This is a genomic window from Stenotrophomonas sp. YJH_SMC_131, assembly GCF_059367975.1.
Window position 1 is genome coordinate 733,898 of the sequence record NZ_JCAFRJ010000001.1, and the last position, 115,343, is coordinate 849,240.

The 115,343-nt window shown below is 67.3% G+C and carries 94 protein-coding genes and 1 riboswitch (1 of these 95 cut by a window edge); of the genes, 30 read left to right on the forward strand and 64 right to left on the reverse strand.

Annotated elements, in window-relative coordinates; translation table 11 throughout:
• Positions 1 to 1,991, forward strand: the 3' portion of a protein-coding gene (locus AC5P56_RS03375) for a methyl-accepting chemotaxis protein (protein ID WP_134809416.1). 130 nt of this gene lie to the left of the window's left edge; only the last 1,991 of its 2,121 coding nucleotides appear in the window; its start codon lies beyond the left edge, outside the window; the stop codon is at positions 1,989 to 1,991.
• A 245-nt stretch (positions 1,992 to 2,236) separates the two neighbouring features.
• Positions 2,237 to 3,046, forward strand: a complete 810-nt coding sequence (gene dkgB, locus AC5P56_RS03380) for a 2,5-didehydrogluconate reductase DkgB (protein ID WP_014648825.1) — start codon at positions 2,237 to 2,239, stop codon at positions 3,044 to 3,046.
• Between the two features lie 162 nt (positions 3,047 to 3,208).
• On the opposite strand, the gene AC5P56_RS03385 is transcribed toward dkgB, so the two are convergent.
• Positions 3,209 to 3,916 carry an alpha/beta fold hydrolase gene (locus AC5P56_RS03385; protein WP_032960593.1) on the reverse strand — a complete coding sequence of 236 codons (708 nt, stop codon included), beginning with the start codon at positions 3,914 to 3,916 and terminating at the stop codon, positions 3,209 to 3,211.
• A 138-nt stretch (positions 3,917 to 4,054) separates the two neighbouring features.
• Between AC5P56_RS03385 and AC5P56_RS03390 the strand changes: the two genes are divergently transcribed.
• Positions 4,055 to 4,435 carry a YbjQ family protein gene (locus AC5P56_RS03390; RefSeq protein ID WP_241887723.1) on the forward strand — a complete coding sequence of 127 codons (381 nt, stop codon included), beginning with the start codon at positions 4,055 to 4,057 and terminating at the stop codon, positions 4,433 to 4,435.
• 82 nt (positions 4,436 to 4,517) lie between these two features.
• On the opposite strand, the gene AC5P56_RS03395 is transcribed toward AC5P56_RS03390, so the two are convergent.
• Positions 4,518 to 7,244, reverse strand: a complete 2,727-nt coding sequence (locus AC5P56_RS03395; protein ID WP_169411210.1) for a bifunctional acetate--CoA ligase family protein/GNAT family N-acetyltransferase — start codon at positions 7,242 to 7,244, stop codon at positions 4,518 to 4,520.
• 150 nt (positions 7,245 to 7,394) lie between these two features.
• Complete coding sequence (gene mgtE, locus AC5P56_RS03400; RefSeq protein ID WP_014648829.1) at positions 7,395 to 8,765, reverse strand: magnesium transporter; 1,371 nt, start codon at positions 8,763 to 8,765, stop codon at positions 7,395 to 7,397.
• Positions 8,766 to 9,111: 346 nt separating this feature from the next.
• Here mgtE and AC5P56_RS03405 point away from each other — a divergent pair, with 346 nt between their 5' ends.
• The gene (locus AC5P56_RS03405; protein ID WP_014648831.1) at positions 9,112 to 10,890 is read left to right on the forward strand and encodes a monovalent cation:proton antiporter-2 (CPA2) family protein; all 1,779 of its coding nucleotides are present in this window, start codon (positions 9,112 to 9,114) and stop codon (positions 10,888 to 10,890) included.
• A 190-nt stretch (positions 10,891 to 11,080) separates the two neighbouring features.
• Here the strand turns inward: AC5P56_RS03405 and AC5P56_RS03410 are convergent, their stop codons facing one another.
• The 27 genes from AC5P56_RS03410 to AC5P56_RS03540 all read right to left on the reverse strand — a co-directional run bounded on the left by AC5P56_RS03410 (position 11,081) and on the right by AC5P56_RS03540 (position 36,319).
• Positions 11,081 to 14,419, reverse strand: a complete 3,339-nt coding sequence (locus tag AC5P56_RS03410; protein ID WP_288495440.1) for an ankyrin repeat domain-containing protein — start codon at positions 14,417 to 14,419, stop codon at positions 11,081 to 11,083.
• Positions 14,412 to 14,672: a YcgL domain-containing protein gene (locus AC5P56_RS03415; protein WP_049404015.1), complete on the reverse strand. Its 261-nt coding sequence runs from the start codon at positions 14,670 to 14,672 to the stop codon at positions 14,412 to 14,414. The genes AC5P56_RS03410 and AC5P56_RS03415 overlap by 8 nt, the downstream gene beginning before the upstream one ends.
• A 160-nt stretch (positions 14,673 to 14,832) precedes the next feature.
• A complete protein-coding gene (locus AC5P56_RS03420) occupies positions 14,833 to 15,273 on the reverse strand; it encodes a hypothetical protein (protein ID WP_032960605.1) in 441 nt (146 codons plus the stop codon).
• Positions 15,274 to 15,334: 61 nt separating this feature from the next.
• Positions 15,335 to 16,573 carry a beta-ketoacyl-ACP synthase gene (locus AC5P56_RS03425; RefSeq protein WP_014648835.1) on the reverse strand — a complete coding sequence of 413 codons (1,239 nt, stop codon included), beginning with the start codon at positions 16,571 to 16,573 and terminating at the stop codon, positions 15,335 to 15,337.
• Positions 16,573 to 17,304 (reverse strand): 3-ketoacyl-ACP reductase FabG2, encoded by a 732-nt coding sequence (locus tag AC5P56_RS03430; protein ID WP_032960607.1) that lies wholly within the window; start codon positions 17,302 to 17,304, stop codon positions 16,573 to 16,575. Before AC5P56_RS03430 ends, AC5P56_RS03425 begins: the two co-directional genes overlap by 1 nt.
• Entirely contained in the window at positions 17,301 to 17,756 is a 456-nt protein-coding gene (locus tag AC5P56_RS03435; protein WP_032960608.1) for a hotdog family protein, read from the reverse strand. Before AC5P56_RS03435 ends, AC5P56_RS03430 begins: the two co-directional genes overlap by 4 nt.
• Positions 17,753 to 18,937, reverse strand: coding sequence for a beta-ketoacyl-[acyl-carrier-protein] synthase family protein (locus tag AC5P56_RS03440; protein ID WP_288495445.1), 1,185 nt, complete (start codon positions 18,935 to 18,937; stop codon positions 17,753 to 17,755). The genes AC5P56_RS03435 and AC5P56_RS03440 overlap by 4 nt, the downstream gene beginning before the upstream one ends.
• Positions 18,934 to 19,491, reverse strand: a complete 558-nt coding sequence (locus tag AC5P56_RS03445) for a DUF3261 domain-containing protein (protein ID WP_134809430.1) — start codon at positions 19,489 to 19,491, stop codon at positions 18,934 to 18,936. The genes AC5P56_RS03440 and AC5P56_RS03445 overlap by 4 nt, the downstream gene beginning before the upstream one ends.
• The gene (locus tag AC5P56_RS03450; RefSeq protein ID WP_014648840.1) at positions 19,479 to 20,729 is read right to left on the reverse strand and encodes an NAD(P)/FAD-dependent oxidoreductase; all 1,251 of its coding nucleotides are present in this window, start codon (positions 20,727 to 20,729) and stop codon (positions 19,479 to 19,481) included. The genes AC5P56_RS03445 and AC5P56_RS03450 overlap by 13 nt, the downstream gene beginning before the upstream one ends.
• A 52-nt stretch (positions 20,730 to 20,781) precedes the next feature.
• Entirely contained in the window at positions 20,782 to 23,136 is a 2,355-nt protein-coding gene (locus AC5P56_RS03455; protein ID WP_126411509.1) for an MMPL family transporter, read from the reverse strand.
• Complete coding sequence (locus AC5P56_RS03460; RefSeq protein ID WP_046433189.1) at positions 23,129 to 23,758, reverse strand: LolA family protein; 630 nt, start codon at positions 23,756 to 23,758, stop codon at positions 23,129 to 23,131. Before AC5P56_RS03460 ends, AC5P56_RS03455 begins: the two co-directional genes overlap by 8 nt.
• Positions 23,755 to 24,186 (reverse strand): acyl-CoA thioesterase, encoded by a 432-nt coding sequence (locus tag AC5P56_RS03465; protein ID WP_134809429.1) that lies wholly within the window; start codon positions 24,184 to 24,186, stop codon positions 23,755 to 23,757. The genes AC5P56_RS03460 and AC5P56_RS03465 overlap by 4 nt, the downstream gene beginning before the upstream one ends.
• The gene (locus AC5P56_RS03470; RefSeq protein WP_032960620.1) at positions 24,173 to 25,723 is read right to left on the reverse strand and encodes an HAL/PAL/TAL family ammonia-lyase; all 1,551 of its coding nucleotides are present in this window, start codon (positions 25,721 to 25,723) and stop codon (positions 24,173 to 24,175) included. Before AC5P56_RS03470 ends, AC5P56_RS03465 begins: the two co-directional genes overlap by 14 nt.
• Positions 25,713 to 26,654, reverse strand: coding sequence for a lysophospholipid acyltransferase family protein (locus AC5P56_RS03475; protein ID WP_014648845.1), 942 nt, complete (start codon positions 26,652 to 26,654; stop codon positions 25,713 to 25,715). Before AC5P56_RS03475 ends, AC5P56_RS03470 begins: the two co-directional genes overlap by 11 nt.
• A 1-nt stretch (position 26,655) precedes the next feature.
• Positions 26,656 to 27,426 (reverse strand): glycosyltransferase family 2 protein, encoded by a 771-nt coding sequence (locus AC5P56_RS03480; RefSeq protein WP_014648846.1) that lies wholly within the window; start codon positions 27,424 to 27,426, stop codon positions 26,656 to 26,658.
• Entirely contained in the window at positions 27,416 to 29,101 is a 1,686-nt protein-coding gene (locus tag AC5P56_RS03485) for an ApeI family dehydratase (RefSeq protein WP_111205367.1), read from the reverse strand. The genes AC5P56_RS03480 and AC5P56_RS03485 overlap by 11 nt, the downstream gene beginning before the upstream one ends.
• Positions 29,094 to 29,645: a COG4648 family protein gene (locus tag AC5P56_RS03490; RefSeq protein WP_014648848.1), complete on the reverse strand. Its 552-nt coding sequence runs from the start codon at positions 29,643 to 29,645 to the stop codon at positions 29,094 to 29,096. Before AC5P56_RS03490 ends, AC5P56_RS03485 begins: the two co-directional genes overlap by 8 nt.
• 22 nt (positions 29,646 to 29,667) lie before the next feature.
• Positions 29,668 to 29,925 carry an acyl carrier protein gene (locus tag AC5P56_RS03495; RefSeq protein ID WP_005411609.1) on the reverse strand — a complete coding sequence of 86 codons (258 nt, stop codon included), beginning with the start codon at positions 29,923 to 29,925 and terminating at the stop codon, positions 29,668 to 29,670.
• 17 nt (positions 29,926 to 29,942) lie between these two features.
• Complete coding sequence (locus AC5P56_RS03500) at positions 29,943 to 30,200, reverse strand: phosphopantetheine-binding protein (RefSeq protein WP_005411610.1); 258 nt, start codon at positions 30,198 to 30,200, stop codon at positions 29,943 to 29,945.
• Positions 30,187 to 30,984 carry a lysophospholipid acyltransferase family protein gene (locus AC5P56_RS03505; protein WP_014038937.1) on the reverse strand — a complete coding sequence of 266 codons (798 nt, stop codon included), beginning with the start codon at positions 30,982 to 30,984 and terminating at the stop codon, positions 30,187 to 30,189. The genes AC5P56_RS03500 and AC5P56_RS03505 overlap by 14 nt, the downstream gene beginning before the upstream one ends.
• Positions 30,977 to 31,720 (reverse strand): beta-ketoacyl synthase chain length factor, encoded by a 744-nt coding sequence (locus AC5P56_RS03510; protein ID WP_014648849.1) that lies wholly within the window; start codon positions 31,718 to 31,720, stop codon positions 30,977 to 30,979. The genes AC5P56_RS03505 and AC5P56_RS03510 overlap by 8 nt, the downstream gene beginning before the upstream one ends.
• Before the next feature lie 217 nt (positions 31,721 to 31,937).
• Complete coding sequence (gene cydB, locus AC5P56_RS03515; protein WP_032960627.1) at positions 31,938 to 32,951, reverse strand: cytochrome d ubiquinol oxidase subunit II; 1,014 nt, start codon at positions 32,949 to 32,951, stop codon at positions 31,938 to 31,940.
• A gap of 1 nt (position 32,952) precedes the next feature.
• A complete protein-coding gene (locus AC5P56_RS03520; protein ID WP_014648851.1) occupies positions 32,953 to 34,350 on the reverse strand; it encodes a cytochrome ubiquinol oxidase subunit I in 1,398 nt (465 codons plus the stop codon).
• Between the two features lie 213 nt (positions 34,351 to 34,563).
• Positions 34,564 to 34,779 (reverse strand): hypothetical protein, encoded by a 216-nt coding sequence (locus tag AC5P56_RS03525; RefSeq protein WP_014648852.1) that lies wholly within the window; start codon positions 34,777 to 34,779, stop codon positions 34,564 to 34,566.
• Positions 34,776 to 35,429: an RNA polymerase sigma factor gene (locus AC5P56_RS03530; protein ID WP_014648853.1), complete on the reverse strand. Its 654-nt coding sequence runs from the start codon at positions 35,427 to 35,429 to the stop codon at positions 34,776 to 34,778. The genes AC5P56_RS03525 and AC5P56_RS03530 overlap by 4 nt, the downstream gene beginning before the upstream one ends.
• A 37-nt stretch (positions 35,430 to 35,466) precedes the next feature.
• A complete protein-coding gene (locus AC5P56_RS03535) occupies positions 35,467 to 35,796 on the reverse strand; it encodes a hypothetical protein (RefSeq protein ID WP_005414880.1) in 330 nt (109 codons plus the stop codon).
• A 70-nt stretch (positions 35,797 to 35,866) separates the two neighbouring features.
• Positions 35,867 to 36,319 (reverse strand): hypothetical protein, encoded by a 453-nt coding sequence (locus AC5P56_RS03540; protein WP_014648854.1) that lies wholly within the window; start codon positions 36,317 to 36,319, stop codon positions 35,867 to 35,869.
• A gap of 161 nt (positions 36,320 to 36,480) precedes the next feature.
• Here AC5P56_RS03540 and AC5P56_RS03545 point away from each other — a divergent pair, with 161 nt between their 5' ends.
• The 7 genes from AC5P56_RS03545 to AC5P56_RS03575 all read left to right on the forward strand — a co-directional run bounded on the left by AC5P56_RS03545 (position 36,481) and on the right by AC5P56_RS03575 (position 45,222).
• A complete protein-coding gene (locus AC5P56_RS03545; protein WP_241887619.1) occupies positions 36,481 to 38,850 on the forward strand; it encodes a S9 family peptidase in 2,370 nt (789 codons plus the stop codon).
• Entirely contained in the window at positions 38,847 to 39,266 is a 420-nt protein-coding gene (locus AC5P56_RS03550; protein ID WP_032960632.1) for an NUDIX hydrolase, read from the forward strand. The genes AC5P56_RS03545 and AC5P56_RS03550 overlap by 4 nt, the downstream gene beginning before the upstream one ends.
• A gap of 30 nt (positions 39,267 to 39,296) precedes the next feature.
• The gene (locus AC5P56_RS03555) at positions 39,297 to 39,857 is read left to right on the forward strand and encodes a hypothetical protein (RefSeq protein ID WP_241887618.1); all 561 of its coding nucleotides are present in this window, start codon (positions 39,297 to 39,299) and stop codon (positions 39,855 to 39,857) included.
• 34 nt (positions 39,858 to 39,891) lie between these two features.
• Positions 39,892 to 41,004: a hypothetical protein gene (locus AC5P56_RS03560; RefSeq protein WP_241887617.1), complete on the forward strand. Its 1,113-nt coding sequence runs from the start codon at positions 39,892 to 39,894 to the stop codon at positions 41,002 to 41,004.
• Positions 41,005 to 41,041: 37 nt separating this feature from the next.
• Entirely contained in the window at positions 41,042 to 42,655 is a 1,614-nt protein-coding gene (locus AC5P56_RS03565) for a hypothetical protein (protein WP_241887616.1), read from the forward strand.
• A 53-nt stretch (positions 42,656 to 42,708) separates the two neighbouring features.
• Positions 42,709 to 43,605 (forward strand): oxygen-dependent coproporphyrinogen oxidase, encoded by an 897-nt coding sequence (hemF, locus tag AC5P56_RS03570; protein ID WP_032960638.1) that lies wholly within the window; start codon positions 42,709 to 42,711, stop codon positions 43,603 to 43,605.
• A 96-nt stretch (positions 43,606 to 43,701) separates the two neighbouring features.
• Complete coding sequence (locus AC5P56_RS03575) at positions 43,702 to 45,222, forward strand: hypothetical protein (RefSeq protein WP_180835580.1); 1,521 nt, start codon at positions 43,702 to 43,704, stop codon at positions 45,220 to 45,222.
• A 44-nt stretch (positions 45,223 to 45,266) separates the two neighbouring features.
• On the opposite strand, the gene AC5P56_RS03580 is transcribed toward AC5P56_RS03575, so the two are convergent.
• Both AC5P56_RS03580 and polA read right to left on the reverse strand, forming a co-directional pair.
• Positions 45,267 to 45,746, reverse strand: a complete 480-nt coding sequence (locus AC5P56_RS03580; RefSeq protein WP_014648862.1) for a DUF421 domain-containing protein — start codon at positions 45,744 to 45,746, stop codon at positions 45,267 to 45,269.
• Between the two features lie 369 nt (positions 45,747 to 46,115).
• Positions 46,116 to 48,890, reverse strand: a complete 2,775-nt coding sequence (gene polA / locus AC5P56_RS03585; RefSeq protein ID WP_288495466.1) for a DNA polymerase I — start codon at positions 48,888 to 48,890, stop codon at positions 46,116 to 46,118.
• A gap of 97 nt (positions 48,891 to 48,987) precedes the next feature.
• Here polA and AC5P56_RS03590 point away from each other — a divergent pair, with 97 nt between their 5' ends.
• Complete coding sequence (locus AC5P56_RS03590) at positions 48,988 to 49,272, forward strand: DUF2782 domain-containing protein (protein WP_014038952.1); 285 nt, start codon at positions 48,988 to 48,990, stop codon at positions 49,270 to 49,272.
• Between the two features lie 168 nt (positions 49,273 to 49,440).
• Here the strand turns inward: AC5P56_RS03590 and AC5P56_RS03595 are convergent, their stop codons facing one another.
• From AC5P56_RS03595 to rpmB, 9 genes are all read right to left on the reverse strand, one after another.
• Complete coding sequence (locus AC5P56_RS03595) at positions 49,441 to 49,887, reverse strand: universal stress protein (RefSeq protein WP_495231461.1); 447 nt, start codon at positions 49,885 to 49,887, stop codon at positions 49,441 to 49,443.
• A 301-nt stretch (positions 49,888 to 50,188) separates the two neighbouring features.
• Positions 50,189 to 50,743: a hypothetical protein gene (locus AC5P56_RS03600; protein ID WP_049442082.1), complete on the reverse strand. Its 555-nt coding sequence runs from the start codon at positions 50,741 to 50,743 to the stop codon at positions 50,189 to 50,191.
• Positions 50,744 to 50,849: 106 nt separating this feature from the next.
• Positions 50,850 to 51,176, reverse strand: coding sequence for a low molecular weight protein tyrosine phosphatase family protein (locus tag AC5P56_RS03605; RefSeq protein WP_032960648.1), 327 nt, complete (start codon positions 51,174 to 51,176; stop codon positions 50,850 to 50,852).
• A gap of 121 nt (positions 51,177 to 51,297) precedes the next feature.
• Positions 51,298 to 53,490, reverse strand: coding sequence for a DNA helicase II (gene uvrD, locus AC5P56_RS03610; protein WP_014648867.1), 2,193 nt, complete (start codon positions 53,488 to 53,490; stop codon positions 51,298 to 51,300).
• Between the two features lie 9 nt (positions 53,491 to 53,499).
• Positions 53,500 to 54,921, reverse strand: coding sequence for an FAD/NAD(P)-binding protein (locus AC5P56_RS03615; protein ID WP_288495470.1), 1,422 nt, complete (start codon positions 54,919 to 54,921; stop codon positions 53,500 to 53,502).
• A gap of 45 nt (positions 54,922 to 54,966) precedes the next feature.
• Positions 54,967 to 56,385, reverse strand: a complete 1,419-nt coding sequence (gene cls / locus AC5P56_RS03620; protein ID WP_014648869.1) for a cardiolipin synthase — start codon at positions 56,383 to 56,385, stop codon at positions 54,967 to 54,969.
• A 125-nt stretch (positions 56,386 to 56,510) separates the two neighbouring features.
• Positions 56,511 to 56,759, reverse strand: a complete 249-nt coding sequence (locus AC5P56_RS03625; protein ID WP_032960654.1) for a hypothetical protein — start codon at positions 56,757 to 56,759, stop codon at positions 56,511 to 56,513.
• A 475-nt stretch (positions 56,760 to 57,234) separates the two neighbouring features.
• The gene (rpmG, locus tag AC5P56_RS03630; RefSeq protein ID WP_169411268.1) at positions 57,235 to 57,402 is read right to left on the reverse strand and encodes a 50S ribosomal protein L33; all 168 of its coding nucleotides are present in this window, start codon (positions 57,400 to 57,402) and stop codon (positions 57,235 to 57,237) included.
• 10 nt (positions 57,403 to 57,412) lie between these two features.
• A complete protein-coding gene (gene rpmB, locus AC5P56_RS03635) occupies positions 57,413 to 57,649 on the reverse strand; it encodes a 50S ribosomal protein L28 (RefSeq protein ID WP_005411638.1) in 237 nt (78 codons plus the stop codon).
• A gap of 280 nt (positions 57,650 to 57,929) precedes the next feature.
• Here rpmB and AC5P56_RS03640 point away from each other — a divergent pair, with 280 nt between their 5' ends.
• Positions 57,930 to 59,144 carry a glycosyltransferase gene (locus tag AC5P56_RS03640; protein WP_227864164.1) on the forward strand — a complete coding sequence of 405 codons (1,215 nt, stop codon included), beginning with the start codon at positions 57,930 to 57,932 and terminating at the stop codon, positions 59,142 to 59,144.
• A gap of 13 nt (positions 59,145 to 59,157) precedes the next feature.
• Here the strand turns inward: AC5P56_RS03640 and dnaQ are convergent, their stop codons facing one another.
• Together dnaQ and AC5P56_RS03650 are read right to left on the reverse strand one after the other, a co-directional pair.
• The gene (gene dnaQ / locus AC5P56_RS03645; protein WP_014648871.1) at positions 59,158 to 59,667 is read right to left on the reverse strand and encodes a DNA polymerase III subunit epsilon; all 510 of its coding nucleotides are present in this window, start codon (positions 59,665 to 59,667) and stop codon (positions 59,158 to 59,160) included.
• A 146-nt stretch (positions 59,668 to 59,813) separates the two neighbouring features.
• Positions 59,814 to 60,707 carry a LysR family transcriptional regulator gene (locus tag AC5P56_RS03650; protein WP_288495474.1) on the reverse strand — a complete coding sequence of 298 codons (894 nt, stop codon included), beginning with the start codon at positions 60,705 to 60,707 and terminating at the stop codon, positions 59,814 to 59,816.
• Positions 60,708 to 60,815: 108 nt separating this feature from the next.
• Between AC5P56_RS03650 and AC5P56_RS03655 the strand changes: the two genes are divergently transcribed.
• The 5 genes from AC5P56_RS03655 (at position 60,816) to AC5P56_RS03675 (ending at position 67,510) form a co-directional block, all read left to right on the forward strand.
• Entirely contained in the window at positions 60,816 to 61,205 is a 390-nt protein-coding gene (locus tag AC5P56_RS03655) for a RidA family protein (RefSeq protein WP_014648873.1), read from the forward strand.
• Positions 61,206 to 61,446: 241 nt separating this feature from the next.
• Positions 61,447 to 61,779, forward strand: coding sequence for a hypothetical protein (locus tag AC5P56_RS03660; RefSeq protein WP_014648874.1), 333 nt, complete (start codon positions 61,447 to 61,449; stop codon positions 61,777 to 61,779).
• Positions 61,780 to 61,834: 55 nt separating this feature from the next.
• Positions 61,835 to 63,088 carry a TolC family protein gene (locus tag AC5P56_RS03665; RefSeq protein WP_049407169.1) on the forward strand — a complete coding sequence of 418 codons (1,254 nt, stop codon included), beginning with the start codon at positions 61,835 to 61,837 and terminating at the stop codon, positions 63,086 to 63,088.
• Entirely contained in the window at positions 63,085 to 64,290 is a 1,206-nt protein-coding gene (locus tag AC5P56_RS03670; protein ID WP_126411526.1) for an efflux RND transporter periplasmic adaptor subunit, read from the forward strand. The genes AC5P56_RS03665 and AC5P56_RS03670 overlap by 4 nt, the downstream gene beginning before the upstream one ends.
• A gap of 10 nt (positions 64,291 to 64,300) precedes the next feature.
• Positions 64,301 to 67,510, forward strand: coding sequence for an efflux RND transporter permease subunit (locus AC5P56_RS03675; RefSeq protein ID WP_288495481.1), 3,210 nt, complete (start codon positions 64,301 to 64,303; stop codon positions 67,508 to 67,510).
• A 95-nt stretch (positions 67,511 to 67,605) separates the two neighbouring features.
• Here the strand turns inward: AC5P56_RS03675 and AC5P56_RS03680 are convergent, their stop codons facing one another.
• From AC5P56_RS03680 to AC5P56_RS03720, 9 genes are all read right to left on the reverse strand, one after another.
• Positions 67,606 to 69,378 (reverse strand): DUF885 domain-containing protein, encoded by a 1,773-nt coding sequence (locus tag AC5P56_RS03680; protein ID WP_495231462.1) that lies wholly within the window; start codon positions 69,376 to 69,378, stop codon positions 67,606 to 67,608.
• A gap of 212 nt (positions 69,379 to 69,590) precedes the next feature.
• Positions 69,591 to 69,938 carry a lipid-A-disaccharide synthase N-terminal domain-containing protein gene (locus AC5P56_RS03685; protein ID WP_014648879.1) on the reverse strand — a complete coding sequence of 116 codons (348 nt, stop codon included), beginning with the start codon at positions 69,936 to 69,938 and terminating at the stop codon, positions 69,591 to 69,593.
• Positions 69,938 to 70,660 (reverse strand): glycosyltransferase family 2 protein, encoded by a 723-nt coding sequence (locus AC5P56_RS03690; protein ID WP_005420380.1) that lies wholly within the window; start codon positions 70,658 to 70,660, stop codon positions 69,938 to 69,940. Before AC5P56_RS03690 ends, AC5P56_RS03685 begins: the two co-directional genes overlap by 1 nt.
• Positions 70,661 to 70,750: 90 nt before the next feature.
• The gene (locus tag AC5P56_RS03695; protein WP_053494542.1) at positions 70,751 to 71,716 is read right to left on the reverse strand and encodes an NAD-dependent epimerase/dehydratase family protein; all 966 of its coding nucleotides are present in this window, start codon (positions 71,714 to 71,716) and stop codon (positions 70,751 to 70,753) included.
• A gap of 45 nt (positions 71,717 to 71,761) precedes the next feature.
• Positions 71,762 to 72,496 carry a suppressor of fused domain protein gene (locus tag AC5P56_RS03700; protein ID WP_049407664.1) on the reverse strand — a complete coding sequence of 245 codons (735 nt, stop codon included), beginning with the start codon at positions 72,494 to 72,496 and terminating at the stop codon, positions 71,762 to 71,764.
• Positions 72,497 to 72,622: 126 nt separating this feature from the next.
• On the reverse strand, positions 72,623 to 73,546 hold the full coding sequence (locus tag AC5P56_RS03705; RefSeq protein WP_014648883.1) for a ParB/RepB/Spo0J family partition protein: 924 nt from the start codon (positions 73,544 to 73,546) through the stop codon (positions 72,623 to 72,625).
• Entirely contained in the window at positions 73,546 to 74,343 is a 798-nt protein-coding gene (locus tag AC5P56_RS03710) for a ParA family protein (RefSeq protein ID WP_014648884.1), read from the reverse strand. The genes AC5P56_RS03705 and AC5P56_RS03710 overlap by 1 nt, the downstream gene beginning before the upstream one ends.
• A gap of 112 nt (positions 74,344 to 74,455) precedes the next feature.
• Positions 74,456 to 75,094: a 16S rRNA (guanine(527)-N(7))-methyltransferase RsmG gene (gene rsmG / locus AC5P56_RS03715; protein WP_014648885.1), complete on the reverse strand. Its 639-nt coding sequence runs from the start codon at positions 75,092 to 75,094 to the stop codon at positions 74,456 to 74,458.
• A gap of 39 nt (positions 75,095 to 75,133) precedes the next feature.
• Positions 75,134 to 75,733, reverse strand: a complete 600-nt coding sequence (locus tag AC5P56_RS03720) for a 4'-phosphopantetheinyl transferase family protein (RefSeq protein WP_046433275.1) — start codon at positions 75,731 to 75,733, stop codon at positions 75,134 to 75,136.
• 84 nt (positions 75,734 to 75,817) lie between these two features.
• Here AC5P56_RS03720 and AC5P56_RS03725 point away from each other — a divergent pair, with 84 nt between their 5' ends.
• On the forward strand, positions 75,818 to 76,069 hold the full coding sequence (locus tag AC5P56_RS03725; protein WP_014648887.1) for a GlsB/YeaQ/YmgE family stress response membrane protein: 252 nt from the start codon (positions 75,818 to 75,820) through the stop codon (positions 76,067 to 76,069).
• 72 nt (positions 76,070 to 76,141) lie between these two features.
• Here AC5P56_RS03725 and xth read toward each other — a convergent pair whose 3' ends face one another.
• Complete coding sequence (gene xth, locus AC5P56_RS03730; RefSeq protein ID WP_014648888.1) at positions 76,142 to 76,909, reverse strand: exodeoxyribonuclease III; 768 nt, start codon at positions 76,907 to 76,909, stop codon at positions 76,142 to 76,144.
• Positions 76,910 to 77,098: 189 nt separating this feature from the next.
• On the opposite strand from xth, the gene hsdR reads away from it, so the two are divergent.
• From hsdR to AC5P56_RS03755, 5 genes are all read left to right on the forward strand, one after another.
• Positions 77,099 to 80,572, forward strand: a complete 3,474-nt coding sequence (gene hsdR, locus AC5P56_RS03735; protein ID WP_495231463.1) for a type I restriction-modification system endonuclease — start codon at positions 77,099 to 77,101, stop codon at positions 80,570 to 80,572.
• A gap of 92 nt (positions 80,573 to 80,664) precedes the next feature.
• A complete protein-coding gene (locus AC5P56_RS03740) occupies positions 80,665 to 81,858 on the forward strand; it encodes a Fic family protein (protein WP_126411528.1) in 1,194 nt (397 codons plus the stop codon).
• Positions 81,848 to 83,386 (forward strand): class I SAM-dependent DNA methyltransferase, encoded by a 1,539-nt coding sequence (locus AC5P56_RS03745; RefSeq protein WP_126411529.1) that lies wholly within the window; start codon positions 81,848 to 81,850, stop codon positions 83,384 to 83,386. Before AC5P56_RS03740 ends, AC5P56_RS03745 begins: the two co-directional genes overlap by 11 nt.
• On the forward strand, positions 83,379 to 84,815 hold the full coding sequence (locus AC5P56_RS03750) for a restriction endonuclease subunit S (RefSeq protein WP_172601374.1): 1,437 nt from the start codon (positions 83,379 to 83,381) through the stop codon (positions 84,813 to 84,815). Before AC5P56_RS03745 ends, AC5P56_RS03750 begins: the two co-directional genes overlap by 8 nt.
• A gap of 27 nt (positions 84,816 to 84,842) precedes the next feature.
• Positions 84,843 to 86,657: a DUF262 domain-containing protein gene (locus tag AC5P56_RS03755; RefSeq protein WP_126411531.1), complete on the forward strand. Its 1,815-nt coding sequence runs from the start codon at positions 84,843 to 84,845 to the stop codon at positions 86,655 to 86,657.
• An 83-nt stretch (positions 86,658 to 86,740) separates the two neighbouring features.
• Here AC5P56_RS03755 and AC5P56_RS03760 read toward each other — a convergent pair whose 3' ends face one another.
• The 3 genes from AC5P56_RS03760 to AC5P56_RS03770 all read right to left on the reverse strand — a co-directional run bounded on the left by AC5P56_RS03760 (position 86,741) and on the right by AC5P56_RS03770 (position 89,489).
• Positions 86,741 to 88,150, reverse strand: a complete 1,410-nt coding sequence (locus AC5P56_RS03760; protein ID WP_241887608.1) for a coniferyl aldehyde dehydrogenase — start codon at positions 88,148 to 88,150, stop codon at positions 86,741 to 86,743.
• A 124-nt stretch (positions 88,151 to 88,274) separates the two neighbouring features.
• Positions 88,275 to 88,817, reverse strand: coding sequence for a Tli1a family immunity protein (tli1a, locus tag AC5P56_RS03765; RefSeq protein ID WP_126411533.1), 543 nt, complete (start codon positions 88,815 to 88,817; stop codon positions 88,275 to 88,277).
• Positions 88,818 to 88,871: 54 nt separating this feature from the next.
• Positions 88,872 to 89,489 carry a hypothetical protein gene (locus tag AC5P56_RS03770; protein WP_126411534.1) on the reverse strand — a complete coding sequence of 206 codons (618 nt, stop codon included), beginning with the start codon at positions 89,487 to 89,489 and terminating at the stop codon, positions 88,872 to 88,874.
• 282 nt (positions 89,490 to 89,771) lie between these two features.
• Between AC5P56_RS03770 and AC5P56_RS03775 the strand changes: the two genes are divergently transcribed.
• Positions 89,772 to 90,455 carry a hypothetical protein gene (locus AC5P56_RS03775; protein WP_126411535.1) on the forward strand — a complete coding sequence of 228 codons (684 nt, stop codon included), beginning with the start codon at positions 89,772 to 89,774 and terminating at the stop codon, positions 90,453 to 90,455.
• Between the two features lie 853 nt (positions 90,456 to 91,308).
• On the opposite strand, the gene AC5P56_RS03780 is transcribed toward AC5P56_RS03775, so the two are convergent.
• Positions 91,309 to 92,973: an MFS transporter gene (locus AC5P56_RS03780; protein ID WP_014648890.1), complete on the reverse strand. Its 1,665-nt coding sequence runs from the start codon at positions 92,971 to 92,973 to the stop codon at positions 91,309 to 91,311.
• A gap of 160 nt (positions 92,974 to 93,133) precedes the next feature.
• The gene (locus tag AC5P56_RS03785; RefSeq protein WP_032957835.1) at positions 93,134 to 94,561 is read right to left on the reverse strand and encodes a DcaP family trimeric outer membrane transporter; all 1,428 of its coding nucleotides are present in this window, start codon (positions 94,559 to 94,561) and stop codon (positions 93,134 to 93,136) included.
• A gap of 245 nt (positions 94,562 to 94,806) precedes the next feature.
• On the opposite strand from AC5P56_RS03785, the gene acs reads away from it, so the two are divergent.
• Both acs and AC5P56_RS03795 read left to right on the forward strand, forming a co-directional pair.
• Positions 94,807 to 96,750, forward strand: a complete 1,944-nt coding sequence (gene acs / locus AC5P56_RS03790) for an acetate--CoA ligase (protein ID WP_126411536.1) — start codon at positions 94,807 to 94,809, stop codon at positions 96,748 to 96,750.
• Positions 96,751 to 96,860: 110 nt separating this feature from the next.
• A complete protein-coding gene (locus AC5P56_RS03795) occupies positions 96,861 to 97,526 on the forward strand; it encodes a response regulator transcription factor (protein WP_006477308.1) in 666 nt (221 codons plus the stop codon).
• Positions 97,527 to 97,628: 102 nt separating this feature from the next.
• On the opposite strand, the gene AC5P56_RS03800 is transcribed toward AC5P56_RS03795, so the two are convergent.
• The 4 genes from AC5P56_RS03800 to AC5P56_RS03815 form a co-directional block, all read right to left on the reverse strand.
• Positions 97,629 to 98,084, reverse strand: a complete 456-nt coding sequence (locus AC5P56_RS03800) for an REP-associated tyrosine transposase (RefSeq protein ID WP_049442103.1) — start codon at positions 98,082 to 98,084, stop codon at positions 97,629 to 97,631.
• A gap of 146 nt (positions 98,085 to 98,230) precedes the next feature.
• On the reverse strand, positions 98,231 to 98,806 hold the full coding sequence (locus AC5P56_RS03805; protein WP_032957840.1) for a manganese efflux pump MntP: 576 nt from the start codon (positions 98,804 to 98,806) through the stop codon (positions 98,231 to 98,233).
• A gap of 88 nt (positions 98,807 to 98,894) precedes the next feature.
• Positions 98,895 to 98,984: riboswitch (yybP-ykoY riboswitch) on the reverse strand.
• A 140-nt stretch (positions 98,985 to 99,124) separates the two neighbouring features.
• Positions 99,125 to 102,583 (reverse strand): hybrid sensor histidine kinase/response regulator, encoded by a 3,459-nt coding sequence (locus tag AC5P56_RS03810; RefSeq protein WP_014648893.1) that lies wholly within the window; start codon positions 102,581 to 102,583, stop codon positions 99,125 to 99,127.
• Between the two features lie 233 nt (positions 102,584 to 102,816).
• Positions 102,817 to 104,964 (reverse strand): S46 family peptidase, encoded by a 2,148-nt coding sequence (locus AC5P56_RS03815; RefSeq protein ID WP_197605218.1) that lies wholly within the window; start codon positions 104,962 to 104,964, stop codon positions 102,817 to 102,819.
• A gap of 126 nt (positions 104,965 to 105,090) precedes the next feature.
• On the opposite strand from AC5P56_RS03815, the gene AC5P56_RS03820 reads away from it, so the two are divergent.
• Genes AC5P56_RS03820 through AC5P56_RS03830 form a run of 3 tightly spaced genes read left to right on the forward strand, consistent with a single transcriptional unit; the run spans position 105,091 to position 109,474 of the window.
• Positions 105,091 to 106,779: an Hsp70 family protein gene (locus AC5P56_RS03820; RefSeq protein ID WP_495231464.1), complete on the forward strand. Its 1,689-nt coding sequence runs from the start codon at positions 105,091 to 105,093 to the stop codon at positions 106,777 to 106,779.
• The gene (locus AC5P56_RS03825) at positions 106,776 to 108,230 is read left to right on the forward strand and encodes a J domain-containing protein (RefSeq protein WP_288495537.1); all 1,455 of its coding nucleotides are present in this window, start codon (positions 106,776 to 106,778) and stop codon (positions 108,228 to 108,230) included. Before AC5P56_RS03820 ends, AC5P56_RS03825 begins: the two co-directional genes overlap by 4 nt.
• Positions 108,227 to 109,474, forward strand: a complete 1,248-nt coding sequence (locus AC5P56_RS03830) for a J domain-containing protein (RefSeq protein ID WP_495231465.1) — start codon at positions 108,227 to 108,229, stop codon at positions 109,472 to 109,474. The genes AC5P56_RS03825 and AC5P56_RS03830 overlap by 4 nt, the downstream gene beginning before the upstream one ends.
• 11 nt (positions 109,475 to 109,485) lie before the next feature.
• Here AC5P56_RS03830 and AC5P56_RS03835 read toward each other — a convergent pair whose 3' ends face one another.
• Complete coding sequence (locus AC5P56_RS03835) at positions 109,486 to 113,343, reverse strand: translocation/assembly module TamB domain-containing protein (protein ID WP_288495543.1); 3,858 nt, start codon at positions 113,341 to 113,343, stop codon at positions 109,486 to 109,488.
• Entirely contained in the window at positions 113,340 to 115,136 is a 1,797-nt protein-coding gene (locus AC5P56_RS03840) for an autotransporter assembly complex protein TamA (RefSeq protein WP_049442110.1), read from the reverse strand. Before AC5P56_RS03840 ends, AC5P56_RS03835 begins: the two co-directional genes overlap by 4 nt.
• Positions 115,137 to 115,343 lie beyond the last annotated feature (207 nt).

Below are 115,343 nucleotides of genomic sequence, written 5' to 3' on the forward strand. Positions count from 1 at the left end.
TCCCGCCCGAAGTCGCGCACAGCCGCGATGCCGAACGCCTGCAGCGTGAGTTCCGTGGCCAGGTGCAGGAATGGAAGAACGTGCTGCTGCGCGGGCACGACGATGCGCTGCGCCAACGCCACCTGGATGGCTTCGACAGCGAAGGCCGCCTGGTCGGGCAACTGGCCAAGGGTCTGGCCACCAGCCCGGACCCGCGCACGCGTGAGCTGGCGCAGGCGTTCGTTGGCCTGCACGCGCAGCTGCAGCAGGACTATCACGCGGCGCTGCAGGCATTTGCCGCGGCCGGCTACGATCCCGCGGCCGGCGACAACCTGGTGCGCGGCAAGGATCGCCCGGTGGCGATGGCTCTGGATGCGCTGAGCACGCACGCCACGCAGGTGGCTGAAGCGGCGGTGGCGTCCCGTTCGCAGCAGGCCCGGCAGACCCTGCTGCTGTGCGCGGCGCTGACCGTGCTGGCCGCCGTGCTGCTGCTGATCGGTCTGGCCTGGTGGCTGCGGCGTGCGGTGGTGCAGCCGGTGCTGGCAGTGGAAGCAGCGGCGCGTGCGGTGGCCGCCGGTGACCTGCAGCACGCAGTACAGGTGCGCAGCCGCGACGAGATCGGTCGCCTCGCGCAGGCCATGCAGGCGGTGCAATCCACGCTGCGCAGCGTGCTGGATGCACAGGCCGCGATGGCGCAGGCGCACGAAGCCGGCACCATCAGCCATCGCATGGACGCCGCTGCCTTCCCCGGCGCGTTCGGCACCATGGTGGCCGACTGCAACGCACTGGTCGATGCGCATATCCGGGTGAAGATGCGCGCGATCTCGATCATGGGCCGCTACGCGGTCGGCGACCTCAGCCAGGACATGGAACGCCTGCCCGGCGAGAAGGCGGTGATCACCGAAGCGCTGGACATGGCCAAGCACAACCTCGGCCTGATCAATGGCGAGATCCGCCGCCTGGCCGAGGCGGCGGCCGCCGGTGACTTCAGCCAGCGCGGCGACACTGCCCGCTTCGAGCATGATTTCCGTGCAATGGTCGAAGGCCTGAACCGCCTGATGCAGACTACCGAACTGAACCTCGGCGAAGTCTCGACGATGCTGCGCGCGATCGCCGATGGCCGTCTCGGCGCGCGCATGCACGGTGATTTCCAGGGGGTGTTCGCCCGTATCGCCGGCGATGCCAATACCACCGCCACGCAGCTGGCGACCATCGTCACCGACATCAAGCACGCCTCCGGCAACATCCACACCGCCGCCGCGGAGATCGCCGCCGGCAACAATGACCTGTCGCGCCGCACCGAGCAGCAGGCGGCCAACCTGGAGGAGACCGCGGCATCGATGGAGGAGCTGACCTCCACCGTGCGCCAGAACGCCGAACATGCGCGCCAGGCCAACCAGCTGGCGATCGGCGCCCATACGGTCGCCTCGCACGGTGGCAGCGTGGTCGGCCAGGTGGTGGCGACGATGGGCGCGATCGAGACCTCGTCGCGGCAGATCGCCGAGATCATCAGCGTCATCGATGGCATCGCCTTCCAGACCAACATCCTGGCGCTGAATGCCGCGGTGGAAGCGGCACGCGCCGGAGAACAGGGCCGCGGCTTCGCGGTGGTCGCCAGCGAAGTGCGCACGCTGGCGCAGCGCTCGGCGGCAGCCGCGAAGGAGATCAAGTCACTGATCGAAGCCTCGGTGGAACAGGTTGGCCATGGCGCACAGCGCGTGCGCGAGGCAGGCGACACCATGGCCGAGATCGTTGCATCGGTGCAGCGCGTGACCGACATCATGGCCGAGATCTCCGCGGCCTCGCAGGAGCAGAGCGCGGGCATCGAACAGGTCAGCCAGACCGTGATCCAGATGGACGGCACGACCCAGCAGAACGCCGCGCTGGTGGAAGAAGCCAGCGCCGCCGCGCGCAGCCTGGAGCAGCAGGCCAACCGCCTGATCGATGCGGTGGATGTGTTCGACCTGTCGACCACGGCGGCGGCGAAGGGCGGGCTGGCACGCGCGGCTTGATTGATCCGGTTGCCGGCCAGCGGCCGGCACTACCGTCGAGCGCAGACAGGGGGAGTGCCGGCCGCTGGCCGGCCGCGTCCAACGCTGCATGGGTGGCGGCATGAACAGTGCGGACCAACGGTCCGCACCCACCACCACCTGCCGTCGTACACGTCGATGCAATGCACCGTTGCCGGCATGCACACGGCCGCTGGCCTACCCTTTCGTGGATATTCCCGCCTCCCTCCCCCTCTGCTGGAGCCCCCATGACTGTCCCCGCCTTCGGTCTCGGTACCTTCCGCCTGAAAGACCAGACCGTGATCGACTCCGTGCGCAACGCGCTGGCGGTCGGCTACCGCGCCATCGATACCGCGCAGATCTACGGCAACGAAGCCGAGGTCGGCCAGGCCATCGCCGATTCCGGCGTGCCGCGCGACGACATCTACCTGACCACCAAGGTCTGGATCACCGCGTTCAAGCGCGATGCGCTGCTCGCCAGCCTGCGCACCAGCCTGGAAAAGCTGCGAACCGAGTACGTCGACCTGGCGCTGATCCACTGGCCATCGCCGAACGACAAGGTCGACGTGCCGATGGAGGAGTACCTGGCCGCACTGGCTGAAGCCAAGGCGCAGGGCCTGACCCGCGAGATCGGCATCTCCAACTTCACCATCGCGCAGACCCGCAAGGCGATCGGCATCCTCGGCGCCGGTGCCATTGCCACCAACCAGATCGAAATCCACCCCTACCTGCAGAATCGCCTGCTGGTGAAGTTCCTGCAGGACAACGGCATCCACATCACCGCCTACATGAGCCTGGCCTACGGCGAGGTGATCAAGGACCCGGTGATCCAGGCCATTGCCGGACGCCACCAGGCCACGCCGGCGCAGGTCGCGCTGGCCTGGGCGCTGCAGCAGGGTTTCTCGGTCATTCCGTCCTCGACCAAGCGCGAGAACCTGGCGAGCAACCTGGAAGCGGCAGCGATCCGCCTGACCGACGAAGACATGGCACAGATCGCCAAGCTCGACCGCGGCCATCGCCTGGCCAACCCGGAAGGCATCGCCCCGGCCTGGGATTGAGGCAGTGGTGCTGTAGAGCCGAGCGCACGCTCGGCTGCTGCCTCCCCGGAACCGAGCATGGCTCGGCTCTACAGGTAGGTGCCGACCTTGGTCGGCACTGAGCCCTGATCGATCGTTGGAACACCGTGCCGACCAAGGTCGGCACCTACGAGAGGGCGGGGATCATCCCCTGCCCTGCAGCAACCACCCACGCATCGCCGCACTGACCTCGTCCGGCTTCTCCATCGGTGCCAGGTGCCCGCAGTCAGGCACCACCACCAGCTGCGAGTGCGGCACCATCGCGTGCATTTCCTCGCTCACCGCCAGCGGCGTGATGCGATCGTTCGCGCCGCACACGATCAGCAGCGGATCGCGGTAGCCGGCCAGCACATCATGGCCATCGCGGCGTTCCAGCGCGCTCTGGCGCAGGAACACGTCCGCGCCCAGGCGGGCGGTCATGTCGCGCACGCGCTGCACCAGCACGTAGTCATCCAGCCGCGACGCATCGATGTAGCTGCGCATCAGCACATCGCCGAAGCCGTGGAACTTCCCCGGCAGGCGCACGCTGGCACGTTGGCTGCGGCGCTGCTCGGCACGTTCCGGTGAATCGGCGTGGATCGAGGTATCGATCAGCGCCAGCTGCAGCACGCGCTCCGGCGCAATGCGCAGGATCTGCTGGGCGACGAAGCCGCCCAATGAGAAACCGGCCAGCGCAAAGCGCTCCGGTGCCTGTGCGAGTACGTCCTCGGCCACCGCCTGCAGGGTCTCGCCACGGGTCTGGTCGCCTACTGTGCAGTCGGCGATGTCGGCCAGGTCGGCCAGCTGCGCGCGCCACAGCTCGGCATCGTTGAGCAGGCCGGGCAGCAGCAGCAGGGGAATACGGTCGGTCATGGGGGTATTGTCGCGCCAGCACGGTGACGGAACCATGCCGCAACAGGCGGTTGCGTTGTAGAGTCGCGCCATGCTCGACTGCTGCACGGCCCGTCGAGCATGGCTCGACTCTCAGAAGGCAGCGATACGGACGCGACCATGGCAGACCCCTACAACAGCGGCACCCCCACCCCACCCGCGCTCCGCTTCGATGATGCGCTGGTCACCACCGCCTTCGAGCTGCCTGGGCACCGCGTCGTGCGCAACCTCGGTGTGGTGCGCGGCATCACCGTGCGCTCGCGCTCGATCGTCGGCAACTTCCTCGGCGGTATCCAGACGATCTTCGGTGGCAACATCACCATCTATACCGAACTGTGCGAACAGGCCCGCGAGGAAACCTACCGCGACATGGTCAAGCATGCACGGCAGCTGGGTGCCAACGCGATCATCGGCATGCGCTACGACGCCACCGATGTGATGACCGGGCTGACCGAGGTGCTGTGCTACGGCACGGCGGTGGTGGTGGAACCCACGCGTTGAAGCTGTAGAGCCGAGCCCATGCCCGGCTCAGGCGTGCCCGTGTGATGCAAGGCAGCCGAGCGTAGGCTCGGCTCTACAGGAATCAGGCCACCGGCGGGACGTCGGGCACCTCGACCTGCTGCACCGGCAGGGTCACCATCATCACCGTCGGGTCGTCCGGGTCCAGCTTCGTCTTGAAGCCCAGGCTCTGGCACATCGCCAGCATGGTGCTGTTCTCGCGCAGCACCTGGCCTTCGACCACGTCCAGCCCCAGCCACTTGGCGTACTCGATCATGATCGCCATCAGCCGCCAGCCGATGCCGTGGCCCTTCAGGTCCGAGCGGATCAGGATGCCGTACTCGCCACGGTGGTAATCCGCATCGGCATGCAGGCGCACCGCGCCCAGCATCTCGCCGCTGCGCGGTTCGATCGCCACCAGCGCAATCGAGCGCGCGTAGTCGAGCTGGGTCAGGCGCGCGATGAACTCGTGGCTGAAGTGCTTCACCGACTGGAAGAAGCGCAGGCGCAGGTCCTCGTCGCTGACGCGGGCGAAGAACGCACGGAACAGCGCGTCGTCCTCCGGCCGCACCGGGCGCACGAAGGCGCGGCCGCCATCGGACAGTTCGATGGTGCGCTCCCACTCCTTCGGGTACGGGAACACCGAGAAACGTGGATGGCCGCGGCCCTTGTGCAGGATGCGCGACGGCGCCACCGCCACGCGGGCGTCGAGGGCGAGGATGCCCTTGCCGTCGACCAGCAACGGGTTGATGTCCAGCGTACGCACTTCGGGAATGTCGGCGGCCAGTTGTGCCAGCTTCACCAGCGCCAGCGCCAGTGCGCGCTCGTCAGCCGCCGGCACGTCACCGTAGGCCTTGAGGATGCGCGAGGCGCGGGTCTGGCCAATCAGCTCGTGGGCCAGGCGCAGGTCCAGCGGCGGCAGCGCCAGCGCCTTGTCGTTGATCACTTCGACGGCAGTGCCGCCGCGACCGACCACGATCACCGGGCCGAACGTCGCATCATCGGCGATGCCGACAATCAACTCGCGCGCCTTCGGACGCACGATGGTCGGCTGCACCAGCAGGCCGTCGATACGCGCATCCGGCCGCAGCTGGCGTGCGCGCGACAGGATCGCGTTGGCCGCGCTCTGCACCGCCGGCAGCGTGGACAGGTTCAGGCGCACACCATCCACTTCCGACTTGTGCGGAATATCCGGCGAGAGAATCTTCAGCGCGACCGTGGCACCGCGTTCCAGCAGGGGCTGCGCCAGGTCCATCGCCTCGTGCGCATCACGCGCATGCATCACCGGCGCGGAGGGAATGCCGTAGGCCTTGAGCAGTTCATGCGTAGCCAGCGGGTCCAGCCACTGCTGGCCGTTGGCCAGCGCGGCATCGACCAGTGCGCGCGCGGCGGCCGTGTCGACGCTGAAGTCCTGCGGCAGGCTGGGCGGCGTTTCCATCAACGCGTTCTGCGCTTCGCGGTAGCGCACCAGATGCTGGAAGCCACGTACGGCTTCGGCCTCGGTCGGATAGGTCGGCACCCGCGCCGCGTTGAGCGTGGCGGTGGCCTGGTCGTCGTTGCCCAGCCACACCGCGAACACCGGCTTGTCGCGGTGGTGGCGCGGGCGCAGGCCGAGCGTGCGGGTGAGTGCCTGCGCGGCGTCCGCCGATGAGGTGAACGCGGTCGGCACGTTGACCACCATCACCGCGTCATTCTCGTTGTCGGCCAGCAGCGCTTCGATGGCCGCGGCATAGCGGTCACCATCGGCGTCGACCACGATGTCGACCGGATTGCTGCGCGACCAGCCCTGTGGCAATACCGCATCGAGCTTCTGCACCGTGCTGTCGGACAGGGTGGCCAGCGTGCCACGCAGCGCGATCAGCTGGTCCACGGCAAGGCGGCCGACGCCGCCACCATTGCTGAGAATGGCCAGGCGGCGGCCAGGGAAGGTGCCCAGCCGCCCCAGTGATTCGGCGGCGGTGAACAGCTCGTCCAGCGCACCGACGCGCAGCAGCCCGGCGCGGTTGAAGGCCGCACCGTACACATCATCGGCGCGGGCCAGGGCCTGCACATGGGTATCGCGGCTGCCCGGCTGCACGCGCTCGGCGCGGCCGGACTTCACCACCACCACCGGCTTGGCGCGGGCGGCGGCGCGCGCGGCCGACATGAACTTGCGCGCGTCCTTGATCTGCTCGACGTAGAGCAGGATGGCGCGGGTACGGTAGTCGGTGGCGAAGTAGTCGAGCAGGTCGCCGAAGTCGACGTCCATCGTATCGCCCAGCGAGACCACGGCGGAGAACCCGACCGAGCGCGCCACGCCCCATTCCACCAGCGCGGCGGCAATGGCCGAGGATTCGGAGATCAGCGCGAGGTCGCCGGCCTGCGGAAAATGTGCGGCGATGCTGGCATTGAGCCGCGCGTGCGGCGCGATCACGCCCAGGCAATGCGGCCCGAGGATGCGCAGGCCATGCTTGCGCGCCACCGCCTCTACCTGTGCAGACAACGAACCGGGGCCTTCGCCCAGGTGCGCGGTGAGGATGATCGCCGCCTGCACGCCACGTTCGGCGGCAGTGCGCACCACCTGCGGCACGATCGCCGCTGGTGCGGTGATCACCACCAGGTCGGGCACCCAGTCCAGGTCCTTCAGCCGCTTGACCGTGCGGATGCCATCGATCTCGGCATGCCGCGGATTGATCCACGCCACCTTGCCGGGGAAGCCGGTGCCACGCAGGTTGCGCATCACCGCGCGCCCGGCCGAACGCTCGCGCGGGCTGCCGCCGATCACCGCGACCGACTGCGGACGGAACACGGACTGCAGGTGGTAGGTACTCATGCGCCTACGGTACCCAAATTCCGTGGCGATGGGGTCGGAGGCGGGGTCGGACCCCTTTTCGCAGGAAAGGGCTCCGACCCCCTGCTGCGGATATCCGGGGTCAGAGCCCTTCGCTGCGCGAAGGGATCCGACCCCGGCGTGCACGTTTTGTTACAGCAGCGTGCCGTGCAGGATCATCGCGGCGATGCTGAAGTAGATCACCAGGCCGGTCACATCCACCAGGGTGGCCACGAACGGGGCCGAGGCGCTGGCCGGGTCGAAGCCGAGCCGCTTCAGGATGAAGGGCAGCATCGAGCCGGACAGCGAACCGAAGGTGACGATGCCCACCAGCGCGGCGCCGATGGTGATCGCCAGCAGGATCCAGTGCTCGCCGTAGTCGTGCAGGCCGCCCAGCTGCCAGATCACGATGCGCACGATGGCCAGGCAGCCGAGGATGGCGCCCAGCACCATGCCGGTCGGCACTTCGCGCAGGGCCACCTTCCACCAGTCGCGCAGGCGCAGTTCGCGCAGTGCCAGGCTGCGGATCAGCAGCGAGGTGGCCTGCGAGCCCGAATTGCCACCCGAACTCATGATCAATGGGATGAACAGGGTCAGCACCACCGCGCGCGCCAGTTCGTCCTCGTAGTGCTGCATCGCGCTGGCCGTCAGCATCTCGCCCAGGAACAGCACGCTCAGCCAGCCGGCGCGCTTGCGCAGCATCTCGAAGAAGCCGATCTGCATGTACGGCTTGTCCAGCGCTTCCATGCCGCCGAACTTGTGCGCGTCCTCGGTGGATTCCTCGATCAGCGCATCGAGCACGTCGTCCACGGTGACGATGCCGAGCATCTGCTGCTGCGCGTCGACCACCGGAATCGCCAGCAGGTCGTGGCGGCGGATCAGCCGTGCCACCTCTTCCTGGTCCATCAGCGCATCCACTGTTACCGGCGGATTGACCTGGGCCACGTCCAGGATCGATTCCTCGGGCAGGCCGGTGATCAGCCGGCGCATGGTCACCACCTGCTGCAGCTGCTGGCTGGCCGGCTCCAGCACGTAGATCGCGTACACCGTCTCGCGGGTGCGCTCGACCTGGCGGATGTGCTGCAGGGTCTGCGCCACGGTCCAGCTGGCGGGCACCGCCACGTACTCGGTGGTCATCAGTGCGCCGGCGGTGTTCGGCGGGTAGCTGAGCAGCTTCTGGATGACTTGGCGGGCGTCGGTGCCCAGCAGCGGGATCAACCGCGCGCGCTCTTCCTCATCCAGCTCGTGGACGATGTCGGTGGCGCGGTCGTCGGCCATCAGGCCAAGCAGCGCCGCAGCCCGCGCGGGTGGCAGCGCGGCCACCAGCTCACCGCTGCGGTGCAGCTCCGGCGCTTCGAGCATCTTCACTGCACGCGGCAACGGCAGCGCAGCCAGCGTTTCCGCGGCGCGGGTCAGGTCCAGCGTGTTGAGGAATTCCACCGCGTCGGCGGTGTTGTAGTTCGCCAGCGGTGCGGCCAGTGCGGCGGCATCGGCCACCGGGCGCAGCAATTGCTTCTGGTTCATCGGTTTTGCCTTGTGGGGATGCGACCTCGCGCAACGCCAACGCAGGCAAACCGTCCCGGTGTCAGGCGGTGGCCATCGCTGGCGTCGAACGAGGTCGACTTCTACTGTCGCTGGACATGGGTTGGGGACTCCGGGATGCGTATGCCAACGGACGCGCCGCCAGCGGCGGGCAGTCTGGACCCGTGGGCCATGCAGGTCAACCTGGCCGCCCCGCGCTGGGCGCCCATCCGGTCGGTTGTTCTCGTGCATACACAGGCCGGCGCGCATAATGTCGTGGTGGCGCTCGCCACGCCCTCCCCCATCCGAACGGACGCACAGCGGGCTCCCCCGATGACCAGGTATTCCCATGCATAGCGGTGGTCTGGAACTGGCCTTGGTACTGCTGCTGGCGGCGGTCATCGCCGTGCCGGTGTTCAAGAAGTTCGGCTTCGGCGCGGTACTGGGCTACCTGGCGGCCGGCGTGGTGCTGGGCCCGGACGGGCTGGGCTTCGTGCAGGACGCCGACCGCATCCTCGGTGCCGCCGAGATCGGTGTGGTGATGCTGCTGTTCGTGATCGGCCTGGAGCTGTCACCGGCACGCCTGAAGGTGATGCGGCGCTCGGTGTTCGGCGCCGGCGCGGCGCAGGTGGCGTTGTCCGGGCTGGTGCTGGGCGGCCTGCTGCTGCTCGATCACTTCCAGTGGAAGAGCGCGCTGGTGGTCGGCGTGGCGCTGGCGCTGTCATCCACCGCGGTCGGCCTGCAGCTGCTGTCCGAGCACAAGGCGATCAACAGCGACCATGGCCGGCTCGGGTTCGCCATCCTGCTGTTCCAGGACCTGATCGCGATCCCGCTGCTGGCGGCCATCCCGCTGCTGGGCGGAGTGAAGAACGAGACCCTGCGCTGGGAAGATGCGGCCGTGGCGCTGGGTGCGCTGGCGGTGGTGATCCTGTGCGGACGACCGGTGCTGCGCAAGGTGTTCAGCATCATTGCGCGCACCCGCAGCCCGGAAGTATTCACTGCCACCGCCCTGCTGGTGGTGCTGGGCACCGCCTGGTTCATGCAGGAAGCCGGCCTCAGCCCCAGCCTCGGCGCGTTCCTGGCCGGCGTGCTGCTGTCCGATTCGGAGTTCCGGCATGAGCTGGAAGCGCAGATCGAACCATTCAAGGGGCTGCTGCTGGGCCTGTTCTTCATCGCAGTGGGCATGGGCATCGACCTGGACCGCATCGCCGCCGAGCCGTGGCTGATCGCCGCGGGTGTCGGCATCCTGCTGGTGGTCAAGTTCAGCCTGCTCTACGCGGTTGGACGTGTCGCCCGGCTCAGCTCGCGGCAATCGCTGCTGCTGGGCAGCGTGCTGTGGCTGGGCGGCGAGTTTGCCTTCGTGGTATTCAACGAGGCACAGCGCGCGCACCTGCTGGGCAACGCCAACCACGACCGGCTGGTGGCGATCGTCGGCCTGTCGATGGCGATCACGCCGCTGCTGATGATCGCGCTGCTCAAGCTGCTCGGCCAGGAAAAAGCCGCACCACGCGCGGCGGCCGAGGCCGACAAGGTGGCGCCGGACAACCGGCCCAAGGTGCTGATCGCCGGCATGGGGCGCTTCGGCCAGGTGATCGCGCGCCTGCTGACCGCGCAGAAGGTGCCGTTCGTGGCGCTGGAGGCGAACCCGGACACCGTTGCCGACCTGCGCCGCTTCGGCAACCAGCTGTACTACGGCGATCCGACCCGGCCGGAGATGCTGCGTGCGGCGGGGGGCGAGCACATCGATGTGTTCGTGATCACCGTGGATGACCCGGAGACCAACCTGCGCGCGGTACGCATGGTGCGCCGGCTGTACCCGGACGCGACGGTGCTGGCGCGTGCACGCAACCGCCAGCATGCGTGGCGCCTGATGGACATGTCGGCCGAGCCGTTCCGCGAAGTGTTCGGCACCAGCCTTGAGATGAGCGGACGCGTGCTGACCGCGCTGGGCGTGGCGCCGGACGTGGCCGAACGCCATGTGCAGCGCTTCCGCGAGCACGATGAGCAGCTGCTGCGCGACCAGTATCTGGTGTACGACGACGAGGCAGCGGTGATCCAGACCTCGCGCGACGCACGCAACGACCTGATGCATCTGTTCGAGGCCGACGCGGAAAGCGACGGCAAGTAGGCGTGCCGACCAACGGTCGGCACCCACCGGGGGCACGATCGGCACCCACCGGGGGCAGGGTTGGCACCGACCCGATCGATGGCGGACCCGGTAGTGCCGGCCGCTGGCCGGCAGCCTCGGTATCCCGGAGGTCTCAGCAGGTTGCCGGCCAGCGGCCGGCACTACCCACTGCGGATTCCGATCCCGGTGCTCAACCGTTGTCGCGCAGGAACCGCGCCATCGACGAAACGCCCGGCACGCGCGGTTCGAACTCGCCAGCGACGTCGATGAAGCCGCGCATCACCGCGATCTCGCGCGGGCTGCGGTTGAGGCTGTCGCGCACTTCCGGATCGGCACCGGCGCGCAACAGGCGCTGCACCAGCAGCGGCAGTCCATGCAGGGCGGCCAGATGCAGCGGGCCGAAGCCGCGCGGATCGCGCACGTCCAGGCTGACGTCCTCATCCAGCAGGCGCTCTACCGCCGCCATCACCACCTGCTCGTCGCAGGCGGTTCCCGGCTCGGCGCGTGCGCCCAGCAGCAGCAGCAGCGGCGTGACCGAACCGGCGGCGGCCTGGTCCGGCTCGGCGCCCGCCAACAGCAGGGTGTCGAGCAGGGCCAGCAGGCGCGAGCGGTCGCGGGCACTGAAACCGTACAGCGCGGCACAGTGCAGCGGGCCCAGCTGCTGCGCGTCACCGGCATGCACGTCGGCACCGGCAGTGAGCAGGCGCGCGACGATGTCCGGCAGGCCCAGCGCCGAGGCCAGCATCAGCACGGTCACCCCGCCCGGCAGGCGATGTTCCAGCTTGGCGCCGGCATCGAGCAGGGCCGAAACGATGTCGACCTGGCGCATGCTGACCGCCGCCGACAGCGGCGTCGCACCGCTTGCAGCGGCGTGCTGCGGATCGGCACCGCGCGCCAGCAGCAGGTCGGTCACGGCCAGGTGGCCACCACCGGCCGCACGCAGCAGCGCGGTGCAGCCCTGTGCGTCGACCGCGTCGACGGCAAATCCCAGATCGATCAGGCGGCGCACGGCGTCCACATCACCTGCCATCGCAGCGGCCGGCAGATCGGCCTCGCGCAGGGTACGGCGTGGCAGCGGCCACACCCGCCAGTCCAGCCAGTCGGCCAGGTCACGGCGACCGATCGACAGCGCCACGCCCAGTGGCGTCTGACCGTCGGCGGCACGTGCTTCCGGCGAGGCACCGTGCTGCACCAGCAGCTTCAGCGCGCCTTCGCGGGCCAGTGCGGTGGCCAGGTGCAGTGCGGTCATGCCATGGCTGTCGCGCGCCTCGCGATCGACACCGGCCTTGAGCAGGGCCTGCTGCAGGCGCAGCCAGCCCAGGCGTACCGCCAGCGACAGCGGTGGGTCACCGGCCGGCGAAGCGGCGAACGGATCGGCGCCACGCTCCAGCAGTTCCAGCGCCAGCTGTTCCAGGCCGCGGGCGGCCTGGTCGTGCTGTGCGCAGGCGGCCAGGAAGCGTGCCAGCCCACCGCGCCCGGCCGGCGACAGGCCGCGCTGCAGCATGACCTGCAGCGCCGGCACCGCGTCGATGCCGCGCGACAGCAGCGCGAACATCGGCGTATCGGCGCAGGCGTCGCGCACATAGGGATCGGCACCGTGGGCTAGCAGCCAATCGACCGCGCGCGGCTCCAGGGCCAGCTCCGGATCGAGCAGCAGGCCGCCCAGTTCTTCCGGCTGGCACAGCCTGGCCAGCGCGGCCATGCCATCGGTGTTGCCGAAGCCCAGCGCTTCGCGCAGCAGGGTCAGCGGCGGACGGTCCGGCAACAGGCCGCTGGCGCTGGCCGCTTCACCGCGCTCGGCCAGGCCATCACTGACGGCTGCCGGCAGCGGATAGGACGGGTCCAGCAGGGCCACGATCGCCCAGCGGCCCGCTTCGGCCGCATAGTCCACCGCGCGGCGGCCAACCGGGTCGGTGGCGTCGGCGGCGATGCCCAGTTCCACCAGGCGCTTGATCAGCAGCGGCGAGACATCCTCGGCCATCACTGCCAGCTGCACCGCATTGCGGCCTTCGCCGTCCACCGCGACCAGGTCCGGCTTGTGCGGCAGCAGGTGCTCGACCACGGCGGCACGGCCGGCACGGGCGGCTTCCAGCCACGGCGTGCGGCCCAGTGCATCGCGCGCTTCCAGGTTGGCGCCGGCGCCCAGCAGCACGCCGATGATCTCCACGTGGCCGGCCAGCGCTGCCTCGTGCAGCGCGCTGCGGCGCTGGCGATCACGCGCGTCGGCGCGTGCCTTGTGCTTGAGCAGCAGCTGCACGCCGGCCGGATCGTCGTCCTCGGTGGCGGCGGCGGCCAGCAGTACCGGGGTGCCGTCGGCCGGTTCGCTGCGTGCACCGCGCTCGAGCAGGAAGCGGGCCAGGCGCCAGTTGCCGACCTGGCAGGCCACCGCCAGCGGCGACCAGCCCTCGCGGTTCAGCGCATCGACTTCGGCAGCGGCATCGCGCAGCAGCGCGGCAACGCCCGGGTCGGAACTGCGTGCGGCATGGTGCAGCGGGGTGTTGCCATCGCTGTCGGTGGCACGCGAATCGGCACCGTTGGCGAGCAGGGTCATCACCGCTTCGGGGCGGCCATGCCAGCTGTCACGGGTGGCGGCCAGCAGCGGGGTCATGCCCCGGTGCGGCGCGTTCACATCAACGCCGCGGGCAATCAGCTCGCGCAGCAGGCGCAGGTCCGGCAGCACCGCCGCCAGCACCGCCAGGCTGCGCTGGTCACGCCAGGTCGGGTCCGGCAGCGCATACGGATCAGCACCGGCCTGCAGCAGCTGCAGGCCGCGGTCGACGCGGCCCTGGCGCGCGGCCTCATACAGGGCCGGTGTCAGTTCCTGCGGCGCCATCGCCTCCAGCGGCGCGGTTTCGGCCGCAGCGGGGAACATCGGTTCCTGTTCGCTGCTGGCAGCGGCGAACGGGCTGGGGCGCAGCGGCACCAGCGGCGCGGGCGCGACCCGCTGCAGCAGCAGGTGCAGCGCCGGCGACAGCAGCACGACCGCCAGTGCGGCGGGCCAGCGTGCGACGTCCGGCAACAGGCCCGGCCAGGCCGGCAGCACCACCAGTGCGGCCAAGGCGATCACCAGCGCCGCCACGCCAAGACCACGCCAGGCGGTCAGGTCGCGGCCGGCCAGCGCCTGCCAGTGCTGGGCCAGGCTGCCATCCAGGCGTTCGACATCGTTCCACAGCGGCCAGGTGCGCCAGGCCGCCAGCAGGCCGGCACTGACCAGCACGCTCAGGCCCAGCACCGCCGCCAGGCTGCCGCTGTCACGCAGGGCCGCCAGCGGCCAGGCCAGCAGCAGCGCCAGCAGCAATGGCGCGGCAGCCCACAGCGCCAGCAGTGCGGGCAGGTCCTGGCGTGCGACCACCTTCAGCGGCAGCAGCGCACGGCTGCGACGCCACCACGACACGCCCAGCGCGAACGCCGGCTGCGCCAGTGCGGCAAGGATGGCACCCGGCACACCGCCCACCGCAGCGCCCAACGCCAGCATGGCACCCACGGCGAAGGCGATCGACAGGGCACGCGGACGGGAGGTGTCAGTCATAGTGTCGCGGCATCAGGCTGGCCACCGACGGCGGTACCTGCAGGTAGAACCCGCGTTCGCTCATTTCGCTGCGGACCTTTTCAGGATCGGCCTGGGCCAGGCGGCGCTGGACATCCAGGGCCACCTCCAGGACGAAGGTGAGCGTCCCCAGCGAGGTGAGCAGCGGCGCGGGCAGCGCGCTGAAATCATCGCGTCGGGGAACGTAGACGTAGGTGTCCGGCTTGAGTTGGCTTTTATAGACGTAGGCGTGCATGTCCGCGGGACGATAACCCGGGAAGAGCCATGATTGTGTCGGAAAGCCGACACCGGGGAAAGCCGTCAGCCGACGATGGCGGCGCGATCGGCGGCGTTTCCCTTGCGAGGTTCAGCAATGTGGCGGCGACGTTCAGCCAACGACGCCGCCACGCGGGCGCTTACTTGACCTTGGCGTAGGTGCCCTTCAGCGCGACACCGGCGAGGATGGTGCCGGCGTAGCACTCGTAATTGGTGCTGCTCTTGAACTCGTTCTTCTTGTAGTAGCTGACGATGTCGACCACGGCGTTGGCGCCGCGCGACCTGGCGCCGTCCTGCAGCGCGCGCAGCGCCGACAGCGCGACCCAGCGGCAGGCCTCGGCATCGCTCTTGTTGGCGGCGTTGGTCTTCTTGTTGGTCACGTCTTCACCCAGGCGCTGCTGCACGCTGACCGGCTGGCCGGCCAGGTAGAAGCGCACGCTGCCGTCGATGCCGGCGTCCTTGGCAGCCTGCGAGCTGACCAGCTCCTGCAGGGACTGCTCGACGCGGGTATCGCGGGCAGAGGCGGTGGAGGTCAGGGCCAGCAGCGCGGTGGCAGTGGCGATCATGAGAGTGCGGCGCATCGAAACTTCTCCTTGTCAGGGGTGCGGGTGGATGGCGGAAACAGTGCGGTGGGGCGGTGGATCACTCGCTCCAGCGGCGGAACACCAGTGAGGTGTTGATGCCGCCGAAGGCGAAGTTGTTGCTCATCACGTACTCGGCCTGCAGTTCGCGGCCCTGCCCGGTGATGAAGTCGAGCTGGCCACAGCGCGGGTCGACCTCGGCCAGGTTCAGGGTCGGCGCGAACCAGCCGGCGCGCATCATCTGGATGCTCAGCCAGGCCTCGAACGCGCCACAGGCACCCAGCATGTGGCCGACATAGCTCTTCAGCGAGCTGATCGGCACGCGGTTGCCGAACACCTGCGCGGTCGCCTGGGTTTCGGCGATGTCACCGTGGTCGGTGGCGGTGCCGTGGGCGTTGACGTAGTCGATCTGCGCCGCGTCCAGGCCGGCATCCTCCAGCGCCAGGCGCATGGCCTGGGCCATGGTGTCGGCGCTGGGCTGGGTGACGTGCTGGCCATCGCTGTTGGTGCCGTAGCCGACCACCTCGGCAAGGATGGTGGCGCCGCGCGCCTGCGCGTGCTCCAGGTCTTCCAGGATCAGCGTGCAGGCGCCCTCGCCCAGCACCAGGCCATCACGGCCGGCATCGAACGGGCGCGGGGTGGTCTGCGGCGCATCGTTGCGCACGCTGGTGGCGAACAGGGTGTCGAACACCGCCGCTGCGGTGGCATCGAGCTGCTCGGCACCGCCGGCCACCATCACCGTCTGCTTGCCACTGCGGATCGCTTCATAGGCCGCACCCACGCCCTGGCTGCCGGAGGTGCAGGCACTGGAGGTGGTGTACACGCGCCCGGACAGGCCGAAGAACACGCCGATGTTGACCGGCGCGGTGTGGCTCATCATCTTCAGGTAGGTGGTGGCACTGATGCCATCGGTGGTGAACTCGTTGAGCATGCGCCCGAATTCACCGGTGGCCTCGTGGCTGCCCGAGGACGAGCCGTAGGCCACGCCGGTACGGCCGCTGCGCAGCACCGGATGCTCGTGCAGGCCGGCTTCACGCAGTGCCACCTCAGTGGCGCGCACCGACATGATCGCGACCTTGCCCATCGAGCGGGTGGTCTTGCGGTTGTAGTTCGGCGGCAGCTCGAAATCCTGTGCCGGCGCGGCCAGCTTGGTGTTCAGCCCGGCATAGACATCCCACTCGGGCATCGCACGCACCGCATTGCGGCAGCTGCGCAGGTGTGCCTCGATGGTCGGCCAGTCGTGGCCGAGCGGACTGATGGCGGCGGCACCGGTGACCACCACGCGACGATCGGCGGCCATCAGATCATGCCTCCGTTCACCGAGATCACCTGGCGGGTGATGTAGCCGGCCGGCTCGGACAGCAGGAACGCCACCGTGGCCGCCACTTCGTCGGGACGACCGACGCGGCCGGCGGGAATCAGCTTGAGCGCGTGTTCAACCACTTCATCGTTGAGCATTTCGGTCTCGATCAGGCCCGGGGCCACGCAGTTGACGGTGATCTGGCGGCTGGCCAGTTCCAGCGCCAGGGCCTTGGTGGCACCGATGATGCCGGCCTTGGCGGCGCTGTAATTGACCTGCCCGCGGTTGCCGGCCAGTCCGGACACCGACGACAGGGTGATGATGCGGCCAGGCTTGCGCCGGCGCACCATCGGCATGATCAGCGGATGCAGTACGTTGTAGAAACCGTCCAGGTTGGTGTGGATGACCTGGTCCCAATCCTCCGCTGACAGTGCCGGGAAGGCACCATCACGGGCGATGCCGGCGTTGCAGACCACGCCGTAGTACGCGCCGTGCGCTTCGACATCGGCCTCCAGCACAGCGCGTGCGGCCTCGCGATCAGCCACGTCGAACATCAGTACGCGGGCCTGCTGGCCCAACGCGTGGATCTCGGCCATCACGGCCTGTGCCTCATCCAGGCGGCTGCGGCAATGCACCACCACGTCGAAGCCGTCACGCGCGATGCGCAGCGCGATGGCCCGGCCGATGCCCCGGCTGGCGCCGGTCACCAGCACGCTTCGATTCCCTGTCATGCCTGTCCACTCTCCAGATAGGCCATCGCATCGGCCGGTTCGAACACCGACACGTTGGCTGTCGCCCATTCGTCCTCGCCTGCCAGGATGCGGCAGGCGAACATCCCCAATCCATTGTCACCCAACAGCTCGCAGCGCGCCTGTACGCGCAGCCGCGATCCGCTGGGAAAGCTGCTGCGCGGGCTGCTGTAGCGGCGGCTGCCAAGCAGGAAGCCCAACTGCGGCGGCTTGCCCGCCGCACGCGCACGGCAACCGGCCCAGGCCGCGATGGCCTGCGCCATGTATTCGATGCCGACCCACGCCGGCACCTGGCCCTCCTCGACGAACAGGCCCGCGTCGGGCACCACCAGTTCGGCCTCGATGGTGTCCTGGTCCCAGTGCGTGATGCGCTCCAGCAGGCACATGTCCTGGCGGTGCGGCACCACCTCTTCGATCGCGTACAGCGTGTTCATCGACGCTCCAGCGCCAGCACGGCATTGCTGCCGCCGAAGGCGAACGAATTGCTCAGCACCCGCCGCGGTGCCTGTGCCAGGCGGGTGGCCGGTGCGACCAGCGGCAGTGCCGGCAGCGCGGGGTCTGCCACGCCGTCCCACCAGTGCGGTGGCAGCTGCTGCTGCGGGTTCCCGGCCAGCACGATCCAGCACAGTGCAGCTTCGATCGCGCCTGAAGCACCCAGCGTATGGCCGGTCAGCGGCTTGGTCGAACTGGCCGGCACCTGGTTGCCCAGCACCTGCGACACCGCCAGGCTTTCCATCGCATCGTTGTGGCCGGTGGCGGTGCCATGCAGGTTCACGTAGTCCACTTCATCGGCCGCCCAGCCGGCGCGCTGCAGCGCCTGCTGCAGGGCATCGATGGCACCCAGGCCCTGCGGATCGGGGGCGGACATATGGTGCGCGTCGGCCGATTCGCCCCAGCCGGCCAGGCATACCGGGCCGGGTTCGCGGGTGAGCAGGAACAGCGCGGCACCCTCGCCGATGTTGATGCCGGCACGGTGCTGCGAGAATGGATTGCAGCGCAGGGCCGACACCGATTCCAGCGCGCTGAAGCCGGCCACGGTGAAGCGGCACAGCGAGTCCGCGCCACCTGCGATCACGGCGTCGACGATACCGGCCCGCAGCATGCGTGCCGCCGACATCAGTGCCTTGGCACTGGACGAGCAGGCGGTGGACAGGGTCCACGCCGGCCCCTGAGCGCCGCTGCGCTGGCGCACGAACTGCGCGGCAGTACCCATTTCCTGCTGGGCGTAATCGAACCCGGGCGGCCATTGGCCCTGTTCGGCATGGGTGCGCAGGGCCTGCTCGGATTCACCGATGCCCGAGGTACTGGTGCCCAGCACGACCGCCACGCGTTCGGCGCCGTGGCGGGCGATCGCGGCGGCCACCGCCGGTGCGATCTGCGCCAGTGCCACGTCCAGCAGGGCGTTGTTGCGCCCGCGCAGGGCGGCCGGCAGTTCTTCCAGCGTCGGCAGCGGTGTACGCACCTGCCCCAGCGCCAGGGTGTGCCCCGGCAGCAGGGTATCGTTGTCGCTGAGCCCGCCCGGCACGCCGGCGAACATCGCCGAAGCCACCACGTCGCGGCCATCGCCGAGCGCGCAGACCACGCCCAGATCGTTCAGATAGATCGGTGCACTCATCGATCCGGCCCGGCCATGTCGATCGATTCGATGCGCAGCGCATAGCCTTCGGCGCGGTTGTCCAGCTGCACGCTGCCATCGTCCAGGCGCTGCAGCTGCAGCCACACCGTGCCGTCGCGCGACAGGCTGCGCTGATGGCCATCGTCACGGACCTGCCAGCCGGCTGGCAGCGCGGCCGCGATGGCTGCGGTCGGCCACAGCGCGAACTGCAGGTCATCCAGCACGCGCTCGGCGCGCACCTGCGGCGGCAGCCACGGCGCGCGCTGCTGGGTCAGCTGCTGGCCGTCCCACTGCAGGCGCACGCCGGTCTGGCCCATCGCCTGCACCGCCAGCTGCACCTGCTGCGCATCGGCTTCCAGCAGTGCATCCAGGTCGCGCTCATGCGTGCCGAACCGGAAATGCAACTGCTGCTGCAACGCCAGCGGCGCCGGCAGGCTGGCCGGCGACAGGCGCAGCGGCGGCAGTTCCACCAACGGCTTCGGCATGCGGCCGGCGCAGGCCACCAGCAGCAGGCTCAGCAGCAGTGCTGTCGCAGGGGCGATCAGGCGCCGCACAGCTGCTCCAGCACGCGCATGCGGCGGCCACTGTCATCGGCCACGTACGGGTTGTTGGTGTCCCAGGCGTAACCGGCCAGGATGGAGCTGATCATGTCGCGCACTTCGGGCTGCTGCTGCGGGTGGTAGATGATCTTCTGGAAACCGCCTTCGTACCAGCTTTCGACAAAGCGGCGGAAGGTCTTCACGCCCGCCCGCAGCGGGACCGAGAACTCCGCTTCCCAGTCCACGGCTTCGCCGGCATAGCGGCGCGCCAGGCATGCACTGGCCAGCTGCGCGGACTTGAAGGCGATGGTCACGCCGGACGAGAACACCGGGTCGAGGAACTCGCCGGCATTGCCCAGCAGGGCATAGCCCGGCCCCCACAACGAACTGACATTGGCCGAGTAGCCGGTGATGCGGCGCACCGGCAGCACCGCCCATTCGGCATTGGCCAGCAGCCGGGTCAGGTTCGGGTCCTCGCCGACGATGGCCTGCAGTTTCTGCAGGTCGTCGCCCTCGTAGCGCTCGAAGAACGACGGTTCGGCGACCACGCCCAGCGAGCAGCAGCCGTTGGAGAACGGGATTGTCCAGTACCAGACGTCGACGTGCTCGGGATGGGTGGTGATCAGGATCTTGTTGCGGTCGAAGTCCGCTTCGGCCGGAATGTTGTCGCGCACGTGGCAGAAGATCGCCCCGCGCACCGGGAAGTTGGACGGGGATTCCAGCTGCAGCAGGCGCGGCAGCAGGCGTGCGAAGCCCGAGGCGTCGAGGATGAAATCGGCCTCGATGCGGTACTCGCTGCCGTCCGGGCGGCGCACCGTCACCGCCGGCTGCTCGCCGGCTTCGACCGACAGCACTTCATCACCGAAACGCAGCGTGGCCCCCATGCGCTCGGCACCGCGCGCCAGCACGTTGTCGAAGTCGGCGCGCTGCACCTGGTAGGTGGTGCCCCAGCCCGGCGAGAACTTCTTCCTGAAGTCGAATGCGGTACGCGCTTCGCCGTGCACGAAGGCCGCGCCGTTCTTGTGCTGGAAGCCGGCTTCGACCACGTCCTGCAGCAGGCCGGCGGCCTCGATGTACTCCATGCTCTGCGGCAGCAGGCTTTCGCCGATGGAGAAGCGCGGGAACTGCTGGCGCTCCAGCATCAGCACCTGGCGGCCCTGCTGGCGCAGCATCGCCGCAGCCACGGAGCCGGCCGGGCCGGCACCGATGATCAGGATTTCAGTACGTTCGACAGCATCCACAGCAGTATTCATCGGTGCGTCCTTGTTGCTCGATCAAGTGGAAAGAAGGAAGTCGGAAGCAGGCTCAGGCCCGCGGCAGATCATGCGGCGGCGGCCGGAACAGCGGCGAGATCAGCCAGACCAGGCCGATGCCGAACAGCAGGGTCAGGCCGAACGCGCGCAGCGCCGGGGTCTGCGACAGTCCCAGCAGGCCGAACGACAGCCAGGTGCTGGCCGCGCCCACGCACACCGCCAGCCAGGCACTGGCATCGCCGCGGTGCTCGATCAGGAAGATGCCGTAGTCGATGCCCATGCCCAGCAGCAGCATCAGTGCCAGCACGTTGAACAGCTGCAGTGGCTGGCCGAACAGGCCCAGCAGGCCCAGGGTCAACGCACCGGCAATCAGGGTCGGCGCGAACACGCGCCAGGCCTGGCGGCGGTAGCGCAGCCACAGCGCGCCGAACACCAGCACGATGCCGACCAGCAGCAGCCCCCCCATCAGCTTGCGGTAGTGGCCCAGCAGCTGCGAGAAGTCGGCGGTGCGGTCCACCCAGCGCACGCCGGGCAGGCCTTCGGCCGCCCCGCGCAGGGTCGCCAGCGCATCGGCGCGCGACAGGTCATCGACCATCACCACGCTGATCATCTGCCCACCGACCTCACCCACCCACAGGTGGCGGAACGGCTGCGAGGCCGGCGAGGCCAGGAACGCCTCCGCGGTCAGCGGCGTGGTGGCGAAGTCGGGGCGCGGCAGGGGTTCTCCGACCGCATCGGACACGGCCTGCAGCACGCCCGGTTCCACCTTCGCGGTCAGCGCCGCATCGGCCTGCTGGCGTGCCGGCGACGGCAGCCAGTCACTGATCGCGCGGTAACCGCCGATGCGCTTGTCGTTGGCCAGTACACGCAGGCGTTCGGTCAGTGCTTCTTCGCGCTGCAGCAGCTGTGCAGCGTCACTGCCCTGCACCAGATAGAACTGCGCCGGGCTGGGCATGCCCAGCAGCTGGCTCAGGCGGATCTGCTGGGCCATCAGTGCCGGCGGTGAGGACTGCAGGCTGCGCAGGTCGTCATTGCTGTGCAGGCGGGCGATGCCGATGGCAGACAGCGCCAGCGTGATCACCACGAACACCGTCACCGGCCGGCGGCCATGCAACCGCGGGAAGCGCTCCAGCGTGTTGCCCAGCCACTGCGAGAAACGGGTCTGGCGGATCTCGCCGCCATCCAGCCACGGGAACCAGAAGATCACCGTGAGGAAGGCGGCGGCCAGACCGACCACCGAGAACAGCGCCATCTGGCGCAGGCCCGGGAACGGGGCCAGGCCCAGGGCCAGGTAGGCCAGCGCGCTGGTCAGCAAGGCCAGCCACAGGCCCGGCAACAGGTGCCGCAGCAGCTTCCAGCGGCGACCGGCCGGCTCGGCCTGGCGCGAGGCAAACCAGTGGATGCCGTAATCCTCGGCCACGCCCACCAGCGACGCACCGAACACCAGGGTGAGCACGTGCACCTTGCCGAACACCAGCACGGTCACCGCCAGCGCCACGCCACAACCGATCAGCAACGACGCGGCGACCAGCAGGATCGGCCGCAGCGAACGGAACGCCAGCCACACCAGCAGCAGCACCGCGGCCAGCGAGCCCCAGCCGATCGTGTTGATCTCCTGGTTGGCCTGCACCGCGGCCGCCTCGGCGTGCAGCGGCACGCCGGCATGCAGGATTTCCAGCTCCGGCGCTGCCGCCCTGGCAGCCCGCCCGGCACGTTCCAGCAGGCCGTCGAGATGACGCTCACCGTCGAGCTGGAACGCCGAACCCGGTGTATCGAACTGCAGCACGGCCCAGTGCCTGCCCTCGGCTTCGAGCAGGCCGTCATCGCCCAGCCGCAACCCCGAACCCTGCGCCTGCTGCTGCCACCATTGCGGCCACAACGACAACGGGTCTTGCCGCCAGTCGGTCAGGCGCGGAGCGCCCATCGGGCCGTACAGCGCGGCCAACGCCTGCTCGGCCAACGCGCCCGGTTCGCTGCCCTGCAGCTGCTCGCGCTGGGCCGGCGTCAGCAGGCGGTCGCGGTACGGCGCGTAGAACGCGCGCGCCTCATCGAACCAGCCTTCGATCGAACCACTGGGCACCAGCAGGGCTCGGTCAGTGTCCTTGGCCATGGCCGCGGCAAAGGCCGCCTGCGCACGCTTGGCGGCGGCGCCGTCCCTGCTGCCCAGCAGCACCACCACCTGCCGCGAGCTGCCGTCGGCGATGCGCCGGGTGACGTCGCTCAACAGGCGGTCATGCGCATCCTGCGGCAGCAGCGCGAGGATGTCGGTGTCGATCCGCGATTGCTGGCTCCACAGGTGCCACTGCTGCGCGCCCAGTACCAGCAGCAGCAACAGCCAGGCGATGCCCAGCCAGTGCCACCAGCGCCGCAGCCGCTCCGGTGCGTTCGATGCGACGGCCTCACTCAAAGCGGCGTGCCTCGTCGGCGGTGAGGGTGGCCGGCGCCTCGCTCAATGCACTGAACTGGATCTGCGTGCGGTCCTTGTTGGCCTCGACGATCTCGACCTGGCGCACGTAGCGGTCACCCTGCAGGGTCAGCGACTGGAACGCCTTGGCCAGCATCGCCGACTTCGGCGTCAGCCGCAGCCGCCAGCCCTGCCCTTCACGGCTGGCCGCCACGTTGAACTGGCTGGACAGCGCCTGCACGTCGCCACTCATCAGCGCGAACATGATCGCGTTCACCGAACGCATCGCCGGCTGCTGCCGTGCATCGAGCTCGACACGGGTGCTGCCATCGCGCTGGCGGCTCAGGATGCGGTCGGCGGTGACCACCACTTCGGAAGGGAACGGCTTGAGCGTGGTCCAGATCACGCCGTGCCGGCGCGCGACCACGAACTGGCCCTGCGAGCGCAGCGGGTTCCTGAAGCCGCTGACCTGCTTTTCCTGGCTGAACTGGCCACGCAGCACGTCCGGCCGCGCCACCGCCTGGGTGATCGCATCGATGGCGGGGTCGGCCGCCTGCACCTGCGGTGCGGCAACGAAGATCAGCGCGCACAGCAGCACGCTCGAAAGACGGACAAGGGGGTTCACGGCGCAGGCACTCCCAGGCGTTCCCACAGTACCGGCGGGCACTGGTACAGCATTTCCTTGCTGGCCGCGTCCACCGCGACCTGGATGGTCATCGCGCGGGTCAGCACCTGGCCGCTCTGCGCATCGAGGATTTCATAGTCGATCTTCAGCCGGTTCTCCCATTCCACGATGCGCGCGACCACGCGCAGCGCCTGGTTGAACAGCAGCGGCCGCACGTACTTCACCCGCGCATCGACCACCGGCCACAGGTAGCCCGATTCGAGCATCTGCGGGTAGTCGTAGTCGTAGCGCCCGAGCAGCGCGCAGCGCGCGATCTCGAAGTACTTGAAATAGTTGCCATGCCAGACCACGTTCATCGGATCGCAGTCATGGAAGGCAGGGGTCAACGCAATTTCGCCAACCCGTTCGATGGCCTCATTCACCGGCATACAGCTCCCAACGTTGCGCGCGGATCTCCACCAGCAGTTCCCGCAGTTCGCGATCCAGCGCGCGGTCTTCCTCGACCAGGGCGATGCGCTGCCCCAGGTCGGCGTACATGTCGGCCAGACTGCCATGCAGCTGCGCGTTCAGGCCAACCCGTTCGCGCAGCGCCAGGCCCTGGCGGGCGGCGATCAGCATCGCGGCCACCACCTGTTCAGTCAGCTCGATCACGCGCAGGCAGTCGCGCGCGGCGATGGTGCCCATGCTGACCTTGTCCTGGTTGTGGCACTCGGTGGAACGCGAGAACACGCTGGCCGGCATGGTCTGCTTCAGCGCTTCGGCAGTCCAGGCCGACACGCTGATCTGCAGCGCCTTCAGGCCATGGTTGATGGCCGCGCGCGGGCCGGTGGCCGCCGACAGGTTGGCCGGCAGGCCATGGTTGTAGCGGGCATCCACCACCAGCGCCAGCTGCCGGTCGAGCAGGTCGGCAACGTTGGCCACGGTGTTTTTCAGGGTGTCCATCGCCAGTGCGATGTGGCCGCCGTAGAAGTGGCCGCCATGCAGGATGCGCTCGCCGTCGGCGTCGATCAGCGGGTTGTCGTTGGCACTGTTCAGTTCGGTTTCGATCAGCTGGCGCAGGAACGGCAGGCTGTCTTCCAGCACGCCGATGACGTGCGGCGCGCAGCGCAGCGAATAGCGGTCCTGCAGGCGCTGTTCGTTGCGCGGCGGGCGTTCGCTGTGCAGGTCGCTGCGCAGGCGCGCAGCGATGCGGCCCTGGCCCGGGTGCGGCTTGGCGGCGAACAGGGTTTCGTCGAAGTGGTGCGCGTTGCCGTCGCTGGCCAGCACGTTGAACGCGGTCAGGCGCGTGGCCATGCGCGCCAGGTAATCGGCGCGCTGCCAGGCCAGGCAGGCCAGGCCGGTCATCACCGCGGTGCCGTTCATGATCGCCAGGCCTTCCTTCGGCCGCAGCTTCAGCGGGGTCATGCCGATCTTCGCCAGCACTTCGGCCGCCGGCTGCACGCGGCCGTCATGCAGCACCTCGCGCTCGCCGCACAGCACCGCCGCCACGTACGACAGCGGGGTCAGGTCGCCGCTGGCACCGACCGAGCCTTCGGCCGGGATCATCGGCAGCACGTCGTGCTGCAGCAGCGTGGCCAGGCCTTCCAGCAGCGGCACGCTGACGCCGGACATGCCGCGCACCAGCGACGCCAGGCGCGCGGCCAGCACCGCGCGGGTCTCGACCGGGTCCAGGTAACGGCCCAGGCCGCAGCCGTGGTAGGTGTACAGGTGGTGCGGCAGTTCCGCCACCAGCGCCGGCGGGATGTTCACCGTGCACGAGTCGCCGTAGCCGGTGGTCACGCCGTAGATCACGCCGTCCTCGCGCAGCAGGCGGTCGAGGAAGTCGGCACCGCGCTGGATGTGCGCGCGGAACGCCGGCGCGTCGCTCAGTGCGGCCTCGCACTGGCGCTGGGCCAGGGCAACCACGTCTTCGATGGTCAACGGTGCGTCGCCAAAGCGGCACACGGGTACGGCGTCAGTCGTCATGCGGAGCCTGATCCCAGAAGGGGAAGAAATTGAACCAGTCCAACGGGGACTGGATGACCTGGAGTTCCAGCCAGCGCGCGAAGCGCTGTGCCTGTTCGGCCAGCGCGGCGTCGCGCGAGCCACGCGGCAGCACGATGCGTTCGGCGAACTGTTCGAATGCCACCCGATAGCCGTCGCCCTCGTGCAGGCAGGCCATGGTGTAGACCGGGCAGCCCAGCGCCGCGGCGAGCACATAGGCGCCGATCGGGAACGGCGCGCGGTGGCCCAGGAAATCGGCAGTGACGCTGCGGCCACCCTGTACCGGCGTGCGGTCGCCGACGATGGCAACGAAGCCCCCCGCCGCCACGCGCTCGGCCAGCATCACCGCGGTGGCCGGCCCCATTTCGGTCACCTGCACCAGTTCCACCGCCGCCAGCGGGTCCAGCCGCTGCAGCAGGCGGTTGAAGCGCTGCGCATGCGCGGTGTGCACCAGCACGGTGATGCGGAACCCCGGCACCTGTTCGGCCAGCACCTGGCACAGCTCCAGGCAGCCGATGTGCGCGGTGAGGATCAGCCCGCCCTCGCGGCGCGCGATCTTCTGCAGCACCAGGTCACGATGCAGGTGGATGCGCTCGGCCGGGTAGCGCCCGCCCAGGCCGAGGATCTTGTCCAGCATCGTATCGGCGAAGGCGAAGAAGTGGCGCAGGCTGTCACGCCGTGTCGGCGCGCGGCCGAGCACGCCGCTGTGCGCCTGCAGCCGCTGCAGGTACTGCATCGAAGCCTGGCGCCCTATACGGTTGCCCAGCCAATGGCAGGCCACCACCGGCCACACGCACAGGCGGAACGGCCAGCGCCCGAACCAGCGGTGCACCCAGCACAGGAACAGCACGCCGGCCACCGACGTCGATTCGCCGATGTCGGCCCAGTGCGGGGCACCCTGCGCGGCCGCCATCTCAGCGCTGCCCCCGCAGGCGGCGCCACAGCAGCCGCGGCGCACGCCAGAGCATGCCGAAGAACAGGCGGGTATGCATGCGGCTGATGCGCACGTTGTCGCGCCACACATCGAAGTGCGACACGCCATCGGATGGATAGGTCACACGCGTGGCCAGGTGCTCGACCGGCAATTGCCGCCAGTACAGCCGCACCATCACTTCGGTATCGAAATCCATGCGCCGGCCGATGGTCTCTTCACCGATCAGGCGCAGTACCGGCGGCAGCGGATACACGCGGAAGCCACACATGGTGTCGCGCAGGTGCAGCGACAGCGTGTTGATCCAGACCCAGATGTGGGTGGCGTAGCGGCCATACAGGCGCGCCTTGGGAACACTGGCGTCGTAAGCCGGAATGCCGCAGATCACCGCCTCGGGATGGGCGCGCGCGGCTTCGATGAAGCGTGGCAGGTCAGTGGTATCGTGCTGGCCGTCGGCATCGATCTGCAGCACGTGGCTGTAGCCACGCGCGCCGGCCTCGGCAAAGCCGGCCAGCATCGCCCCGCCCTTGCCCTGGTTGACGTCCAGGCGCAGCAGGTCGACGCCCTGGCGCTGTGCCAGCGCGCGCAGCACCGCCGCGCACCCATCGTGCGAACCATCGTCGACCAGCAGGCAGGGCAGTCCCGCAGCCTGCACGCCATCGACCACCGCCGCGATGGCGTGCTCGTGGTCGTAGACAGGGATCACCACCAGTGGCGCGAATGCGGCACCGGCAACGGCCGGGTCAGTCCGCATCAGCGAAAACCACCCTGCCGCTGGCATGCACACCGTGGCTGGAGGTGTAGCGGAAGGCCAGCACGTTGCGTGCGGCATCCCAGTCCAGCTGCAGGGTCAACTCGTCACCGGGGCGGGCCACGTGCTGGAATTTCACCGCATCCATGCGCACGAACGCGCCCCGCATCACAAACGCCTGGCGGGCGAAGCGCACCGCCCAGTCCAGCTGCGCCACGCCGGGCAGGATTGCCGCCTGCGGGAAGTGGCCCTGGAACGGCCGCAGCGCCGGGTCCAGGGTCATGCGCAGGGTGGCGCTGGCGGCATCGCGGTGATCCCACGCCGGCACCGGCATCAACGGCTGGAACAGCGCCGCCAGCGCGGCCTGGGTCACCTTGCCCTGCGCATTGATCGGCAGCGCCTGCACCAGGCGCCAGCGACGCGGCCGGGTCACTGCGTCATGCGCATGCGCCAGGCGGGCGCCAAGGCGCTGGCCCAGCGCCCGCCGCGCAGCGTCGCCGCCCTCCAGCAGCGCCGGATCGGCCGGCACCACCACGGCGGCCAGCTGCTCGCGCTGCCCGGGCAGCACCAGCACGCGCGCGTCATCCACCTCGGCGTCTTCGCGCAGCGCGCGTTCCAGCGCATCCAGCGACACCCGGCGTTCCTCGATCTTGACGATGCGGTCGGCCCGGCCCAGCAGGCGGAAGCGGCCGTCGGCCAGGGCTTCGACACGGTCCTGGGTGCGCCACCAACCGGGGGTGTCCAGGTGCGCCGAGGCCACCGCCAGGCAGCCATCGTCGATGCGCCACTGCACGCCCGGCAGCGGCTGCCACGGCGGCAGGTCGATGTCCCAGCGGCGCCAGGCGATGCCGCCGGTCTCGCTGCTGCCATAGACCTCGGTCGGGGCCACGCCCAGCCACTGCCGCACCTGCCGCGCTGCGTCTTCCGGCAGCGGACCACCGGAGGAGAACACCGCGCGCAGGCGGCCATGCAGGCTGGCCCAGTCGAGCTGCCCGGGCAGGCGCTTGAGGTGGGCCGGCGTCGCCACCAGCACCGTATCGGTACCGGCCAGCGCACCCACCAGGTCTTCGTGGAAGAACCGGCGCGGATGAATCAGGCGGCCGGCGGCCAGCGGCCACAGCACGCGGAACAGCAGCCCGTAGATGTGCTGGTGGGACACCGTGCCATGGACCTGCACACCCTCCATCTGCGCACCGAACGCGGCCTGCAGCGCCTCCACCTCGCGCGCCAGCTGGTCCAGGCGCTTGCCGATCGCACTGGGCTGGCCGGTGCTGCCGGAGGTGAACACGCACAGCTCGCAGGCGCGCTCGTCCAGCGCCTGCAGCTCATCGTCCAGCGCGGCGTCCAGCGCCACCAGCGAGCGGTAGTCGGCGGACACGTCGCCTGCGAAGCCGCTCACCTGCGGCTGCAGCGCCTGCAGCGTGGCTGGCAGGTTGTCGGCGGCCAGGAACACCCGCTTGCCGGCATGCCAGGCACCGAACAGCGCGGCGGCAAAGGCCACGGCATCATCGAAGTACAGGGCCCAGTCGCGGCCTTCGGCGGCCGCAAAGGCGGCGCGCCAGGCCAGTACGCGCTGGCGGAAGCCGGCATGGTCGATCACCTCGCCGTCGCACAGGCCGACGCTGCGCTGCGGCCGTGCCTCCAGCAGCAGCCGGTCCAGGGCAATCCACTCAGCCATGCGCGTGCGCCGCCTTCACCTGCCGCCGCACCAGCCACTCCCCTGCGAACAACACGCCCATCATCACGTACGCCAACAATCCGTTGTAGAGCATCCAGACCCGGTCCGACGCGTACAGCGCGGTCAGCAGGGCCAGGCTGCCGTTGAGAACGAAGAAGCCGCACCACACCTGGGTGACGCGGCGGGTATAGGCCACCGCGAACGGCGGCAGGTCCGGCTCCTGCAGCCGCGCCAGGCGCTCCACCAGCGGTGGCCCGAAGCGCAGGCTGGTGCCGAACACCGCCAGCATCACCACGTTGACCAGCGCCGGGTACAGCTTCAGCGGCAGGGCCTGGTTGAGCACGGTGGCCAGCACCGCCAGCAGGCCGGTGCCAGCGGCGGCGGCCCACCACAGCGGCTGTCGCGTGCTCAGTGCACGCAGCAGGGCCAGGGTGAACAGCAGCAGCGACAACCAGCGCGGCTCGAAACGGCCCATCGCCAGGTACACCAGCAGCGGGTAGGCAAGCGAAATCCCTGCCACCACGACGGTACGTGCGCGAGCCATGGCGAAGCCGCCGGCGCTGCGGTCAGGCGGCTGCCTGGTCCGGCAGCAGTCCATGCACGACATCGACGATGTCCTGCACGGTGCGCACGGCCTTGAACGCTTCCGGCTGCAGATTGCGGCCGAGCAGCGGCTTGAGCTGCACGATCAGGTCGACCGCATCGATGCTGTCGATGTCCAGGTCGTCGTACAGGCGGGCCTCGGGGGTGATCCGGGCGGTTTCGATCTCGAAGCTGTCGGTCAGGATGCTGACGATGCGTTCGAACAGTTCATTCTTGGTCATGGCAATTCCTGGCGCCGTTACGACTGGCGGGCGGCGACGAACTCGCCGAGCGCGCGCACGCTGGAGAAATGGCGACGGGTTTCTTCTGAATCGGCCGAGAGGCTGACACCGTACTTCTTCTGCAGCGCCAAGCCCAGTTCCAGCGCGTCGATCGAATCCAGGCCGAGGCCCTCGACGAACAGCGGCGCGGTCGGATCGATGTCCTCCGGCGTGATGTCCTCCAGCGAAAGGGAGGAAATGATCAATTCCTTGATCTCGTGCTCAAGTGCTTGCACGGGGCGGATCTCCAGACAGGTCGAAATAACGAGAAAGGTGCTCGGTGACGCGGCGTGCTGCCAAGGCATCCCCCCTTGGCGAGTCGTCATCGGCCAGGAAGGGCGCGATCGGGATATCTTCGCCGATCTGCAGCCGAACGTGAAAGCGACGTGAGGGGACACGATACCACTTCTGTCCCTTGGTCAACGTGGGCGGGGTGCAGGTGATCCGTACCGGGGTGATGTCCAGCCGGCCGCGGACGGCGATGTTGGCGGCCCCGCGCTGCAGCCGCGGCGGTTGGCCCGGCACGCTGCGGGTGCCCTCCGGGAAGATCACCAGGGTACCGCCGGCATGCACCGCCGCTACGCAGTCGTCGACCAGGCCGGCCCCGTCATCGTTGGCGATGTAGCCGGCCGCCCGCACCGGGCCGCGCATGAACGGGTTGCAGGCCACGGCCCGCTTCACCACGCAATCGGCGTTGGGCAGCAGCGAAATCAGGCAGACCACGTCGATCAGGGTCGGGTGATTGGCCAGAACCAGCAAACCGTCGCGCTGCAGGCGTTCCCCGCCCTCGATCTGGTAGGTCATCACCCCCAGCGCACGCATCAGGCGCAGGTGGCTGGCAAAGGCGACCTGGACCACGCGGCGGGCCCGGCGGCGGCGGACCACCGGGTCGCGCATCAGCAGCAACACCGGCATCACCAGCACGCCCAGCAGCAGGCCGCCCACGCCAAATGCGGCGAAGCTCAGGCCGGTGCCGAACACCCGCCAGGCATGATCGAGGCGGCGCAGCGCCTCAGCCACGGCGTCCCCAGCGCCAGCGCTGGCCCTGGGCCACGTGCTCCAGCGCCGGCGCGCCAGACAGCAGGAAGCGGTGCAGGTCCAGCGCGTGCGGCAGCGTGCCCGGGGCGGTGGCGGTGGCCTCCGGCGCCGCCTCCCATTGCAGCGAGAGCGTCGGCTGGCCCGCTGTCGGCGCGGTCAAACGCCAGCACCAGGCAAAGAACGGGTCGGGTTCGTCGGCAAACGTCGCGTAAATTTCAGGAAGCGGCGACTCATAGACCACCACCCGCACTTCGCGGGCACCATCGGCCAGCAGCCCGGCGGCCTCCAGGCAGGCGGTCTCGACCGTGGCCTGGCCGGCGGCCAGCGCCAGGTAGTTGCCGCGGTGGCCGCGGGCGATCGAGTACAGCGCCGCGATCGCGTTGTGCACCGACAGGCCGAACCCGGTGGGGGACAGGGGCTGATCGCTGGCCAGCGCCCCCAGCAGGTCCATCGAACGGGCCACGTCGCCGTGGCGGCTGGCGAACACCAGCGGCACCTGGCTGTCAGCGCCCTGCCCGTCCTCGCACCAGCAGGCAGCCTGGATCGCCATCCGGCCCAGCCGCTCGATGCGGCGGCGCTGCATCGCCGGGATCTCGGCCAACGCCGGCGTGTCTTCGCCCTGCGGCGGATACGGCGCATCGGCCCAGCCCAGCCACTGGCTACGCTCGCTCAGGCCGGGCGCCCAGGCGGCCCAGTCGACGATGGAGAATTCGATCATTTAGCGATGGTGCTTCAACGGGAGAACGATAGGCACGAGCCATTACGGCGACGCGCGGCGGCCCCCCATTCCTGCAGCCGTGCGTCCGTCCAGGACGTCGCCGGCTGCCCCCCTGGCCGCCGGAAAGGAGCGCACGCTAGCACGTCCTGCGCGGGGTGTGCAGGTTTCACATTCCCCAACGCGGGGGCCGGCACCGGCCGGCCCCGCATTCAAACGATCAGTGGTAACCGGTGTCGGCGTGCACCTTGCCGCGGAACACCCGGTACGACCACGCCGTGTAGCCGAGGATGACCGGCAGCAGAATGACCAGCCCGACCAGGGTGAAGCCCAGCGAGGAGGCCGGCGCGGCGGCCTGCCACAGGGTCATCGACGGCGGCAGCAGGTAGGGCCACATGCCCAGCACCAGGCCAAGGAAGCCGAGCACGAACAGGGCCAGGCTGAGCAGGAACGGCGGCAGGTCGCGGCGCGGATGGGTCGCGCTGCGCCACAGCGCGGCCGCCACCGCCAGGGTCAGCAGCGGGACCGGCGACAGCCACCAGAAGTTGCCGTCGCTGAACCAGCGGTCCATCAACCGCGAATCGAGGAACGGCAGCCAGCTGCTCACCAGGCCCATCGCCGCGATCACCGCCACCACCAGCGGGCGGGTCATCTGCCGCGCCAGCGCCTGCACGCGCCCTTCCGTCTTCAGGATCAGCCAGGTGCTGCCCAGCAGCGCATAGCCGGCCACCAGCGCGGCACCGGTCAGCATCGCAAACGGGCTGAACCAGGCGAACGCGCCGCCCTGGTAGGCACCGTCCACCAGCGGGATGCCCTGCACCAGCGTGCCCAGGATCACGCCCTGGGCAAAGGTGGCCAGCAGCGAGCCCAGGCCGAACCCCACGCTCCACAGGCGGCGCGAACGATGTGCCTTGAAGCGGAACTCGAACGCCACGCCGCGGAACACCAGCGCCACCACCAGCAGCAGCACCGGCAGGTACAGCGCCGACAACAGCACCGCATAGGCTTTCGGGAACGCCGCCAGCAGCCCGGCGCCGCCCAGTACCAGCCAGGTCTCGTTGCCGTCCCAGATCGGCGCGGCGGTGTTCATCATCAGGTCCAGCTGCTCCTCGTCCTCGGCGAACGGGGCCAGGATGCCGATGCCGAGCACGAAGCCGTCCAGCACCACGTACATCAGCACGCCGAAGCCGATCACCGCGAACCACGCCACCGGCAGCCAGGTCATCAGGTCCATGTCAGCGCTCCTCCAGCGGTTCGTCGGCCGCCGACAGCGGGCGTGCCGGCGTATGGCTGCCATGGTCCAGCGACGGCCCCTCGGCGTACGGCTGCGGCCCGTGGCGCAGGATCTTCACCAGGTACCAGATACCCCAGCCGAACACGAAGGCATAGCCAACCACATAGACGCCCAGCGACAGCGCGGTCATCCACGCACTCTGCGGGCCCACCGCATCAGCGGTGCGCAGTACGCCATACACCACCCACGGCTGGCGCCCCATCTCGGTAACGAACCAACCCGACAGCAGCGCGATGAAACCGCTGGGCAGCATCCAGTTCCAGCCGCGCAGCAGCCACGGCGAATCCAGCAGCTTGTTCCGCCACAGCTGGAAGGCCGACACCCAGGCCAGCAGCAGCATCAGCGTGCCCAGCCCGACCATGATGCGGAAGGCGAAGAACACCGGCGTCACCGGCGGCCGTTCGCTGGCGGGTACCGAGGTCAGCGGGTCGAAGGTGCCGTCCAGGCTGTGGGTGAGGATCACGCTGCCCAGCTTCGGGATGGCCACTTCGAAATCGTTGCGCTCTTCCTTCTCGTTCGGCAGCGCGAACACCACCAGCGGCACGCCCTCGCCTTCCTCGGTTTCATGCCAGTGCGCTTCCATCGCCGCGATCTTCATCGGCTGGTGCTTGAGCGTGTTCAGGCCATGCATGTCGCCGACGAAGATCTGCACCGGCACGGTCAGTGCGGCGAACGCCACCGCCGCGATCAGCATGCGCCGGCCCGCTTCCACGTGCGTGCCCCTGCGCAGGTACCACGCACCGACGCCACCAATCACGAAACAGGTGGTGATGAACGAACCCAGTGCCATGTGCGCCAGGCGGTACGGGAACGAGGGGTTGAACACCACCTGCCACCAGTCCACCGGATGCACGATGCCGTTGACCATCTCGTAGCCGGCAGGCGTATGCAGCCAGCTGTTGGACGACAGGATCCAGAACGTGGAGAACAGCGTGCCCAGCGCCACCATGCAGGTGGACAGGAAATGCAGGCGCGGCGAGACCCGGCCCCAGCCGAACATCATCACGCCGAGGAAGCTGGCTTCCAGGAAGAACGCGGTCAGCACCTCGTAGGTCAGCAGCGGGCCGATGACCGTACCGGCCACCTCGCTCAGCCGCGGCCAGTTGGTGCCGAACTGGAAGGCCATGACGATGCCGCTGACCACGCCCATGCCGAACGACACCGCGAAGATCTTCTGCCAGAAGAAATACAGCTCGCGCCACACGGGCAACTTCGTGCGCAGCCAGCGCCATTCGATGAAGGCCAGCCAGCTGGCCGTGCCGATGGTGAAGGCCGGGAACAGCACGTGGAAACTGATGACGAATCCGAACTGGATCCGGGACAACAACAACGCGTCCAAGGGACGCCTCCTGCCTGCGACCGGTGGGATACCGGACCACTTTAGGAGGATTTCGTTAAGGTGGGATGCGACCGGGTGACGCGCTGCTTCACTTTGTCGCAGGGGTCAACCGTTCTGGTAGCTGCCAGCCTTGGTTGGCACACACGCCCAAACGCCGACCCAGGTCGGCATCTACCAACGGCGACTGGAACGGCCCACCGCCCGGAGGGCGCCTCAGAGCCAGAAATACCAGGCCGCTGCAGCCAGCAGCGCGCCAAACAACAGCACCTGCACCACCACATAGCCCACGCCACCGTCGCGCGACTCAGCGGCAATGCGCTTCTGCAGCGCCTCGCTCACATCCGGCGTTGCTTCCTGCTGCGCCTGCTCGCGCAACGCCTGTGCCAGCACGCGCGCTTCCGCATCGCGAGGATCGGTGGGTGGGTTCACAGCAGCTCTCCGGCAGTGGCATGCCGCGTCAGTTCCTGCTTCAGGACCTGGCGCGCGCGGTGCAGGTGGCTCTTGATGGTACCGCGTGCCAGTCCGGTCACCTGCTCGATCTCGGCCAGATCGAAATCCTCCAGGTAATGCAGGCCGACGATCAGGCGCTGCGGCGCGCTCAGCCGTTCCAGTGCCGCGCCGAGCTGGCGCCCGGCCTGCAGCGCCTCGCTCAACTCGGCGGGCCCGGGGCCTTCATCGCCGATCCCCAGTTCCTCCGGCACCTCCACCGCCACCATCCATTGCGCCTCCAGCCGCCGCCGGCGCAGGTGCTGTAGTGCAGTGGTGTAGGCCACCCGCGAAACCCAGGTACGCAACGAAGATTCAAAGCGGAACCGGTGCAGCTGGCGGAACACGGCCAGGAAGGTTTCCTGCAGCAGGTCAGCCACCTGGTCGCGGTCGCCCACCATGCGTCCGATCACATGCGCGCAGGTGCGCTGGTGGGCTTCAACCAGTTGCGCGAAGGCCGACTGCGAGCCATCGATGATGGCCCGCACCAGGGCCTGGTCCGCGTCCAGCGCTTTGGCGGGCGCCGCCGTCGCCGCCGTATCCTCGCGGCGACGGCCCCGCAGTGCCGACAGCGCTTCGCCGAGCAGGCTCATGCGCGGGGCGCCCCCTGTGCCCGTGGCATGCGCCGGCTCAGCCCTTGCGTGCGGCAGGACGGGTGAAGTGCCAGGCCAGCAGCTGGCCCAGGCCGGCACTGCCGACCAGCGCGGCAGCGGCACCGAAGGTCAGGTCACGCGCACCGATGGCCTCCAGCAGGGCCATGGCCAGGGCCAGGCAGACCAGGCTGATGCCCCAGCGCAACGCCCCCTGGCGGCGCCGCTCTTCTTCCAGCACGGCCAGCGAGCGGATCACTTCCTCCGGCACGTGCGGGGCCACCAGCTTGCTGCGCGCGCGCGCATCGGCAATGGCATGGATCGCGTAGGCGATGCAGATGAAGAGGGTGATCGGGATCAGTTCCTGCATGGTCGGGCTCCTGTTCGATGGATGATGCGGGTTCAGGAGAATGGATGCGCGACCACGGCAACCGGTTGCACTAGCTGCCTGCCACCTCGTCGCTGGCGCCGGGCGTGTCCGCCGGGTCCGGGAAATAGGTCTCCACCTGGAAACCCAGCTGCAGGTCCGCCAACAGTCGCAGCAACTGCTGATCCAGCACAAAACCCGCCCATGCGGTCTTTCCAAAGATGCCGACACGCACGCCGATCGAAGCCCCCTCCTGCAGCAGTTCCCCGATCACATCGGCGCGTGCCCGCAGGAGATCGACCAACGCCGGCCAGGCATCCATCAGCCAGCCGTCCTTGCCCCTCTCCAGTACGAACACCACGCGGGTCTCCGCATGCCCGCTGATCAGGCTGCCGTCGCGATCCCGGTATCCGGTTCCGACGTCTCGGGAAAACGCCGGTTCCAGATCCAGCCGGGCGGCAATCCCGGCGCCGGCCTCTGTTGGGTGCTGCACGCGCAGCGAGATCCTGTAGTCGTAGCAGTACATATCGGTTCCATCCGAACGGAATGGCCATCATGCCGCACACGCCGTCGCAGCGACCTGGAGGGGGCCATTTTGCCGATTCCGCTGCCATGACCTGTGGCCCCTGCCCCGGGCCCGTGCGGCTGCTACGCTTGCCCGGTTTCCTCTACTGGTGCCGTCCGCCCATGTCCCGAGTGCTGCCCCTGTCCCTCCTGCTGTCGGCCGTGCTGGCCGCACCGGCTGCGCATGCCGCGCCGACGCCGATCACCATCGAACAGGCCATGGCCGACCCGGACTGGATCGGTCCGCCGGTCGAGAAGGCCTGGTGGTCGTGGAACAGCCAGCAGGTGGAGTACCAGCTCAAGCGCAACGGCAGCCCGGTACGCGATACCTTCCGCCAGCCGGTGGCCGGTGGCGTGGCCGCGCAGGTGGCCGATGACCAGCGCGGCACCCTGGACGTGGCCGAGCCGGTCTATGACCGCAGCCGCAGCCGCAGCGCCTTCGTCCGCAATGGCGATGTGTTCGTGCGCGACCTGCGCAGCGGCGCACTGACCCAGCTGACCCGCAGCAACGAGCGCGCGGGCAACGTGAACTTCGCTGCCGACAACGGCGTGATCTGGCGCGTCGGCCAGAACTGGTTCCACTGGACCGCCGCCAGCGGCGTGCAGCAGGTGGCCAGCCTGAAGGCCGAGAAGGACCCGCGTACGCCGCCGAAGGCCGACGTGCTGCGCGACCAGCAGCTGCGCACGCTGGAAACCCTGCGCCGCGACCGCGACCAGCGCGAAGCATTGAAGGACCAGGACCAGCGCTGGCGCCAGGCCGACCCGACCCGCGCACCGGGCCCGGTGTACCTGGGCGCCGACGTCGAGATCGGTGACAGCGTGCTGTCGCCGGACCTGACCCACCTGATCGTGGTGACCAAGCCGAAGGACTTCGACGACGGCCGCACCAGCAAGATGCCGCTGTACGTGACCGAGTCGGGCTACGAGGAAACCGAGGACACCCGCACCCGCGTCGGCCGCAACGGCTTCGAGCCACACACCCTGTGGTACGTGGACGTGCGCACCGGCAAGGCCGAGAAAGTCTCGCTGTCCAGCCTGCCGGGCATCAGCACCGACCCGCTGGCCGAGCTGCGCCGCAAGGCCGGCAAGGATGCGCTGAAGGGCGAGCGCAGCGTGCAGGTGATGAGCGACTTCATGGGCGGCGGCATCCGCTGGAGCGCCGACGGCCAGCAGGCCGCGGTGATGCTGCGTGCCAACGACAACAAGGACCGCTGGATCATCAGCGTCAACGCCGCCGACGGCCGCGTGCAGAACCGCCACCGCCTGACCGACAACGCCTGGATCAACTGGGGCTTCAACGATTTCGGCTGGATGGCCGATGGCCGCACGCTGTGGCTGCTGTCCGAGGAATCGGGCTTCTCGCACCTGTACACCCAGGCCGGCACCGCCAAGCCGCAGGCGCTGACCAGCGGCAAGTGGGAAACCTCGGCACCGGTGCCGTCGGCCGATGGCAAGGGCTTCTATTTCCTGTGCAACCAGCAGGCGCCGCATGACTACGAAGTCTGCGCGGTCGACACCGGCAACCGCCAGGTGCGCGAGCTGACCAGCCTCAATGGCGTGGAGGATTTCTCGCTGTCGCCGGACGGCCAGCAGCTGCTGGTGCGCTACTCCGGTGCCTACCTGCCGCCGCAGCTGGCGGTGCTGCCCAGCACCGGCGGCCAGGCACGCGTGCTGACCGATACCCGCACCGCCGACTACAAGGCACGCCAGTGGATCCAGCCGAAGCTGGTCGCGGTACCGTCCAGGCACGGTGCGGGCGTGGTCTGGGCCAAGTACTACGAGCCGGAAAACAAGGAACCGGGGAAGAAGTACCCGATCGTGATGTTCGTGCACGGCGCCGGCTACCTGCAGAACGTGCACCAGCGCTACCCGGCCTACTTCCGCGAGCAGATGTTCCACAACCTGCTGGTGCAGAAGGGCTACATCGTGCTGGACATGGATTACCGCGGCAGCGAGGGCTACGGCCGCGACTGGCGCACGGCCATCTACCGCAACATGGGCCACCCGGAACTGGAAGACTACAAGGACGGCCTGGACTGGCTGGTCGACACCCAGCAGGGCGACCGTGACCACGCCGGCATCTACGGCGGCTCCTACGGCGGCTTCATGACCTTCATGGCGCTGTTCCGTTCGCCGGGCACGTTCAAGGCCGGCGCCGCGCTGCGCCCGGTGGTCGACTGGCACAACTACAACCACGGCTACACCAGCAACATCCTCAACACCCCGGACATCGATCCGGAGGCGTACCGCGTGTCCTCGCCGATCGAGTACGCGCAGAACCTGCAGGACAACCTGCTGATCGCCCACGGCATGATGGATGACAACGTGTTCTTCCAGGACTCCGTGAACCTGACCCAGCGCCTGATCGAACTGCACAAGGACAACTGGTCGATCGCACCGTACCCGCTGGAACGCCACGGCTACGTGCGTGCCGATTCCTGGCTGGACCAGTACAAGCGCATCCTCAAGCTGTTCGAGCAGAACCTGAAGTGAGCAACGCCGCGGCCATGATCCGGATCGTGGCCGCGGTCATCCTGGATGACCGCGGCCGGGCGCTGCTGGTGCGCAAGCACGGTGCCCGCCGCTTCATCCAGCCCGGTGGCAAGCCCGAACCCGGCGAAGCACCGCTGCAGGCGCTGGCCCGCGAACTGCACGAGGAACTGGGCGTGCAGCTGTGCACCGGTGCCGCCATCGCACTGGGCACGTTCGAGGACTGGGCGGTGAACGAGCCCGGCCACCGCGTGCAGGCCCAGGCCTGGTGGGTGCAGGTGGACGGTACGCCGCAGGCGTGCGCCGAAATTGCCGAACTGGCCTGGGTGCCGCTGCAACCACCGCATGGCCTGCCCTTGGCACCCTTGAGCGAACACCATATCCTGCCGGCGGTCGCCACCCGGGTGACGGCCCGCTGAGCAGGCGGGCGCCGACTGCAAGGACATCGGATGTCAATGTCGATCCCGTCGATCCCCTCGCTGCCTTCCCCGGCCTATCACGCCTGGGTGCGTCCTGTCGCACAGGCCTCGTTCTGGCTGTCACTGGTGCTGACGATCTACTTCGTGCTGCAGGGACTGGTGCTGTGGCCGTTGCACAACCTCGCGCTGTGGCGCCTGGTGGAAAGCGAAGTGCAGCACCAGCAGCTGCACAGCCTGATCTGGCTGCTGGCGCACCCGGTAGCCGCATCGATGGTCGTCGCGCTGTTGTGCCTGGCCTCGACCGTATCCAGCTGGGGCCTGCTGCGCGAACGGCGCTGGGGCCTGTGGAGCTTCGTGGTACTGCTGCTGCTGAGTGGCCTGACCAACTTCGCGGCCGCCTGGTGGCTGGACCTGTTCATGGGCGACTTCATTCCGCTGCTGGCCAATGACCCGGCCCTGCTGCAGGAGCTGCATCTGAAACGCTGGCTGATCACGCTGACCGTGGTCGGCATGTCGTTCGTGCTTCTCGGCCTGCAGGGCTGGCTGGCCTGGCGCCTGCTGCGGCCGGATGTGCGCTCGCGCTTCCACTGAGTTCTACCGATCCCCGTTCGACAAGGACTGTCGCATGCGCTTGCTGATGCTTCTTCCCGCACTGCTGTTCGCCGCGCTGCCTGCCAGCGCCGACGCGTTGCAGTGTGGCGAATACCGCAGCGCCGATGGCGGCACGGCGCTCGTGTTCACCACCTCCAGCAGCGGCTACCGCCACAACGACATCCGTGAACGGGAGCCGCTATGGGTCGATCGCAGTGCGGCGCAGACCCGGTTGGTCATGCTCGACGATGGCGTGGCGCAACCGATCCGGATCAGCGCCGATGGGCACCGCATCGAGGACGACGTGGTGACCTACACGCTGAGCCACTCCCGCGCCTGCGCCATCGAACCCAGCGTGATGGACGGCAGCTGTCGCGCCGCCGGCAGCCACTGCATCGCGCAGCTGCCCACGGCCTCACCCGGCCAGGCCCTGCGCGCGTGCAATGAAGGCGTTGGCGCAGGCTGCTCGACGCTGCTGCGACAACTGCGCGAGAACAGCGCAGCAGTAGCCAATGACACCGGCCCGGCCCGCTTCGAGCGCCCGGGCATCTGCCGCGAACCCACACCTGGGCATGATCCGGAGGCCTGCGAGACGCAAACCAGTGATGCGCTGGCTGCCGCCATGCAGCAATTGGGCGAACGTCTGCAACAGGTAGACGAAGACGCGCTGGATTCGCCGCTTCCGGGCGCTGCACGTGATCGTCTGCAGCAGCTGTGCCTGCAACACCGTGGTGGTCGCTTCTGTACCGAGGTTGCCGAGCAGCAGTTGATCGCGCTGGAACCCGCGCTGGCCGTGCAGGCGCTGCAGGTGGTCTGCGATGCTGGGCGCGCCAGTGCCTGCGAACGTATTGCGCCATTGCGTGAACTCGGCACCGATCTACGCCTCGTGCCTCTCCAGCAAGTGCCCTGTGGCCGCTATCAGGCCAATGGCGGCGCGATCGACAGGCTCGACTTCGGCGATGGCACGCGCGGCCGACTGGATGACGGCGCCATCCACCTTCAGCAGGACGGCGAAACCCTTGTCCTGCGCCAGCTGGGCAACGGCGACCTGCTTGGCATGGATACGCAGACCGGTTACCAGCGCTACCAGCCGGTGCCCGGCACGGCACAATGCACGCCCCCGCGCGAGGGCCGTGATTCGCCGTAGCGCCTGGAGTTTCCCGTTCGATCGTCAAGGAGACGACATGCATTCACCCGCACCGCGCCGCCGCTGGCTGGCCTGGGCGCTGCTGCTGGCCGCGCCGATGGCCGCCGCACAGTCACCGCAATGCGGCCTGTTCAAGGCCGACGAAGGCAGCAGCACGCTGCGCATCAGCTCACCGAACCGCGGCGAGCAGAAGCACTTCGGCAGTGCGCCGTCTCCGGTCGCGTTCCAGCAGATCGACGGAAAGCTGCAACTGGTGAACCTGGAGTACGGCCTGCCCAGCGCGTTGCAGGTGCGCGATCGTGGCCGCACGGTCGAGGTGGATGGCACGGTCTACATCCTGCAGGCCCCCGCACAGTGCGCCGCCGCAGCCAGGCCGGCTGAAGGCAGCTGCCTGGCCGATGCGGCGGCGTGCCTGGACAACCGCCGTGAAGCGCCCCCGGCCGCGCTGGAAGCAGGGTGCCGGGAAGGCGTGCCCGGCATGTGCCTGCAGCTGGCCGATCGCTGGCATGACGAGGCCAGGGCGCCGGCCACGCCGGATGAGGCGCAGCAACAGGCCATCCTCGATACCGCACTGGCCGGCATCGAACTGCCTGTGCCGTGCCGGAATGGCGGCTTCAGCAACGAGACACCGGCCTGTGCAGCGGCGCTGGAAGCGGATCCGGCGCTGCAGGAGCAGATCGTCAAGGCCGCGATGGGTGCGGCGATGGTCGAAGCCGTGAGCTCCGTGCTGTCACCCTCCACGCCGGTGGTGGTGCCGGCCGCGCAGCGCCAGCAGCTGTTGCAGTTGTGCCAGCAGGTCGGCCATGGCGGCTTCTGCAGCCGCGTGGCCGAGCTCTCGTGGGAATCCGGCGACCCCTTGCAGGCGGTGCAGGCACTGACCACAGCGTGCGCGCCCGGTAAGGAAAGCGCCGCCTGCGAGCGCCTGCCTGCATTGCAGGCGCTGGGCGCCTCGTTGCGGCCGCAGCCGGCTACGGCGCTGCCCTGCGGCACCTTCCGCGCCGCAGGTGGCCTGATGGATACGCTGGACTTCGGCGATGCAGGACGGGTCGGCATCGGCTGGGACAGCCAACTGCGTGCTCGTGTCGAAGACGGCGACATCCGCATCCGCCACGACAAGGGCGGCGACTTCGTGCTGCGGCCGTTGCCCGGGGGCCAGCTGCTGGGCCTGGACACGTGGACACGCTTCCAGGTGTTCGTGCCGACCGGCGAGGGCGCGAGCACCTGCAGCCCGCCGAAACACTACACGGTGCTGCCGCTGCCTCAGGACTGCCCGCAGGCGCTGGCCAGCGGCGGTGCCGAAGCCTGCTGCGCGCAGGGTAAGCTGCAGGGCTGCAACATTCTTGGCAACCGTCTTGCGCTGTCCGGCCAGTGGCGGCAGGCGGCAGAGCACTACACCACCGTGTGCCGTGCCGGCGTGCGCGAGGGCTGCGAAAACCTGGTCGCAGCGCAGGGCCGCAGCAGCGACATCGACGCCCATGCGACGCTGGAGCGGCTGTGTGCCGCCGACCGCAGCGGGCGCCACGTCGCCTGCGACGTGCTGGACACCGGAAACTGGAGCGCCTTGGAGCTGGGCCGTGTCCTGCAGGAGGCGGTGGACGAAGCGACGGCCGAGGACACTCCGGCACCGCGCGCTTCCAACCGCAAGCGATGAGCCGGCCAAGGCCTGCCCGCAGCTTCGGGCGGGCCCTGCGGTAAAGTAGCGCCATGAACGAATTCGAGCGCGTGCGCACCTACCTCACCGACCTGCAGGACCGCATCTGTGCGGCGATCGAGGCCGTCGATGGCCAGGCCCGCTTCCAGGAAGACCTGTGGCAGCGGGCCGAGGGCGGTGGCGGGCGTACCCGCGTGCTGCGCGACGGCGCGGTGTTCGAGCAGGCCGGCATCGGCTTCTCCGATGTGGCCGGCAGCCGCCTGCCGCCGTCGGCCTCGGCCAACCGCCCGGAACTGGCCGGCGCCTCCTGGCGCGCCACCGGCGTGTCGCTGGTGTTCCACCCGCTCAATCCCTACGTGCCGACCACCCATGCCAACGTGCGCTTCTTCCAGGCGCAGCGCGACGGCGAAGTGGTGGCCAGCTGGTTCGGCGGCGGCTTCGACCTGACTCCGTTCTACCCGTTCGACGAGGACGTGCAGCATTGGCACCGGGTCGCACGCAACCTGTGCACGCCGTTCGGCGACGAGCGCTATGCCGCGCACAAGCGCTGGTGCGATGAATACTTCTTCCTGCGCCACCGCAATGAAACGCGCGGCGTCGGCGGCCTGTTCTTCGATGACCTGCACGGCGATTTCGAGCGCGATTTCGCTTATCTGCGTGCGGTCGGTGATGGCTTCCTCGACGCCTACCTGCCGATCGTGCAGCAGCGCAAGGACGCCGCATATGGCGAGCGCGAACGCGAGTTCCAGCTGTACCGCCGCGGCCGCTACGTGGAGTTCAACCTGGTCTACGACCGCGGCACCCTGTTCGGGCTGCAGAGCGGTGGCCGCAGCGAAAGCATCCTGATGAGCCTGCCGCCGCGGGTGCGCTGGGAGTACGGCTTCACCCCGGAAGCGGGCAGCGCCGAGGCGCGCCTGGCCGACTACCTGGTGCCACGCGACTGGCTCTGATCGTCCGGCGCCACGCCTGATCCGTGGCGCCTTCTTACGCCTGTGGTGCGCCCCGCGCCGGACAGGCCCTGCACTGCCTCCTTCAAGGATGACCCCATGCCTGCTGCTGTTCCCTTCCGCCCCCGCGCCGCGGGCTGGCGCTCCCTGCTGTTGCTTGCATTGGCCTCGGCCAGCCTGCCGGCCGCCGCGCAATCGATGGCCTGCGGCACCTACAAGGACGTCGACGGCAACACCACGCTGACCATCGAAAGTGAAGGCCATGGTTTCCTGTCCGGCCCCTACCAGGCCACCGAGCAGCTGCGCATCGCCCGCCAGGAGGACGTGCTCGGCACCGGCAACCTGTCCACCGGCCGCCTGGAAAACTGGTACTTCTCGGACAACGATCGCACGATCAGCACCCCCTATCGCGAATTCACCCGCGAGCACACCGCCGTCTGCAAGACGATGCCGGAGCCCATCGAGGGCGGCTGCGTAATGAACACCTCCGAGTGCCTGGAGGCGTTGCCGGAAGCCGAACCGCTGAAGCTGCATGCCTGGTGCGCCGAAGGCGTGGGCGCGGCCTGCATGCAGCTGCTGGAGACCTACCAGCGGCAGGCCAAGGACGCAGCGCCGGCGCCTGCACGTTCCGAGCCGCCGATGCCGGAGATCTGCAAGGAGGATTCGGCGTCGTTCAATGCCGAGGGCTGCAGGGCGATCGCCGAGGTGGTCGGCGCCGAGATGATGGGCAAGGCCGTGCTCGGCCTGCAGCATTCGAACGACCCTGTCTTGCCGTCCGCGCAGCTCGATGAACTGGCCGCACTGTGCCGGCAGCAGCACGGCGAGGCGTTCTGCGCCGACGTTGCCGAGGCGCTGTGGAGTGGTGGGCGCCTGTTGCAGGCCCATGACGCGCTGCAGCTGTCGTGCGCCCAGCGCGCGGAGGGCGTGGCCTGCGGCCGCGCCGAGGCGCTTGCCCGACTGGCCTCGGTACCGGCCGCTGCACTGGCCCCGGTGCCGGCTTCCGCGCTGCCCTGTGGGAGCTATGAAGCGGAGTACGGCGTGCTCTCGCAGCTGCGCTTCCTCGATGGTGGCCTGGTGGAAGCCGGGGGCCGCGACCAGCGCCTGCGCGCGAGCCTGCAGGACGGGCGCATCCTCATCCATCGCGACGTCGGCAGCGACTTCGTACTGCAGCCGCTGAAGAACGGAAACCTGGCCAGCGTCGACGGCGGCAACCGCTTCGCCTACTACGAGCGCAAGCCGGGCTCAGGCAATGCCAGCTGCGCACCGCCGGTGGCCTTCGTGGAGATCCCCCTGCCGCTGGACTGCCCGACCCTGGACCGCAAGGACGGCGCCAAGGCCTGCTGCACCGATGGCAAGCTGCTGGGCTGCAAGGTTGCCGGCGAGGCACTGTTCAAAAACGAACAATGGGCCGCATCGCGGTCCTACTTCCAGACGCTGTGCAGCGCGGGTGTGCGCGAAGGTTGCCTGGCAATGGCCGCGGTGTATGCGCATACCGCGGATCCGAAGATTCCGCAGGCCATGGCGGCGATCTGCGCGAAGGACGGCAAGGGCACCCACGTCGCCTGCGATGTGGACGCGACGCGCAACTGGCCGGCGCTGAAGGCTGAAGCCGCTCCCTGAGGCCAGGCACCTGTTGAGCCGGGCATGGGCCCGGCGCTACGAGGTCAGGTGCTCTTCCGCGCGATGATCGTGATGTGCCCGGTCGTCTCCAGCAAGGCGATCTGCACGTCCTCGATCCGCAGCCCGCCCTGTTGGCGCAGCGCGGCATCGAAATCGGCCCGGCTGATCAGTTCGCGGCGGAGAACGCCCTCCAACAGCCGGCCATCACGCGCGATCACGGTGGGCTCTCCTTCGATCATCCGCTCCATGCGCCGATTCCGGGTGGTCAACCAGCCCACCCCGTAGTTCAGCACGATCAGGGTGGCCGCCAGCAGCAGGCCACCGCCCAGCGAGGTGTCGGTGCCCAGCAGCGCGTTCTGCACCGCGTTGCCCAGCAGCACGATCAGCAGCACGTCGAAAGGCGTGATCTGCCCCAGAGCCCGCTTGCCGCCCAGCCGGACCATGCCCAGCACCACGACATAGACCACCACCGCGCGCAGGATGAATTCCCACCACGGCATGGCCAGGGCGAACAGGTCGGGCATGGTCTTCCCCTGCGGAACGGTGGCCCAGCCTAGCATCTGGGGTCAGATCCCTTTGCCCGGCGGGCAAAGGGATCTGACCCCCAGTGTGTGTTCCGTTGGCGCAAATAAAAAGCCCCGCTGACCAGGGGGAGGTCAACGGGGCCGGGGAACGGGCACTTGGGGAGGAGTCCCCGTTCCGAGATCTGCTCCAGGGGATGGGAGAGATCCACAACAGGCGTTGCGCCTGTCGGGAGTTATAGAAGCACTTCGAACACTAACGGTTCGTGAAGGGGCCCCATTTAATGAATTTCAATAGGGGCAACATTCATGGTCGAGTCAGAAACACCCGACTCATGAACAAATTCACGTCGTTTTCGGCCTGAAACACCGTCAGTGCGCTTCGTCCCAGTTGTTGCCGACGCCCGTGTCGACCACCAGTGGCACCCGCAGTTTGGCCGCTTGCGACATGCGCTCCACCACCTGCAAACGCAGGTCCTCGACGAAACTGCTTTCGGTTTCGAACACCAGTTCATCGTGCACCTGCAGGATCATCCGTGCCGGCGCCCCGCTGTCACGCAGCCACTGGTCCACATCCACCATCGCGCGCTTGATGATGTCGGCGGCAGTGCCCTGCATCGGCGCGTTGATCGCCGCGCGTTCAGCACCGGCACGCAGGCCCTGGTTGCGGGCGTGGATGTCGTTCAGGTACAGGCGACGGCCGAACAGGGTTTCCACGTAGCCCTGGTCACGGGCCTGCTGGCGCATCCGCTCCATGAAGTCGCGCACGCCCGGGTAGCGGCTGAAGTACAGCGCCACGTAGTCCTGCGCCTGGCCACGGTCGATGCCCAGGTTGCGGGCCAGGCCGAAGGCGCTCATGCCGTACATCAGGCCGAAGTTGATGGCCTTGGCGGCGCGGCGCTCGTTCGGGGTCACTTCCTCCAGCGTGCGCCCGAACACCTCGGCGGCGGTGGCACGGTGTACGTCGGCGCCCTGCTCGAAGGCACGCACCAGGCCCGGGTCCTCGGACAGGTGGGCCATGATCCGCAGTTCGATCTGCGAATAGTCGGCCGCCAGCAGCTGGAAGCCTTCCGGGGCGATGAACGCGCGGCGGATGCGGCGGCCGTCCTCGGTGCGGATCGGGATGTTCTGCAGGTTCGGGTCCGACGAGGACAGGCGGCCGGTGGCGGCACCGGACTGGTGGTAGCTGGTATGCACCCGGCCGGTGTCCGGGTTGACCATCTCCGGCAGCTTGTCGGTGTAGGTGCTGCGCAGCTTGGCCAACCCGCGGTAGTCCAGGATCACCCGCGGCAACTCATGCTGGTCGGCAATCGCCTCCAGCGCCTCTTCATTGGTGCTGGGCTGGCCCTTCGGGGTCTTCACCACCGCCGGCAGCTTCAGCTCGTCGAACAGCACCGCCTGCAGCTGCTTGGGCGAATCCAGGTTGAAGCTGCGCCCGGCCAGCTCGGTGGCCTTCTGCTGCGCGGCCAGCATGCGCGAGGACAGGTCCTGGCTCTGCCGGCGGAGTTCGTCGGTGTCGATCCGCACGCCATTGGCTTCAATGCTGGCCAGCACCGGCACCAGCGGCATCTCGATGTTGCGGTACACGCTGTCCAGCGCCGGCTCGGCCAGCAGCTGCGGCTGCAATGCGTGGTGCAGGCGCAGGGTGATGTCGGCGTCCTCGGCGGCGTAGCGGCTGGCTTCGTCGATGCCCACCTGCGAGAACGGGATCTGCTTGGCGCCCTTGCCGGCCACGTCCTCGAACTTGATGGTGCTGTAGCCCAGGTAACGCAGCGCCAGCGAATCCATGTCGTGGCGGGTGGCGGTGGAATTGAGCACGAAGCTCTCGAGCATGGTGTCGTCGTGGTAGCCCTGCATCGCCACGCCGTGGCGGCGCAGCACATGCAGGTCGTACTTGCCATGCTGGCCCAGCTTCTTCTTCGCCGGGTCCTGCAGCGCCGGGCGCAGTGCGTCCAGCACCTGCTGCATGGGCAGCTGGGCCGGCGCACCCGGGTAATCGTGGCCGACCGGAATGTACGCCGCCCTGCCCGGCTCGACGGCCAGGCTGATGCCCACCAGGCGCGCGCGCATCGCGTCCAGCGCATCGGTCTCGGTATCGAAGCTGATCAGTTCGGCCTGCTGCAGGCGTTCGACCCAGGCCTGCAGCTGCTCGGCGGTCAGCACGGTCTCGTACTCACCCGGCGCGGACAGTGCCGGATCCAGCGTGCCAGCGGCGGGCGCCTCGACGCTGCCACGGGCGAAGCCAGCGGCGGTGCCGCGCAGGCTCGGGGTCGCCTCGCTGGCGGCCACCGGTGCCGGCACCGGCGCGCCCAGCTCCTTCAGCGCCTGGGTGAAGCCATAGCGCGTATACAGCTCGGTCAGCTCCGGCACATCCTGCTCGCGCAGGGCCAGCGTGGTCGGGCTGGCGTCCAGCTGCACGTCGGTACGGATGGTCACCAGCTCGCGGTTCAGCGGCAGCCGCTCCAGTGCGGCACGCAGGTTCTCGCCGATCTTGCCCTTCATGGCCGGCGCGGCCGCCATCACGCCGTCCAGGTGCTGGTACTCGGCCAGCCACTTGGCGGCGGTCTTCGGCCCGCACTTCTCCACGCCCGGCACGTTGTCGACCGCGTCGCCCATCAGCGCCAGCAGGTCGATGATCTGGTCGGCGCGCACGCCGAACTTCTCCATCACCGCCGCATCCGAATCCATGCGGCTGCCGGTCATGGTGTTGACCAGTTCGATGCCCGGGCGCACCAGCTGGGCGAAGTCCTTGTCGCCGGTGGAAATGGTCACCTTCAGGTCCTGCGCCAGGCCCTGAAGGGCCAGCGTGCCGATCACATCGTCGGCTTCCACGCCGGGGACGCGCAGGATGCTGATGCCCAGCGCTTCGACGATGCGGCACATCGGCTCGACCTGGCTGCGCAGCTCATCGGGCATCGGCGGGCGGTTGGCCTTGTACTGGTCGTACAGGTCGTCACGGAAGGTCTTGCCCGGCGCGTCGACCACGAACGCGACGTAGGCCGGGCGCTCCTTCAGCGTCGAACGCAGCATGTTGACCACGCCGAACAGCGCGCCGGTGGGTTCACCCTGTGCATTGGACAGGGGCGGCAGCGCGTGGAACGCGCGGTACAGGTAACTGGACCCGTCGATCAGGACTAATCTGCTCATGTGCCGATTCTACGCGCCCGTGCCTGCACCGCGGCGACACGGCCCGTACACCGCGATGGGGCATAATCAGGGCTCTTTCCAGGCAAAGGCCCCGCCGATGAAGACCCTGATGCTGGCTTCCCTGCTCCTGCTCGCTGGCTGCGCCAGCATGGGTGGCGCGGGCGCCCCCCCGGTGGACGTCAAGGGCGCGGATGTATCCAAGCGCACCATGGACAACGGTGACACCATCGAGGAATACCGCGTGTCCGGCCAGCTGCGCATGGTCAAGGTGACCCCGTCGCGCGGTGCCCCGTTCTACATGTACGACAAGAACGGCGACGGCCGCATGGACAACGACAAGGACGGCGTGTCGCCGGTCTACTGGAAGCTGTACAGCTGGTGAGGTGACCGGGGTTGTGACCGGGGGCGGATCCCTTTCCACAGGAAAGGGCTCTGACCCCCTCGAAGCCACCGGCACGGCCCCGATCCCCCACAAAAAACAACGCCGGCGCGCATCCTGCGGCCGGCGTCGGGTCCCCTCCCCGGGAACGCTTGAATCAGCGGGTATGGATCAGCGGATGACCAGCACCGGCAGCGTGCTGCGTGCCAGCACTTCGGCGGTCTGGCTGCCCAGCAGTACACGGGTCACGCCACGGCGGCCGTGCGAGGTCATCACGATCAGGTCGCTGTTGCGCTCGCCGGCGGTCTCGATGATGCCGTCGGCCGCATAGCGGTCCAGCACGTGCACCGGGTTGGCGGTGATGCCCTGCTCGGCGGCCTTGGCCAGCGCCGGCTGCAGCACCTTCTGCGCGCCTTCCTCGCGGTCGGCCTTGTATTCGGGGCTGTTCATGTAGCCCACGCTCCAGCCCATGGCGTCGTACATGCCGACGGCCCACGGCTCGGAAACAGTGACGATATCGACCTCGGCGTTGAGGTCCTTGGCCAGCTCCAAGCCCTTGGCCAGGCCCTCGTCGGCCAGTTCGGACCCGTCAGTGGCAATCAGGATGCGCTTGTACATGGTGGGGCTCCGTGGCGGTCTGCCAGATGGGAACGACACCATTGCACACCGTATGTGCAGGCGGCGCCTTGAGCAGGATCAATCCGGCGCCGCGCAGCGGCGTGTGCGCACCGTCACGTGGTCCGGGGGACAGGCTCGGCCCGCCCTCTTCTGTAGAGCCGAGCCCGTGCTCGGCTGCTTCTGGCGGGAAGAGCAGCCGAGCATGGGCTATGCCGGTCGTCCTGACCGGCACCCTTCGGGCCGTCGCAAGCGACGTTGGCAGCGGCTCCTGCCGCTACCTTCGGCTCTACAACAACGTCGCTCAGGCGATCTGCACGATGCGCGCGTTCTGGCACAGCGGGTAGCTGGCCACGAACTCGTCAATCGCATCGCGCATCGCCTCGAACGATTGGCCGTACATGTACAGCGCGGTCTCGGTCGGGCCCTGCCACCAGCTGCAGATCTCGCCCAGGCCGTCGATGTTCCCGGACAGCTGCTCGAACACGTGGTTGGAATCGCACTGTTCGTAGACCTCGTCCGGCAGGTTCAGGCCATCCAGGTAGATGCCCAGGCCTTCGGTCACGCCGAAGCTGCGATCGGCCTCGCCTGCGCCCTGTATCTGCGAACCCTTCGGTGCACCCAGCTGCTCCAGCAGGTCGATCAGCTTCGGCACGCCCGCGGCATCGACCAGTGCCACTTCGATATCGCCGTATTCGACCTCACCCAGGTCGGACATCGCGGTGCCGCCGCCGGTCAGCTCGCCCACCTGGGCCGCCTGCAGCAGCGCGTCGAGCGGATCCTCGAACAGTTCGTGGCGGTGCTCCGGCTGCAGCCGGGCGTTCAACTTCACGGTGACGTGCAGCGTGGGTTCGGTCATGGGGGCGTTCCTGGAAGAAGTGCCACCTATTGTAGAGCCGAGCCCATGCTCGGCTGCTTCTGGCCGGAAAAGCAGCCGAGCATGGGCTCGGCTCTACAACAGCCTGTCAACGCAGGAACGGCGTGACCTTGCGCTTCAGCAGTTCCACCAGCACCGGGTCCATGTACTCGTAGTCATCCGGAATATCCAGGCAGATCACCCGCTTGCCGTTCAACCAGGCCTTGTAGCGGCTGGACAGCCGGTTGCGGTGGGCGCGCTCCATCACGAACACGATATCGGCCCACTGCAGCAGCTCGGGGCTGAGCACTTCCTCGGCGTCGGCCAGCAGCCCGGCCGAGGCGGTCTCGATGCCCGGCCAATCGGCGAATACCTGCTCGGCCGTCGGGCTGCGCAGGCGGTTCTGGCTGCAGAGGAAGAGCACATTGCGGGTCATGAGCGCAGCCTAATGGGGGCAGAGCCCTTTTCCAACGGAAAAGGCTCCGGCCCCAACCACGTGCATTCCGCGATGGGGTCAGAGCCCTCCCTGCGGGAGGGATCCGACCCCTCGACGGCGATCAGATCACCGTCAGGTTGGCGTAGGCCATCACCAGCCACTTGCTGCCGGCATCAGCAAACTCGACCTGCACGCGGGCGTGCGCGCCGCTGCCTTCGTAGTCGGTCACCATGCCTTCGCCGAACTTGGGATGGGTAACCAGCGCGCCGAGCTTGACCGGCGGCGCCTCGATCGAGGCATGGCCCATCACCCGGCTGGCGCCCATCGAAGCCGGGCGCGAGACCTGCACCTTCGGGCGCACTTCGTGCAGCAGTTCGCGCGGAATCTCGCGCAGGAAGCGTGACGGCAGGCTGTAGTTGTCCTGGCCGTGGATGCGGCGCGATTCGGCATAGCTCAGCACCAGCTTCTGGCGCGCGCGGGTGATGCCGACATAGGCCAGGCGGCGCTCTTCTTCCAGCCGCCCGCTTTCCTCCAGCGAGCGTGCGCTGGGGAACAGGCCTTCTTCCAGGCCGGCCAGGAACACCAGCGGGAATTCCAGGCCCTTGGCCGAGTGCAGGGTCATCAGCTGCACGCCCTCTTCGCCCGCCTGCGCCTGGCCCTCACCGGCCTCCAGCGCGGCATAGGCCAGGAACGCGACCAGCTCGTCCATGTCCTCGCCCACTTCCTCGATGTCGTCGGCCCGGCGCACGAAGCGCGAGGCCACCGAGACCAGTTCGTCGAGGTTGTCGGTGCGCGACTCCGAGTCCAGCGCATTGCGGCTTTCCTTGCTCCAGTGCTCGCGCAGCTGCGAGCGGGCCAGCACGTGGTCCACACGCTCGGCCAGGGTCATGTGCACGGTCTGCGCCTGCAGCTCGTTGACCAGCCCCAGGAAGCCGGCCAGCGCATTGCGCGCGCGTGCGGCCAGCGCGTTGCCCTGGGTGACCAGCATCGTTGCTTCCCACAGCGAGATACCCTGCGCGCGTGCCTCGCGGCGCACTTCGTCCAGCGTGCGGTCGCCGATGCCCCGGGTGGGCGTGTTGACCGCGCGCTCGAACGCGGCGTCATCGTTGCGGTTGGACAGCAGGCGCAGGTAGGCCAGCGCGTCCTTGATTTCGGCACGCTCGAAGAAGCGCATGCCGCCATACACGCGGTACGGCACCTGCTCGCTCAGCAGCGCCTCTTCCAGCGCGCGCGACTGCGCGTTGCTGCGGTAGAGCACGGCCACTTCGGTGTAGCTGCCACCGTCGCGCACCCACTGGCGGGCGCGCTCGACGATGTAGCGCGCCTCGTCCATCTCGTTGTACGCGGCGTACAGGTCGATCGGCTCGCCGTCACCGCTGTCGGTCCACAGCTGCTTGCCGATGCGATCCGGGTTGTGCGCGATCACCGCGTTGGCAGCGCCGAGGATGTTGGCGGTGGAGCGGTAGTTCTGCTCCAGGCGGATGGTCTGCGCGCCCGGGAAATCGCGCAGGAAGCCCTGCACGTTCTCGACCTTGGCGCCGCGCCAGCCGTAGATGGCCTGGTCATCGTCGCCGACCACGAACACGTGGCCGGAATCACCGGCCAGCACGCGCACGAAGGCGTACTGGATGGCATTGGTGTCCTGGAACTCGTCCACCAGGATCTCGCGGAAGCGGGCGCGGTAGTGCGACAGCAGCGCCGGGTTGTCGCGCAGCAGTTCGTGCGCGCGCAGCAGCAGCTCGGCGAAGTCGACCAGGCCGGCGCGGTCGCAGCGCGCCTGGTACTCGATGTAGGCCTGGCGCATGGTCTCCAGCCACGCGTCGTGCGGTTCGGGCTGGATGTGCTGCGGGCGGCGGCCCTCGTCCTTCTGCGCGTTGATCCACCACGCGATCTGCTTGGGCGGGTACTTGCCGTCGTCCAGCTCCAGCGCCTGCACCACGCGCTTGACCAGCCGCAGCTGGTCGTCCGAATCCATCACCTGGAAACCTTCGGGCAGCTTCGCGTCCTGCCAGTGCAGGCGCAGCAGGCGGTTGGCCAGGCCGTGGAAGGTACCGATCCACATGCCACGGCTGCCATGGGGCAGCTGTGCGTCGATGCGGTGGCGCATTTCGCCGGCCGCCTTGTTGGTGAAAGTCACCGCGAAAATGCCGTGGGTCGGCACGCCGTCGACTTCATGCAGCCAGGCGATGCGGTGGGTGAGTACGCGGGTCTTGCCGGAACCGGCACCGGCCAGCACCAGGTGGTGGCCGGGGGGAGCGGAGACGGCTTCGCGCTGGGCCGGGTTCAGGCCATCAAGCAGGTGGGAGACATCCATGCCCCCATTTTACGGCATCGCCGTCGCGGCTCCTGCGACCACCTGGGTGGCCAGTGCCTGCGCCTGCTGACGCAGTTCAGGCACCGCCAGGCTTTCCCACAGGCTGCCGATGCGCAGGCTGCCGAGTACGCCCAGCCGCGCCTGCGGCTGGCCACCGGCGGCACGCAGGCGGTCGCCCGGCACTGTGCTGTCCAGGCCCAGCCCGTGCGGGCCGGGGCGGGCCAGGCCATCGCTCTGCAGCTGTTGCAGCAAGGGATTGCGCAGCGCGCTGGCGCGGGTTTCCACGCCGGTGGCGTTGATCACGCCGCCGATCGTCCAGTGCTGATCCTTGCCGGAGGCGTCGCGACCCGACAGCCGCAGGGCATCGCCTTCGCGGCCGATGCGTTGCAGGCGGGACCGGTGAATACGCAGTTGGCCGCTTTCGATCAGCGCCTGCAGCTGTGCGTCGACCTCTTCGGCGATGCGGTGGCGATGCACGTCCCAGTAGCGCACCACATGGCGCAGGAAGCGGCGCTGGTCGGCCGCGTCGAGGCTGCACCACAGTGCCTGCCCGTGCGGACGGATGCGGTCCATCACCCCCTGCCACGGCAGGCCGTCGGCCTGCGCCTGGCGCGCGAACCCGCGCAACGCGCGCAGGCGCTGGCGCAGGCTCATCGGCAGCAGCGCAGCCGGGTCGAACGCGGGCAGGCCGCCATGCGCATGCGGCAGCGGCAGCAGGCCATGGCGCGAGATCACGTGCAGGGGGCCGGTGTGGCCGGCAGCAACCAGCGCCAGCACGGTGTCGGCCATGCTCAGGCCGGAGCCGACGATGGCCACGGCCTGCTCACCGGCCAGGGTGCGTATGCCGTCGTAGTCCCAGGCCTCGATCACGTCATCGGCGGGCAGTGCCTCGGCACCGGCTACCGGCAGCGGCCGCATGCTGTTGCCGGTGGCGAGCACTGCCTGTGCGGCGTGCAGCGTCTGGCCATCGCCGAGTGCCAGCTGGTAGCCGTGGTCATCCGGCTGCAGGCCCAGTACCGGCTGCACGATCACCTGCAGCTGTGCCGGGCTGGCCGCGGCGGCCTCCTGCAGGCGCTGCTGCAGGTACGCTGCAAAGTAGTGGCGGCACACGTAACGCTCGCCCAGCACCTCGCGCGCCTCGCCCGGGTAGGCGTTGGCGGCCATCAGGTAGTCGAGGAAATCGCCGGGCTGGTCGGCAAACGCACTCATCTTCGCCGCCGGCACGTTCAGCAGGTGCTCCGGCCACGGCGTGGCATAGGCGATGCCCTGCGCCAGCTGCGAAGCCGGTTCGAAGATGGCCAGCGCCAGCGGCGCCTGGGCCTGGCGCAACACCTGGATCGCCACCAGCACCCCGGCCGCACCACCACCGATGATTGCCAGGTCCAGTTCGCCATTACGCGGTGAATCAGTCATGCGCCGATTGTAGGCCATCGGCGATGACGGGCCGGATTGCCGAAGCGGGCGGTTGCCGCCGTTTCACATCAACGCATCGGCCAGCCGTGCGATGCCTTCGCGGCTGCGCCGCCACGTGGGACGGCTGCGCCACTGCTGCAGGTCCAGCTGCCGCGACTCGCGCAGGTAGCCATCCTCGATCGCGCACAGCTGCTGCACCAGCGCACGGTCGTAGCAGACCAGGCCGATTTCGGCATTCAGCGCGAACGAGCGGATATCCATGTTGATCGAGCCGAGCACGGCGATGTCCTCGTCCACGCTCATGTGCTTGGCGTGCAGGAACTGCGGCTCGTACAGCGCGATGCGCACGCCACAGCGCAGCAGCTCGTCGTAGTAGGCCTCCTGCGCCCACGACGTCAGCCGCTGGTTGTTGCTGGCCGAGAGGATCAGCTGCACCTGCACGCCGGACAAGGCCGCAATGCGCAAGGCGCTGAGCGTGGCTTCGTCGGGCACGAAATACGGGGTGACCATCACCAGCCGGCGCCGCGCCAGGTGGATCAGCGCCGCCACCGCATCGCGTGCGTTGCTGTACGGATAAGCCGGGCCGCTGGGCAGCAGCTGGGTGGCGATGTCGTCGCTGCACTCGGGCACATCGGCGATCACGTCCAGGCGCTGGCCGGTTTCCATGTACCAGTCGCTGGCGAACACCGCTTCCAGATGCGCCACCGCCGGGCCGCGCACGCGCGCCACCAGCTCGCGGTTCGGGTGGCCAGGCACGAACTGCGGGCCGGCCAGGTTCTGCGAACCGACATAGGCCACTTCGTTGTCGATCACCGCGATCTTGCGATGGTTGCGCAGGTCCATGCGCCCGCTGCGGCGCCAGCGCAGGCCACCGGGCAGCATCGCGCGCACTTCGATGTCGCGCGCCTGCAGGCGCTTGCGATAGGCACGCAGGCCGCGCTTGGCGCCCACCGCGTCGAGCAGCACGCGGCACTGCACGCCACGTGCAGCCGCACGCTGCAGGGCCTCGACGATCGCCTCGCCCACCGCGTCGTCGAACATCAGGTAGTACAGCAGGTGCACGCGGTCTTCGGCCTGGTCGATGTCGGCGATCAGCGTGTGCAGTGATTCGTCGTAGTCGGTCAACAGATCGACGGCGTTGCCGTGCACCGGCATGAAGTCGCCCTGGCGCTGCACCAGCGGCACGATCTCGGCGCTGGCGGTGTCCGGCTGCGGTGTCCAGCGCAGGCGATGCTGCAGCGCCTGTTCCTCGCGGATGACCTGCGAGGCCTCGGCCTGGCGGCGGATGCGCTCGCGCGACAGCCATGGGTGGCCGAACAGCAGGTACAGCGGCAGGCCCAGCAGCGGCACGAAGCCCACCAGCAGCAGCCAGCTACGCGCCGCCCCCGGCGTGGTGCGGGTGGGGATCCAGCACAGTGCAACCAGCCGGATCAGCCAGTCGATCAGCAGCAGGTACGAACCCAGCAACCACTCGAACAGCATCGTGTCGCCCGTCGGGAGGTGATGGGCCATTCTGCCCACCGGCCCTTGTGGAGTCGAGCCGCGCTCGACGGCCTTCCGGTCCGACCGCACAGCAGCCGAGCGTGGGCTCGGCTCTACAGGATGGATCAATGCCGCACCGGCACCTCGCACAGCTGCCGCACCGCGTCGGCATGGCGGCGACCGTTGAGCGCCATGCAGGCGATCGCCTGTGCGGCCCGCTCCAGCTGCGCCTCCGGCAGCGGCGACGGCGCGCCGTTGGCCAGTGCCAGATGGTGGTCGCACAGCAGCAGCGCCATGCCCTCGATGCCTTGCAGCATGCGCTGCAGGCGCAGCCAGCCCAGTTCCAGGTCCTGCCGGTGTGATGGGGTGTTCATGCAACCTCCTTCAACGGATCTGGCCACCGTGAAGGTGGCGGACGATGCGTGGTTGCAATACCGGGAACGGTAGCCACCAAACCGGCGGGCGCGAGGCCCCCACGCACCGTCCGCCATAGAGGCAGATGGGTCGCCCGCCGTCGGCGGAGCTTTCCGGCAACGGCGGGCGAGTTTACTGGCTACCGATTCGACGGGATTGCAAGCCCGACCACTGCAACCGCAGCGGCCAGCCATCATGGGCACGGCGGGGCCCGTCGTTCCAATCGATTTGAACCGCGCGAGGCGGCAGAACCGGTAGGAACAATTACTTATCGCATTCGGCCCTTCACCTCAGGCAGGGTGCCATTGGCGACAGCGTGCGCAGGGAGTGCGGCAGTGCCGACCAAGGTCGGCCGCTACCGAAGTCTGCACGCCAGGCATGAAAAAACCCGCCACATGGGCGGGTTTCTTCGCGGGGACCAGCAATCCGTGCGGATTACTTGATCTTGCCTTCCTTGTACAGGACGTGCTTGCGCACGACCGGATCGTACTTCAGGAATTCCATCTTCCCCGGGGTGTTCTTCTTGTTCTTGTCGGTCGTGTAGAAGTGGCCGGTACCGGCCGAGGAAATCATACGGACCTTATCGCGCTTGCCTGCCATGATGCTTTACTCCTCAGACCTTTTCGCCGCGCGCACGCAGCTCAGCCAGAACGGAATCGATGCCGTTCTTGTCGATGGTGCGCAGTGCATGCGCGGAAACACGAAGCTTGACCCAGCGGTTCTCGCTGGCCACCCAGAAACGGCGCTCGTGCAGATTCGGCAGGAAACGACGACGGGTCTTGTTGTTGGCGTGCGAGACGTTGTTACCCGTCTGCACTCGCTTGCCGGAAACCTGGCATACGCGGGACATTGCGCACCTCGATAGTAGTAGTTGTCAGCCCGTAGCCCGGGCGACGGCGGCCTCGATGGTTGCCCACCACACGTCAAGAGAATCAAAGGGTTACGCTGGCGTTGGGCGGCCGGGGACGTGCTCCCGGGAGCGCCGCCCGGTAGAAAACCGGACACAGCGAGCCGCGCATTATGCACGGGTTCAAGCACTTGCGCAAGTTACCCACAGGCGGGGACTGGACCGGCGGGGCGGGGGGACTTCGCCAACCGGCATACTGGCCCGGATCACTGCGGAGCTTTCCATGCGGCTGCTGGCCCTGACCTACGGAACCGAAGGCGATACGCGTCCGCTGGCCATGCTCTGCCATGGGCTGATCAGCGCAGGCCACGCGGTGACACTGCTGGCCGATGGCGGCACCCTGGGCAGCGCGCAGGCCCTGGATGTGCCCCACGCGGCCCTTGAGGGTGACATCCATGACGAAGTGGTCGCCCTTGTCTCGCGGGGCAACGGTGTTGCCGCCGCCAGTACCGGTCTGGCACGGATGGCGCTGCAGCATGTCAGCGGCTGGATGCGCCAGGCCGATGCCGCCGCCGAAGGCTGCGATGCGATTCTGACCGGCGGACTGGCGGCCCTTGTCGGCATGAGCGTGGGCGAACGTCGGGGTCTGCCGGTCATCGGCACCGGCATGATTCCGCTGACCCCGACGCGAGCCTTCCGCTCTCCGTTCCTGCCGCCCGGACGCTCGCCGGGCTGGTTGAACCGGGCCAGTTACGGGTGGGTCAACGGCCTGATCTGGCGCCAGTTCCGTCGGCCGATCAACGCGGCACGCCAGCAACTGGGGCAATCGCCGCGTCGCGCGCTGTGGTCCGGCCTGCCGATGCTCTATGGCATCTCGCCGCAGCTGCTGCCGCCACCGGCGGACTGGCCGGTCGACCACATCGCCTGTGGCCAATGGCGGCTTCCTGATGCGCCCTGGACGCCGCCAGCCGATCTGCAGGCCTTCCTCGATGCCGGGCCGCCGCCGGTCTATCTGGGCTTTGGCAGCATGACCGGATTCGATCGCGAGCGCGTGCTGCCAGCCCTGCTGCAGGCGCTGGCACCGCGCCGGGTGCTGCTGTTTCCAGGGTGGGCCGGATTGCCGACGGGTGCGCTGCCAGCAGATGTGTTCGTGCTCGGCCCGACGCCACACGAAGCACTGTTCCCGCATTGCGCACTCGCCATCCACCATGGTGGCAGCGGCACCACGCATTCGGCCTGCCGCGCCGGCATTCCCTCGCTGGTGATGCCGTTCGCCGCGGATCAGTTCTTCTGGGCCGATCGCCTGTATCGGTTGGGCGTGGCACCGCCACCGTTGTCACCGAAGCGACTGGATGCAGCAACGCTGGCGGCAGCCATCACCTTCGTTGAAACCGACGCAACACGCGCACGCGCGGCGGCCCTGGGCGTGGCGATGGGCCATGAGGACGGGGTGGCCTGTGGCGTGGCGATGATCGAGCGCTGGTTACGGCCGGTGTAACAGCGGCCAGGCCTCAGCGCAGGTGCGGGATCACCTGCGCCAGCAGATGGGCATCCTTGAGCGCGCCGTGCAGGCCGCGCTGGCTGGGAATGCGCAGGCGCTGCAGCACATCGTCCAGCTTGTTGCCCTGGCCGGGCCAGCGCCCGCGCGCCAGCTTCAGGCTACAGGTGATGCGGCAATGCTGGGCCAGCGTGCCGGGAATACCGGACAGACGCAGCTCGTTGTCCAGGAAGCCCACATCGAAGGTGGCGTTGTGCGCGACCATCTCGCTGCCGCGCAGGAAGTCCAGCAGTTCGGCGGCCTTGCTGGAGAACAGCGGCTTGCCCACCAGCATCGCATCACTGATGCCGTGCACGCGCTGTGCGCCCCAGTCGACCCTGCGCTGCGGCTGCAGGTAGGTGTGGAACTGGCGGCCGGTGAGCTGGCCATCGATCAGTTCGACGGCACCGATTTCGATCACCCGGTGCCCCAGGCGGTGGGAGATGCCGGTGGTTTCGGTATCCAGTGCGACGATGCGACTCATGCGTGGCGATGTTTCCTGTTACGTGCTGTGGTGATTTTCGCATGCCGGTAGAGCCGGGCCCACGCTCGGCTGGCGCGCGTAGCGCGGGCTTGGTGATGCCAGAAGCAGCCGAGCGTGGGCTCGGCTCTACAGATGCGCGCGCGCGATCAACCCAACGCCTCCACCACCCAATCGATGAACACCCGCAGCCGCTGGCTCATGTGCCGGTTCGGCGGGAACATCACATGCATCGGCATCGGCGGCAGCTGCCAGTCCGGCAACACCGGCAACAGCTCGCCGCGCGCCACGTGCGGCTCGGCCATGTAGCTGGGCAGCGCCACCACGCCCAACCCCGCCAACGCAGCGGCCAGATAGGCGTTTCCATCATCGAAGCCGACCGTATAGCGGCCCTGCACTTCAACGCGTTCATCGCCGCGCTGTGCAATGAACACGCGTGCGCGGCCACTGCGCGGGCTGAGGAAGCCAACCATGTGGTGATCGGGCCCTTGCAGCGCGCGCGGATCGGCCGGCAACCCGAAACGCTGCACATAGCCGGGGCTTGCGCGGAAGCCGATCGGCAGCGCCGCCAGCGGCCGCGCTACCAGTGCCGGGTCGGCCGGGGTGCCACCCCGGATCACGCAGTCGACGTTGTCGGCGATGACATCGACCTCGCGGTCACTCACGCCGATGTCCAGCTGGATCTCCGGGTAGCGCGCCTGGAAATCCGGCAACGCCGGCACCAGCCGCAGCCGCGCGTACGGCCCGGGCACATCCACGCGCAGGCGTCCGCGCGGCTGGCTGGCCGCGTCACCCAGCCCGCCTTCCACTTCTTCCAGCTCGGCCAGCAGGCGGGCGATGCGCGGGTAGTAGGCCGCGCCGTCGGCGGTGACGCTGACCCGGCGCGTGGTGCGGTTGAGCAGGCGCAGCCGCAGGTGCGCCTCCAGCTGCTGCACCAGCTGGGTGGCCGTGGTGCGGCTGATCTGCAGGGTCTGCGCGGCGCGGGTGAAGCTGCCGGTTTCCACCACCCGGGCAAAGGCCCGCATCGCCTCGAAACGGTCCATGGCGGGCCATGATTGTTTGGAATTGACAATCAATCTAGGCCGATCATCGCGGTTTATCCAGACAGCGCTGACGGGGAGGATGGCGTTCTCTCCCACGGGATCTTCCCCATGTCACAGCGTGATGTCGTTTTCCCCGCCGGCCGCCAGGCCCTGTACGAGCGCAACCGCTACTCGCCTGCGATCCGTTCCAACGGCTTCCTGTTCGTATCCGGCCAGGTCGGCAGCCGTGAGGACGGCTCGCCCGAGCCAGACTTCGAAACGCAGGTGCGCCGCGCCTTCGAGAATCTCAATGCGGTGTTGGCTGCTGCCGGCTGCACGTTCGATGACGTGATCGACGTGACCGTGTTCCTGGTCGATCCAGAGAAGAACTTTGAGAAGGCCTGGGCAATCGTGCCGGAGTATTGGGGCGAGGCGCCGCACCCGACCCTGACCGGTATCGGCGTGACCTGGCTGTATGGGTTCCAGTTCGAGATCAAGGTGATCGCGAAGCTGCCGTGATACGGGTAGTGCCGGCCGCTGGCCGGCAACGCGGTGGGGTCGAAAAGCGTGTCGACCAAGGTCGACACCTACCTGAGCACATGTGCGCGGCGCACCCGAACGGTGTGGTGGGGTCAGAGCCCTTTCCGGAGGAAAGGGATCCGACCCCGCGCCCGGCCCAGCTGAACGGGAGATTCCGACGAATTCCCGAAGCGTCCATTGATATTGTATCCGGCGAAAACCGCTTGCTAGCCTGCCGTCCATGCGCTGGATCACCCGCCACCTCCGTTCGACCCTGCTGATGCTGCTGATGGCGGCATTCGTGGTCGTGCCGGTGGCCGACGCGCTGGCCTGCACGGTGGAACCGCATGCCAGCACGGTGCATGTGGAGTCCGCACCGGATGCCGATGGCGATGCCGACGGCAAGCACGTCGGTGCCTGTGGCCACAACCACTGCCACCACTCCAATCTGAGCCTGCCGGCCAGTACCTTCGCCGCCTTCGGTGCGCCGCTTCCGGCGCGCTGGATGAATGCCGGCGACGCGGCGACCTATGCGGTCGCCCAGGATGAACTGACGCGTCCTCCCCGGGCGTGAGTTGAGCGCGACCCGCATTCGCGGGCTTCGGTTCCCTCACCTCCGGAAATTCTTCATGTCGACCCTGACACGTCGGCCGCTGCGTGCGGCCGGGCGGGTCGTCGCCGTGTTGCTGGGCCTGGCCCCGGCGGCATCGGTGATGGCGCAAGCCGCCCCTTCCTACGACACCCTGCTTGAACGCCTGGACCAGCTGCCCGGCACCCGCGTCGGTGCGGCGCTGGCCGAGGCCGCCGACGCGCGCGCCGACCAGGCCCGTGCGTTGCCCAACCCTTCCCTCTCTTACTCCGCCGAAAACGCCTGGGGCACCGGCTCCTATGGCGGCATGGGCAAGGCCGATACCGTGCTCACCCTGTCCCAGCCGCTGGAGGTCTGGGGCCAGCGTGGCGCGCGTGTCCGTGCCGCCCGTGCCGAGGCACAGGCCGCCAACCTGCGTGGTGCCCAAAGCCGCAGCGACGTGGCCAGCCAGCTGGCGGTGGTCTATGCACAGGCGGAAAGTGCACTGCGCCGCTACACCCTGGCCGAAGAAGCACTGAGCCTCACCCGCGCTGACGCCAACGCGGTCAACGCGATGGTCAAGCAGGGCCGCGAGCCGCAGCTGCGCGCCGTGCAGGCGCAGAGCGAAGTCGCCAACGCCAGCGCCGCGCTGGATGAGGCGCAGGCCTTCCGCGATGCCGCGCTGGCCCGCCTGGCCGGTGCCGCGCTGCTGGATGCGCCGGTGCAGTCGATCGGCGACAGCCTGCTCGACCGCGCGCCGCCGTTGCCACGCGGTGCCACCGATACCGCGCTGGCGGTGCGCATCGCCGAAGCCGAAGCGGATGCGGCGGGCAAGCTGGTCGACGTGGAGCGCAAGCGCGCCCTGCCCGACCTGAGCGTCACTGCCGCGCAGACCCGCTTCCGCGAGGGGGGCGAGCGCGCCTACAACCTCGGGGTCAGCCTCAGCATCCCGCTGTTCGACCGCAACCGCGGGGGCATCCGCGCCGCCAATGCCGACCAGCGCGCGGCCGAGGCACGCCTGGACCAGCAGCGCCGCGACAGCGAGGCGGCACGCCTCTCCGCGGTGGCCGGTTTGAAGGCCGCCGGCAGCCGTACCCGCGCCGCCGATGAAAGCGTGGTCGCCGCCGAAGAGGCGTATCGCCTAGCCCGCATCGGCTTCGACGCCGGGCGCATCTCGCAGCTGGAACTGCGCAGCACGCGCAGCGCCCTCATCGCCGCCCGCGGCACCGCCGTGGATGCGCGCCTGTCGCGCGTCGCCGCGGAAATCGATCTTGCCCGCCTTGAAGGGCGCGCACCTTTTGTGGAGGTCCCATGACGCTCTCCCGTACTTTCCCGCTGATCGGCGGCGTGCTGCTGGCCGCGCTGCTGGCCGGCTGCGCCGGCAACGCGCAGACACCTGCCAATGAAGACCCGGCTGCGGCCAAGGCCGGCACCGACGATGGCCACGGCCATGCCGCCGACAGCAAGGAGGCCAAGGCCGAATCCGCAAAGGCGCCCGCCGATGGCGATGAGGGTGTCGTGCAGCTGACTCCTGAGCAGATCAAGGCGTCCGGTATCGAAGTGGTCGCGGTCGGTCGTGGTGGCGGTAGCTCCACGCGCCTGTCCGGCCGGGTCGAACCGTCGGTCGGTGCACGCGCCTCGGTGGCGTCGACCGTGACCGGCCGCGTCGAACGCGTGCTGGTCGCACCGGGCACCGCGGTGAAGCAGAACCAGGCACTGGCGATCGTGGTCAGCGGCGAAGCGGCGGTGTTCCGCGCCAATGCGCTGGCCGCCTCGGCCGAGGCCGAGGCCGCGCGCCTGGCCTATGGCCGCGACAAGGCGCTGGTCGACCAGGGCGTGGTTGCCCGCCAGGAGATGGAAGCCTCGCGCGCACGGTCGCTGGCGGCACAGGCCCAGGCCGCTGCCGCGCAGGCCCAGGCCGCTGCCAACGGTGCGCCCGATGCCAGTGGCCGCGTGCGCATCACCAGCCCGGTGGCCGGCATCGTCGGCAACGTGCAGGTCACTCCGGGCGGTGTAGTCGCCGCCGGCAGTGCAGTCGCCGATGTCGCCGACCCGACAATGAACGAGCTGGTGTTCACCGCACCGCCGGCGCTGGCCGCACAGGTCACGCCCGGCATGACGCTGGAAGTGAGCGTGCCGGGTGGCAGCTTCACCGCCACCGTCACCGGTTCGGCCGCCGATGTGCGCCAGCAGGGCGGCGTCGCGGTGATCCGTGCCACGCCGGTGGATGCGTCGCTGCCGCCGGCCGGTTCGCCGGTCTCGGCCGTGGTGGTCACCGAAGGCCAGGACGGCTCGCTCAGCGTCCCGGCCGATGCAGTGCAGAAGGTTGATGGCAGCAGCGCGGTGTTTGTCGCCGTCGAAGGTGGCTTCAAGGCGCAGCCGGTCCTGGCCGGGCGCCGTGCCGGTGACCGCATCGAGATCCTCGCTGGGCTGACCGGCAGCGAGCGCATCGTCGGTGCCAATGCCTTCCTGCTCAAGGCCGAGCTGGCCAAGGGCGAAGCCGAGCACGGCCACTGAGGAGGCGACCATGTTCAAGCTGATCATTGAAACAGCGGTGCGCCACCGCTGGCTGGTGGTGTTCATGGCCGCACTGATCGCCGCGGTGGGCCTGTTCCAGCTGGGCAAGCTGCCGATCGACGCGGTGCCGGACATCACCAACCGTCAGGTACAGATCAACACGGTGGCACCGGCGCTGACACCGGAGCAGATCGAGCGGCAGGTGACCTATCCGCTGGAAACCGCGCTGGCCGGCATCCCCGGCCTGACCACCACGCGTTCGCTGTCGCGCAATGGTTTCTCGCAGGTCACCGCGATCTTCACCGATGCCACCGACATCTACTTCGCCCGCCAGCAGGTGGCCGAACGCATGCGCGAGGCATCGGAAGCCCTGCCCGATGGTGCATCACCGATGCTGTCGCCGGTCACCACCGGCCTTGGCGAGGTGCTGATGTGGACGGTGGACTTCACCGCGTTCGATCCGGCCAAACTGGCCAAACCCGATGAAGCGGGCTGGCAGGCCGGCGAGGTCTACCGCACACCGGAAGGCAACCTGCTGCGTACGCCCGAAGAACGTGCGACCTACCTGCGCACCGTGCAGGACTGGATCATCGCGCCGCAGATGCGTTCCAGCCCGGGGCTGGCCGGCGTCGATACGGTCGGCGGCTACGTCAAGGAATACGGCGTGCATCCGGACAGCGCCAGACTGGCCGCGCATGGCCTCGGCCTGGCCGACCTGGTCACTGCGCTGCAGCGTTCCAACGTGCAGGCCGGTGCCGGCTTCGTACAGCGTGCCGGCGAGGGCCTGGTGGTACGTGCCGACGGCCTGGCGCTGACCACCGACGACCTGGCACAGGCCCCGGTGGCGACCCGCAATGGCGTGGTGGTACGCGTAGCCGATGTGGCCACGGTGGAACTGAGCCGCGCGCCGCGGCTGGGTGCGGCCAGCCGCAACGGCCATGAAGCCGTGCTGGGCACCGCGCTGATGATTGCCGGTGGCAACAGCCGCACCGTGGCCCAGGCAGCGGCCGCGCGCCTGGAACAGGTAAACAAGTCACTGCCGGCCGACATCGTGGCGGCACCGGTGCTGGACCGCAGCGTGCTGGTCAATTCCACCATCAAGACCGTCGCCAGGAACCTCACCGAGGGCGCGCTGCTGGTGGTGGTGGTGCTGTTCCTGCTGCTGGGCAACCTGCGTGCGGCAACGATCACCGCGCTGGTGATTCCGCTGTCGTTCCTGTTCGCAGTGATCGGCATGAACCGCTTCGGCATCAGTGGCAACCTGATGAGCCTGGGTGCGCTGGACTTCGGCATCCTGGTGGACGGTGCGGTGATCGTGGTCGAGTCGACACTGCTGATGCTGGGCCAGCGCCGCGCCGAACTGGGCCGTGCGCTGACCGCGATGGAACGCCTGCGCGTAGCCGCCGATTCGGCCATTAAGATGGCGCGCCCTGCGGCCTTCGGCCAGCTGATCATCCTGCTGGTGTTCGCGCCGATCCTCACGCTGGAGGGCGTGGAGGGCAAGACGTTCCACCCGATGGCGGCCACGTTCATGCTGGCCCTGGTCGGTGCCTTCCTGTTTTCCTTCACCTTCGTGCCGGCGATGGCCGCGCTGCTGGTGCGCGAGCCCAAGGTGAAGGACGGCGATGCGCACGCGGACGACGGCGAGCACGAAACCAGGCTGATCCGCGTGCTGCGTGCGCGCATCGAACCGGTGGTGCGCAAGGCCGTGGCGCACCCGCGCACGGTGCTGGCCGGTGCGGTGATGATGGTGGTGGTGGGCATCGGCGCGTTCTCGCTGCTGGGCCGCGAGTTCATGCCGACCCTGGATGAAGGCAACGTGGCGATGCAGGCCCTGCGCGTGCCATCGACCTCGCTGGAGCAGTCACTGGCAATGCAGCTGGCGCTGGAAAAGGCGATTGCCAAGCAGCCGGAAGTGGAAACCGTGTTCTCGCGCACCGGTACCGCCGAGGCGGCGATCGACCCGATGCCGACCAACATTTCCGACAGCGTGATCGTGTTGAAGCCACGCAAGGACTGGCCCGATCCGACGCTGGCCAAGGACGCACTGGTGGCGCGCTTCGAGAAACTGGCCGGGCAGCAGCTGGGCAACAGCTTCGAGTTCAGCCAGCCGATCGAGCTGCGCTTCAACGAACTGATTTCCGGCGTGCGTACCGACCTGGCCGTAATGATCTTCGGTGATGACTTCAGCCAGCTGCAGAAGGTGGCCGACCAGGTGGCGTTGAAGCTGCGTGCGGTGGATGGCGCGGCCGACGTGCGGGTAGAACAGACCTCCGGCCTGCCCACGCTCAACGTGGCGATCGACCACGTGGCGGCGGCACAGTACGGGTTGAGCGCTGCAGATGTGAGTGATGCGCTGTCCACCGGCATCGGCGGTACCACGGCCGGCAAGATCTTCGAAGGCGACCGCCGCTTCAACGTGGTGGTGCGCCTGGACGATGCCTCGCGCAACGATCCGGACCAGCTGGCCTCGCTGCCGATCGCCACGCCATCGGGGCTCGTGATTCCGTTGTCGTCGGTGGCGCGCATTACCGTGAGCGAAGGGCCGAACCAGATCAGCCGCAACAACGGCAGCCGCCGCGTGGTGGTGCAGGCCAACGTGCGCGGTCGCGATCTGGGCGGCTTCGTCGGCGAGGCGCAGGCCGCGGTGGCCGACGTGGCGCTGCCGCCGGGCGCCTACCTGACCTGGGGCGGTCAGTTCGAGAACCTGCAGCGCGCGGAGAAGCGGTTGGCAACCGTGGTGCCGGTGGTGTTCCTGCTGATCGGCAGCCTGCTGTTCATGGCCCTGCGCAGCGGCAAGGAAGCCATTCTGGTGTTCAGCTGCGTGCCGTTGGCGCTGGTCGGTGGCATCCTCGCGCTGCTGCTGCGAGGCATGCCGTTCTCGGTATCGGCGGCAGTTGGCTTCATCGCCGTCTCCGGCGTGGCCACGTTGAACGGCCTGGTGCTGATGCAGGCGATCCGCGAACGCCTGGATGCCGGCGACCTGCCGCTGCAGGCAGCAATCAACGGTGCCTCCAGCCGCATCCGCGCGGTGCTGACCACGGCGCTGGTGGCGATCGTCGGCTTCATCCCGATGGCGATTGCCAGCGGTTCCGGTGCGGAGGTGCAGAAGCCGCTGGCCACGGTGGTGATCGGTGGCCTGATCACCGCCACCGTGCTGACCCTGCTGGTGCTGCCGACCTTCGCAGCACGGGTGGCCAAGCCGCGGCCGGTGGGGTGAGGCGAGAGGGGGTCGGAGCCCTTTCCACAGGAAAGGGATCCGACCCCGTGACCGGGTCGGGTTGCCGGCCAGCGGCCGGCACTACCCTTGCACGGTCAGGCCTTCTTGCGCTCGGCGATGTAGGCCTGGATCTGCTGTTCCAGCACCGGCAGCGGCACCGAGCCCTGCTTGAGCAGGGTGTCGTGGAAGCCCTTGATGTCGAACTTGTCGCCCAGCTCCTTCTCGGCCTGCGCACGCAGGCGCACGATGGCGATCTCGCCCAGCTTGTAGCTCAGCGCCTGGCCAGGCCAGGAGATGTAGCGGTCCACCTCGGTGGTCACTTCATGCTCGCTCAGCGCGGTGTGGTCACGCAGGTAGGCCAACGCCTGCTCGCGGGTCCAGCCCTTGCTGTGCACGCCGGTGTCGATCACCAGGCGCGCGGCACGCCACATCTCGTAGGTCAGGCGGCCGAAATCCTCGTACGGGGTTTCGTAGATGCCCATCTCCACGCCCAGTTTCTCGCAGTACAGCGCCCAGCCTTCGCCATAGGCGGAGATGTAGGCGTTGCGGCGGAACTCCGGCAGGTTCTTCTGCTCGGCGGCGATCGCGCCCTGCAGCGAGTGGCCCGGATCGGATTCATGCAGGGTCAGCGCCGGCAGGTTGTACAGCGGGCGCGACGGCAGGTTGTAGGTGTTGAGCCAGTAGGTGCCCATGCCACCGCGGCCGGCCGTCCAGAACGGTGCGATGTCCGGCGGCACCGGCACGATGGTGAAGCGCGCGCGCGGCAACGTCATGTACTTGCCCAGCTGGCCGTCCGCCCGCTTGGAGATCCACGCGGCACGCGACAGCAGCTCTTCCGGTGTCTTTGCATAGAACTGCGGATCGGTACGCAGGAAGGTCAGGAACTCGGCAAAGCTGCCCTTGAACTTCACCTGCTTGATGATGTCGTTCATTTCCTTCTGGATGCGCTCGACCTCGCCCAGGCCGATGCGGTGGATCTCGTCCGGCGACAGGTCCAGCGTGGTGTACTCGTGGATCTGCTGCCGGTAGTACGCCTTGCCATCGGGCATCGCTTCGGCGGCCAGGGTGGTACGCGCCTGCGGCACGTACTCGTTGACGAAGAAGGTGCGCAGCTGCTGGAACGCCGGCACCACCTTGCCGCTGATTGCTTCGCGCGCCTGCGCCTGCAGCCTGGCCTGCTCGGCGGCCGGGATGGTGGTGGGCAGCTTCTTGAACGGCGCGTACAGCGGCGACTCGGTCGGGTCCTTCAGCTCGGCGACGGTGGCGATGGACACTTCGCGGCCATCGAGCACCGCGCGCGGCACGCTGAAACCACGCTTCAGGCCGGCGCGCATGTTCTCGGTCTGCTGGCCGAAGTAGCGCGGTACATCATTCAGGCGTGCGATGTAGTTCTGGTAGTCCTGCACGGTCTTCATCTCGCGCCGGGCCATGAAGGACAGGTTGGACCAGAACGAGGAATCGGCGTTGAACGGCATCTCGTAGCCGCGCAGGCGCGTCTCTTCGGCCAGGTTGAACACCTGGTCGTGGTAGATCGCGTAGTTGACCTGGTTGTCGGCCGACAGGGTCTTCGGGTCGATCTTCTTCAGCGCGGCCAGGGTCTCATCCCACACCTTCAGGCGCGCCTGCTGCGCGGCCGGGCCGACGTCGGGCATGCTGGTGGCGTTGGCCGGGGCGTCCTCGTCCTCGCTGGCCTCGCCACCGCCCTGCTGGCGCCACTTCCATTCCTTCTCGTACAGCGCGCGGAAGGCGGCGTCGGCGGGCGATTCAGTGGCCACGCCGGACGGTGCGGCGGTGGCGGGCGGCGCGGCCAGGGCCACGGCGGGGGCGGACAGGGCGATCAGCAGGGCAACGGCAAGACGGGTTTTCACGAGCACAGGTTCCCGGGAAGGCAGACCCCGATCATGGCACCGCCCATCGCCCGTGGCATGGGACGAAGGTCCTGCCTGCGCAGCAGACCGGGGCCCCGGTAGCCAGGTACGCAGTAGACCCACGTCATGCGTGGATGCGCCGCGGATCCGGACAGGGTGATCCGGACGGGGTCAGAGCCCTTTCCCATGGAAAGGGATCCGACCCCGGGGCCTCAGTGGCTGGCCTTGTCTCGCTTCCAGCCGCGGTGCTTGATGTCCAGGTGCAGGCTGTACAGCGCGGTGAACGCCGGGAACAGGTTCTGCAGCACGCCCACCGAGTCCTGCTTGGCCGAGAACAGGAAGTAGCTCAGCGTCATCAGGCTGCCGAGCACGCTCATGTACCAGAACAGGCGCGGGATCACCGGCTTGCCGGCGCGCTTGGACGCGACGAACTGGACCAGCCAGCGGCCGCCGAACATCAGCGCGCCGGTATAGCCGATCAGCTTCCAGCCGGTCACGTGCAGGCCGGTCCAGTACAGCCAGGTCAGCGGCTGGTCGAGCCAATGCAGCTCCAGATCCATCAGCGCTCCTCCACCGCGGTGCGCTTGCTGCGGGTGATCAGCCAGGCCACGCCACGCAGGTCGCGGATGCCGACCAGCGCGCGGCCGAGGTTGTTGTACTTGGACACGCCAGCGGTACGGTGGCGGTGGTTGACCGGCACGCTGGTGGTCTTCCAGCCGGCGCGCTGCATCAGCGCCGGCAGGTAGCGGTGCATGTGGTCGAAGTACGGCAGGTCGAGGAACGCGCTGCGTTCGAACAGCTTGATGCCGCAGCCCGTATCGGGCGTATCGTCGCGCAGCATGCGTGCACGGATGGCGTTGGCCCATTTGCTGGCCCAGCGCTTGCTGCCGCTGTCCTGGCGGTTGACGCGCCAGCCGGCGAACAGCTTCACCTGCGCCTCGGCGGCGTCGCGTGCGGCGAGCAGCTTGGGGATATCGGCCGGATCGTTCTGGCCATCGCCATCCAGGGTCGCGATCCACGGCGCGCGGGCGTGCTTGACGCCGGTGCGCACCGCGGTGCTCTGCCCGCTCTGGTTCACATGGTGCAGCACGCGCAGTTCCGGGGTGGTCGCCTTCAGTCCCTGCAGCACCGCCAGGGTGTCATCGCGCGAGTGATCGTCGATGTAGACGATTTCGAACGGCAGCCGGCCACGCAGCGCGGCGGTGATTTCGGCGACCAGCGGGGCGACATTGTCGCGCTCGTTGAATACCGGGACGACAACGGAAAGCTCGGGTTGGCTCATAAGGCACTCGGCCAAAGGGGGGACAAAGACCGCGCATTCTCCGCTGCCGAGGTTATCCGAAGATGAACCCCGCGGCGTGAGGATCCATCCTCAGGCGCGATCGCCAAAATACTCGCGGCACCACTGCACCACAGGCGGCAGGCCTTCTTCGATCGGGGTCACCGCATCGAAGCCGAAAGCGTCATGCGCGCGCCGGGTATCGGCCATCGTGCGCACCATGTCGCCGGGCTGCATGGGCTTGTACACCTTCTGCGCGGGGCGGCCGGCGGCCTGCTCGATCACGCTGATGAAGCGCTCCAGCTCGACCGGCGTATGGTTGCCGAGGTTGAACACCCGGTGCGGCACCGGGCCGTCGGCCGGATGCGCGAGGGCGCCGAGGATACCGGACACAATGTCGGAGACATGTGTGAAATCGCGCTGCATGCGGCCCTCGTTGAACACGTCGATCGGCCGCCCGGCCAGCACCGCGCGGGAGAACAGCAGCGGTGCCATGTCCGGCCGGCCCCACGGGCCATACACGGTGAAGAAGCGCAGGCCGGTGGCATGCAGGCCGTACAGCTGCGCGTAGGTATGGGCCATCAGCTCATTGGCCGCCTTGGTCGCCGCGTACAGCGAACGCGGCTGGTCTACGCGCTGGTCCTCGGAGAACGGCGGCGTGGCCGAATCGCCGTAGACCGAGCTGCTGGAGGCATACACCAGGTGCTGCACGCCACGGTGGCGGCACAGTTCGAGCATGTTGACGAAGCCGACCAGGTTGCTGTCGACGTAGGCGTGCGGGTTTTCCAGCGAATAGCGCACGCCGGCCTGGGCGGCCAGATGGATCACCGCCGTCGGCTGCACTTCATCGAACAGCGCAGCCAGGCCCTCGCGGTCGGTCAGGTCCAGCGCGCGCAGGTCCAGCGACGGGCACAGCGCGGCCACGCGGTCGCGCTTGATCTGCGGGTCGTAGTAATCGTTGAAGTTGTCCAGGCCGACCACGGCCTGGCCGGCCTCCAGCAGTGCGCGGGCGGTGTAGGCACCGATGAAGCCGGCAGCGCCGGTGAGCAGGATGGTCATGGCAGGGGCCTGGAAACGAAGTTCAGGCCCCTGATGTTACCGGTCTCAGAACAAACCGAAACGCTTCTTCGCCACGTTGGTGCGGCCGGGTTCGATTACATCCTGGATCTTCTTCGCGTCGAAGCGGTCGAGCAGCGCCTCGGCGCCCTTCCTCAGCTTCAGGTCCATCTCTTCGGGGTACAGCGGGACCAGGCTCATGAAGCTGATGGTCTTGCCGTCGTCCAGTTCCAGCGTGGCAAAGTCCTCCGGGGTGGTTACCGGCGGCAGCACGATGGCGCCGTCGAAGCCCACGCCCGGCGCATAGGGCTCGCTGGGATGGCCGTTGGGAATGGTGTGGCCGAAGCCCAGCCAGGTGTCGTACTCGTGCGGCAACCGCGCCATGCCCTTCAGCAGGCGCACCGGCCAGTAATTGCGCTCGTCCTCGAAGGCGTCCTGGGAGATGGGCCAGTCCGCCGGCAGGGTCACCATCAGTTCCATGTAGCGCGGCACGTCCGCGTCCACCTCGGCGGGCACGGTCATCGGCAGGTCGCTCATGCCGGAGGTGACCAGGCGCAGGTAAGGGCAGTGGTCATTGGCCGGCACCACGTGCACGTCGATGTGCACCAGGTCGGAGATGATCTCGTGGAAGACACCGGATACCGGGCCCAGATGGCGTTCGAGGTGGGCGCTGATCGCCTCGATGTGGCGTTCTTCGCCGGTGGCGAGCACGAAGTCCTTTTCGCGGCGATGTACCAGTATCTGGGTGCCGTCCGGGCTGACGTCCTCGTATTCGTTGCTCATGTCCTGCTCCCTGGATGAGGCCACGGACCGGAAGGCAGTGCATTCCCTCGGCGCGCGCGGCGGTACGTTCCCTGTCATTGGCGGGACACGGCAGGAACGGGCCGCGCCCCTGTCACTGCGCCGGGCTCAGCCCTGGCGCGTGCGCAGCTTTTCCAGCACGCCGTCCAGGGTATCCAGGTCGGTGTAGTGGATGATCAGCTTGCCCTTGCCACCGCGGCCATGATTGATCGCCACCTTGGCGCCCAATGCTTCGGACAGTTCGGTTTCCAGCGAGGCGATGTCGGCCTGCTGCACCTTCGGCGTGGCCGCCGGGCGGTTGCTCGGCACCTTGCCGGCGGCGAAGGCCTGCGCACGGCGCTCGACCTCGCGCACCGACCAGCCTTCATCGGCTGCTTCCTGGGCCAGCTTGCCGGCCAGCTCGGGAGCCAGGGTCAGCAGCGCGCGGGCGTGGCCCATTTCCAGGCGGCGGGTTTCCAGCAGCAGGCGGATCGCCACCGGCAGCTCCAGCAGGCGCAGCAGGTTGGACACCGCCGCGCGCGAGCGGCCGACGGCCTCGGCGGCCTCGGCATGGGTCAGGGTGAACTCGCTGATCAGGCGCTGCAGCGCCTCGGCTTCTTCCAGCGGGTTGAGGTCTTCGCGCTGGATGTTCTCGATCAGCGCCATCGCGATGACGGTGCGGTCTTCCAGCTCGCGCACCACCACCGGCACTTCGTCCAGGCCGGCCAGCTGCGATGCGCGCCAACGGCGTTCACCGGCGACGATTTCGTAGTTGCCTGCCGGCAGCTGGCGCACCAGGATCGGCTGGATCACGCCCTGCGACTTGATCGAGTCGGCCAGCTCGGACAGCTTGCCCTCGTCCATCTCGCGGCGCGGCTGGTACTTGCCCGGCTGCAGCTGGCCGACCGGCAACTTGCGCAGCACTTCACCCGGCAGCGGCTCGATCACCGCGGTGGTGGCCTGCACCTGGCTGACCGCGCCTTTCGGGCCCAACAGCGCATCCAGGCCACGGCCGAGGCCTCGCTTCTTGGCTGCCGGCTTGCTGCTGGTCATCAGACGATCTCCACGGCCTTGCCGGCCTTGTTGCGTTCGTTGTTGCGGCGGATGATCTCGCCGGCCAGGCCCAGGTAGGCCACGCCACCGCGCGAGGCGCGGTCGTAGCCGACGATGCTCTGGCCATGGCTGGGTGCCTCGGCCAGGCGCACGTTGCGCGGCACGATGGTGCGGAACACGCGGTCGCCGAAGTGCTCGGTGAGCTCGGCCGACACTGCGTTGGCCAGGTTGTTGCGCACGTCGAACATGGTGCGCAGCACGCCTTCGATCTCCAGCGCCGGGTTCAGGCTGGTGCGCAGCGCTTCGATGGTTTCCACCAGCGCGCTCAGGCCTTCCAGCGCGTAGTACTCGCACTGCATCGGCACGATCACCGAGTCGGCGGCGGCCAGCGCGTTGAGCGTCAGCAGCGACAGCGCCGGCGGGCAGTCGATCAGGATGTAGTCGTACTCGTCGCGGATCGGCGCCAGCGCGCGCTTCAGGCGCTGCTCGCGCTCGCTCTGGCCCATCAGCTGGATCTCGGCGGCGGTCAGGTCGATATTGCCGGGCAGCAGGTCGTAACCCTCGGCAGTCTGCACGCGTACATCGGCAGCGCTGTTCTCGCCGAGCAGCAGGTCACAGGTGGAGGCGGCCAGCTCGCGTTTGTCCACGCCACTGCCCATGGTCGCGTTGCCCTGCGAATCCAGGTCGACCAACAGCACGCGCTTGGGTGCGTTGGCCAGGGAAGCGGCCAGGTTGACGGCGGTCGTGGTCTTGCCGACGCCACCCTTCTGGTTGGCGATGGCGATGATGCGGGCCATGCGGGTGTGCCTCGTCGACGTGTGCTGGGACCGGTCATTATGCGTACAACCGGCCCCTTGCGGAAATCGTGGATCGCCAACCCGTTGTTCCACAAGGGGCTGGCGGCGGGAATCAGGGGCCTGTAACAGTGACCAGGTGGCGTTCGCCGGCCAGGCCGGGCACGCTCAACGGGGTCACCTCGCGCACCTGCCAGCCCGCCGGCAGGTCCGCGATCTCCTCATGCGGGTAGACGCCCTTCATGGCCAGCAACACGCCGCCGGGGCGCAGCAGGTGGCCACCGACGCGGACGATGCCGGCCAGGGTGTCCATCGCGCGCGCGGTCAGCTGGTCGTAGCGGCCGGCCTCGTCCAGCGCCTCGGCGCGCGACTCGGCCACGCGGGCGTTGCCCAGGCCGAGCTGGCGCACGGCTTCGCGCATGAAGCGCGCCTTCTTGCCGTTGCTCTCGACCAGGGTGACCTGCAGGCCCGGGCAGGCGATCGCCAGCGGGATGCCGGGCAGCCCGGGGCCGGTGCCAAGGTCGGCCAGGCTGCCGTCGGCCACGAACGGCTGCATCGCCAGCGAGTCGAGCAGGTGGCGGGTGACCATCTCCTGCGGGTCGCGGATGGCGGTGAGGTTGTAGGTGCCGTTCCAGCGGTGCAGCAGGGCCAGGTAGCGCAGCAACGGCGGCGCCAGCGCGGCGTCCAGGCCCATGCTGGCCAGGCCCTGTTCCAGCGTGGCAGACACGCTGGCGGGAAGTGGGTGTTCGCTCATGCCGGCATTATCGCCGGTTTTGCGCGCCGATTCCCCGCTTCAGTGTGGATACCAGGCCAATGCGGCGCGGAACTGGCCGCTGGCCTGCCACTCGTGCAGGTGCCAGCGCGCGGCCTCGCCCAGTTCCGGGTCGCACCAGCGCAGGTGCAGGGCGCCATCGGGCCCGGGCGCCAGCTGCAGGCGGTGCAGGCCGAACGAGATGCCCTGCCCGTGCGCCTTCAGGATGGCCTCCTTGACGCACCACACGCGGAAGAACCAGTGCTCGCGCCCGGCCTCATCCAGGCGTTCCAGCCAGGCCACCTCCTGCGGGTGGAAGAAGCGCCGCACGATCTCCAGCAGGCGCGGTCGCGGCCGCAGCAGCTCCAGGTCCACGCCCAGCCGCACGCCTTCGCCCAGCGCCACCAGCAGCACCTCGCCGCTGTGGCTCCAGCCGGTGCCGTAGTGGGCCAACGGGCCGCTCAGTTCCGGCCGGCCCTTGTCATCACGGACCAGCGGCAGCGTCTGCGGGTCGGCGCCCAATGCCTGCGCCAGCACCTGCCGCGCCTGCGGTTCACCACGCTGGCCCGGCACATGCGGGCGCCGCCAGACCGTCACCGGACCGAAGCGCCACGGGCCATCGAGGGTGGCTGGCAGGCTCATCCGCACACGCCCATCACGCAATTCCACGACGGGTTCACAGCCCTGCGCGTCAACTGGTCACAGTTCCCCACCGGAGGTTCGATCATGGGCATCATCATCTGGCTGATCGTCGGCGGCATCGTAGGCTGGCTGGCCAGCATCATCATGAAGCGCGATGCCCAGCAGGGCATCATCCTCAACATCGTGGTCGGCATCGTCGGCGCGCTGATCTCCGGCTGGCTGTTCGGCGGCGGCATCAACGAAGCGATCACCCTCCGCACCTTCCTGTTCTCGCTGATCGGCGCGGTGATCCTGCTGGCGATCGTCAACCTGTTCACCCGCAAGAGCATACGGTGATCTGAGGGTAGTGCCGGCCACTGGCCGGCAGATGTTCCAGAACAGGCCCGGCAATCGTCGGGCCCTGTTCGTTCAACCGATCTGCACCCAGGCCGGCGCATGGTCACTCGGGCGTTCCCAGGTGCGCGGCTCGCGGTCGATGCCCGAGGCCACCGCACTGCCCTTCAGCGCCTCTGAGACCAGGGTCAGGTCGATGCGCAGGCCCAGGTTGCGGCGGAAGCCGGCGGCACGGTAGTCCCACCAGCTGAAGGTACCCGCCTCGTCGTTGTGCAGGCGGAAGCCATCGTGCAGGCCCAGCTGCAGCAGCTTGTTCAATGCGCCGCGCTCGGCGGTGGACGTCAGGATGTGGTTGTCGTTCCACACCGCCGGGTCGTGCACGTCGCGCGCGTCCGGGGCGATGTTGAAGTCGCCCATCACGATCAGCTTCGGGTGGCGCTGCAGTTCTCCGGCGATCCAGGCATGCACCGCTTCCAGCCAGCGCAGCTTGTAGTCGTACTTGTCGGTGCCGATGTCCTGGCCATTGACCACGTACAGGTTGATCACCCGCAGGTCGCCGAAGGTGCCGGCGATGACGCGCTTCTGCTCGTCCTCGAAACCGGGAATGCCGATCTGCACGTCCTGCGCCGGCTCACGCGACAGCAGCGCCACGCCGTTGTAGGTCTTCTGGCCGGCGAACACGCTGCGGTAGCCCGCGGCGATCAGCGCCGAATCGGGGAACTTGTGGTCCTCCAGCTTGGTTTCCTGGATGCCGACGATGTCCGGGCCGAAGTCCTTGAGCCACTGCTCCAGGTGCGGCAGGCGGACATTGAGCGAATTGACGTTCCACGAGGCGATCTTCATGGGGGCATTCTACCCGGGTGGGCTTTGGTAGAGGCCGACCTTGGTCGGCGCTCCTCGATTTCCATCAACCCGCGCCAAAAAACCGACGCTTTCGACTTTTTGACCGAACATGACCGAAATTGGCGCCTGGGATATGATCGCTGCCGCAAGATGCCACCCGCCGCCGAGCGCCCCTGTATGGATACGCGTGTGACTGCCGACAGCAACTTTCATTTCCTGCAGGAACACGATCCTGTCTTCCTGAAGCTGGCAATGATGGCCGAACAGGTCTTCGCCAGTGATCCCAACACGACACTGATCAAGCTGAGGCAACTTGGCGAGGCCATCGCACAGGACCTTGCCGCCCGTGCCGCCATTCGTCGGGATTCCCAGACCAGTCAAGCCAGCCTGTTGTATCAGTTGGGCCGTGAACTGCAATTGGATCCAAAGGTGCAAGACCTGTTCCGGGTCCTTCGTGTCGAGGGCAACAAGGCGACGCACGAATTTGCCACCCAGCATCGTGAAGCCATGGACGGCCTCAAAGTCGCGCGGGAACTGGCGATCTGGTACCACCGTGCTTTTGGCACCAACGCGGCCCAGTTCAAGCCGGGCCCGTTCCTCCCCCCCAAGGATCCTGCAGCACCCCTGCGTGAGATCCAGCATCAGGTCGGCCAACTGCAAGCCGAGCTGGATGCCGCGCGTCAGCAGCACGATCAGAGCAAAGCCCTGATTGACCTGAAAGAGCGCGAGGTACAACTCAATGCAGAATTGGCTGAGGCTATGGATGCCGAGGCCCGGGAGCTCGCAGCGGCAGTCGCTCAGCGCGAACAGGAACTACAGCAGCTTCGGGCAGAGTTCGAGCAACGTGTAGCGGACCTTCAAGCTTCCGTCGGGGTCGCAACGAGCGCGACGCAGCAGGTTGCCCGGAGCACACAGCGATCCAGCGCCAGCTTCGAGCTGAGCGAAGATCTCACCCGCATCCTGATTGACCAGCAGCTTCGCGATGCGGGATGGGAAGCCGACTCGCTGGAGCTCACCTACGCGAAGGGCGCCCGTCCGGAGAAGGGCCGCAACTTGGCCATTGCGGAATGGCCAACCTCTGTATCTCATGCCAATGCAGACTATGTGCTCTTCATCGGTCTGACGCCGGTTGCCATCGTTGAGGCCAAGCGCAAAGGGGTCAATGTCGCCGATCGCATTCCTCAGGCCGAGCGCTATGCGCGCGACCTGACCGCTGAGGGTGGCGTCGAAATGGCGTGGGCCGGTGCAGGCTTGCATGCTGGCTGGGAGGACGGCCAGGGTGGAACGTTCCAGGTGCCTTTGGCATTCGCCTGCAATGGACGTCCATTCGTCAAGCAACTTGCCGAGCAGTCGGGCGTCTGGTTCCGCGATCTCCGCTCGCCCTCCAATCTGCGGCGGTCGCTGCACGGTTTCCATACACCAGCGGATATTCTTGACCAGCTCAAGCGTGACCGTGCCAAGGCAGAGGCAGAACTCGAACAAGAGGGCATGAGCTACCTTCGCCTGCGCGACTACCAGCTGCATGCGATCCGTGCCGTGGAGGAGGCCCTCGCTACAGGTGAGCGCAACTGTCTGTTGGCTATGGCCACCGGCACCGGCAAGACACGCACCATGATCGGATTGATCTACCGGTTGCTCAAGAGCGAGCGATTCAATCGCATCCTGTTCCTGGTGGATCGCTCAGCACTAGGCACACAAGCCAGTGAAGCAATGGCCGAGATGACGCTGGAACAGAATCAGACACTGGCCCAGATCTACAACCTCGACGGGTTGGACGACACGCGGACTGCCAACGAAACCCGAGTTCAGGTCGCAACCGTACAGGCAATGGTAAGGCGCATCTTCCAGTCGGACACGCCGCCAGCAATCGGAACGTTCGATTGCATCGTGGTCGACGAGGCCCACCGCGGCTACACCCTCGACCAGGACATGACCGAGGGTGAGCTGGCCGTGCGCGATCATGCGCAGTATCTGTCGCAGTATCGCCGGGTTCTGGACTACTTTGATGCCTGCCGAATTGGTCTGACAGCGACCCCGGCCAAGCACACAACCGAAATTTTCGGAAAGCCCATCTACACCTACAGTTATCGGGAAGCTGTAGCTGACGATTGGCTGATCGACCACGAGCCTCCAATCCGTTTCGAAACACTGCTCAGCCGCAACGGCATCCATTTCGACAGTGGAGATCAGGTCAGTGTGGTCAACATTCACACGGGCGAAGTGGATACCGCGGAGCTGGAGGACGAGCTCGATTTCAATATCGAGTCGTTCAACCGTCGTGTCATTACACCCAATTTTGATCGGGTCGTCTGTGAGCAGCTTGCCAAGGAACTGGATCCTGATGGCGAGGAGAAGACGCTGATCTTCTGTGTCAGCAAGAAGCACGCAGAGCACGTCAAGAACCGGCTGGATGAAGCACTGAAGGCCATGCATGGCGATCAGTACAATCAGGCGAGCGTCGCGGTCATTGTCGGGGATAGCGACAAGGTCGACCAGCTCATTCGTTGCTTCAAGAATGAGCGCTATCCCAATATCGCAATTACCGTTGATTTGCTTACCACCGGCATCGACGTGCCCACCATCAGCAATCTGGTCTTCATGCGTCGGGTCCGCTCGCGCATCCTCTATGAACAGATGAAGGGGCGCGCGACCCGTCGCTGTGATGAAATCGGCAAGACCGTATTCCGCATCTTCGATCCGGTGGATCTGTATGCCGCCCTTGAAGAGGTGGACACCATGAAACCGCTCGTGAAGGACGCGAACGTCAGTATCGAGCAACTGATTGGTGAGCTCGGCCATGAAGCGAGCTTCAGTGCACCCGGCAATGATGGCGGAAGTCACGCGGATGATGCGCTGGCCCAGCTGAGCCAGCGCATCATGCGCGTGCTGCGCCAGGCCGAGCACAAGGCTGAGCGCAGGAAGGACGTACGCGACAAGCTCGATGCGCTGGAGGCCGAATGGGGGGTGCCGCCTGCACAACTGCACAAGCACCTACATGGACTGGGCGCACGCGAGGCGGCTGCGTTCCTGAAGCGTCATTCCAACTTGCCGCAACAACTGCAGGAAGTGAACCAACTGTTGGGAACCGAGCGTTACCCCATCATTGCCGAGCATCAAGACGAACTGCTCTCACGCGAGCAGAGCTATGGCGTGAATGAAGCTCCGGAGGACTATCTGGACAGCTTCAACGCGTTCATTCGGGATCAGATCAACCAATCCGCGGCCTTGAGTGTCATCGTCAACCGGCCGCGAGACCTGACCCGGGCACAGCTGAAGGAGGTTCGCTTGCTGCTGGACCAGAATGGCTACAGCGAGGCCCACCTGCGGGGCGCCTGGCGTGACAGCACCCAGCAAGAGGTCGCGGCCAGCATCATCGGCCACATCCGGCGCGCGGCATTGGGGGAGGCGCTTGTACCCTTTGAGCAGCGCGTGGAGCGGGCAATGCGGAGCATTTACGCCCAGCGGGCGTGGACTCCGGTGCAGCGAAAATGGCTGGGCCGTTTGGCCCAGCAGTTGGTGCATGAAGTCGTCATGGACCGTGAAGACGTTCAACGGGTCTTCATCGGGGATGGCGGCGCGCCGCAGCTTGATCGCCTGCTGGAAGGCAGGCTGGACCATGTGCTCGACACCTTGGGCGAAACAGTCTGGGAACAGGCAGGTTGAACATAGCGGATGAGCCGAATAGGATGCATAATCGGCTCAAATAACGAGCCGAATAGCCCCCTTGCTCGGCTCACTGTTCTGGAAACCCGCCCATGAGCTCCCCGCACTGGATCTGGCAGCATCCCGAGTGGCCGCATTTTCACTGGAAAGCGGACGAGCTTGCTGTGGACCTTCGCGAGTGCCAGCAAGCCTATGGCCAAGTGCTGGGCATGGCGGGAGCCGTTGGGGGTGACACACAATGCGAGCAGGCGCTGAATGCCCTCCTCTCCAGTATTGTCACCTCTTCAGAGATCGAGGGCGAGCATCTGGATGTCGGCTCGGTCCGGTCATCGCTGGCGCGTCACCTGGGCATGGTGGATGCCACACCACGCCGCACCACTGCCCGAAGCGAGGGACTGGCCGAGCTGATGCTGGACGCCACGGGCCACGCGCAAGAGCCCTTGGATCTTCCGCGCTTGATGCGTTGGCATCACTGGTTGTTTCCCGACGAGGAAGACACCCTGCTCGCCAACCGCATCCGGATAGGGCAGCTTCGCGGCGAGGCTCCCATGCAGGTGGTCTCCGGCAGGATCGATCGACCACGCGTGCACTTCGAGGCCCCGCCCCGCCAGGGCCTGGAGTCGCAGCTGGATGCGTTCCTCGACTGGTTCAACAGCTCCCGCCGGGACGCAACACTCGACCCGCTGCTGCGCGCCGGTATTGCCCACCTCTGGTTCGTTACCCTGCACCCGTTCGACGACGGAAACGGCAGGTTGACCCGGGCCCTGACCGATCTTGCGCTGGCCCAATCGCAACCGCAGGCAATCCGTTTTCATGCGCTCTCGGCCGCCATCCTGGCCGACCGCAACGGCTACTACCGCAGCCTGGAGACGACCCAGAAGGGTGGATTGGACATCACAGCGTGGCTGCACTGGTTCCTGGAGACTCTCCATACCAGTCTGACCCAGGCGGTGCAGCGCATCGACAAGGTTCTGACCAAGACACGCTACTGGCAGGCGCACCGGGAGCAGCCGCTGTCCGCCGAACAGACCAAGGTACTGAATCGTCTGCTGGATGGCGGAGAGCGAGGTTTCGCACTGGGCATCAGTGCCAGCCAGTACCAGACCGTGGCCAAGGTCTCCAAGGCGACCGCCACGCGCCACTTGGCCGATCTGCTGGAAAAGGGCTGCCTGCGCCGCCTGCCCGGCGGAGGCCGCAGCACCCGCTACGAAATCAATTGGCCGGCATCGGACGCGTCCCTGCCTGCCTTTACTGCATCTACGGAAGACAGCACCCATGAACCATAACGATATCGTCCAGAAACTCTGGAACCTCTGCGACGTCCTGCGCGACGATGGCATCAACTACAGTGACTACGTCACCGAACTGGTGTTGCTGCTGTTCCTGAAAATGGAATACGAGCAGGTGCAGAACAACGAAGCGTTCGAACACAAGCTTCCCGCAGGCTGCCGGTGGCCCGACCTGACAGCCCTGTCAGGTACCAAGCTACTGACCGGCTACAAGCGCATGCTGCTCGATCTTAGCCAGAGCGATGATCTGATGATCGCGGCCATCTACGCCGATGCGCAGACCAGCCTGAAGGAGCCGCGGCATCTGGAGACGCTGATCAAGGCCCTGAACGGCTTGGATTGGTTCAGCGCGCGCGAGGATGGCCTTGGCGACCTGTACGAAGGTCTCCTGCAGAAGAACGCGAATGAAACCAAGTCTGGCGCGGGACAGTACTTTACCCCGCGCGCGTTGATCGACTCGATCATTCGCTGCCTGAGGCCACAGCCGGGTGAGACCATTCAAGACCCTGCGGCAGGTACCGCTGGCTTCCTGATTGCCGCAGATGGGTACATCAAATCGCAGACCGATGATCTGTACACCCTGACGGACAAGGAGCGCCGCTTCCAGCGCCGCAAGGCCTTTGTCGGCATGGAGCTCGTTCCGGGTACCCGTCGCCTGGCATTGATGAACTGCCTGCTGCATGGCATGGATGGCGAGGGCGAAGGCGTGGTGCAGCTGGGCAACAGCCTGGGCAATGCAGGCGCAGGACTGGCCAAGGCGGACGTCATCCTTTCCAATCCGCCGTTCGGTACGGCCAAGGGCGGCGGCGGCCCCACCCGTGATGACCTGACCTATCGCACCAGCAACAAGCAGTTGGCCTTCCTGCAGCACATCTATCGCGGGCTCAAGCCCGGCGGGCGTGCGGCGGTAGTACTGCCGGACAATGTGCTGTTTGAATCGGGCGTCGGAACCGAGATCCGCCGCGACCTGATGGAAAAGTGCAATCTGCATACGTTACTGCGCCTGCCCACCGGAATTTTCTACGCGCAGGGTGTGAAGACCAATGTGCTGTTCTTCCAGAAGGGCACGGCAGAGAATCCGCGCCAGGAAACGGGGTGCACCACGGCCACCTGGGTGTATGACTTGCGCAGCAACATGCCCAGCTTTGGCAAGCGGACACCGTTTGGTCCCGTGCACTTGAAGCCGTTTGAAGAGGCTTACGGAGTAGACGCAAATGGGCGCAGCCCGCGAGTGGATGAGGGCGAGGAAGGCCGGTTCCGCTGCTTCACGCGCGATCAGATCAAGGAACGCGGTGATTCGCTGGATATCACGTGGCTGAAGGATGCTGACAGCGTGGATGCGGGCAATCTGCCTGCGCCGGAAGTGCTGGCGGCTGAGGCGATGGCGGAGCTGTCGGAGGCGCTGAGGGAACTGGATGCGTTGATGCAGGCGCTGGGTGCTGGAGATGAAGCGTTGGAGCAGAAGCGGTTGTTGGCTGACGTAATGGGGATGCAGATCTCCGGCAATGGGGTGGACTGTGAGTGAGTTGCCTGAAGGCTGGGCCAGCTGCCAGCTCGGAGATCTCCTCTGCCACATCCAAGCCGGGAAGAGCGTGAAGTGCGACGAACGCCCCCCTGAAGGCAACGAGCCTGGGTTGGTCAAGATCAGTGCCGTAACGTGGGGCGAGTTCGACGAGATCGAGAGCAAAACCCTACTGACCGCAGAGGGTCTCGACGAACGCAACAGGATCCGGCCTGGCGATCTGCTGATCTCTCGAGCGAACACCCTGGAGCTCGTTGGTGCGCCGGTAATTGTGCAGAAAATTTCTAAGCACCTGTACTTGAGTGACAAGGTTCTGCGCCTGGAGCTGCCTGAGTCGCTGCGCGAGTGGGCACTCATCTGCCTCAGATCAGAATCGGGCAGAGCCCAGATCGAATCGTTGGCTACTGGCAATCAGCTCTCTATGCGAAACATCTCGCAGGACGCCCTACGTGCAATTGAAATGCCGTTGCCTCCGGAAGCAGAGCAGAAGCGCATCGCGCAGAAGCTGGATGCGTTGCTGACACAAGCCGACTCATTGAGGGAACGGGTTAGCACCATTCTTCCGCTAATTAAGCGCTTCCGCCATGCAGTTCTAGTTACCGCCGCAAGTGGCCGGCTGACGCAGGACTGGCGCGATTCCAATGGCGCTCAAGGCAATGAATCGGCCGGCGAATACCTCAGACGCATACTTGAATCAAGACGCGAAGAACCAAGGGCTCGTTTCAAGCCCCCGGTTATGCCAGACACTGAAACAAGGAACATTGATGTTCCAGATTCCTGGATCGTTACCAGCGTTTCCAGCGTCGCCGAATGCTTGGATAGCATGCGCGTCCCCGTTAAAAAAGAGCTCCGTATGGCAACTGTCGGTACGTATCCATACTTTGGCGCTAATGGTGAAGTTGACCGCGTGGATGAGTTCATCTTTGACGATGACCTTGTTCTGGTGACGGAAGATGAAACGTTCTACGGTCGAGTGAAGCCAATTGCCTATATGCACTCAGGGAAGTGCTGGGTCAACAATCACGTCCATGCGCTCCGAGCACATGACAGGATTGGGCAGTCCTACCTCTGCTACACATTGATGCACTACGACGTCACGCCGTGGCTGACCGGAACCACAGGAAGAGCAAAGCTAACTCAGGCTGCACTGATGGCACTTCCTATCGGCATGCCACCACCAGCGGAGCAGGCAGAGATTGTGCGCCGTGTCGAACAACTCTTCGCCATAGCTGACCAGCTGGAAACTAAGGTCGTAACGGCCAGAATGCGCATCGATACCCTGACCCAACGCATCCTCGCTAAAGCCTTCCGTGGCGAACTGGTCCCCCAAGATCCCAACGACGAGCCGGCCAGCGTATTGCTCGAGCGCATCCGCGTCCAGCGTGCTGCTGCACCTAAACCCAAGCGTGGTCGCAAGGCTGCATCCAACTAATCATCGACCTCGAAAGGAATCACCCGTATGACTACCTTCGACAGTACCAAGCTGCCACTGAAAGATCTCCTCAAGGACATCGTTGACGGCAAGATCCAGCTGCCGGACTTCCAGCGAGGCTGGGTCTGGGACGATGAGCACGTGCGCAGCCTGCTGGTCAGCCTTGGCCGTTCATTCCCGGTGGGCGCGGTAATGCTGCTGGAGACAGGTGGCGCGGTGCGCTTCCAGGTGCGCCCTGTTGAGAATGTCCCGCATGAGGGCCTGCTGCCTCCGGAGAAGCTGATCCTGGACGGACAGCAACGTCTGACCACGCTCACTCAGGTTCTCAAGCTGTCCGGGCCGGTCAAGACCACGACGGACAAAGGCAGGCCGGTTGATCGCCACTACTACATCCATATCCCCACTGCATTGGCCGGGCCGGACCGCCTGGACGAGGCGATCATTGCCACCGACGGCACGCGTCAACAACGCAGTGACTTCGGCCGCAGGCTGGACCGGGATCTTTCCACACGCGAACTGGAGTGCCAGCAGGAATACTTCCCGTGCTCTGAAATTCTGGAAGGCATGGGCTGGCTGCAGGATCTCTATCAATACAACGCCGCTGCGGTCCCGCAATTTTTCGAATTCAAGAAGCAGGTTCTCGATGCCTACAACGAGTATCAGATTCCACTCATCGTGCTGAAGAAGGAAACCAGCAAGGAAGCTGTGTGTCTGGTCTTCGAAAAGGTCAACACCGGCGGCGTTCCGCTGTCGGTATTCGAGCTGGTCACCGCTACCTATGCCGCCGATGGCTACAACCTGCGCGACGATTGGTATGGCAGCCAGCAACGCGGCGTTATTTCGCGGCAGAAGCGGCTGGCCAGGGAGCCGCTTCTGAAGAGCGTGGAGAACACCGATTTCCTGCAGGCCGTGACCATGCTGCATACGCTGGAGAAGCGACGCGCCGATCTGGCCGCCGGAAAGAGCGGCAATCAGGTGACACCTGTGAGCGCCAAACGAGCCTCGGTGCTGGAGCTTCCACTGGAAGCCTATCAGCGCTGGGCAGACGTGGTGGAACAGGGCTTCATCCGTGCCGCCAAGTTCCTGCGCCATGAGTGCTTCATCTCTCCACGCGACCTGCCCTACCGCACTCAGTTGGCACCGCTGGCTGCAGTGCTGGCATTGATTGGTGCCGATGAGCGGTGGCGCGAACCGCAGGTCCACCAGAAGCTAGCCCAGTGGTACTGGTGCGGCGTGCTCGGTGAACTGTATGGCGGCGCGGTGGAAACGCGCATGGCCAATGATGTGGAGGAGTTGTTGGGCTGGATTGAGCAGGACGCCCTGCAGCCGCGAACGATCTCTGACGCTGCTTTCCAGATCGATCGCCTGGCTTCGCTTTCCTCACGATTGAGTGCCGCCTACAAGGGTATCAACGTGCTGGTGCTACGCGAGGGTGCGCAGGATCTGTACTGGAAGGGGCGAATCCGCGACCTTGAAGCCGACGAGATCGCGCTCGACATTCATCACATCTTCCCGCGTGACTGGTGCGAGAAACAGGACATTCCGCGCCGTCGCTACGATTCGATCATCAACAAGACGCCGATCTCCTATAGGGCGAATCGCATGATTGGTGGCTCAGCACCGTCCCACTATCTGTCTGCGCTGCAGTCACACAAGCAGGTGCAACTTGACGACGTTGGCATGGATGCTCTGCTGGCGAGTCATCGCATTCCCGCGGAGGCCCTGCGCGCAGATGACTTTGAAGGGCTTTGGAACCAACGCCAGCTGGCTCTGTTGGCTCTGATTGAAGGTGCCATGGGCAAGAGGGCCACTGCACAGTTCGAGGCTGAAGCCCTGGTGTGATCGCAATTGGGTGTGCCAACCAAGGTTGGCACCTACCGGGTAGTGCCGGCCGCTGGCCGGCAACCCCATGCCCCCCGCCAGCGTTACCGCAGCAGGAACCGCAACAAACCCGCAATCTTCGAATACGGCGGCCGCAGCCGGTCGCTGGCCGCCCAGCGCGACTGCCACAGCACCGGCAGCCGCTTGCTCATCGCATCGAACCCGGCCCGGCCGTGGTACGCGCCCATGCCGCTAGCCCCTACCCCGCCAAACGGCAGGCCATCGGCGGCGAAGTGCAGCAGCGTGTCGTTGACCGTCACCCCGCCGGCCACCACCTGGCCGAGGATGCGCTCCACCGTGGCCGTGTCATGGCTGAAGGGATACAGCGCCAGCGGCCGGTCACGGGACAGCATGTCGGCCAGCGCCGCCTCCAGGTCCGGGTAGGCCCGCACGGGCAGGATCGGCCCGAAGATCTCCTCGCGCATCAGGTCCAGGTCGTCCGGCGGGTCCAGCACCACGGTCGGTACCAGCAGGCGCTCGCGGTCGGCGCGCGCGTCGTCCACCTGCGCCAGCGGAATCACCGGCACCCCGCGCTGCCGCGCCTGTCCCAGGTAGCCCTGCAGGCGCCGGTACTGGCCTTCATTGATGATGCGGGTGTAGTCGTCGGCATCGCTGAAGTCGCCATAGCGCTCGCGCACCTGCTGCTGCAGCGCCTGCACGAACTCGCGCTGGCGCGCGGTATCGATCAGCACATAATCCGGCGCGATGCAGGTCTGGCCCGCGTTGAACCACTTGCCGGTGGCCAGCCGTGCGGCGGCTTTGTCCAGCGGGAAATCACGGCAGACGATGGCCGGCGACTTGCCGCCCAGTTCCAGCGTGACCGGTACCAGATGCTCAGCCGCGGCGGCCATCACCTTGCGGCCGACCGCCGTCGAGCCGGTGAACAGCAGATGGTCCAGCGGCAGCGAAGACACCGCAGCCGCCACGTCCGCCCCACCCTGCACCACTGCCACCCGATCGGGCGGGAACACGCTGGCCAGCAGATCGGCCAGGAACGCGCTGGTGCGCGGAGTGTGTTCCGAAGGCTTCAGCAATACGTGGTTGCCGGCGGCGATGGCGGTGGCCAAAGGCACCAATGCCAGCGTGACCGGGTAGTTCCAGGGCGAGATCACCCCGACCACGCCCAGCGGCGTCGGCCGCAGCTGCGCGCGCGCCGGCCACAGCTTCCATCCCGCCGATGCCCGCTGCGGCTTCGACCAGCGCCGCAGGTGGCGACGCAGGTGGTCGATGGCCGACAGCACGCTCATGCCATCGGCCAGTTTCGATTCAACGTGGGCACGGTGGCCGAAGTCCTCGGCGATGGCCTGGGCCATCTCGTCCAGGCGCGGCTTCAGCGCCTCGCGCAGGCGGCGCAGGTCAGCTTCGCGCTGGTCCAGCGACGGGCGCTGCGACTGCCAGGCGCTGCGCAGGGTGTGCAGGAGGGCGGGCAGGTCGGCGGGGACGGTGGTGGTCATGGGCCGATTGTAGGGTCGAGCCATGCTTGGCTCGCATGCCAACCTTCACGCCGTGGCACGGGCTCTCATTGGGATACCTCCCAACCGCCTTGCATGCGTTCACCCTCGCATGCAAACCCGTCCATCACCACGTCTTCTGCTGGTCGGTTCGATCTGCCGGGCATGACTGTGGCTCTGGCAACTCAAGCGGAATCTTGATCGGGTACTCGGGGCTGCCGTAGGCGTAACAGGAAGTGGTGACCTGAATCTCATCGCAGGGCAGGAAATGTACAGTGATGCCGCAGACATTCTGGTTGGTGTAATCCGGGACGGCGACGATTTTGCTGTGGTAACGCTTTTGTGCCTCGATTTGTTGCAGCCAGGCGTCGTACTTCGCCTCATCAGCAAATCCAGGAAATCCATTTGAGCCTCCTACCCCCGTTTCCCAATCGACCCGTACCATCGTTCCTGGTTGCCATTGATCTGGGGCCATGTAGCAGCACCCTCCACCGCCACCTTGATACGGACCAATAATGTCAATCGCCGAACGGCCATCGACACTGAACCGGTTGATCGCCCAATGGGTGTGGTTGACGCCATAGATCGCGCTGGCTTCCACAGCGTAGGCAGACAAGAGCAGAGGTGGGCCAGCAAGAAATGCCAGCGCCACCCGCTTCAAAACAAACATCATTGAAACTCCATAATGTATAGCCCTCACTTCTTGTCCGAGGGCACCAAGGCCCTACTCAGGCGCAAACTCCCGCCTCCAGTCACGCAGCATCTTGACCTCCCGCGCGATCACTGCTGATTCTGCTGCGGGCGAATCGGAGAACAGTTCACCCGAAACTGGAGTTCTTCTCAGGGGGGCTTTTGGATCACCTACGAAGAAGTGGGGTGTAAAGCAGTAAGGCTCATCGCCCGATTCCGTGGGCTGCTTCACCAACGTCGCGAACACGGCATTCGTCGGCACGCTCGGTCTGGCGGCTGAACACCACGGATGCGACGAGACGATGTCCTGAATCCGCGCACCAGCCCGACGTAACTCCGTGGGACTGAAAACCTTGCCGAGAGAGACTCGATGTACCCGATAGGTGTCGACTTCCGGTTGCGCCTCAACAAGCCATCCTGAGTTGTCATGCGATGTGCAACTGCAATCGCAGGTCACCAGCGTTGCGTTTGGTACGGCTTTGTTCCAGGACAGCCAGACCTTCTCTGTCTTGCAAAGTTGTTTGATCACGGGCGATCTTTCCTCGACTCGCAGGCTTCCCTGCGGTGTCGCACCGCCGGCGGCTACATGCGTTTCTGCGCCGGCCGCTGGCGCTGAGACAGTGATGATCGCTGCCAGAAGTACGCTGCGCATTCCCCGATCCGATTCGATGAATCACACATGCTATGGAGCGTACTGGCGAACAAAGGGAGTTCGGGCCATTTGCGTCAGAAGTTGGCAGTTCTTGCTAGAAGTCCCCGTCTTCCGTGTGGCTGGATACGTCATCCCGCACCGGTACGATCAAATACTGGGCTGATATGTAGATTCGTACTTGTTTCATTGCCGCACGACGTCAGCGCGCTGAAGGTATTATCCCACCTCCAATAACATGCGTAGATGCGACGCGTATTTGCATTTCTGACCGGATGTCTTCTCATGGCCGGAGCTTCCGATGCCAGCGAGCAGTCCATTGATGTCGCGGCAGTCGGCCTGAACGCCGAGCGCGAACACATCCCATCGGTGGGCGACAGCCTGGCTGTCGTCGTCGGCGAGCTCGAGGGCGATGCCACACCTGGTGCCAGTATTGGCAAGGTGCTCGAGATACTTGCAGAGAGACTTGAACGTACGACCTGCCATGTCCAGCCCACGGACAATGACAGCTCACGTTCGTCCGGCGTGACCTGCGGCGGACCCGATGTAGACAGCCTCTTCCCGGACTACACCGCCTTGCGGCAGGCGAGCACACCGGCGGAGCGTGATCGGTACGGCCGTCGCTTCCTGGACGCCTATGCGACGTTGCTCAGGGATGCTCCGGATGTCGCCCTCACGCGACCAAGCGAGGATGAGGCGGCAGATGGGCTGTTACATGTACTCTTCCCGTTCAAGGCCTGGGACGAGAAGCTGAACATTCCACGCCATGACGTGTACTTCCCGTTTGTTCCTGTGTGCAACCTCGTTGTCGCTCGCGCTGCGCGCTGCCCGGGAGCCGACCAGCTGCGCAGGGAAATTGGTCGGGCAGGCGATGAGAGTGAACAGCGCTTGTTGTGCATCAAGGAGTTCTCGACGCGGCAGCTGGCGGATGAAGGTGAATGCCCGGAAGCCACCACCACCAGCCCCTGATGCCCATCACATGCTCCCGCCTGAAATTGACGGTTTCCTGGAGAATGAATTTGTTGAGCTTGATCTTCACTGTGCTCGCAGCAGCGGCTTCAACAGAGGATGCGAAGTCTGGCAGCGGGAGATGGGTGCACGCTCGCAGCAACATCACCTTGCGATACGACGGCGAGGAGAATGGACGCTACCGGAACCTGTCGGTGATGAAACAGGGCAAGCTGGTGCGCCGCATAGCGTCGCGCAAACGCTCGTACTCTCTATTCGAGTACGACACCGACCCGGCGACGTCCCCTGACGGTCGGTATGTGCTTGTCACTGACGTGGAATCCGGTGAGGTTGGCATGCCGGATGGACGCCGTTCTCTGCATGAAAGGCAGTACTGCGGTTTCATCGACACACGAAGCGGTTGCCTGCTTGCGCGTCAGACCGGGCAATTCTGTGGAGGGCAATTCAATGACGCTGGCGCCTGGGTATCTCCCGCCCTTCCTGACCTGCACCCCTCTGAGGTGCGTCCCACTGCGGAGGACTATGCCACAGCCCGCCTGAGTCCCTCGGATGCACCCGATGGTTCCCTCGACAATCTGCTTCGCTGCGACCCACCAGGCCCAGGCAACAGGGACCACTACGGGAAGATGATCGATGCGGGGATCTTTGACGTCACTCCCTCGCAGAGAAGGGCACTGTACGGCGGGTAGAGCTGACTGTTGATCGACCGCACAAGGCTGCAGCGTGTACTGCATACCGCGAGGGGTCAGAGCCCATTCGCGCGCGAATGGGATCCGACCCCGGTCGCCACCCCACAAACAAAAAGGCCGCGGTCTGCACCGCGGCCTTTCCTTCACTGCATGGAACCCACCGGTTACTTGGTGATATCCACGTTCTTGGTTTCGCGCAGGAACAGGCCGCCGATCACCACCGACATCAGTGCGATCGCGATCGGGTACCACAGGCCGTAGTACAGGTTGCCGGTACCGGCCACCAGCGCGAACGAGATCGCCGGCAGGAAGCCACCGAACCAGCCGTTGCCGATGTGGTACGGCAGCGACATCGAGGTGTAGCGGATGCGGGTCGGGAACAGTTCGACCAGGTAGGCGGCGATCGGGCCGTAGACCATGGTCACGTACAGCACCAGCAGCCACAGCATGAAGATGGTGCCGGCGATGTTGATGCGGGCGCCATCGGCCTTGGCCGGGTAGCCGGCGGTGGTCAGGGCGGTCTTCAGTTCCGCACCGAACGCATCGGCCTTGGCCTTGCCTTCTTCCTTGGTCAGGCCGGCGGCCTCATACGAGGTGACGCTGGCGCTGCCCACGTTCACCATCGCCAGCGAACCGGCGGCGGCGGGCTGCACGTCGTACGGCACACCGGCCTTGGTCAGCGCGGCGGTGGCCACGTCGCAGGAGCTGGTGAACTTGCGCAGGCCCACCGGATCGAACTGGAACGAGCAGGTAGCCGGATCGGCCACGACCAGGGCCGGCGAGCTGCTGCGGGCTTCTTCGATGGCCGGGTTGGCGAAGTGGGTCAGGCCCTTGAAGATCGGGATGTAGGTGATGGCCGCCAGCAGGCAGCCGGCCAGGATGATCTTCTTGCGACCGATGCGGTCGGACAGCCAGCCGAAGAAGATGAAGAACGGCGTGCCCAGTGCCAGCGCAGCGGCGATCAGCAGGTAGGAGGTGGTGGCATCGACCTTCAGCATGCTGCTGAGGAAGAACAGCGCGTAGAACTGGCCGCCGTACCAGACCACCGCCTGGCCAGCCGCCGCACCGAGCAGGACCAGCAGCATCAGCTTCAGGTTGCCCCCCTTCAGGCTGTCGCGGAACGGGGTCTTGGAGCCCTTGCCTTCAGCCTTCATCTGCTGGAACAGCGGCGATTCGCTCAGCTGCAGGCGGATCCATACCGAAATGCCCAGCAGCAGGATCGAGACCAGGAACGGGATGCGCCAGCCCCAGGCTTCGAAGGCCTCGTTGCCCAGCGTCATGCGGCAGGCCAGGATGATCAGTAGCGACAGGAACAGGCCGAGCGTGGCGGTGCACTGGATGAAGCTGGTGTACAGGCCGCGCTTGTCGTCCGGCGCGTGCTCGGCCACGTAGGTGGCGGCACCGCCGTACTCGCCGCCCATCGCCAGGCCCTGGGCCAGGCGCAGGATGATCAGGATCACCGGTGCGGCGAAACCGATCGAGGCGTAGTTGGGCAGCACGCCGACCAGGAAGGTCGAGATGCCCATGATCAGGATGGTGACCAGGAAGGTGTACTTGCGGCCGATGCGGTCGCCGAGGCTGCCGAAGAAGGCCGCGCCGAACGGACGCACGAAGAAGCCGGCAGCGAACGCCAGCAGGGCGAAGATCATGCCCGTGGTTTCATTGACGCCACTGAAGAACTGCTTGGCGATGATGGCCGCGAGCGAGCCGTACAGGAAGAAGTCATACCACTCGAAGACCGTGCCGAGGCTCGAGGCGAAGATGACTTTCTTGTGGCCCTTGGTCAGGGTGCCCGCCGCATGGTGCGGGCCTGGTGCAGTGCTGGACATAAGACGCTTCCCCTCCGAAGCAATCGTTGTGGGTGGGTGCCGACCGTTGGCCGGCACTCAATTCGGTAGGTGCCAACCTTGGTCGGCGCCCCATCTCGGTAGGTGCCGACCTTGGCCGGCACCCCATCTCGGTAGGTGCCGGCCGCTGGCCGGCACGCTCTTAGAAGCTGTACTTCGTGGTGAACTGCAACCGGGTGATGTCACCCTTGTTGCCGTTCTCCACTTCGCGGCGGCCGTACATCAGCTCGGCGCCGATATCGACCTTGGGCAGCGGCGAATAGAAGATGTTGCCGCGGATGCTCTGCACGCTCTTGGTCACCAGCGGGCCGAGGATGCTGTCGTTGTCGTAGTCGCTGCGCGCGTAGATCAGGTTGGTGCGCAGCTTCGGCGAGAACGCATGCCGCCAGCCCACGTAGCCGGCCAGCACGCCGGTCGGGTTGAGCTCGTCGCGGGCCACGTCGTAGGCGCTGTCGGCGGTGATGCCCAGGCCGATGTAGCGGGCGATGCCTTCGCCGCCGGTCAGCTGGTAGTGCAGCGAATCGCTGTCACCCATCACCCACTTGCCGCCCAGGGTCAGGCCGCCAGCCACCTTGTCGGCCTTCGCGCCGGTGGCCTGGTTGTCCACCTTCAACTGGCGGACGATGCCACCGACACCAAAGGTGCCCCAGTCGCCCTTCCAGCCATAACGCATGGTCAGGTCGGGCAGGCTGCCACGGTCGGAGTTGGCGCTGGCGTTGGTCCAGGCCCCGGTGACCGGGTTGCGGGTACCGGTGAGGGTGGTGGTTTCCGGGTTTTCCAGTGCGACGCTGAAGCCGCCCTGGGTGTAGCGCACCTGGGCCTGGCGCACGAAGATCACGCCGTCGGTGGGGCCGACGAAGTCGACCGCCTCCGGCAGCGCGGCCGCGTCCATGAAGTTGGACCAGGTCTGGCCGGCCATCCAGTTGTTCCAGTACATGTAGGCGTGGCGCAGGGTTACGCCATAGGTATTGGTGGCGGTCTGGTTGCCCAGCGAGTTGCCGAAGAAGTCCATCTCGAAGAACGCACCGGCCTTGTTGCCCGATTCGCTCACGTTGTCGATGCCCAGGTTGAAGCGCGAGAACTTGGCGTGGGCGTTGAAGTCGGTGCCCGAACGCTTGCCGCTGCCGCCGGCGCCTTCCACCGGGGTCTGGCCCGGCAGGTACAGCGAACGGCCGGTGGCGTCGTCGGCCAGCTGGCCATCGCTGGTCTGGGTGGCCAGGAAGTCGGCCTTGATGAAGCCACCGATCTTGACCGTGGTGCCGGGCGCGGCGCCCGGAGTGATGGTGGTGACCTGGATCGGCTGCTTGCCCGCCGGCACCGAGGCGACCGGCTTCTGCCCGGCCTGCACCGTGCGCACTTCGGTCACCGCCTGCTGGGTCTGGCTGATCTGGGTCTGTTGTTGTTGCTGCGAAGACAGCAGCAGCTGGACCTGGCGTTCCAGTTCGGCAACGCGTGCTTCCAGTGCCTTCTCTTTGGCGGTCTCTGCGAACGCCATGCCCGGTGCGACCAGGGCGACCAACAGGCAGGCCGCCAAAGGTGTGCGCACGGCTTTCAACGTACGGTGGCTCATGTTGCCCTCTCTCCCAAGTGGCAAGGTGATGCCGCGCGTGGGGCACGGTCGAGCCGAGACTGCGGGGCGTTCGCGCACAGCGGCTATTGGCCATTGGTCGAACCCGGCCCTGCTGGGCGCTCACTTTCGACCATGGTCTAACCAGGGTGGTGACGCGGCCGGGGGTGGATGGGGCAAACTGAGGGGGATCGGTCGTTGCGATGCTGCGACCGCACATACAAAGTCAACGTGCAAGTGAGGGTGCCATGGCTGATATCTACCCCGTCGATCCGCAGTTCGCCGCCAAGGCACGCATCGACAAGACGTCGTACGAACAGCAGTACCAGGCGTCGGTGACCGACCCGGATGGTTTCTGGGGCAAGGCCGCCGAGCGCCTGCAATGGATGCGCAAGCCGACGAAGATCAAGAACGTCAGCTATGACCTGTCCGACTTCCACATCAAGTGGTTCGAAGATGGCGAGCTCAATGCCAGCGTGAACTGCCTGGATCGCCAGCTGGAAACGCGCGGCGACAAGACCGCCCTGCTGTTCGAGCCGGACGGCCCGGATGCACCGGCCCAGCATGTGACCTATCGCGAGCTGTACGAGCGCACCTGCCGCCTCGGCAACGCGCTGCGCAACCTCGGCGTCAAGAAGGGCGACCGGGTCACCATCTACCTGCCGATGATCGTCGACGCCGCGGTGGCCATGCTGGCCTGCGCGCGCATCGGTGCGATCCACTCGGTGGTGTTCGGTGGCTTCGCGCCGAACTCGATCGCCGACCGCGTCAGCGACTGCCAGAGCAAGCTGATCATCACCGCCGACGAGGGCCTGCGCGGTGGCCGCAGGATTCCGCTGAAGGCCAACGTTGATGCCGCGCTGAAGCTGCCGGGCACGAATACGGTTGAAACCGTGCTGGTGGTGCGCCACACCGGCGGCGCGGTGGACATGCAGGCCCCGCGCGACCGCTGGTTCCACGATGTGGTGGACAGCCAGCCGTCCACCTGCGAACCGGAACGCATGAACGCGGAAGACCCGCTGTTCATCCTCTACACCTCCGGTTCCACCGGCAAGCCCAAGGGCGTGCTGCACACCACCGGCGGTTACCTGCTGTACGCGGCCTACACCCATGAAGCGGTGTTCGACCTGCGCGAAGACGACGTCTACTGGTGCACCGCCGATGTCGGCTGGGTCACCGGCCACAGCTACATCGTGTACGGGCCGCTGGCCAACGGCGCGACCTCGCTGATGTTCGAAGGCGTGCCGAACTACCCGGATACCTCGCGTTTCTGGAACGTCATCGACAAGCACAAGGTGACCATCTTCTACACCGCCCCGACCGCCATCCGCGCGCTGATGCGCGAAGGCGAGGAGCCGGTGAAGAAGACGTCGCGCGCGTCGCTGCGCCTGCTCGGCAGCGTCGGCGAGCCGATCAATCCGGAAGCCTGGCGCTGGTACTACGAAGTGGTCGGCGACAGCCGCTGCCCGATCGTCGATACCTGGTGGCAGACCGAGACCGGCGGCATCCTGATCTCGCCGCTGGCCGGCGCGATGGACCTCAAGCCCGGTTCGGCCACCCTGCCCTTCTTCGGCGTGCAGCCGGCGCTGGTCAATGCCGATGGCGAGATCCAGGACGGCCCGACCGAGGGCAACCTGATCATCCGTGATTCCTGGCCGGGCCAGATGCGCACGGTGTACGGCGACCACCAGCGCTTCATCGATACCTATTTCCGCACCTACCCGGGCAGCTACTTCACCGGCGACGGTTGCCGCCGCGACGAGGACGGCTACTACTGGATCACCGGCCGCGTTGACGATGTGATCAACGTGTCCGGCCACCGCATCGGCACCGCCGAAGTGGAAAGCGCGCTGGTCTCGCACCCGAAGGTGGCCGAAGCGGCCGTGGTCGGATTCCCGCATGACGTGAAGGGCCAGGGCATCTACGCCTACGTCACCCTGGTGGCCGAAGAGGCACCGAGCGACGAGTTGCACAAGGAACTGGTTGCCTGGGTGCGCAAGGAAATCGGCCCGATCGCCACGCCGGACCACCTGCAGTGGGCGCCGGGCCTGCCGAAGACCCGCTCGGGCAAGATCATGCGCCGCATCCTGCGCAAGATTGCCGAGAACGCGCCGGACCAGCTTGGCGACACCTCGACCCTGGCCGATCCGTCGGTGGTGGCGTCGCTGGTGGACGAGCGCAAGGTGCGCTGACGTACGACCCGGGGTCGGATCCCCGGGGTCGGATCCCGTTCCGCCAGGAACGGGCTCTGACCCCGGAGGATCTGGCCCCATGCAGTTTCCCCCCACGGTTCCCCCCGACCATGACCACCCTCCTGATTGCCGATGACCACCCGCTGTTCCGCGAGGCCCTGCGCGGGGCCGTGCAGCGGGTCATCCCCGGCGTGCAGTTGTTCGAGGCCGACAGCGTGGAAGCGCTGTATGCACTGGCCGACCAGCACAATGACGCCGACCTGGTCCTGATGGATCTCAACATGCCCGGTGCGCAGGGTTTCAACGCGCTGGTGCACATGCGCTCGCTGCATCCGCACCTGCCGGTGGTGGTGGTGTCCGCGCGCGAAGAAGCCACGGTGATGCGCCGTGCCCTCGACCACGGCGCGCTCGGCTTCATTCCCAAGTCCGCCGACTCGGACACCATCGGCCACGCACTGGGCACCATCCTCGATGGCGAGACCTGGGCACCGCCGGAAGCGCACAACGTGCCACCCACCGGCAGCGAAGAACGCGAAGTCGGCCAGCGCCTGCGCGAGCTGACCCCGCAGCAGTTCCGCGTCTTGCAGATGCTCGGCGCTGGGCGCTTGAACAAGCAGATCGCCTACGACCTCAATGTCTCCGAAGCGACGATCAAGGCCCACGTCACCGCCATCCTGCGCAAGCTGGGCGTGACCAACCGCACCCAGGCCGTGCTGATGGCCGGCAAGCTGGCGATCGACGACGACGCCATCGTGCTGCCGCCGGAAGAAGATTGATCGTAACGGACTGCGGAGCCGAGCATGTGCTCGGCTCCGCAGCCTTCATGATGCCCCTGTAGAGCCGAGCCCATGCTCGGCTGCTCTTGGCCTCAATACCGATCACCCCCAAAGCCGCCATCGACTCCATACATAGGGGTATTCCCCGATGCGCGTGGCCAGCCCAGCACGCACTGGATTGGCTGCAATGTACATCGCCTGCGTGCGCAGGCACTCATCGCTGCGCAACGCATGGTCGTAGTACCCCGGCTGCCAGATCGGTGCGTTCGCATCAACGCGCCTGGCGATGGATCTTCCACCCCGGGACTTCAGGATCTGCATGCAGCCGGCCAGCGTTCCGGTACGCAACTCGACCAACCAATGCAGGTGGTCCGGCATGACCACCCAGGCGAGGGAGGAGGTCCGCCCCGTCCGCTCTACGGTGCGCAGCGCTTCGATCAGCAGATCGACATTGGCCTTGTCGTCGAACCAGGGACGGCGTGCGCGTGTCACAGCCGTGATCGCGTAGACATTGCCGGTCTGCGACCAGCGACCAAAGCGGAGTGCGGGACTGGCCATGCGAAGAGGCTATGGCACGCATGACAGTCTCTCCATCAGCGAAATGCCGTGCTGCATGTCGGCGAATGCTCCAATGTAGAGCCGAGCCCACGCTCGGCTGCCATGTGAAGCAGCCGAGCATGGGCTCGGCTCTACAGGGGCGGGCGTTACCCCACGCCGTGCAGGTGTTCGTACAGGATCGTTGCGCCGATGATCACCAGGATCACGCCACCGATGATCTCCGCACGCTTGCCGACCATGCTGCCCAGTACGCGGCCAAGCATGATGCCGACGGTGACCATGGTCAGCGTGCACAGGCCGATCACCGCAGCCATCACGCCGATATGTACATCCATGAAGGCCAGGCCGATGCCCACCGCCATCGCGTCGATGCTGGTGGCGAAACCGGTCAGCGCCAGCTTCCAGAAGCCGTGGTGTTGCGACGGATCTTCGTCGTCCTCAGCACTGTCGGGGCGCAGGCCGTTGTAGATCATGTGGATGCCCAGTGCGCCGAGCAGACCGAAGGCGATCCAGTGGTCGAAGGCTTCGACGTATTGCAGGGCAGCCCGACCGAGCAGCCAGCCGATGATGGGCGTGATCGCCTCGATGACGCCGAAGATGATGCCGGCACGCAATGCATCGCGGAACACCGGCTTGCGCATGGCCGCACCCTTGCCGATTGCAGCGGCGAAGGCATCGGTGGACATGGCAAAGCCGATCAGGAGGATCGAAATGGGGGACATGGGCGGTGGCTGAGGTCGGGCTAGGACGGACGCACGGCCTGCGCTCGCGCCCAACCTGACGTTGCGCGCGCGGGCCGCTGGTCTCGCCAACCATCATGGTTGTCCACGCCACGGCGCACTGGCCGAGTATGTTGACGTGGACGATTCCTGCGAAGGAATCCGGCTACTCCCCAAGGGGACGCGAAGCTTAGCATCGCGATCCGCACGTGGCGCATTTCCAGCGAAACGCGCAGGCAGGGCTGGTTTGTATAGCGATGGCTATATCGGCGCCGCTATGCGTTCGGGAGCCGAGCATGGGCTCGGCTCTACAATTGCCGATCAGGCATCGCTATTGCCGGCATCGCGCAGCGCGCCCAGGAAGGCGCGCAGCGAGGCCGGCTTGATCGGCTTGGTCAGCACGCGGTAGCCGCGTTCGCGTGCCATCCGCTTCAGTTCGTCGCGGCCATCGGCGGTCAACAACGCACCCGGCAGCGGGTAACCGGCGGCTTCACGCAGCGCCACCAGCGCATCCAGGCCGTCCATGCGGTCGTGCAGGTGGTAGTCCACCAGCATCACCTGCGGCCGCTCGGCCACTTTCTCCAGCGCCTGATCCACCGTCGATGCCGTAATCACCTGCACCTGCCAGCGACCGAGCAGCGCGCGCATGCCGTCGAGGATCTCTTCGTCGTTGTCGACGCACAGCACGCGCAGGCCGGCCAGCGAATCGCTGCGCAGCGGCGCGGCTGCGGCCTGTACCGGCGCGGCCAGTTCGGTATAGCCCGGCAGCGGCGCCACCCGCGGCAGGATGATCGAGAACATCGAGCCCTTGCCAACCCGGCTGCGCGCATTGAGGCGATGGTCAAGCAGGCGCGAGATGCGCTGGCAGATCGACAGGCCCAGGCCCAACCCCTGTTCGCCCCAATCGAACGGCTGCTGGTAGCGGTGGAACTCGTCGAAGATCTGCCGCATGTGGTGCTCGGGAATGCCCGGGCCGGTATCCCATACCTGCAGCTCCACTTCGTTGCCACGCTGGCGCACCGCCAGCACGATGCGGCCCTGACGGGTGTAGCGCAGCGCATTGGCCAGGAAGTTCTGCAGCACGCGGCGCAGCAGGCGGCGATCACTGCGCACCCAGGCCGGACGCGTGAACAGGTCCAGGCGCAGGCCACGGCCGGCGGCGACCGGCGTGTACTGCGCGGCCAGTTCGCGCATCAGCGCGCTCACGTCGAACTCGCCGATCACCGGGTGCAGGCCACCGGCATCCAGCCGCGACACGTCCAGCAGGCCATCAAGCAGCTCTTCGGCAGCACGCAGCGACGCATCCACGCGCTCGGCCAGGTGCTTCTGCTCGTCGCTCACATGGTCGCTGTCGCGCAGCGCCGAAGCAAACAGCCGTGCGGCGTTCAATGGCTGCAACACGTCATGGCTGATCGCCGCCAGGAAGCGGGTCTTCGACTGCTGCGCGACCTCGGCCTCGTGCGAGCGCTCGGCCACGCGCTGTTCCAGCGTCTCGTTGGCTTCCAGCAGGGCTTTTTCTGCGTGCTTGTAGTCGGTGATGTCGTTGTAGCTGGTCACGTAGCCGCCGCCGGGCAGCGCCTGCCCGCGCATCTCGATCACCTTGCCGTCGCTGCGGGTGCGCTCGAACACGTGCGGTGAGCCGGCGCGCATGTAGCCGATGCGGCGGTTGATCTGCACTTCGATATCGCCCTCGCCCAGCTCGCCGCGCTCGGCGTTGTAGCGGATCAGGTCGGCCACCGGGCGGCCCACGTAGAGCATGCCGTCGGGGTAGCCGAACATGTCCTGGTAGCGGCGGTTCCATGCGGTCAGGCGCATATCCGGATCAACCACGCTGACCCCGGCGCTGATGTTCTCCAGCGTGGTCGACAGGATCTCGCGGTTGAAGCGCAGCTCCTGCCCCGCTTCGTCCAGCACCGCCACCACTTCGCCCAAGTCCATGCCCGAGCCACGCAGCAGGCTGGTCAGCAGCAGGCGCGCCGATGCCGCGCCGATCGAGGCCGCCAACAGACGCTCGGTGAACTGTACCCACGGCCGGTCCGCAGGCGCCGAGGATTGCAGCTCGCGGCCCAGCGACTGCGCCTGCTCGAAGAACGAACGCCGCGCGTGGCGCTCGCCGACCACGCGCGAGGCCAGTGCCAGCAGGTCGCCCACGTGCACGTGGCCGGGCCAGCCGCCGGCCACCGACGGGCGTTCGGCATACGGGTCGAGGAAGGGGGCAGCGCGCAGGCGCTCGTCGACGCCGGGTCGCCAGCGTGCGGACACCAGCATCATCGTCGCCGCATTGACCAGCAGCGACCAGAACGTGCCATGGGTCAGCGGATCCCAGCCGGTCATGCCGAACAGCTGCTGCGGGCGCAGCCACTCAATGCCGAACGGGCCGTGCTGCACCCAGGCGGCATCGACCCAGCCGGCCATGGTCATCGCCGGCAACAGCAGGGTGTACAGCCAGGTGGCGAAGCCGAGCAGCATGCCCACCTCGACGCCACGCCGGCTGGCACCGCGCCAGTACAGGCCGCCGATCAGGCCGGGCGCGAACTGCGCCACCGCTGCGAACGCCATCAGGCCGTACGAGGCCAGGGTGCTGTCGTTGCTGCTGGTGCGGTAGTAGCTGTAGGCCATCAACGCCAGCAGCAGGATCGCCAGGCGGCGGATCCACAGCACGCGCGAGGCGACGTCGGCGGCCTCCTGGTGATCACCGCTCCGACGCAGCAGCACCGGCATCACCAGGTCGTTGCTGACCATGGTAGCCAGCGCGATGGACGACACGATGACCATGCCGGTGGCCGCCGAAAAGCCGCCCACGTAGGCGATCAGCGCCAGCGCGTTGCGGCCCTCGGCCAGCGGCAGGGCCAGCACCATCGAGTCGTCGGCGACGCTGCCGCCGGTGCCGAACAGGGTCACGCCGGCGGTGGCGATCGGCAGCACCATGCCCGAGATCAGTACCAGGTAGCCGCCGAACATCCAGCGCGCGCGGCGCACGTCGCGCACATCGCCGCACTCGACCACAGCCACGTGGAACTGGCGCGGCAGGCAGATGATGGCCAGGAAACTGAGCAGCGTCTGCGAGATGAAGCCCACCGGCGGCAGGCCGGTGAACAGCGTATGCACCGACTCGACCACCGCGTCGGTGCGGTTGCTCAGCCACAGGTAGGCGAACACGCCCACGGCCAGCATCGCCAGCAGCTTGATCACCGATTCGAAGGCGATGGCCAGCATCATGCCGTGGTGGTGTTCGGTGGCATCGACCTGGCGGGTACCGAACAGGGTGGCGAACAGCGCCATCAGCAGCGCCACGTACAGCGCGGGATCGGTGAAGAAGCCGGTCGGGCCGGTGTTGCCGGTCAGCACCTGCAGGCTCATCGCCACCGCTTTGTACTGCAGCGCCAGGTACGGAATGATGCCGATCAGCGCGATGATCGCCACCAGCGCCGCCAGCCGCCGCGAGCGACCGAAGCGCGAGGAGATGAAGTCGGCGATGGAGACCACGTTCTGGCTGCGCGCGATCAGCGCCAGGCGCTCGATGATGCGCCAGCCGAACAGCAGCAGCAGCAGCGGGCCGATGTAGATGGGCAGGTAGCCCACGCCGTTGCGCACGGCGGTGCCGACCGCGCCGTAGAAGGTCCACGACGAGCAGTACACGGCCAGTGCCAGGCTGTAGACCACCGGCCGCAGCCACGGCCGGTCGGGGTACATCGGCCGACGGTCGCCCCACCACGCCACGCCGAACAGCAGCGCGGCATAGGCAACCGAGACCAGCAGCAGGATCCAGCTGGAGACCACGCGTGCGTTTCCGTCAGGACAGGGGTCAGTAGATCACGACCGCTGGTCGTGCGGGTAGGTCACGAGGAAGGACCGCAAGGGTGGAGCATGGCAGTAGGTCACGATCGTTGATCCGTCTGGTGGGTCACGACCGTTGGTCGTGACGGGGACATCCGTGCCCACTAACAGTGGGCACCTACCGGGAATCAATGGGCACCCACCAGGAAGCGGTGGGCGCCTGCCAGGTACCGGCGTTATTGGGCCGGCACGCCCATTTCCTTCAGCAGCTCGGGCGCCGGGTAGACCTTGGCCAGCAGCCAGCGCAGGTAGCGCATGTCCACGTGCACGGCGCGCTTGTAGCGCGGGTCGAACCACCAGCTGGCGCTGACCGACTCCCAGTTGCTGTCGAAGTTCAGGCCGATCAGTTCGCCCCTGGCGTTGAGCACCGGCGAGCCGGAGTTGCCGCCCGTGGTGTCCAGGTTGGTCAGGAAGTTGACCGTCTGGGTCTTCAGTGCCGGATCGGCGGTGCTGCCGAAGTCACCCTTGGCGATCGCTGCCAGCAACGGCTTGGGGGCATCGAACGGATAGGCGTTGGTGTTCTTCTCGACGATGCCGGCCACGGTGGTCACCGGCGAGTAGGTCACGCCATCGCGCGGGTGCAGCGCCTCGACCTTGCCGTAGCTGATGCGCAGGGTGCGGTTGGCATCCGGATACACCGCGCGGCCCTGCTTGGCACGCCAGGCGAACAGCGCCTGCATGTACGCCGGGCGCAGGCGCAGCTGCTCGCCTTCGCGCGTCTTGCTCTCGTTCTCGATGCGCAGCTGCGCGGCCACCAGCGGACCGGCCACGCTGATCAGCGGATCGGCGGCCAGTGCCTTGCCTTCGCGTGCGGCGGCAAAGCGCGACAGGCGCTGCGCTTCCTCACCCAGCTGGGTACCGGCATACAGGGTGTCCAGCGCCTTGGCCAGCTGCTGTGGGGTACGACCAAAGGCCGCGTCGAACTCGGCCACGCGCTGCGCGTCCGGCAGCTGCTGGTAGCGGGTCAGCAGGGTGGTCAGCAGGGCCTTCTCGACCTCCGGCGCGTAACGGCGCTGGACCTGCTTGAGCACCCCTTCGATCATCGCCTGGTCGCGCTGCTGGTAGCCGCTCTCGCGCTGCGCGTCCGGCTTGGCCGATTCGATGCGCAGGCGCTCCAGCAGCAGCGCCGAGCGCAGCAGCTGGCTCTGCGCGGCCATCTGCTCCAGCAGCAGGTCACGCTCGCCCACCGCCGCACCCTGCGACAGGTTGGCCAGCAGCGCCTTGATGTCACCCTGGTACCTGCGGTCGGTGGCAGCCAGCATGGCCGTCTCGTCGGCGGCACGCTGGGCCTTCGCATCGCTGCGCAGCAGGCCTTCCAGTTCGCCGGCGGCGCGCTTGCGGTTGTTCTTCAGCGACTGCAGCTGCGAGGCGTAGCGGGTACGCGCCTGCGCGTCCTTGGCGCTGGCGGCCTCGATGGTGTCGATCATCTGCTGGAACACCGATACGCGGCGCGGCAGCACGGTATCGATCTGGCCGGCGAATTCGGCCGCGGTGCGGTGGCGGTAGGTGATGCCCGGGTAACCGGCCAGCATCGCGTAATCGCCTTCCTTCGGGCCTTCCACCGACATCTGCAGGTGTGCCGGCGCCTGGTAGGGCACGTTGTCCTTGCTGTAGGCGGCCGGCTTGCCGTCCTTGCCCACGTAGGCGCGCAGCAGGGTGAAGTCGCCGGTGTGGCGGGGCCACATGAAGTTGTCGATCTCATCGCCGTAGTTGCCGATCGCACGCGGCGGCGCATACACCAGGCGCACGTCGCTCAGTTCCAGCTGGGCAATGCGGTAGAAATCGGTGCCGTAGTACATGTTGGCCACCGAGCAGCGCACGCTGCCGTCCTTCTCGCACTCGGCCACGATCTGCTTGCTGGCTGCATCCACGGCATCGAAGTAGGCACGGCCGGTCTTGCCATGGGCCTGTGCCAGCACCTGGTCGGTCACCTTGTCGAAGCCGACGGTGACCAGCACGCGGAAGTCCGGGTTGGCCGGGCGCTCGTCGGCACGGTCCCTGGCGATGAAGCCACCAGCGATCAGGTCGTGCTCGGGCGAGCTGTTGTACTGGATCACGCCCATCGCCACGTGGTGGTTGGTCAGCAGCAGGCCGTCGGCGGACACAAACGAACCGGTGCCACCACCGGCGCGCACCACGGCGCTCAGCGGCGGCGCGGTGACGTTGGCCAGGTCGGCCGGATTGCCCTTGAAGCCAGCGGCCTGCAGCGGTTGGGCCAGGTCCGGCAGCTGCGTCGGCATCCACATGCCTTCATCGGCGTGGGCGCCGGTGGCGAGGGTCAGGCCCAGGGCCAGGGCGGTGGGGAGGGCTTTGCGTGGTGACATGAGGCAATCCGGTACGACAGAACAGCCCGGGACCATAGCCCGTGGGGCGCTGTCGGGCAACGCCCGATAGTCAGGCCTGCGCCGCGCTCCTAGAATTGCCGTTTTCTGCACATCGGACGTTCGCAGATGATCGTCGGCATCGATCTTGGCACCACCCATTCCCTCATCGGCAGGCACACGGCAGCAGGGCCGCAGCTGTTCCCCAATGCCCATGGCGAGCTGTTGACCCCTTCGGTGGTCAGCCTCGTCGATGGTGCCGTACTGGTCGGCCAGCCGGCCCGTGACCGCCTGGTCAGCCATCCGCAGCAGACCGTGGCCCATTTCAAGCGCTGGATGGGCAGCGACCGTGAGACCCGGCTGGGTGAGCGCAGTTTCCGTCCCGAGGAGCTCTCGGCCATGGTGCTGCGCTCGCTGCTGGCCGACGCCGAAGCCGCCCTGGGCCACAAGGTGGAGGAAGCGGTGATGAGCGTGCCGGCCTACTTCTCCGACGCCCAGCGCAAGGCCACCCGGGCCGCCGGCGAACTGGCCGGCATCCGCGTCGAGCGCCTGATCAATGAACCCACGGCCGCTGCGCTGGCCTATGGTCTGCAGGAGCGTGACGGCGAAGGCCGCGTGCTGGTGCTGGACCTGGGCGGCGGCACCTTCGACGTCTCCATCCTGGAACTGTTCGATGGCGTGGTCGAAGTGCATGCCAGCGCCGGCGACAATTTCCTGGGCGGCGAGGATTTCCTGCAGGTACTCGTGCAGGCCTTCCACGCCGACCAGGGCACGTCCGCCAGCGACCTGTCCGCTGCCGAGCAGGCGCAGCTGCTGCGTCGGCTGGAACTGTTCAAGCGCGAACTCAGCCAGAGCGGCACTGCCAGCCTGCAGTTGCCCCTGGCCGGCAGCGAACGCCAGTGGCAGCTGGATGAAGCTCGCTACGCCCAGCTCTGCGAGCCACTGCTGCTGCGCATGCGCGCGCCCATCGAGCGCGCGATCCGCGACGCCCGGCTCAAGCCCGAGGCGCTGGACGACATCATCCTGGTCGGCGGTGCGGTACGCATGCCGATGGTCAGCAGGCTTGCGACCCGCATGTTCGGCCGGCTGCCGCTGCGCCATGTCCATCCGGACCAGGCGATTGCCTTGGGTGCCGCCGTTGCAGCGGGATTGAAGGCGCGCGACGAATCGCTGCGCGAAGTCGTGCTGACCGATGTCTGCCCCTACACGCTTGGCACGCAGGTGTCCCGCCAGGATGCTGCCGGTGGCGAGCGCAGCGGCTATTTCCACCCGATCATCCAGCGCAACAGCGTGGTGCCGGTCAGCCGCGAGGATCGCTTCTACCCGCTGCACGAGCGGCAAAGTGCCATCCGCATCGACGTGTTCCAGGGCGAGAGCCCGACGGTGGATCGCAACATCAAGCTCGGTGAGCTGACCGTGCCGCTGACCCATTCTGTCCCGATGCAGGAACGCAGCGTCACCGCCCGCTTCACCTACGACGTGAACGGGCTGCTGCAGGTGGAAGTCACCGAGGATGCCACCGGCAGGCGCCACGAGCTCATCCTGGAACAGAATCCCGGGCTGCTGTCACCCGAAGAGATCCAGCAGCGCCTGCGCGCGCTGGAAGCGCTGAAGATCCACCCGCGTGACGCCCAGCCCAACCTCGCGGTGATCGCCCGCACCGAGCGCCTGTACGAGGAACGCATCCATCACCGTGAACAGTTGCAGTCGTGGCTGAGCAGCTTCCGCCATGTGCTGGAGAGCCAGGATGCCGTTGCCGTCGAGCGTCATCGCCGTCAGCTGGACGAGGCACTCGACGCCCTCGAGCGCGATGCATGAGCTGGGCACTGCACGTCCTGGAGCTGGACCAAACGGCTGACGAGCGCGCGGTCAAGCGCGCCTATGCAAAGCGCCTGCGGGTGACGCGCCCTGACGAGGATCCGGTCGCCTTCCAGCATCTGCATGAGGCCTATCAGGCGGCATTGGACTGGGTCCGCCAGGAAGCGCTGGCCGATATCGCGGACGAAGACGAACCGGCGAAGCATGCAACCGACATCGCACCCTGGCCGCCCGACGCAGACGTGGCATGGGCGCCGCCCGAAACGCGTTCGTACTCGCCTCCATGGCCACCTCGCGGCACGCCTGTGCTGCTGCGCACGGCACCAGTGGCGGAACTGGAGGGAGCGGTCCACGTATCGGGCCATGCGCACACGATCCTGCGCATGGCCCATCTGTCTTCCCCTGAAGACTTCGGCCCCTGGCTGGAGGCCACGCCGGTGCTGTGGTCGCTGCGCTACAAGCCATTGGTGGGCGACGCGCTGCTGGATGAACTGGCACGCAGTCACAACAGCGTCAGCGCAGCCAACATGGGTCTGCTGGCACGCTGCTTTGGCTGGGATGATGTACACGATGGCGTGGATCCGGACAGGCTGGCATCGATCCAGTCGCGCGGTCATCGACGCTGGGCCGCCGAGACCGGGAATGCGGCAGAGCTGTCGGCACTGCTTGAACAAGAGGGCAGCCTGCGGCTGGGGAGGGTCACCCTTGCGCGTTGCCTGCGCTACCTGTCGCAGCCATGGCACGCGCGACGATCCCTCTGGCAGGCGCAGCTGCCCGAGCACATCATTGAGGTCAACGCGCTGCTGGATGCGCTGGAACGCGGCGGCCAGGAGCCATTGCCCGCCGCCTGGGATCGGCAGCAGGTGCAGTTCTGGCGCAGCCTTGCCGACGTTTCCCGTCCCAACCGCTGGCGTTGCCAGGTCAATGCGCTGCGGGGCGGCCTGTTGGCTGCCCTGACGCTCGCGATTGCCGGTGGCTCGACTCTCATGAGTCTTGCCCAGCGTGACCTGCGCACCGCCGCCGCGCTCGGCATAGGCGGCGTGCTGCTCGGGGTCCTGCTCGCCCTGGCCGGCGCTCTGTGGGTCCATGTCCGTTGGGCGCTGCGCCAGCTGACGCTGGATCTGCCCCCTTCGCGCTGGGGATGGCTGCTGGCGTTGCCAGCGCCGCTGATCGCCCTCGCCAGCCTGATCCTGGTCCATGGCCTGGATCTGCGGCTGGAAGGTACGTTGCTGCTGTTCCCTGGCCTTGCTCTGGCGACGGCACGCTGGATCCGGCGCGAGGATGGCCGGGGATTCCGGCCGCGCAACCTGATTGGACCGGGCATCGGCATGTTCGTCCCCGAAGTGGGCTGCGCCCTGGTCCTGCTGCTATGGACCACCTGGTTCCTGCGTGACAGGTGCCGTCGCCTGTCGATCGACCTGCCTCCACCTGCTTCTGGAAACACCGTGTGAACCGGGCACTGGACGCTCTCGGGCTCGACGCCAGCGCCGACGAAAAGGCGATCAAGCGCGCCTATGCGCAGAGACTGCGCGCGGCACGCCCGGACGAAGACCCGGTGGCATTCCAGGCGCTGCACGAGGCTTACCAGCAGGCCCTGCTGTGGGCACGCAGCCGCACGCAATGGCAGGAGGAAAGCAGTGCAGAAGCGCTGTCGACGCCACCTGCAGACAACAGCCCACCCGGCCCACCGGCGCCGTACGACAGCCATTCGCCGATGGACGAGATGCCGGTGCTGCATCATCCATGCCCGCCCGACACCGACATGCCGGACGATGTGGTGGAGCCATCATTGAACCTGCCCCGGTTTGCGCGCCTGCTGATCAACACCGCCGGCGACGCCGACCCGGCCAGCTTCGAGCACTGGCTGGCCCATCGCCCGGAGCTGTGGTCATTGGCCGACAGGCCGCGTATCGGTGACGTGGTACTGCAGCAGCTGCTGCACCAGGGCCAGCCGCTGTGCGAGTCCAACTTCGATCTGCTGGGTCGATACTTCTGCTGGGATGAGATCCGGGCTGATATCGATCCCTACCGGGTCCGCGCACGGCGCAACCTGCTGCATCGCCGCTGGCAGCTGCAGCCGCGCAACCACACGGCCCTCACCGCAGCCCTGGACCGACCGCATGACCGCGTGTCCGTAACCGAGGCCCATGCCCGCATGGAACGCTTGACCCGACCGTGGCACTGGCTGCAATCGCTGCTGTCGGCCAGCGTGCCCGGGCGTGCTGGCATCATGCGGCAAACGATGCAGCGTCTGGGAGTGCATGGTGTCCGTGACACGCTGGCGCCACTGGACACGGATCAGGTCGCCTTCTGGATGGCGGTATCCCAACCCGGGCACTTCAATCTCATGAAGATGCAGGTGGCCATTGTCCGCTGCCTGCTGGGCGCTCTCGTCGTGCTGGCCGTTCTGGCAGCGCTGGCATTGCTCGGTGATGCCGCTCGCCCTATCCCGATCAGCACGTCCAGCATGAAACACGTGGCAATCCATGCCTCGGTGGTCATCGTGTCTGGCGTCCTCATGCTGACGCCTTTCGTTGGAGGCACCCCATCGCGGACGGCGTCCGCGCCAGCGCCCGTCGAGCCACCGTCGGCGCTTGATGGGCACGGCATGCTCACGCACGGGCCTCGTCCGCGCAGGCCAGCCCCCTCCTTCGCCGTTGTCAGCCAGACCGATCCCGACACAGAGGGTGGTTGAGGGGCAGCGGGTTATTTCTCCCGCCGCCAGTTGATCGACCCGCGGTTTTCCACGGTGCTCGACTCCACTTCCACGTCGAACCCGCGGCGCAGCAGGTACTTCAGCGTGATCACCGAACCGGCACCGACCAGCGACACGCCGTAGCCGACGTACAGCTTGGGCGAGATGTACTTGCCGACACCGATCACCGAGCCGCCCAGCGCGCGCGACTGGCTCACGCCGGCGTCGTCCAGGCCCAGCTTGGCGCCCAGCTGCGAAGCCAGCAGGCCGCTGCCCGCCGAGAGCGCCGCCGAGGCCGCGTTGACCTGCTGCGCCTGGTCGCTGCTGGCACCGGTCAGGCTGCGTCCCAGCACCAGATAGGCCAGTGCCTCGGACTGCGACATCGCCGGATCGGACCACACGTCCGCGCGCGGCTGCTGCGCACGCCCGGTCACGTCGATGCCGGCGGTGACATCACCGATCCGGCGCTCGGCGCGGATGTTGATGCGCGGGTCGGACACCGCGTTGTAGTTCCAGGTGAGGTTGCCGCGGGTGATGGTCAGGTCCTGCCCATACGCCTTGTAGCGGCCGCTCACTTCCAGGCCGCCATTGGCGGTCATTTCACGGCCGGGCTTGGCCCAGACCTGCATCTTGCCGGTCAGCGCGCCCTTCAGGCCGAAGCCGGTCATCTTCACCTTGTCGCCGAGGCTGACCGTCAGGTCCATGTCCAGCGGCGAGGTGCGCGACTCTTCCGGATCGGCCGGGTCCAGCACCACCACGTCTTCGGACACCGAGGTGCCACGGTCCAGGCGCTCCAGGTCGATGTCGGCCTCGGGCACGTGCACGGTGCCACGCAGCTCCATCGCCGCCTTGGCCAACGTGAAGTCGAGGTTGGGGTTGGCGACGATGCGCAGCTCGCTGGTGTTGGACAGCAGCACGTTCTCGCCGTGGATCTTCAGCTGCAGCGGCTGTGCATCACCGAACCACGACAGGCCGCCGTCGACATACAGCGTGCCCTGGCCCGAGTTGGCCTGCGCGGTGATCTTGGCCGAGCCGTCGGGCTGGGCCACGAAGCTGCCCTTGCCCTGGTCGAAGGTCAGGCCAAGCGCGGGGAATTCGCCCTTGAAGTTGCTCAGCTGCGCGTCGCCGCCCAGCGACGGCTGCCCGCGCGTACCGCGCAGGCTGACGTGGCCTTCGATCAGGCCGGTCGGGCGCACGATGTCCGGCGAGAACAGCTCCAGCCAGTACAGCCGCGACATGTTGAGGTAGAGCTCACCGTTCAGCGGTGCGCTGGCTTCCCAGCCGGTCTGCATCTTCGCGTCGACGAAACCATTGCCCTGGAAGCCCATGCCCAGGTAGCCCTTGATGCTGGCCGGGGTCATGTCGAGCTTCAGCGAGAACTGGTCATAGCGCACCAGCTCGCCGCGGGTGGTATCGCCCACGGTGTTGCGGTTCTCGCCCAGGCGCACGCCGCCTTCCTTCGAGCGCACTTCCACATGGCCTTCCCAGGCCGCGCCACGCGGGCGGATCTGCGCGTCCAGGCTGACGTCGCCGCGCAGGTAGATGCGGCGGCCGGACTGCGGCGGCAGCCACGGCTGCACCAGCGCCAGCGGCAGCGCGTCACTGCGCAGCACCAGGCCTTCTCGCGGCCAGTTGGCCTGTGCGCACAGCGCGCCGCTGCTGGCGGCGGCCAGGCAGGCTTCGGACAGGGTGTAGGTGCTGCCGTTGATCGCGAACGCCGCCGGTGCACGCAGCGACCACGCATCACCCTTCACCGGTGCGATGCGCAGCGAGGCCAGCTCGCCACGCCACTGCGCCCCCTGCTGGCGCACGCTGCCCTGCAGCTCGATCGCGCCCATCTCATTGCGGGTCTGCGCAGCCAGGCGCAGGTTGGACACACTGCCCTGCGCATCCACGTTCAAGCGCTCCAGCAGCATGCCGGCGTTGACCTGCTGGCCCTGCACCGCCAGCGTGCCGCTGTCGCCGCGCCACGGCAGGTGGCCCTTGATGCTCACGCTCTCGGCGCCGTAGCCCTCCCAGTTGAGATTGTTGCCGACCAGGTCGGCGGTGATGTCCGGCGCATCGCGCGGCCCCTTCACCTGCACCTGGCCGCGCAGGCCACCGTCGGCGCCCGGCAGCAGGTCACTCAGCTGCAGCGGTTCGAAACGTGCATCGATGTCGAGGCGGTCGCCGACCTTGCCCGACGCGGTCACCCGGCTGCTGCCCAGCGACAGCTTCAGGTCACCCTGGCCCTGCGCGCCCTGCAGCGCGAACTTGCCCTGTGCATCAAGGTTGCGCTGGCGCAGGATGCCCTTCAGCGACGGCAGGTCGACGGTGGCTTCCAGCGTGCCGGCCGTGCCCGGTGCGGCATTGGCCGGCGGCGGCAGCTGACGGCCCTTGGAGGCCAGGTTGCCGGACAGGCGGCCGCTCCAGCCCGGCACGAAATAGCCGGGGTCGAAGTCCTTCAGCGTGGCCTTGGCGTCCCAGTCCAGCTGCGGCGCCCAGGCCACCTGGCCTTCCACCTGCAGCTGCCCACCCGGCGTCTGCGCCTGCAGCTGGTGGATCGACGCGGCCTGGTCATTGCCGCGTACGTCGAACTGCAGCTGCGCCTTCTGCGCCTCGCGTTCGATCTCGGCACGGCCGATCGCCGCCCAGGCCTTCAGGGTACCGGCCAGGCCGAAGCGTGCTTCCTTCAGGGTGACCGGCACCGGTGCGCTGCCAGCCGTGTTCGGGTCGGGTGCCGGCACGTAGGTCAGATCGCGTGCGACCACCGAGAAATTGAGTTTCTGCTGATCGTCCTGGCTGAAGTCGGCGGTGCCTTCCAGCCGCGCTTCGCCACCGAGGCCCTTCACCAGCAGCGGTGAGACCTTCAGCACCTGGTCCTGCAGCGACACCACCGACGGTGCCAGTTCCAGCTCCTGGTCGCCCTGCTTCACCCTGCCGCGCAGGTTGGCATTGCCGCCCTTGCCGGCGGCGGTGAAGTCCAGCGACAACGGCGCAATCGCCGAGCTCGCCAATGCTGGCGACAACAGCGCCAGATCCAGCTCGTCACTGCGGATGCGGGCGCTCCAGCTCGGGTCGGTGCGGCCATCGAACACCAGCATCGCGTGCAGCGGCTTCGGCGCGCGCCCGGCTACGGCCACTTCCATGTGCGACAGGTCGCCACGTGCGACCAGGCCCACCGTAGCGGCGGTGCGCCCACGCGGTGCTGGCAGCACCGCCGTCACCGTCACATCGGTGTCGTAGTCCTTGGCCGGAATGTAACGGCCCTGGGCGGTGAAGTTGCCCATGTCGCTGTCCACGACCAGCTTGTGCGCCTGGAACTCGCCATTGGCGATCTCGATGCCACCACGCACACGGCTGATGTCGATCACCGGCTCGTTGGCCTGGCTGATGCGGAAGCCGTCGATGGCAATGGCATCGGCCTGGATCGCCAGCGGCATTTCGATCTGCGGCAGCGAATCGGGCCACGACGGCAGCTTGAACGGCTCGTCACTCTTGGCCAGGTTCAGCGTGGCGTTGGTCAGCTCCAGCTTGTCCAGCAGCAGCTTGCGGCCCAGCAGCGGGCGCAGGTCCGGCTCCAGGTGCGCGCGCTCGGCGTGGAAATGGATGTCGTCGTAGCGGAAGTCGACGTTGTACAGGGTCAGCGGACCGGCCACCGGGCCGTCCACCTTGTCCCAGGTGAAGCTGGCGCCCGCCGGCAGTCGCGCCACCACCTGGGCCAGCAGCACATCGCGGCCGGCCACGGTCTGCAGCAGCCAGTACACCGCCAGCAACGCCAGCAGCACCAGGCCGATCACGCCCACGCCGGACCACGCCCAGAAGCGGCGGCGGCGGTAGAAACGCACGCGCGGCGGCGGCGTGTTCGGGGTGGGTGCGGGCGTGCTCACAGGTCCGCTCCGATGTTGAGGTACAGCTGGAACTGCGAGTCCGGATTGTTCAGGCCGTGCGCGATATCCACCCGCACCGGGCCCACCGGCGATTTCCAGCGCACGCCGAAGCCGACGCCGGTATGCAGGTCAATGGTGTTGTCGAAGGCACTGCCGGTATCGACGAACACGGCCGCGCCCCAGGGGCCGCCATTGAAGTAGTGTTCGTACTCGGCCGAGCCGATCACCAGGTTCTTTGCGCCCAGCGCATATTTGTCGGGTTTGGGCGTGCGCGGACCAACTTCGCGATAAGCGTAGCCGCGGATGCTGCGGTCTCCGCCGGCGAAGTAGCGCAGGCTCGGTGGCATCGCCACCAGGTCGCTGGTCCACGTGGTGCCGCCTTCACCGCGCAGGATCAGGCGGTTGCTTTCACCCACCGGGATGTACCAGCGCAGCACGGCGTTGGCCTGCACGAAGCTGGTATCCGAGCCGGCGCCTTCCACGCCGGCACGCACCGTCGCCGCGCCGCTGATGCCCTTGCGCGGGAACATCTCGTCGTCGACGTTGACGTAGTCGGCAACCATCTGCGGGTACACCAGCGTCGAGGTGTTGTAGACGGCGTCGGTGAATTCGGTGCCGGACGCGTAGCGCCAGCGCTCGCGCAGTGCGTTGATCGAGGCGATCGCGGTCCAGTGCTCGTTGATCTCGCCGCTGCGGCTGGCGATCAGCTTGAAGTTGCGCAGATCGATGTAGTCGGTCTGCTCGTCGTACGCGCTGGCGGCGAAGGTGTACCAGCCGTCGAGCCAGTTGAAGGCCGGAATGCGGTAACTGGTGACCAGGCTCTTGCGCTTCTGCGCATAGTCCAGCTGCGTGTTCATCTTGTGGCCGCGGTTGTTCAGGAAGCGCCGCTCGATGCCACCGCGTACACCCGGGCCGCTCTCGCTGCCGTAGCTCAGGCCGGCGGTATAGATGGTGCGCTTGGCGCGCGTCAGCTTCACGTCCACCGGCACTTCGCCGTTCTCGTCGGCCTGGTCCGGGCGCGGCTGGATGTCGATCACGCTGAAGTAGTCCAGCTTGGTCAGCGACTCGCGCAGCCGGTCCAGCTTGCCCTCGTGGTAGTAGCTGCCCTGGTCCCAGTAGACCAGTGGATCGAACAGCTTGTCGACGAAGTAGTCCTGCTGGAAGCGCACCGGGCCCATGTTGTAGCGGCGGCCGCTGTCCCAGGTCAGGTCGATGTCGGCGGCGTTGTCGGCGCGGGTGATCTGCACCTGGCGCTGGGTGTAGTCGGCGTCGAAGTAGCCGCGCTCGGCCAGGCGCCGGGTGATGGTGATCTTGCTGGCTTCGTACTGGGTGTGCTCGAAGCGCTGGCCCTTGCGCGGCTTGAACGCGGCCAGGTCATCCTGCAGGTACTGGTCGTACATCGCCGGGCCGGTGATGTCGATGTGCTCGCGGCGCACGGTCACCGGGGTGCCCTTGTCGACATGGATCAGCACGCGCACGTGTTCGTCCTCGCGCGGTGCCTCGACCTTGATCACCGGGTTGTAGTACCCGAACGGTTCCAGTGCCTGGCGGGTCTGCCGCTCGGCCTGTGACAGCAGGTATTCCAGGCGCGATTCGCCCTGTTGCTTGCCGATCGTGTCGTACAGCGACAGCGATTCCTGGATGTTCTCGATGATTGCGGCGTCGTCGCCCTTGTCCAATCCCTTGATGTCCACCTTGTCGATGGTGCCGCGCGCGTGGACCACGGAAGTGGCGACCAGCGACAGGACCATCAGCGGCAGGGCGTATTTCTTTGGCTGCATGCGGGACAGCATACCGACCGAAGGTGACGATGCGAAATGCATCACGTCATTCGGGATCGGTTGTTAAGTGGCGGTCAAAATACGCACCTTTGTGGCGATCATCGTGAATGCAGGCGAGGATGCCGGCATCGTGCGCGATGCCGGCAATGACCCCGATGGACATCCACCGGCGATGCGGTGCGCGGGGGTAATGCCGGCCAGCGGCCGGCACTACCGATA

What these genes read in the sequence shown, in the direction of transcription:
- AC5P56_RS03470 (WP_032960620.1), bottom strand. Translation starts at nt 25,723, where the DNA reads ATGACGACTGACGCCGTACCCGTGTGCCGCTTTGGCGACGCACCGTTG.
- AC5P56_RS03395 (WP_169411210.1), bottom strand. Translation starts at nt 7,244, where the DNA reads ATGAGTACCTACCACCTGCAGTCCGTGTTCCGTCCGCAGTCGGTCGCG.
- AC5P56_RS03650 (WP_288495474.1), bottom strand. Translation starts at nt 60,707, where the DNA reads ATGGACCGTTTCGAGGCGATGCGGGCCTTTGCCCGGGTGGTGGAAACC.
- AC5P56_RS03440 (WP_288495445.1), bottom strand. Translation starts at nt 18,937, where the DNA reads ATGAGTGCACCGATCTATCTGAACGATCTGGGCGTGGTCTGCGCGCTC.
- tli1a (WP_126411533.1), bottom strand. Translation starts at nt 88,817, where the DNA reads ATGTTTGTTTTGAAGCGGGTGGCGCTGGCATTTCTTGCTGGCCCACCT.
- AC5P56_RS03435 (WP_032960608.1), bottom strand. Translation starts at nt 17,756, where the DNA reads ATGAACACGCTGTACGCGATCGAAGAGGTGGTGCCGCACCGCCAGGAC.
- AC5P56_RS03410 (WP_288495440.1), bottom strand. Translation starts at nt 14,419, where the DNA reads ATGACTGACACCTCCCGTCCGCGTGCCCTGTCGATCGCCTTCGCCGTG.
- AC5P56_RS03840 (WP_049442110.1), bottom strand. Translation starts at nt 115,136, where the DNA reads ATGCTGTCCCGCATGCAGCCAAAGAAATACGCCCTGCCGCTGATGGTC.
- AC5P56_RS03780 (WP_014648890.1), bottom strand. Translation starts at nt 92,973, where the DNA reads ATGTCCAGCACTGCACCAGGCCCGCACCATGCGGCGGGCACCCTGACC.
- dkgB (WP_014648825.1), top strand. Translation starts at nt 2,237, where the DNA reads ATGACTGTCCCCGCCTTCGGTCTCGGTACCTTCCGCCTGAAAGACCAG.
- AC5P56_RS03530 (WP_014648853.1), bottom strand. Translation starts at nt 35,429, where the DNA reads ATGAGCCTGCTCGGCGAAGCGCTGTCGGCACTGCGGGGCCGTCGCCGC.
- AC5P56_RS03450 (WP_014648840.1), bottom strand. Translation starts at nt 20,729, where the DNA reads ATGAATACTGCTGTGGATGCTGTCGAACGTACTGAAATCCTGATCATC.
- mgtE (WP_014648829.1), bottom strand. Translation starts at nt 8,765, where the DNA reads ATGAACCAGAAGCAATTGCTGCGCCCGGTGGCCGATGCCGCCGCACTG.
- AC5P56_RS03785 (WP_032957835.1), bottom strand. Translation starts at nt 94,561, where the DNA reads ATGAGCCACCGTACGTTGAAAGCCGTGCGCACACCTTTGGCGGCCTGC.
- AC5P56_RS03770 (WP_126411534.1), bottom strand. Translation starts at nt 89,489, where the DNA reads ATGCGCAGCGTACTTCTGGCAGCGATCATCACTGTCTCAGCGCCAGCG.
- AC5P56_RS03760 (WP_241887608.1), bottom strand. Translation starts at nt 88,150, where the DNA reads ATGACCACCACCGTCCCCGCCGACCTGCCCGCCCTCCTGCACACCCTG.
- AC5P56_RS03745 (WP_126411529.1), top strand. Translation starts at nt 81,848, where the DNA reads ATGAACCATAACGATATCGTCCAGAAACTCTGGAACCTCTGCGACGTC.
- AC5P56_RS03510 (WP_014648849.1), bottom strand. Translation starts at nt 31,720, where the DNA reads ATGATCGAATTCTCCATCGTCGACTGGGCCGCCTGGGCGCCCGGCCTG.
- AC5P56_RS03695 (WP_053494542.1), bottom strand. Translation starts at nt 71,716, where the DNA reads ATGACCATCCTGCTCACCGGCGCTGCCGGCTTCATCGGTGCCTACACC.
- acs (WP_126411536.1), top strand. Translation starts at nt 94,807, where the DNA reads ATGGCTGATATCTACCCCGTCGATCCGCAGTTCGCCGCCAAGGCACGC.
- AC5P56_RS03575 (WP_180835580.1), top strand. Translation starts at nt 43,702, where the DNA reads ATGCCTGCTGCTGTTCCCTTCCGCCCCCGCGCCGCGGGCTGGCGCTCC.
- AC5P56_RS03555 (WP_241887618.1), top strand. Translation starts at nt 39,297, where the DNA reads ATGTCAATGTCGATCCCGTCGATCCCCTCGCTGCCTTCCCCGGCCTAT.
- AC5P56_RS03655 (WP_014648873.1), top strand. Translation starts at nt 60,816, where the DNA reads ATGTCACAGCGTGATGTCGTTTTCCCCGCCGGCCGCCAGGCCCTGTAC.
- cls (WP_014648869.1), bottom strand. Translation starts at nt 56,385, where the DNA reads ATGCTGTTCGAGTGGTTGCTGGGTTCGTACCTGCTGCTGATCGACTGG.
- AC5P56_RS03710 (WP_014648884.1), bottom strand. Translation starts at nt 74,343, where the DNA reads ATGGCCCGCATCATCGCCATCGCCAACCAGAAGGGTGGCGTCGGCAAG.
- AC5P56_RS03495 (WP_005411609.1), bottom strand. Translation starts at nt 29,925, where the DNA reads ATGACCAAGAATGAACTGTTCGAACGCATCGTCAGCATCCTGACCGAC.
- AC5P56_RS03815 (WP_197605218.1), bottom strand. Translation starts at nt 104,964, where the DNA reads ATGTCACCACGCAAAGCCCTCCCCACCGCCCTGGCCCTGGGCCTGACC.
- AC5P56_RS03540 (WP_014648854.1), bottom strand. Translation starts at nt 36,319, where the DNA reads ATGTACTGCTACGACTACAGGATCTCGCTGCGCGTGCAGCACCCAACA.
- xth (WP_014648888.1), bottom strand. Translation starts at nt 76,909, where the DNA reads ATGAAGATCGCCTCGTGGAACGTCAATTCGCTCAATGTCCGCCTGCCG.
- AC5P56_RS03420 (WP_032960605.1), bottom strand. Translation starts at nt 15,273, where the DNA reads ATGCGCCGCACTCTCATGATCGCCACTGCCACCGCGCTGCTGGCCCTG.
- AC5P56_RS03425 (WP_014648835.1), bottom strand. Translation starts at nt 16,573, where the DNA reads ATGGCCGCCGATCGTCGCGTGGTGGTCACCGGTGCCGCCGCCATCAGT.
- AC5P56_RS03480 (WP_014648846.1), bottom strand. Translation starts at nt 27,426, where the DNA reads ATGCGGACTGACCCGGCCGTTGCCGGTGCCGCATTCGCGCCACTGGTG.
- AC5P56_RS03805 (WP_032957840.1), bottom strand. Translation starts at nt 98,806, where the DNA reads ATGTCCCCCATTTCGATCCTCCTGATCGGCTTTGCCATGTCCACCGAT.
- AC5P56_RS03795 (WP_006477308.1), top strand. Translation starts at nt 96,861, where the DNA reads ATGACCACCCTCCTGATTGCCGATGACCACCCGCTGTTCCGCGAGGCC.
- AC5P56_RS03690 (WP_005420380.1), bottom strand. Translation starts at nt 70,660, where the DNA reads ATGAGCCAACCCGAGCTTTCCGTTGTCGTCCCGGTATTCAACGAGCGC.
- AC5P56_RS03660 (WP_014648874.1), top strand. Translation starts at nt 61,447, where the DNA reads ATGCGCTGGATCACCCGCCACCTCCGTTCGACCCTGCTGATGCTGCTG.
- AC5P56_RS03725 (WP_014648887.1), top strand. Translation starts at nt 75,818, where the DNA reads ATGGGCATCATCATCTGGCTGATCGTCGGCGGCATCGTAGGCTGGCTG.
- AC5P56_RS03475 (WP_014648845.1), bottom strand. Translation starts at nt 26,654, where the DNA reads ATGGCGGCCGCGCAGGGTGCCCCGCACTGGGCCGACATCGGCGAATCG.
- AC5P56_RS03545 (WP_241887619.1), top strand. Translation starts at nt 36,481, where the DNA reads ATGTCCCGAGTGCTGCCCCTGTCCCTCCTGCTGTCGGCCGTGCTGGCC.
- AC5P56_RS03535 (WP_005414880.1), bottom strand. Translation starts at nt 35,796, where the DNA reads ATGCAGGAACTGATCCCGATCACCCTCTTCATCTGCATCGCCTACGCG.
- AC5P56_RS03755 (WP_126411531.1), top strand. Translation starts at nt 84,843, where the DNA reads ATGACTACCTTCGACAGTACCAAGCTGCCACTGAAAGATCTCCTCAAG.
- AC5P56_RS03670 (WP_126411526.1), top strand. Translation starts at nt 63,085, where the DNA reads ATGACGCTCTCCCGTACTTTCCCGCTGATCGGCGGCGTGCTGCTGGCC.
- AC5P56_RS03625 (WP_032960654.1), bottom strand. Translation starts at nt 56,759, where the DNA reads ATGAACACCCCATCACACCGGCAGGACCTGGAACTGGGCTGGCTGCGC.
- AC5P56_RS03415 (WP_049404015.1), bottom strand. Translation starts at nt 14,672, where the DNA reads ATGCACGCCTACGTCTATAAAAGCCAACTCAAGCCGGACACCTACGTC.
- AC5P56_RS03705 (WP_014648883.1), bottom strand. Translation starts at nt 73,546, where the DNA reads ATGACCAGCAGCAAGCCGGCAGCCAAGAAGCGAGGCCTCGGCCGTGGC.
- dnaQ (WP_014648871.1), bottom strand. Translation starts at nt 59,667, where the DNA reads ATGAGTCGCATCGTCGCACTGGATACCGAAACCACCGGCATCTCCCAC.
- AC5P56_RS03595 (WP_495231461.1), bottom strand. Translation starts at nt 49,887, where the DNA reads ATGTACAAGCGCATCCTGATTGCCACTGACGGGTCCGAACTGGCCGAC.
- AC5P56_RS03800 (WP_049442103.1), bottom strand. Translation starts at nt 98,084, where the DNA reads ATGGCCAGTCCCGCACTCCGCTTTGGTCGCTGGTCGCAGACCGGCAAT.
- AC5P56_RS03685 (WP_014648879.1), bottom strand. Translation starts at nt 69,938, where the DNA reads ATGGATCTGGAGCTGCATTGGCTCGACCAGCCGCTGACCTGGCTGTAC.
- AC5P56_RS03485 (WP_111205367.1), bottom strand. Translation starts at nt 29,101, where the DNA reads ATGGCTGAGTGGATTGCCCTGGACCGGCTGCTGCTGGAGGCACGGCCG.
- AC5P56_RS03390 (WP_241887723.1), top strand. Translation starts at nt 4,055, where the DNA reads ATGGCAGACCCCTACAACAGCGGCACCCCCACCCCACCCGCGCTCCGC.
- AC5P56_RS03615 (WP_288495470.1), bottom strand. Translation starts at nt 54,921, where the DNA reads ATGGCCTACAATCGGCGCATGACTGATTCACCGCGTAATGGCGAACTG.
- AC5P56_RS03580 (WP_014648862.1), bottom strand. Translation starts at nt 45,746, where the DNA reads ATGCCCGACCTGTTCGCCCTGGCCATGCCGTGGTGGGAATTCATCCTG.
- AC5P56_RS03740 (WP_126411528.1), top strand. Translation starts at nt 80,665, where the DNA reads ATGAGCTCCCCGCACTGGATCTGGCAGCATCCCGAGTGGCCGCATTTT.
- AC5P56_RS03640 (WP_227864164.1), top strand. Translation starts at nt 57,930, where the DNA reads ATGCGGCTGCTGGCCCTGACCTACGGAACCGAAGGCGATACGCGTCCG.
- hemF (WP_032960638.1), top strand. Translation starts at nt 42,709, where the DNA reads ATGAACGAATTCGAGCGCGTGCGCACCTACCTCACCGACCTGCAGGAC.
- AC5P56_RS03675 (WP_288495481.1), top strand. Translation starts at nt 64,301, where the DNA reads ATGTTCAAGCTGATCATTGAAACAGCGGTGCGCCACCGCTGGCTGGTG.
- AC5P56_RS03565 (WP_241887616.1), top strand. Translation starts at nt 41,042, where the DNA reads ATGCATTCACCCGCACCGCGCCGCCGCTGGCTGGCCTGGGCGCTGCTG.
- AC5P56_RS03825 (WP_288495537.1), top strand. Translation starts at nt 106,776, where the DNA reads ATGAGCTGGGCACTGCACGTCCTGGAGCTGGACCAAACGGCTGACGAG.
- AC5P56_RS03775 (WP_126411535.1), top strand. Translation starts at nt 89,772, where the DNA reads ATGGCCGGAGCTTCCGATGCCAGCGAGCAGTCCATTGATGTCGCGGCA.
- AC5P56_RS03490 (WP_014648848.1), bottom strand. Translation starts at nt 29,645, where the DNA reads ATGGCTCGCGCACGTACCGTCGTGGTGGCAGGGATTTCGCTTGCCTAC.
- rsmG (WP_014648885.1), bottom strand. Translation starts at nt 75,094, where the DNA reads ATGAGCGAACACCCACTTCCCGCCAGCGTGTCTGCCACGCTGGAACAG.
- AC5P56_RS03560 (WP_241887617.1), top strand. Translation starts at nt 39,892, where the DNA reads ATGCGCTTGCTGATGCTTCTTCCCGCACTGCTGTTCGCCGCGCTGCCT.
- AC5P56_RS03700 (WP_049407664.1), bottom strand. Translation starts at nt 72,496, where the DNA reads ATGAGCAACGAATACGAGGACGTCAGCCCGGACGGCACCCAGATACTG.
- rpmB (WP_005411638.1), bottom strand. Translation starts at nt 57,649, where the DNA reads ATGTCCCGCGTATGCCAGGTTTCCGGCAAGCGAGTGCAGACGGGTAAC.
- AC5P56_RS03465 (WP_134809429.1), bottom strand. Translation starts at nt 24,186, where the DNA reads ATGCCGGTGAATGAGGCCATCGAACGGGTTGGCGAAATTGCGTTGACC.
- AC5P56_RS03720 (WP_046433275.1), bottom strand. Translation starts at nt 75,733, where the DNA reads ATGAGCCTGCCAGCCACCCTCGATGGCCCGTGGCGCTTCGGTCCGGTG.
- uvrD (WP_014648867.1), bottom strand. Translation starts at nt 53,490, where the DNA reads ATGGATGTCTCCCACCTGCTTGATGGCCTGAACCCGGCCCAGCGCGAA.
- AC5P56_RS03665 (WP_049407169.1), top strand. Translation starts at nt 61,835, where the DNA reads ATGTCGACCCTGACACGTCGGCCGCTGCGTGCGGCCGGGCGGGTCGTC.
- AC5P56_RS03430 (WP_032960607.1), bottom strand. Translation starts at nt 17,304, where the DNA reads ATGACAGGGAATCGAAGCGTGCTGGTGACCGGCGCCAGCCGGGGCATC.
- AC5P56_RS03385 (WP_032960593.1), bottom strand. Translation starts at nt 3,916, where the DNA reads ATGACCGACCGTATTCCCCTGCTGCTGCTGCCCGGCCTGCTCAACGAT.
- AC5P56_RS03405 (WP_014648831.1), top strand. Translation starts at nt 9,112, where the DNA reads ATGCATAGCGGTGGTCTGGAACTGGCCTTGGTACTGCTGCTGGCGGCG.
- AC5P56_RS03820 (WP_495231464.1), top strand. Translation starts at nt 105,091, where the DNA reads ATGATCGTCGGCATCGATCTTGGCACCACCCATTCCCTCATCGGCAGG.
- polA (WP_288495466.1), bottom strand. Translation starts at nt 48,890, where the DNA reads ATGAGCAGATTAGTCCTGATCGACGGGTCCAGTTACCTGTACCGCGCG.
- AC5P56_RS03600 (WP_049442082.1), bottom strand. Translation starts at nt 50,743, where the DNA reads ATGACCGAACCCACGCTGCACGTCACCGTGAAGTTGAACGCCCGGCTG.
- AC5P56_RS03605 (WP_032960648.1), bottom strand. Translation starts at nt 51,176, where the DNA reads ATGACCCGCAATGTGCTCTTCCTCTGCAGCCAGAACCGCCTGCGCAGC.
- AC5P56_RS03590 (WP_014038952.1), top strand. Translation starts at nt 48,988, where the DNA reads ATGAAGACCCTGATGCTGGCTTCCCTGCTCCTGCTCGCTGGCTGCGCC.
- cydB (WP_032960627.1), bottom strand. Translation starts at nt 32,951, where the DNA reads ATGGACCTGATGACCTGGCTGCCGGTGGCGTGGTTCGCGGTGATCGGC.